Annotated in this window: 100 protein-coding genes, 2 pseudogenes, 1 riboswitch and 1 other annotated feature (1 of these 104 running past the window's edge); of the genes and pseudogenes, 36 read left to right on the top strand and 66 right to left on the bottom strand. The window is 52.1% G+C overall.

Annotated elements, in window-relative coordinates; all coding sequences use genetic code 11:
• Positions 1 to 371: 371 nt before the first annotated feature.
• The 3 genes from OGV83_RS12845 (at position 372) to OGV83_RS12835 (ending at position 1531) form a co-directional block, all read left to right on the top strand.
• Positions 372 to 638, top strand: coding sequence for a C40 family peptidase (locus OGV83_RS12845; RefSeq protein ID WP_248623234.1), 267 nt, complete (start codon positions 372 to 374; stop codon positions 636 to 638).
• Positions 638 to 1141 carry a YqhG/Tai3 family protein gene (locus OGV83_RS12840; RefSeq protein ID WP_286463727.1) on the top strand — a complete coding sequence of 168 codons (504 nt, stop codon included), beginning with the start codon at positions 638 to 640 and terminating at the stop codon, positions 1139 to 1141. The genes OGV83_RS12845 and OGV83_RS12840 overlap by 1 nt, the downstream gene beginning before the upstream one ends.
• 117 nt (positions 1142 to 1258) lie before the next feature.
• On the top strand, positions 1259 to 1531 hold the full coding sequence (locus tag OGV83_RS12835) for a hypothetical protein (RefSeq protein ID WP_248623232.1): 273 nt from the start codon (positions 1259 to 1261) through the stop codon (positions 1529 to 1531).
• An 88-nt stretch (positions 1532 to 1619) separates the two neighbouring features.
• Here the strand turns inward: OGV83_RS12835 and dctP are convergent, their stop codons facing one another.
• Entirely contained in the window at positions 1620 to 2675 is a 1056-nt protein-coding gene (gene dctP / locus OGV83_RS12830; RefSeq protein ID WP_286463724.1) for a TRAP transporter substrate-binding protein DctP, read from the bottom strand.
• 48 nt (positions 2676 to 2723) lie between these two features.
• Positions 2724 to 3314, bottom strand: coding sequence for a nuclear transport factor 2 family protein (locus OGV83_RS12825; protein ID WP_012131798.1), 591 nt, complete (start codon positions 3312 to 3314; stop codon positions 2724 to 2726).
• Positions 3315 to 3424: 110 nt separating this feature from the next.
• Between OGV83_RS12825 and OGV83_RS12820 the strand changes: the two genes are divergently transcribed.
• The gene (locus OGV83_RS12820; RefSeq protein ID WP_071258852.1) at positions 3425 to 4327 is read left to right on the top strand and encodes a LysR substrate-binding domain-containing protein; all 903 of its coding nucleotides are present in this window, start codon (positions 3425 to 3427) and stop codon (positions 4325 to 4327) included.
• Here the strand turns inward: OGV83_RS12820 and ldtA are convergent.
• The 23 genes from ldtA to pduF all read right to left on the bottom strand — a co-directional run bounded on the left by ldtA (position 4302) and on the right by pduF (position 24328).
• Positions 4302 to 5231, bottom strand: coding sequence for a L,D-transpeptidase (gene ldtA / locus OGV83_RS12815; protein WP_286464000.1), 930 nt, complete (start codon positions 5229 to 5231; stop codon positions 4302 to 4304). The genes OGV83_RS12820 and ldtA overlap by 26 nt on opposite strands.
• Positions 5232 to 5343: 112 nt before the next feature.
• Positions 5344 to 6402 (bottom strand): nicotinate-nucleotide--dimethylbenzimidazole phosphoribosyltransferase, encoded by a 1059-nt coding sequence (cobT, locus tag OGV83_RS12810; protein ID WP_286463723.1) that lies wholly within the window; start codon positions 6400 to 6402, stop codon positions 5344 to 5346.
• A 25-nt stretch (positions 6403 to 6427) separates the two neighbouring features.
• Positions 6428 to 7171, bottom strand: a complete 744-nt coding sequence (gene cobS, locus OGV83_RS12805) for an adenosylcobinamide-GDP ribazoletransferase (protein WP_114848172.1) — start codon at positions 7169 to 7171, stop codon at positions 6428 to 6430.
• On the bottom strand, positions 7168 to 7713 hold the full coding sequence (gene cobU / locus OGV83_RS12800) for a bifunctional adenosylcobinamide kinase/adenosylcobinamide-phosphate guanylyltransferase (protein WP_200073662.1): 546 nt from the start codon (positions 7711 to 7713) through the stop codon (positions 7168 to 7170). The genes cobS and cobU overlap by 4 nt, the downstream gene beginning before the upstream one ends.
• The gene (locus OGV83_RS12795) at positions 7710 to 9230 is read right to left on the bottom strand and encodes a cobyric acid synthase (protein WP_104868493.1); all 1521 of its coding nucleotides are present in this window, start codon (positions 9228 to 9230) and stop codon (positions 7710 to 7712) included. The genes cobU and OGV83_RS12795 overlap by 4 nt, the downstream gene beginning before the upstream one ends.
• Positions 9227 to 10042, bottom strand: a complete 816-nt coding sequence (locus OGV83_RS12790) for an energy-coupling factor ABC transporter ATP-binding protein (RefSeq protein ID WP_012131791.1) — start codon at positions 10040 to 10042, stop codon at positions 9227 to 9229. The genes OGV83_RS12795 and OGV83_RS12790 overlap by 4 nt, the downstream gene beginning before the upstream one ends.
• 8 nt (positions 10043 to 10050) lie before the next feature.
• Positions 10051 to 10728: an energy-coupling factor ABC transporter transmembrane protein gene (locus OGV83_RS12785; protein ID WP_286463997.1), complete on the bottom strand. Its 678-nt coding sequence runs from the start codon at positions 10726 to 10728 to the stop codon at positions 10051 to 10053.
• Positions 10715 to 10996: an energy-coupling factor ABC transporter substrate-binding protein gene (locus OGV83_RS12780; RefSeq protein WP_012131789.1), complete on the bottom strand. Its 282-nt coding sequence runs from the start codon at positions 10994 to 10996 to the stop codon at positions 10715 to 10717. The genes OGV83_RS12785 and OGV83_RS12780 overlap by 14 nt, the downstream gene beginning before the upstream one ends.
• A 1-nt stretch (position 10997) precedes the next feature.
• Positions 10998 to 11735 (bottom strand): cobalt ECF transporter S component CbiM, encoded by a 738-nt coding sequence (gene cbiM, locus OGV83_RS12775; protein ID WP_012131788.1) that lies wholly within the window; start codon positions 11733 to 11735, stop codon positions 10998 to 11000.
• Complete coding sequence (locus OGV83_RS12770; protein WP_012131787.1) at positions 11732 to 12445, bottom strand: cobalt-factor II C(20)-methyltransferase; 714 nt, start codon at positions 12443 to 12445, stop codon at positions 11732 to 11734. Before OGV83_RS12770 ends, cbiM begins: the two co-directional genes overlap by 4 nt.
• Positions 12442 to 13236, bottom strand: a complete 795-nt coding sequence (gene cbiK, locus OGV83_RS12765) for a sirohydrochlorin cobaltochelatase (protein WP_012131786.1) — start codon at positions 13234 to 13236, stop codon at positions 12442 to 12444. Before cbiK ends, OGV83_RS12770 begins: the two co-directional genes overlap by 4 nt.
• Positions 13237 to 13246: 10 nt before the next feature.
• Complete coding sequence (locus OGV83_RS12760) at positions 13247 to 14032, bottom strand: cobalt-precorrin-6A reductase (RefSeq protein WP_012131785.1); 786 nt, start codon at positions 14030 to 14032, stop codon at positions 13247 to 13249.
• Positions 14029 to 14754: a precorrin-3B C(17)-methyltransferase gene (locus OGV83_RS12755; RefSeq protein WP_012131784.1), complete on the bottom strand. Its 726-nt coding sequence runs from the start codon at positions 14752 to 14754 to the stop codon at positions 14029 to 14031. The genes OGV83_RS12760 and OGV83_RS12755 overlap by 4 nt, the downstream gene beginning before the upstream one ends.
• Complete coding sequence (gene cbiG, locus OGV83_RS12750; RefSeq protein WP_049011682.1) at positions 14754 to 15809, bottom strand: cobalt-precorrin 5A hydrolase; 1056 nt, start codon at positions 15807 to 15809, stop codon at positions 14754 to 14756. Before cbiG ends, OGV83_RS12755 begins: the two co-directional genes overlap by 1 nt.
• Positions 15790 to 16563, bottom strand: a complete 774-nt coding sequence (locus OGV83_RS12745) for a cobalt-precorrin-4 methyltransferase (RefSeq protein WP_012131782.1) — start codon at positions 16561 to 16563, stop codon at positions 15790 to 15792. The genes cbiG and OGV83_RS12745 overlap by 20 nt, the downstream gene beginning before the upstream one ends.
• Positions 16556 to 17125 carry a decarboxylating cobalt-precorrin-6B (C(15))-methyltransferase gene (locus OGV83_RS12740; protein ID WP_047462740.1) on the bottom strand — a complete coding sequence of 190 codons (570 nt, stop codon included), beginning with the start codon at positions 17123 to 17125 and terminating at the stop codon, positions 16556 to 16558. The genes OGV83_RS12745 and OGV83_RS12740 overlap by 8 nt, the downstream gene beginning before the upstream one ends.
• Positions 17115 to 17720: a cobalt-precorrin-7 (C(5))-methyltransferase gene (locus OGV83_RS12735; RefSeq protein WP_047462737.1), complete on the bottom strand. Its 606-nt coding sequence runs from the start codon at positions 17718 to 17720 to the stop codon at positions 17115 to 17117. Before OGV83_RS12735 ends, OGV83_RS12740 begins: the two co-directional genes overlap by 11 nt.
• On the bottom strand, positions 17714 to 18853 hold the full coding sequence (gene cbiD / locus OGV83_RS12730) for a cobalt-precorrin-5B (C(1))-methyltransferase CbiD (protein ID WP_012131779.1): 1140 nt from the start codon (positions 18851 to 18853) through the stop codon (positions 17714 to 17716). The genes OGV83_RS12735 and cbiD overlap by 7 nt, the downstream gene beginning before the upstream one ends.
• On the bottom strand, positions 18850 to 19482 hold the full coding sequence (locus OGV83_RS12725) for a cobalt-precorrin-8 methylmutase (protein ID WP_012131778.1): 633 nt from the start codon (positions 19480 to 19482) through the stop codon (positions 18850 to 18852). The genes cbiD and OGV83_RS12725 overlap by 4 nt, the downstream gene beginning before the upstream one ends.
• 12 nt (positions 19483 to 19494) lie before the next feature.
• Positions 19495 to 20454 (bottom strand): adenosylcobinamide-phosphate synthase CbiB, encoded by a 960-nt coding sequence (cbiB, locus tag OGV83_RS12720; RefSeq protein ID WP_071258865.1) that lies wholly within the window; start codon positions 20452 to 20454, stop codon positions 19495 to 19497.
• Positions 20451 to 21830: a cobyrinic acid a,c-diamide synthase CobB gene (locus tag OGV83_RS12715; RefSeq protein ID WP_071258867.1), complete on the bottom strand. Its 1380-nt coding sequence runs from the start codon at positions 21828 to 21830 to the stop codon at positions 20451 to 20453. Before OGV83_RS12715 ends, cbiB begins: the two co-directional genes overlap by 4 nt.
• A 99-nt stretch (positions 21831 to 21929) precedes the next feature.
• Positions 21930 to 22103, bottom strand: a riboswitch (cobalamin riboswitch).
• A gap of 298 nt (positions 22104 to 22401) precedes the next feature.
• Complete coding sequence (pocR, locus tag OGV83_RS12710; RefSeq protein WP_012131773.1) at positions 22402 to 23313, bottom strand: transcriptional regulator PocR; 912 nt, start codon at positions 23311 to 23313, stop codon at positions 22402 to 22404.
• Between the two features lie 205 nt (positions 23314 to 23518).
• Positions 23519 to 24328: a propanediol diffusion facilitator PduF gene (gene pduF, locus OGV83_RS12705; protein WP_012131772.1), complete on the bottom strand. Its 810-nt coding sequence runs from the start codon at positions 24326 to 24328 to the stop codon at positions 23519 to 23521.
• A 523-nt stretch (positions 24329 to 24851) separates the two neighbouring features.
• Between pduF and pduA the strand changes: the two genes are divergently transcribed.
• The 21 genes from pduA (at position 24852) to OGV83_RS12600 (ending at position 41626) form a co-directional block, all read left to right on the top strand.
• On the top strand, positions 24852 to 25136 hold the full coding sequence (gene pduA, locus OGV83_RS12700) for a propanediol utilization microcompartment protein PduA (RefSeq protein ID WP_001183618.1): 285 nt from the start codon (positions 24852 to 24854) through the stop codon (positions 25134 to 25136).
• On the top strand, positions 25133 to 25945 hold the full coding sequence (pduB, locus tag OGV83_RS12695) for a propanediol utilization microcompartment protein PduB (protein ID WP_012131771.1): 813 nt from the start codon (positions 25133 to 25135) through the stop codon (positions 25943 to 25945). Before pduA ends, pduB begins: the two co-directional genes overlap by 4 nt.
• An 18-nt stretch (positions 25946 to 25963) precedes the next feature.
• Entirely contained in the window at positions 25964 to 27628 is a 1665-nt protein-coding gene (pduC, locus tag OGV83_RS12690; protein WP_047462720.1) for a propanediol dehydratase large subunit PduC, read from the top strand.
• A 10-nt stretch (positions 27629 to 27638) separates the two neighbouring features.
• Positions 27639 to 28313: a propanediol dehydratase medium subunit PduD gene (pduD, locus tag OGV83_RS12685; protein ID WP_047462718.1), complete on the top strand. Its 675-nt coding sequence runs from the start codon at positions 27639 to 27641 to the stop codon at positions 28311 to 28313.
• 14 nt (positions 28314 to 28327) lie between these two features.
• Positions 28328 to 28846 (top strand): propanediol dehydratase small subunit PduE, encoded by a 519-nt coding sequence (gene pduE / locus OGV83_RS12680; protein ID WP_012131768.1) that lies wholly within the window; start codon positions 28328 to 28330, stop codon positions 28844 to 28846.
• 15 nt (positions 28847 to 28861) lie between these two features.
• Positions 28862 to 30694, top strand: a complete 1833-nt coding sequence (locus tag OGV83_RS12675; protein WP_071258869.1) for a diol dehydratase reactivase subunit alpha — start codon at positions 28862 to 28864, stop codon at positions 30692 to 30694.
• Positions 30684 to 31034, top strand: coding sequence for a glycerol dehydratase reactivase beta/small subunit family protein (locus OGV83_RS12670; protein ID WP_058669354.1), 351 nt, complete (start codon positions 30684 to 30686; stop codon positions 31032 to 31034). The genes OGV83_RS12675 and OGV83_RS12670 overlap by 11 nt, the downstream gene beginning before the upstream one ends.
• A 19-nt stretch (positions 31035 to 31053) precedes the next feature.
• Positions 31054 to 31329, top strand: a complete 276-nt coding sequence (pduJ, locus tag OGV83_RS12665; RefSeq protein ID WP_004853788.1) for a propanediol utilization microcompartment protein PduJ — start codon at positions 31054 to 31056, stop codon at positions 31327 to 31329.
• Positions 31330 to 31353: 24 nt separating this feature from the next.
• The gene (locus tag OGV83_RS12660) at positions 31354 to 31818 is read left to right on the top strand and encodes a BMC domain-containing protein (protein WP_047462701.1); all 465 of its coding nucleotides are present in this window, start codon (positions 31354 to 31356) and stop codon (positions 31816 to 31818) included.
• Between the two features lie 11 nt (positions 31819 to 31829).
• Positions 31830 to 32462 carry a phosphate propanoyltransferase gene (locus OGV83_RS12655; protein WP_012131764.1) on the top strand — a complete coding sequence of 211 codons (633 nt, stop codon included), beginning with the start codon at positions 31830 to 31832 and terminating at the stop codon, positions 32460 to 32462.
• Positions 32459 to 32950 carry a microcompartment protein PduM gene (gene pduM / locus OGV83_RS12650; protein ID WP_012131763.1) on the top strand — a complete coding sequence of 164 codons (492 nt, stop codon included), beginning with the start codon at positions 32459 to 32461 and terminating at the stop codon, positions 32948 to 32950. The genes OGV83_RS12655 and pduM overlap by 4 nt, the downstream gene beginning before the upstream one ends.
• 3 nt (positions 32951 to 32953) lie before the next feature.
• On the top strand, positions 32954 to 33229 hold the full coding sequence (locus OGV83_RS12645; protein WP_071258870.1) for a EutN/CcmL family microcompartment protein: 276 nt from the start codon (positions 32954 to 32956) through the stop codon (positions 33227 to 33229).
• 10 nt (positions 33230 to 33239) lie between these two features.
• Complete coding sequence (pduO, locus tag OGV83_RS12640) at positions 33240 to 34247, top strand: two-domain cob(I)yrinic acid a,c-diamide adenosyltransferase PduO (RefSeq protein ID WP_071258872.1); 1008 nt, start codon at positions 33240 to 33242, stop codon at positions 34245 to 34247.
• The gene (pduP, locus tag OGV83_RS12635) at positions 34244 to 35629 is read left to right on the top strand and encodes a CoA-acylating propionaldehyde dehydrogenase PduP (RefSeq protein WP_286463722.1); all 1386 of its coding nucleotides are present in this window, start codon (positions 34244 to 34246) and stop codon (positions 35627 to 35629) included. Before pduO ends, pduP begins: the two co-directional genes overlap by 4 nt.
• A gap of 10 nt (positions 35630 to 35639) precedes the next feature.
• Positions 35640 to 36752: a 1-propanol dehydrogenase PduQ gene (locus OGV83_RS12630; protein ID WP_012131759.1), complete on the top strand. Its 1113-nt coding sequence runs from the start codon at positions 35640 to 35642 to the stop codon at positions 36750 to 36752.
• On the top strand, positions 36749 to 38104 hold the full coding sequence (locus OGV83_RS12625; RefSeq protein WP_286463720.1) for a 4Fe-4S dicluster domain-containing protein: 1356 nt from the start codon (positions 36749 to 36751) through the stop codon (positions 38102 to 38104). The genes OGV83_RS12630 and OGV83_RS12625 overlap by 4 nt, the downstream gene beginning before the upstream one ends.
• A 2-nt stretch (positions 38105 to 38106) precedes the next feature.
• Positions 38107 to 38661 (top strand): propanediol utilization microcompartment protein PduT, encoded by a 555-nt coding sequence (pduT, locus tag OGV83_RS12620; protein WP_012131757.1) that lies wholly within the window; start codon positions 38107 to 38109, stop codon positions 38659 to 38661.
• Positions 38661 to 39011 (top strand): propanediol utilization microcompartment protein PduU, encoded by a 351-nt coding sequence (gene pduU / locus OGV83_RS12615; protein ID WP_047462685.1) that lies wholly within the window; start codon positions 38661 to 38663, stop codon positions 39009 to 39011. Before pduT ends, pduU begins: the two co-directional genes overlap by 1 nt.
• Positions 39012 to 39015: 4 nt before the next feature.
• The gene (gene pduV / locus OGV83_RS12610; protein WP_115625690.1) at positions 39016 to 39468 is read left to right on the top strand and encodes a propanediol utilization protein PduV; all 453 of its coding nucleotides are present in this window, start codon (positions 39016 to 39018) and stop codon (positions 39466 to 39468) included.
• The gene (locus tag OGV83_RS12605; protein WP_286463718.1) at positions 39453 to 40667 is read left to right on the top strand and encodes an acetate/propionate family kinase; all 1215 of its coding nucleotides are present in this window, start codon (positions 39453 to 39455) and stop codon (positions 40665 to 40667) included. Before pduV ends, OGV83_RS12605 begins: the two co-directional genes overlap by 16 nt.
• Before the next feature lie 92 nt (positions 40668 to 40759).
• On the top strand, positions 40760 to 41626 hold the full coding sequence (locus tag OGV83_RS12600) for an L-threonine kinase (RefSeq protein WP_286463716.1): 867 nt from the start codon (positions 40760 to 40762) through the stop codon (positions 41624 to 41626).
• A gap of 33 nt (positions 41627 to 41659) precedes the next feature.
• Here the strand turns inward: OGV83_RS12600 and OGV83_RS12595 are convergent, their stop codons facing one another.
• The 4 genes from OGV83_RS12595 to dacD all read right to left on the bottom strand — a co-directional run bounded on the left by OGV83_RS12595 (position 41660) and on the right by dacD (position 45258).
• On the bottom strand, positions 41660 to 41995 hold the full coding sequence (locus OGV83_RS12595; RefSeq protein WP_024130204.1) for a DUF496 family protein: 336 nt from the start codon (positions 41993 to 41995) through the stop codon (positions 41660 to 41662).
• 172 nt (positions 41996 to 42167) lie between these two features.
• Positions 42168 to 43226 (bottom strand): FUSC family protein, encoded by a 1059-nt coding sequence (locus tag OGV83_RS12590; protein ID WP_012131751.1) that lies wholly within the window; start codon positions 43224 to 43226, stop codon positions 42168 to 42170.
• Between the two features lie 143 nt (positions 43227 to 43369).
• Positions 43370 to 43837: a DNA gyrase inhibitor SbmC gene (gene sbmC, locus OGV83_RS12585; protein WP_071258880.1), complete on the bottom strand. Its 468-nt coding sequence runs from the start codon at positions 43835 to 43837 to the stop codon at positions 43370 to 43372.
• 248 nt (positions 43838 to 44085) lie between these two features.
• A complete protein-coding gene (gene dacD / locus OGV83_RS12580) occupies positions 44086 to 45258 on the bottom strand; it encodes a serine-type D-Ala-D-Ala carboxypeptidase DacD (protein ID WP_081353208.1) in 1173 nt (390 codons plus the stop codon).
• 224 nt (positions 45259 to 45482) lie between these two features.
• Here dacD and sbcB point away from each other — a divergent pair, with 224 nt between their 5' ends.
• Positions 45483 to 46907 (top strand): exodeoxyribonuclease I, encoded by a 1425-nt coding sequence (sbcB, locus tag OGV83_RS12575; RefSeq protein ID WP_071258884.1) that lies wholly within the window; start codon positions 45483 to 45485, stop codon positions 46905 to 46907.
• Between the two features lie 263 nt (positions 46908 to 47170).
• On the opposite strand, the gene OGV83_RS12570 is transcribed toward sbcB, so the two are convergent.
• The 4 genes and pseudogenes from OGV83_RS12570 to OGV83_RS12555 all read right to left on the bottom strand — a co-directional run bounded on the left by OGV83_RS12570 (position 47171) and on the right by OGV83_RS12555 (position 50596).
• Positions 47171 to 48532 carry an APC family permease gene (locus OGV83_RS12570; protein ID WP_024130202.1) on the bottom strand — a complete coding sequence of 454 codons (1362 nt, stop codon included), beginning with the start codon at positions 48530 to 48532 and terminating at the stop codon, positions 47171 to 47173.
• Positions 48522 to 48584 carry a membrane protein YoeI gene (gene yoeI, locus OGV83_RS12565; RefSeq protein WP_099433339.1) on the bottom strand — a complete coding sequence of 21 codons (63 nt, stop codon included), beginning with the start codon at positions 48582 to 48584 and terminating at the stop codon, positions 48522 to 48524. The genes OGV83_RS12570 and yoeI overlap by 11 nt, the downstream gene beginning before the upstream one ends.
• Positions 48585 to 48745: 161 nt before the next feature.
• Positions 48746 to 49730: pseudogene (locus tag OGV83_RS12560) on the bottom strand (LysR family transcriptional regulator).
• A 41-nt stretch (positions 49731 to 49771) separates the two neighbouring features.
• Complete coding sequence (locus OGV83_RS12555; RefSeq protein ID WP_049009132.1) at positions 49772 to 50596, bottom strand: SDR family oxidoreductase; 825 nt, start codon at positions 50594 to 50596, stop codon at positions 49772 to 49774.
• Between the two features lie 175 nt (positions 50597 to 50771).
• On the opposite strand from OGV83_RS12555, the gene hisL reads away from it, so the two are divergent.
• The 9 genes from hisL to hisIE all read left to right on the top strand — a co-directional run bounded on the left by hisL (position 50772) and on the right by hisIE (position 58007).
• Complete coding sequence (gene hisL / locus OGV83_RS12550) at positions 50772 to 50822, top strand: his operon leader peptide (protein ID WP_001364200.1); 51 nt, start codon at positions 50772 to 50774, stop codon at positions 50820 to 50822.
• Positions 50798 to 50922 (top strand) — a sequence feature (His leader region). It overlaps the preceding gene by 25 nt.
• 45 nt (positions 50923 to 50967) lie before the next feature.
• On the top strand, positions 50968 to 51867 hold the full coding sequence (hisG, locus tag OGV83_RS12545; protein WP_024130200.1) for an ATP phosphoribosyltransferase: 900 nt from the start codon (positions 50968 to 50970) through the stop codon (positions 51865 to 51867).
• A 5-nt stretch (positions 51868 to 51872) separates the two neighbouring features.
• Positions 51873 to 53177, top strand: coding sequence for a histidinol dehydrogenase (hisD, locus tag OGV83_RS12540; protein WP_071258890.1), 1305 nt, complete (start codon positions 51873 to 51875; stop codon positions 53175 to 53177).
• On the top strand, positions 53174 to 54253 hold the full coding sequence (gene hisC, locus OGV83_RS12535) for a histidinol-phosphate transaminase (RefSeq protein WP_071258892.1): 1080 nt from the start codon (positions 53174 to 53176) through the stop codon (positions 54251 to 54253). The genes hisD and hisC overlap by 4 nt, the downstream gene beginning before the upstream one ends.
• Positions 54250 to 55317: a bifunctional histidinol-phosphatase/imidazoleglycerol-phosphate dehydratase HisB gene (gene hisB, locus OGV83_RS12530; protein WP_047462654.1), complete on the top strand. Its 1068-nt coding sequence runs from the start codon at positions 54250 to 54252 to the stop codon at positions 55315 to 55317. The genes hisC and hisB overlap by 4 nt, the downstream gene beginning before the upstream one ends.
• Positions 55317 to 55907 (top strand): imidazole glycerol phosphate synthase subunit HisH, encoded by a 591-nt coding sequence (gene hisH / locus OGV83_RS12525; RefSeq protein ID WP_071258894.1) that lies wholly within the window; start codon positions 55317 to 55319, stop codon positions 55905 to 55907. Before hisB ends, hisH begins: the two co-directional genes overlap by 1 nt.
• Positions 55907 to 56644, top strand: a complete 738-nt coding sequence (gene hisA, locus OGV83_RS12520; protein WP_012131736.1) for a 1-(5-phosphoribosyl)-5-[(5-phosphoribosylamino)methylideneamino]imidazole-4-carboxamide isomerase — start codon at positions 55907 to 55909, stop codon at positions 56642 to 56644. Before hisH ends, hisA begins: the two co-directional genes overlap by 1 nt.
• Positions 56626 to 57402 carry an imidazole glycerol phosphate synthase subunit HisF gene (gene hisF / locus OGV83_RS12515; RefSeq protein WP_012131735.1) on the top strand — a complete coding sequence of 259 codons (777 nt, stop codon included), beginning with the start codon at positions 56626 to 56628 and terminating at the stop codon, positions 57400 to 57402. Before hisA ends, hisF begins: the two co-directional genes overlap by 19 nt.
• Positions 57396 to 58007, top strand: coding sequence for a bifunctional phosphoribosyl-AMP cyclohydrolase/phosphoribosyl-ATP diphosphatase HisIE (gene hisIE / locus OGV83_RS12510; protein WP_047462646.1), 612 nt, complete (start codon positions 57396 to 57398; stop codon positions 58005 to 58007). Before hisF ends, hisIE begins: the two co-directional genes overlap by 7 nt.
• A 79-nt stretch (positions 58008 to 58086) precedes the next feature.
• Here hisIE and wzzB read toward each other — a convergent pair whose 3' ends face one another.
• From wzzB to OGV83_RS12345, 33 genes and pseudogenes are all read right to left on the bottom strand, one after another.
• The gene (gene wzzB, locus OGV83_RS12505) at positions 58087 to 59070 is read right to left on the bottom strand and encodes an LPS O-antigen chain length determinant protein WzzB (RefSeq protein WP_047462644.1); all 984 of its coding nucleotides are present in this window, start codon (positions 59068 to 59070) and stop codon (positions 58087 to 58089) included.
• A 146-nt stretch (positions 59071 to 59216) separates the two neighbouring features.
• Positions 59217 to 60383: a UDP-glucose 6-dehydrogenase gene (gene ugd, locus OGV83_RS12500; RefSeq protein ID WP_049009125.1), complete on the bottom strand. Its 1167-nt coding sequence runs from the start codon at positions 60381 to 60383 to the stop codon at positions 59217 to 59219.
• A gap of 236 nt (positions 60384 to 60619) precedes the next feature.
• The gene (gnd, locus tag OGV83_RS12495; RefSeq protein WP_012131731.1) at positions 60620 to 62026 is read right to left on the bottom strand and encodes an NADP-dependent phosphogluconate dehydrogenase; all 1407 of its coding nucleotides are present in this window, start codon (positions 62024 to 62026) and stop codon (positions 60620 to 60622) included.
• Between the two features lie 149 nt (positions 62027 to 62175).
• Positions 62176 to 63612, bottom strand: a complete 1437-nt coding sequence (locus OGV83_RS12490) for an undecaprenyl-phosphate galactose phosphotransferase (RefSeq protein WP_012131730.1) — start codon at positions 63610 to 63612, stop codon at positions 62176 to 62178.
• 14 nt (positions 63613 to 63626) lie between these two features.
• Positions 63627 to 64772 (bottom strand): UDP-galactopyranose mutase, encoded by a 1146-nt coding sequence (gene glf / locus OGV83_RS12485; protein ID WP_071258896.1) that lies wholly within the window; start codon positions 64770 to 64772, stop codon positions 63627 to 63629.
• Complete coding sequence (locus OGV83_RS12480; RefSeq protein WP_239663464.1) at positions 64769 to 65518, bottom strand: DUF4422 domain-containing protein; 750 nt, start codon at positions 65516 to 65518, stop codon at positions 64769 to 64771. The genes glf and OGV83_RS12480 overlap by 4 nt, the downstream gene beginning before the upstream one ends.
• A 162-nt stretch (positions 65519 to 65680) precedes the next feature.
• Entirely contained in the window at positions 65681 to 66739 is a 1059-nt protein-coding gene (locus OGV83_RS12475) for an NAD-dependent epimerase/dehydratase family protein (protein WP_049009119.1), read from the bottom strand.
• A complete protein-coding gene (locus tag OGV83_RS12470; RefSeq protein WP_065422780.1) occupies positions 66736 to 67461 on the bottom strand; it encodes an IspD/TarI family cytidylyltransferase in 726 nt (241 codons plus the stop codon). The genes OGV83_RS12475 and OGV83_RS12470 overlap by 4 nt, the downstream gene beginning before the upstream one ends.
• Positions 67462 to 67469: 8 nt before the next feature.
• Positions 67470 to 68921: a flippase gene (locus OGV83_RS12465; protein ID WP_071258898.1), complete on the bottom strand. Its 1452-nt coding sequence runs from the start codon at positions 68919 to 68921 to the stop codon at positions 67470 to 67472.
• A 4-nt stretch (positions 68922 to 68925) separates the two neighbouring features.
• A complete protein-coding gene (locus OGV83_RS12460; RefSeq protein WP_139267365.1) occupies positions 68926 to 69756 on the bottom strand; it encodes a hypothetical protein in 831 nt (276 codons plus the stop codon).
• Positions 69757 to 70091: 335 nt separating this feature from the next.
• Positions 70092 to 71147: a glycosyltransferase family 2 protein gene (locus tag OGV83_RS12455; protein ID WP_286463713.1), complete on the bottom strand. Its 1056-nt coding sequence runs from the start codon at positions 71145 to 71147 to the stop codon at positions 70092 to 70094.
• A complete protein-coding gene (locus OGV83_RS12450) occupies positions 71148 to 72206 on the bottom strand; it encodes a CDP-glycerol glycerophosphotransferase family protein (protein WP_225622031.1) in 1059 nt (352 codons plus the stop codon). It lies immediately after the preceding gene.
• Between the two features lie 566 nt (positions 72207 to 72772).
• Positions 72773 to 73666 carry a UTP--glucose-1-phosphate uridylyltransferase GalF gene (gene galF / locus OGV83_RS12445; protein ID WP_012131721.1) on the bottom strand — a complete coding sequence of 298 codons (894 nt, stop codon included), beginning with the start codon at positions 73664 to 73666 and terminating at the stop codon, positions 72773 to 72775.
• Between the two features lie 165 nt (positions 73667 to 73831).
• Entirely contained in the window at positions 73832 to 75235 is a 1404-nt protein-coding gene (gene wcaM, locus OGV83_RS12440) for a colanic acid biosynthesis protein WcaM (RefSeq protein ID WP_286463710.1), read from the bottom strand.
• An 11-nt stretch (positions 75236 to 75246) separates the two neighbouring features.
• Positions 75247 to 76467 (bottom strand): colanic acid biosynthesis glycosyltransferase WcaL, encoded by a 1221-nt coding sequence (gene wcaL / locus OGV83_RS12435; RefSeq protein ID WP_286463709.1) that lies wholly within the window; start codon positions 76465 to 76467, stop codon positions 75247 to 75249.
• Positions 76464 to 77744 carry a colanic acid biosynthesis pyruvyl transferase WcaK gene (wcaK, locus tag OGV83_RS12430; protein ID WP_286463707.1) on the bottom strand — a complete coding sequence of 427 codons (1281 nt, stop codon included), beginning with the start codon at positions 77742 to 77744 and terminating at the stop codon, positions 76464 to 76466. The genes wcaL and wcaK overlap by 4 nt, the downstream gene beginning before the upstream one ends.
• 109 nt (positions 77745 to 77853) lie before the next feature.
• A complete protein-coding gene (gene wzxC, locus OGV83_RS12425; RefSeq protein WP_049009102.1) occupies positions 77854 to 79332 on the bottom strand; it encodes a colanic acid undecaprenyl disphosphate flippase WzxC in 1479 nt (492 codons plus the stop codon).
• Positions 79333 to 79341: 9 nt separating this feature from the next.
• Positions 79342 to 80736, bottom strand: coding sequence for an undecaprenyl-phosphate glucose phosphotransferase (wcaJ, locus tag OGV83_RS12420; RefSeq protein WP_047462612.1), 1395 nt, complete (start codon positions 80734 to 80736; stop codon positions 79342 to 79344).
• Between the two features lie 54 nt (positions 80737 to 80790).
• Positions 80791 to 82161: a colanic acid biosynthesis phosphomannomutase CpsG gene (cpsG, locus tag OGV83_RS12415; RefSeq protein ID WP_012131713.1), complete on the bottom strand. Its 1371-nt coding sequence runs from the start codon at positions 82159 to 82161 to the stop codon at positions 80791 to 80793.
• A gap of 149 nt (positions 82162 to 82310) precedes the next feature.
• Positions 82311 to 83747, bottom strand: a complete 1437-nt coding sequence (cpsB, locus tag OGV83_RS12410; RefSeq protein ID WP_012131712.1) for a mannose-1-phosphate guanyltransferase — start codon at positions 83745 to 83747, stop codon at positions 82311 to 82313.
• Between the two features lie 3 nt (positions 83748 to 83750).
• Positions 83751 to 84974 carry a colanic acid biosynthesis fucosyltransferase WcaI gene (gene wcaI / locus OGV83_RS12405; protein ID WP_047462609.1) on the bottom strand — a complete coding sequence of 408 codons (1224 nt, stop codon included), beginning with the start codon at positions 84972 to 84974 and terminating at the stop codon, positions 83751 to 83753.
• An 86-nt stretch (positions 84975 to 85060) separates the two neighbouring features.
• Positions 85061 to 85534: pseudogene (locus OGV83_RS12400) on the bottom strand (GDP-mannose mannosyl hydrolase); the annotation flags it as partial.
• A gap of 2 nt (positions 85535 to 85536) precedes the next feature.
• Positions 85537 to 86502, bottom strand: coding sequence for a GDP-L-fucose synthase (fcl, locus tag OGV83_RS12395; protein ID WP_047462602.1), 966 nt, complete (start codon positions 86500 to 86502; stop codon positions 85537 to 85539).
• A gap of 2 nt (positions 86503 to 86504) precedes the next feature.
• Positions 86505 to 87626, bottom strand: a complete 1122-nt coding sequence (gene gmd, locus OGV83_RS12390; protein ID WP_012131708.1) for a GDP-mannose 4,6-dehydratase — start codon at positions 87624 to 87626, stop codon at positions 86505 to 86507.
• Between the two features lie 23 nt (positions 87627 to 87649).
• Positions 87650 to 88204 (bottom strand): colanic acid biosynthesis acetyltransferase WcaF, encoded by a 555-nt coding sequence (wcaF, locus tag OGV83_RS12385; protein ID WP_047462599.1) that lies wholly within the window; start codon positions 88202 to 88204, stop codon positions 87650 to 87652.
• 15 nt (positions 88205 to 88219) lie between these two features.
• The gene (gene wcaE, locus OGV83_RS12380; RefSeq protein ID WP_012131706.1) at positions 88220 to 88966 is read right to left on the bottom strand and encodes a colanic acid biosynthesis glycosyltransferase WcaE; all 747 of its coding nucleotides are present in this window, start codon (positions 88964 to 88966) and stop codon (positions 88220 to 88222) included.
• A gap of 12 nt (positions 88967 to 88978) precedes the next feature.
• A complete protein-coding gene (gene wcaD, locus OGV83_RS12375; RefSeq protein WP_012131705.1) occupies positions 88979 to 90199 on the bottom strand; it encodes a colanic acid polymerase WcaD in 1221 nt (406 codons plus the stop codon).
• Positions 90174 to 91391, bottom strand: a complete 1218-nt coding sequence (gene wcaC, locus OGV83_RS12370) for a colanic acid biosynthesis glycosyltransferase WcaC (RefSeq protein WP_047462595.1) — start codon at positions 91389 to 91391, stop codon at positions 90174 to 90176. Before wcaC ends, wcaD begins: the two co-directional genes overlap by 26 nt.
• Positions 91388 to 91876: a colanic acid biosynthesis acetyltransferase WcaB gene (gene wcaB / locus OGV83_RS12365; RefSeq protein WP_214318762.1), complete on the bottom strand. Its 489-nt coding sequence runs from the start codon at positions 91874 to 91876 to the stop codon at positions 91388 to 91390. The genes wcaC and wcaB overlap by 4 nt, the downstream gene beginning before the upstream one ends.
• Positions 91877 to 91878: 2 nt before the next feature.
• Positions 91879 to 92721, bottom strand: a complete 843-nt coding sequence (gene wcaA / locus OGV83_RS12360; protein WP_024130193.1) for a colanic acid biosynthesis glycosyltransferase WcaA — start codon at positions 92719 to 92721, stop codon at positions 91879 to 91881.
• Between the two features lie 114 nt (positions 92722 to 92835).
• The gene (gene wzc / locus OGV83_RS12355; protein WP_153257713.1) at positions 92836 to 94998 is read right to left on the bottom strand and encodes a tyrosine-protein kinase Wzc; all 2163 of its coding nucleotides are present in this window, start codon (positions 94996 to 94998) and stop codon (positions 92836 to 92838) included.
• 2 nt (positions 94999 to 95000) lie between these two features.
• The gene (wzb, locus tag OGV83_RS12350) at positions 95001 to 95444 is read right to left on the bottom strand and encodes a low molecular weight protein-tyrosine-phosphatase Wzb (RefSeq protein ID WP_012131700.1); all 444 of its coding nucleotides are present in this window, start codon (positions 95442 to 95444) and stop codon (positions 95001 to 95003) included.
• Positions 95445 to 95449: 5 nt separating this feature from the next.
• Positions 95450 to 96589 carry a polysaccharide export protein gene (locus OGV83_RS12345; RefSeq protein WP_012131699.1) on the bottom strand — a complete coding sequence of 380 codons (1140 nt, stop codon included), beginning with the start codon at positions 96587 to 96589 and terminating at the stop codon, positions 95450 to 95452.
• A gap of 691 nt (positions 96590 to 97280) precedes the next feature.
• On the opposite strand from OGV83_RS12345, the gene OGV83_RS12340 reads away from it, so the two are divergent.
• Positions 97281 to 98855 carry the 5' portion of a TerC family protein gene (locus OGV83_RS12340; protein WP_283313523.1) on the top strand. It continues 9 nt past the right edge of the window, so only the first 1575 of its 1584 coding nucleotides appear in the window; its start codon is at positions 97281 to 97283; its stop codon lies beyond the right edge, outside the window.

The following is a 98855-nucleotide window of genomic DNA, read 5'->3' as shown; positions in this document are numbered from 1 at the left end:
GCTGCTATCAGCACCAAAGAATTATAAAAAATGATGCACGCCAGGGCCGAAAATGGTTATTCGGCCCTTTTATCAGGCAACTGTAGTAATACGTTCCCGAGCGTTACGTTTTGCCTTCTCGCTTAAGGGGTCGGAGACACCATCTCGTCCAGAATGCTACTGACCTGTTTCCCGCTCATATTCCGATACCCGCATTCTTTTATTTTCGGAATTCGTTTAGGCAATCCCTTCGCTATTGATTCCGCCTGCTCTCAGCGTCAAGCGCACTTGCCTCGCTTATCACGTTACGCTTTCTGTGGCACTAAATGATTAACCCTCCTAACTGATTGGGTATCTATTAGCAATTTCTCTAACTGAAATGGATGATAATCATGGGATGGGACACAAGAAGCGCCGGAAACTGGGCAAAACATCACGCCGAACCGGGGTCTGCGGGGTTTAGAAAAATATCTTCAACGCAATCCCCCAGAGCTGGCGACGTGGTAGTGATTCAGCCTTACGCGGGAGGACACGCCGCCGGTCACATGGCTATTTACGACGGCCAGGATTGGTATTCAGACTTTAAACAGCGGGATTTTTGGGGCGGTCCTGGATACCGTTCGTCAAAGCCAGCGCATCAAATGTACAGGAAGGATTGATGAAAGCCCTTTATGTTGTTCTCATGATATTTGCAATTACCGCGTGCAGCTCAGGACGCGATAACGCAGAACGGCGTGTTTCAGATTTCTACACTTACTATCTAAACGTGTTTGCAAATAGTGAAGGGAAAATAAAGCCTGCGCCTGAAAAGATGGATGAATATATTTCGAAGGATACGCTAGCCCAACTAAATACTATCTCTCATATTTATGAGCAGGAGATTATCGACACCGATTACTATACATATGCGCAAGATTATTCAGCAGATTGGATCCCCTTATTGAAAGTTGGAAAAGCTAAAAACTGTTTTGGTGGTGAATACGTCGATGTTTGGTTGGGTCGACAAAACAATCAGACATATCAAATTGGAGTCTACCTAAAAAGAGAGGGCGGCAAGTGGAAAATATACAGAGTGAAGAATGTTACCGCCGGTTATGAGCATTACATATTTGATGCGCACGCCATTGAGAAAGCGGAGCAACATGATGCAACCACCAATTAAATAGGGAGATTATGACGGCCGCTAAATTAGTCCCAATTCGCGGCCGACCTTAACAGTCATTATGCTTTTCTTTCGTCCTCCGGTGGATTCAACAACGTCAGCGCTACGGAATGTTTTATGATTCAGCCGTCGTTTAAGGATATAAGAGCCCACTCCCGCCAGCGTCAGTCGCTGGCGGGTCAGATATTGCAGACCGTAGAGAACCTGTCATTACGCATCCACGGTGATGAGGATAAGTACGTTCTGCAATATATTGCCCGGTATGTCAAAAAGGGCATCAATGATTCAGACAGAATACGCAGTATGATTAAACGCGCGGTGGACTTAAACACCGTCATGGAACGTATGCGAAAAATGCTGCTATCAGCACCAAAGAATTATAAAAAATGATGCACGCCAGGGCCGAAAATGGTTATTCGGCCCTTTTATCAGGCAATTGTAGTAATACGTTCCCGAGCGTTACGTTTTGCCTTCTCGCTTAAGGGGCCGGAGACATCATCTCGTCCAGAATGCTACTGACCTGTTTCATCACCCTTCCCGCCTCGGTAAGCCCGTTCTTTTCCTGTTCCTTCACCCACTCAGACTGAATCTCCTGGTATCGGGTGGCGGCTTTCCATTGCGCAACGTCTTCAGAGTGCAGGATTCTGACCGTCGCACCGCTTTTTTCCAGATCGGCGACTTGTGTGGTGAAACTTTTATCCATTACGGAACCCAGGGATTGATAAGCGACGTCAGCGGCCCGTTGAATCGCCGCCCGATCGTCGCGGGAAAGGTTATCCCAGGTATTTTTATTCATCACCAGCAGGTAAACATGCCCAAGCCAGAGATCCCGCGAAACCAGCACATCAGGCGCGAATCGCTGAGCATTTAACGCATAGCCGCTATCCACATTCAACATTAATCCGTCGAGACTTCCGCTTTGTAAGGCCTTGTAGGTTTCATCTCCCCAGGGCATGGTCACAGCTTTAGCGCCGACATTTTTCAGAAACCCCTGGTGCCAGAAACTGGCGGAGCGCCACGTTCCCCCCTTAAGTCCTTCAGGATTACTCAGCGCGGTAGTGCTAAAAAAAGCCAGCGGATAGCCGGTCGCAATGAAAACATTCACCACATTTTCTTTCTTGAGTTCTGCCGAAAAATCCGGGATATCCGCATAAACGCGGCGAAAGAAAGCAACCTGCTTTTCCCCGGCAGGGCCGACGGGGAAGCTTTTAAAGATTTGCTGCAATGGTAATGCCTTAGCCGCATATTCAGGTACAACAACGGCCATATCCGCTTTGTCCCCCTTTCCCGCCAGAGCCAGAGCCGTATAACCATCACTTAGCTCACCTCCCCAGTGCGCCTCTACCTTCAGGCGACCACGCGACTCTTTTTCGATTGCGGGGAAAAATACGTCATTGATAAAACGAGTGCGCATTCCACCCAGCGGTTCATGGTCGCTGTAGATTAGGGTTTGCGCAGCCGAAGCTGCACCGGGAAACATTAGCATCGCAAACAGAACGGCGATGCATTTTCGTCCTGGTATAGTGGTGAGCATTTCTCTTATCCTTTTGAGAATCATGATGATCGCAGTCGCTGATGAAGCTTAAACAACGGGTTCAGACAGCCAGCGCTGCCCTTCGGTTTTCATCTGCTGTTCGAGCGCACTACCGCGCGTTGCGAATACACGCGTGACCGGAAATCCGCTTTTTTCCAGCAGGTATGCCAGCGCGGCGTATTCTCGCGGGTATTTTGCTACCGCGCTTTGATCAATATCGACCACGCCCAGCGGGAAGGTAAAACTCCCCATGTCATAAATGCTCTGGCGTCTGAAGAGCTTCCACACGCCATCGCGTTTTTCTGCCATATCGTAAAAGCGATTATGGGTCACCATCCCCAGATTCAGCTTCACATTCTCGCCGATGATCATGGCATTGGTTTCAACAATGGCGCGGTTGACGCTGCTATTAAAGGTCACTACCGGCGTGCCAATCAAATGTTTGGTACGGATGTCAGAGGCACCCATACGCATTGAGCCGTCAACAAAATCGCTCGCCAGCCCTTCAAACCAGGTTATCTCAATGGTGCCATCCGGGTGAAACAGCCCGCGAAGTTGCTCCCACTCGCCCAGATCGCGATGCATCCAGCCAGTGAGAAGATCGGTAATTTGCTGACGATCCGCCAGGTGATTGTGCATAATTTTTACTCCAGCCAGTTAAGTGGATTCAGTTTCCTCGCCATTAACGTTAAAATCCAATAGATAAATCTTACAGATTATTCAGTTTAGATGAATGATGAGGCCATCGTATGGATCTGCGCCACTTACGCTATTTTCTTGCCGTTGCACAAGAAGGACACTTTGGCCGCGCCGCCGAAAAACTCAATATTGTTCCTCCCGCGCTGAGCATGCAGATCAAGGCGCTGGAAGAAGAGTTAGGCGGCCCGCTGTTTATTCGTACCAGCCGGAAAGTTGAGTTAACCGAAGCGGGAAAATTGTTGCAGACCGAAGCGCAACGCACGCTTGAGCAGGCGGAACATGCCCGTCTGACAGTACAACGGTCGATGCGCGGAGAAACGGGTCTTGTGCGCGTTGGCTTTGCTGGCAACGCGGTGTTCAGCGGCAAATTGACAGAAGATCTGCGCGCCTTTCGCCAGGCCTATCCCGATGCGGAACTGGTTGTGTGCGAAATCGCACCGTTGCTACAAGCGGATGCCATTCTGAGCGGCCAGCTCGACATTGGTTACACACCCGATCACCATAACGTACGCCAGCCAGAATTAGCGGCTGAAAAAATAGGCCTCTGGGGCCGGATGGTCGCCATCGCCGACGATCATCCGCTGGCTTGTGAAACCCATTTGACGGTAGATATGCTGGCTGAAGAGCCCCTCATTTTCTACGACACCCACCGTGCGGATGAGCCGCTTTATATGATGCTCACAGAGATTATGGGTCATGTTCCGCACGTCGCCCATTGCACCTCCAGCACGCTCAGCGTACTGGCTCTGGCCGCCGCCGGGCAAGGGCTGGCGCTGGTGCCTGAGCCGCTGATGCACATCGCCATTCCCGGCCTGGTCTATCGCCCTCTCGACGCGCCGGAATTATCGGCCAATCTGATGCTGCTCAGCAGAAAGAACGACAATAACGGCGCGGTAAAGGCTTTTCTGGAGATTGCGCGGAGAAACGTCAGAACCCCGTCAGACCCGCGCTGATATTTGTCGGCATCCCGGAGCGGCGCTCCAGCGCCTCGTTGACGCGATGAATGTCAACGCCGTCGCCCTTCATAAAAGTACGCATCACCGGCGTGATCGGCAGCGGTACTTTTTTGTCAGATTCAAATTCAGTGCGATTACGCGATAACGGCTCATGCACTTCAATCCAGCGACTGCCGTCCGCTTCGACGGTGGTTTTCATCGGTTGATCGATAATCTGCACGCGAGTGCCCACCGGCACATTGTCAAACAGGTATTTGATGTCATCGTTACGCAACCGGATGCACCCCTGGCTCACGCGCAGCCCAATACCGAAGTTCGCATTTGTGCCATGAATGGCATACAGCTTACCGATATAAATTGCATACAGCCCCATCGGGTTATCCGGCCCGGCGGGGACAAACGCGGGCAGACTTTCGCCTCGTTTAGCATATTCACGTCGGGTATTCGCCGTCGGCGTCCAGCTCGGCGCTTCCTGCTTACGCTCTACCGCAGTCACCCAGTTACGTGGAGTTTCTCGCCCCGCCTCGCCAATGCCAATCGGCAGGACATCAACGGTATCGCCCCCTTTCGGATAGTAGTAAAGACGCATTTCCGCCACGTTAACCACAATACCTTCACGCACGGTATCCGGCAGAATAAGCTGCTGCGGCACCACCAGCGTCGAACCGGACTTCGGCAAAAAGACGTCCACATCGGGATTCGCTTCGAGCATATTGCTCAGCCCTTGTCCGTACTGCGCCGCAAACGCTTCCAGCGGTTGAGTATTATTGTCCGGGACGGTTATCGTCAGCGGGTTACCGACCAGACGACTCCCTTCTGGCGGCAATGGATAACTTACCGCCAGCGCGCTCTGGCTTGCGAACAGCAGAATAAAAGAACAAAACAATTTCACACGAGGCATCATTTCCCTTTCCTCAAATCGCAGCAGATGTCGGCTAATTATAGCTTTTTTATCGCCTTTCCGACGTTAACAGCGAATGAGCGCCACCGAAGGGAAACGATACAGCTTATCTTTATTTACCATCCGGCAGGACAATATTACTTGCCGCCAGTTGCCCCATGTTGCGGTACATCGCGCAGGCAGCTTCAACGATGGGCATTGCCAGCGCTGCGCCGCTGCCTTCGCCGAGACGCATTCCCATATGCAGATACGGCTCCAGCTCCAGGTGCTCCAGCGCAATCCGCGCCCCCTTCTCTGCCGAGAAATGCGACGGAATCAGATACGGTTTAATTTCCGGCGCAACCTGACACGCCGCCAGCGCCGCAGAATAGGAGAGAAAACCATCCAGCACAACCGGCAATCCACATGACGCGGCCCCCAGCATCACGCCCGCCATACCGACCAGGTCAAAACCACCCACCTTCGCCAACACCTCAACGCCATCACGCGGATCGGGCCGGTTCACCGCAATAGCGCGGCGCACAACCTCAACTTTATTGCCAATTCTGGAGAGCGGAAGATTCGCGCCAATCCCCACCACATCTTCGGCATCGCTACCGGTCAGTACACTCACAATCGCCGCCGCAGGGGTGGTATTCGCCATTCCCAGTTCGCCAACGCCAAACAGCGTCACGCCGCTTTGCGCCAGTTCGCGGGTGTAGCGTATCACTTCCAGCAGCAGTTCTTCGGCCTGAACGCGGCTCATCGCCGGGCCTGTCGCGATATTCCCGCACCCACGCGCCACGCGCATATTCACCACGCCGGGGATCGGGTCGGCATCAATCCCGACGTCAATCACATGGACTTTTGCTCCGGCCTGAGCAGCCAGTACGCAAACACCGGTTGTTCCCTGCGTCATGTTGGCCGCCTGAATGGCGGTGACAACTTTCGGCGAGACCGCAACCCCTTCATCCCACACGCCATGATCGGCGCACATCACCAGCATCGCCTTCTTACCGACATGCGGAGTGCCGTTGAGACCGGGCATCCCCGCTAACTGTACGGCCAGCGCTTCCAGGCGCCCGAGGCTGCCCGGCGGTTTGAGCAAGCCGTCGATGTGCTGCCGGGCGTGCGCCATTGCGTCGCTGTCCGGTTTGGGAATGTCACGGAGTAAAGAGGTTAACGTCTGCATAAGGGTTCTCATCGTGTTGGCTGGCTCACAGCAGAGCCAGCAGGAAGATCAACTCGCCAAGTTCAATCGCCGCACCCAGCGTATCGCCGGTTTGCCCACCCAATGTGCGTTTTAATAATTGTCCAAGAATAAAAATTGCCGCCAGAGTGATCACCAGCGCAGCGACCCCGCGCATCCCCGGCATGAGTATCGCCGCGAGAATAGCGGTTAATCCCAGCGTAACGCAGGTTTGTCGCCCGGTAACTTTGCCGATAAACACGTTGCCCAGCCCTTCTTCACGGGCATAGCGATGACGATACATCAGCAATACGGCGACACCGCGCCCCGCCGCGCAGGCCATCGCCAGCGCCGCCAGCATCGGCGTGCCTCTCAGCGCCAGTTCGCTAATCACCAGCACTTTCGCCAGCAGGACAAAAATCAACGCCAGCCCGCCGTGGGTGCCCAGGCGGCTGTCACGCATAATTTCCAGCATCCGCTCCCGGCGGCGGGCGGAAAAAATACCGTCACAGGTATCCGCCAGACCGTCGAGGTGAAAACCGCCGGTCAGCAGCGCCAGCGTCAAAACGCAAAACAGGGCCGCCAGTGGAATGCCGCACCAGGACTGAAGCGCCACAAACACCAGGCCGCCAATCGCGCCCAGCAGCATGCCGATTAGCGGGAATGTCACAATACCGCGGGAATACTCCTCAAAATCCAGCCCCTGAGACCAACGGGTCGGAACAGGCAAACGCGAAATAAAAGCGAGCATCGCCCAGAACAACTTACTCATTTAATTTTGACTCCAATACCCGATACCACCAGCCAGACCTCATCCGCCGCCGCAGCCAGACGCTGATTGACCCGCCCGGCGATGTCGCGAAAATGTCGCGCCAGACGATTTTCCGGGACAATGCCCATGCCCACCTCATTGGTCACCAGAACCACCTGAGCCGGACAGCGCTGACAGGCGTCGATCAACGTGCGAATTTCGTCTTCAATCGCCAGCTCCATCGCCGCGTAATCCCAGTTGTCCGGGTCCGTATCGCCGCCCATCGCGAACAATAAATTGGTCACCATGGTCGTGATACACTCCAGCAGAATGGCCTCTTCGGGGGCGTTATCTGGCGTAATCAGCGCATCAAGATGCCGCCAGCATTCCGCTGTCCGCCAGTGCGGCGGTCTGCCATCCCGATGGTGCTGAATCCGCGCCGCCATCTCCTCGTCAAAAATCTGCGACGTGGCGATGTACAGCACCTGCGGCGAATCCGCGATTAACGCCTCCGCATGGCGGCTTTTCCCGCTGCGCGCGCCGCCGGTCACCAGAATCATCATACGGGCTCCCGGTGCTGCTGCATGATGGTATAAATTTTCTCAATATCGATGTGTTGTCGCATCGCATCCGCCAGCAGATCAAACTGCTGCGATTTATATTGCGCGTAATGGAAGGCGTGATCCAGCGGCGTCAGCCCCTTACGCACGCGCAGGCCATTGACCAGCGCCCGCGTAAACGCATCGCTGTCGAACAAGCCATGAAGATAGGTGCCAAAGACCAGTCCGTCGTCCGTTACCGCGCCGTCAGCGATAGCGTTTTCGCCTTTGCGTAACGTCATGGCTGGCTGGCATTGTGCATTCAGTGTCGTCTCGCCCATATGAATTTCATACCCGCGCACCGCCAGGCCAGACGCCGCCGCCAGCCATCCCGGCAGCGCAGAGGCCATCTGCCCTTCAACCTGCGTGGTGGTTTTATCCTGCGCGAAGTGCGTGACGGTATTAAGCAGACCAAGACCGGGAAGCGTGCCCAACCCGGACTCCACCTCATCAATAATGGTGTCGCCCAGCATCTGATAGCCGCCACAGATGCCTGCCACCGGTACGCCCTGACGATGCGCCTGCAACACGCCATGCGCCATTGCGCTTTCACGCAGCCAGACCAGATCGCCAAGCGTATTTTTGCTGCCCGGCAGAATTATCAGGTCCGCGCCCGCCAGTTCTTCAGGATGGCGCACATAGCGCACGCGAACATCCGGCTGCGCCGCCAGCGCGTTGAAATCGGTGAAATTCGAGATGTGCGGCACCTGAACAACGGCAATGTCGATATCACGCCTATCGGTACGCAGGTATTTGCCTTTTTGCAGCGCCACGCCATCCTCATCTTCAAGATCGACCTCCAGCCAGGGCATCACGCCCAGAACCGGCACGCCGGTCAGCGCTTCAATTTGTTCAATGCCGGAGTAGAGCAGCGTCACATCACCGCGAAACTTATTGATGATCACCCCTTTCACTCTGGCGCGTTCACTATCATGCAGCAGCGCCAGCGTACCGTAGATAGAGGCAAAAACGCCGCCGCGATCGATATCCGCCACCAGAATGACCGGGCATTGCGCCATTTCCGCCATCCCCATATTGACGATGTCGCGGTCACGCAGGTTTATTTCCGCCGGGCTACCGGCGCCCTCCAGCACCAGAACGTCATATTCTTGCGCCAGGCTATTGTAAACCGTGAGGATCTGCTCACGCAGACGCGGCTTATATTCATGGTAGCTAACCGCGTCCATATCGGTGGCGACTTTGCCCATCAACACCACCTGCGCTTTCCGATCGCTGGTCGGTTTCAGCAGGACCGGATTCATCCGCACATCCGGCGAAATCCCCGCCGCTTCCGCCTGGAAAATCTGCGCGCGTCCCATCTCTTTGCCGTCCGGCGTGATGCCGGAATTCAGCGCCATATTCTGTGACTTAAATGGCGCCGTGCGCAGGCCATCCTGATAAAAGATGCGGCACAGCCCCGCCACCAGCACACTTTTACCTACATCTGATGCCGTTCCCTGCAACATTACTGCCTGCGTCATGACGCCTCCTTCAGCGCGTTCTCTCGCATACGCCCAAAAAATTCTTCTTCCGTTTTACACAGCGGCAACCCCAGTTGCGCATGCAGTTTGACCAGCCACGGTTGCGTCAGCCCGGCTTGTTCGATCAGTTCAGTGCGTGCAAACACCTCCCCCGGTTCACCGTATGCCAGTACCTCGCCACGGCGCAGCACGTAAACGGCATCGCTGACTTCATAAATGAGATCAATATCATGGCTGGAAATAACCACATGATTCCCCTGCGCCACAATCCGCTTGATGATCGCAATCATCTGCGTGCGCCCGGCAGGATCAAGCCCGGCAGTGGGTTCATCCAGCAGCAGGTAGCGGGCCTGCAACACCATCGCGCCCGCAATCGCCACGCGTTTTTTTTGCCCGTGACTTAAACACTGGATCGGCTGATGACGGAAATGCTGCGCATCAACCAGGGTCAACGCATCGTCCACGCGGCGGGCAATCTCATCCTCAGCCACACCTAGATTTCGCAGACTAAAAGCGATATCGCTGTCGATATCGGTATAAAAAATTTGTTGATCGGGGTCCTGAAAAACGGTTGCCACCTGTTGGCGCAGCGCCAGCAGCCCGCGCTTACTGTAATCCAGCGCTTTTCCCTGCCACAAAACCTCGCCTTTTTGCGGGCGCAGTAAACCGCTCAGGTTCATAAATAGCGTCGATTTTCCGCAGCCGTTCGCGCCCACCAGCCCGGTAACCGCATGGGGGGAGAAATCCAGCGTTAGCCCCTTGAGCACCTGCTCATCCTGATAGCGAAACCAGAGACCGGAGGTGGCAAGCATACGAATCCTTACAGGTGAAAATCACCCTGATACAGTTTGATATCAAGCACGGTGGTCATTTGCTGATAGCGGATAAGCACACGCGTAAACAGCAAACCCACCAGCATTGCCAGAGAACGATAGCCTTTCGGCAAACTACGATAGCCAAAACGCAGCGTTTGCGCGCGATGAATGGCCAGCGCTTCGTCTAACAGGATAAAAATAAAGCGCCATGTCAGCAGGATCTGCTCGGTCAGCAGCCGTGGCACATGCGCGCGCTTAAGCAAAATAATCAGTTGCGGAAACGGCAGATTCAACACCAGCCAGAACGTCGCCGCCAGCGCGCTTAGGCTGCGCCAGAAGGTTTCATTGGCGGTATTCAACCCTGACGAAGTCACCCCCAGCCAGTAATCGCCAACCGGAACGCTTGCCAGTAACGAGTGAGGATCGCGGCTCACGCTGAATAAAATCGTCATCACGCCCACGCTTAAAAAGCCAAACGGTATCGCCATCCAGCGACACCAGCGCCAGAACGAAATCCGCAGCAGCCAGCAGCTCAGCCCGGCGATGAGCGCCAGTTCAATACCCTGCCCCAAAGGAGGCAGGGTAAAGGCCAGAATCATCATCAGCAACCAGAGCAAAAACTTACGCACCGGCGTAACATGAAGCCAGCGGCTCTGGTAGCTGAGTCGATCAAGCCCGGTCATCACGGCGCTGTCTGCCTTTGCTGTAACCGAGAATATAGAAAATCACCGCCGCGCCAAGCGAACCTTGCAGCGTAAACAGCAGGCTTTCAATTTCACCGCTGGCCGGTTCATACAATGGCTGGAACCACGGTTCATAGTGCGGCGCCACCACCTGGATCTGGCTTTCCGCTTCGCCGTCAGAGCCACCGAACTCACCGCCATGATCGATAAAAAACGGCAGGATCACCAGGGCAATCACCATAGCTAACAATATCAGCGTCTTTTTCATCTTAATGTCCTTGTGCGGTAATCAACCGGCGTTTGGTCAACTGGTCGTAAATCATGACGGTCAGCAGCCCCTCCGCGATCGCAATGGGGATCTGCGTCAGGCAGAAAATCCCCATAAATTTAATCACTGAACCCATTGCCCCAGCCTGCGGGTCCGGGAACGCCACCCCAAGCTGCACCGACGTCACGAAGTACGTCACCAGATCCGCCAGCATGGCGCAAAGAAAGACGCCGACATCGCGGCGCAGCCCGGCGCGGCAGGCCATTTGCCATACCAGATACCCGACAACGGGGCCGATAACCGCCATCGACATCCCGTTCGCACCCAGCGTGGTCAGGCCGCCATGCGCCAGCAGCAGCGCCTGAAACAGCAGCACAATCGCCCCGAGGATCGCCACAACGCCTGGGCCAAATAAAATCACCGCAAGCCCTACCCCTGTCGGGTGCGAGCAACTACCTGTAACAGAAGGAATTTTCAGCGCCGACAGCACGAAGATAAACGCCCCGCACAATGCCAGCAGCACCTTCTGGTTGTTATCTTCCTGCACGATACGGCGCAGGCGCACCAGTCCGTACCACAGGCACGGTAAAAACAGCACCCACCAGGCCAACGCCCACATCGGCGGCAGAAATCCCTCCATGATATGCATGGCGAACGCCTGCTCCGGGACAACCATCAGCAATAACGCCGCAGCTAACCCGCTGAAAGACAGCTGTTTTAGCTGTTGTTCAAGTTTCATTCTGCATACTCCCACTGTTTGTTGACCAGAATGGTCGAAAAATAGGGCAGCGGCTGCTCGTCGCTGACCTCATTCAGGTGACGCCAGCACTGCTCACCGGGCAGCGTGGCTTCTGCCATCATCAGGGCGCACTCCAGCAAACCTTCCTGTTGCAGCAATGCTTTAATGCGCGCGAAGCGACCGTAGACCTTCATCAGCACCAGACTGTCATGCTGTCTTAACGCCTGCTGAATTGTCTCTTCCGCCGCGGTGCAGGAGATCACCGCCAGCGATTGTTGTTCCATCGCCAGCGGCGTTTTCGCGCGGGCGGCAATGGCGGCAAACGAGGTGACGCCAGGAACGATTTCCAGCCATGCCGGGTTGCCGATCCGCTGGAGTAAAAAGACCCAGGTGCTGAACAGCATGGCATCGCCGAGGGTGATGAACCCCACCTGTTTACCCGCCTCCACTTCCTGAACCAGCGCTGCGGCTACCTCATTCCAGACGGCTTCTTTTTCCGCGCTGTCGGCGCTCATCGGAAAGTGGCAGCAGCGGACTTCCGTCTGCTCCCCCAGATACTCACGCACAATAGAGAGCGCCAGACTGTCGCCGCCTTTGCGCCCTGCCGGAGCGTAGAGGATATCGAGCGAGCCAAGTATTCGCGCCGCGCGCACGGTGATCAGATCGGCTGCGCCCGGCCCGGTGCTTAACGCATACAGTTTTCCACTCATGCCGCTTCCTCCATGGCCGTATTCAGCGCCTGTTGCAGATGCGCCACGAACATGGCGCGTACCGCCGGATTCTCCCCCAGACCGCTCAGCCACGGCGTCGCCGGGATGCCTGCGGCGTTGAACTGCGTTTTCCAGGAGTCCTCTTCATCGGAAGCCATATCGTTGATGGCATGATCGCCGGCGACAAGCATCAGCGGCATCAGATGCACCGCCGTTACGCCTTCCTGACGTAAGCTCCCGATGAGAATATCCACCTCCGGGTAACTCTCAACCGCTCCCACACGCGCCGGAAAACGCTGCGCCGTCATCATATGGTCCAGACACGCATAGGCCGCAAACGCGTGGTGGCTGGCGCCGTGCCCCATAAACACCACTTTCTCCGTCGCGCCAAGCGTCGGCATCTGCTGCTGTAAAGCCTGCATCAGCTGCGCGTAATCGGCATGGCTGCTCAACAGCGGCACGCCGAGCGTAAGACGGGTAAATAACGGGCGCAGAGTCTGAACTTCACGCACAATTTTTTCGTATTCGTCGCCGTTAATAATGTGCAGGGACTGAATCGCCACATCCTGATACCCCTGTTCAGCAAGCTTCTGCAATGCCTGAAGCGGCGTATCGATTTCAATGCCGTCACGCTGTTTGAGCTTGCGGATAATCATCCCGGAGGTGAACGCGCGAAACAGATCGCGATCCGGGCAGCTGGCTGCCAGATCGCGTTCGCAGGCCACAATGTTCTTCTCACAGGTGTCGTGATAGCTGGTGCCAAAACTCACCACCAGAAGCGCTTTTTTCATCTCTTACTCCTTAAGCAGCGGCCAGCCAGCGCGCCAAACGCTGCGCAAATGCGGCCTGACTTTCCAGTAACTCATCACCCGTTACAAGCGTTGCCGGGCGGGTAATCACGATGCAGGGGATACCGGCATCCAGACAGGGTTGAACTTTTTCCTGATAACCGCCCTCCGCCCCCGATGCTTTTGTCACCACGACATCGGCCTGGCACTGACGATAAAACGCCGCGTTAAATTCAGCGCTGAACGGCCCGCACAGGGCAAAAATCTCACCAACGCCAAATCCCAGGTCGGCACATTGCTGAATGACCTCAGGAACAGGTAAGACGCGGGCCAGCAGTTTTTTGTGCGGCAACCCGGCTCGCCAGGTCGCCAGATCTTTACTTCCGGTCGTTAACAGAACGCGTTCGCCAAAGCGCTGCGCCACATCGCAGGCCTCAGCAATCGTGTGGACATGGTGCAACAGCGGGTGCGTAAGCTCGCTGAGCTGTTCCGGGCGCTGGTAGCGGCTCAGCAACACCCCCGCGCGTTCACAGGCGTGCATAATGTTGCGGCTGACGACCTCGGCATACGGGTGCGACGCATCAATGACCCAACGCGTGCGGTGCGCTTTCAGCCAGGCCACCATCTCCTCTGGCTCCAGGCGCCCGCAGCGGATCTGACCTTTAATGTCGCCAGCCAGCTGCTTTCCTGTCGGCGTGGCAACCGACAGGGTGTATGCCACCTTTGCCGCATCCAGTTGCTGACACAGCATCCGGGCATCGCTGGTGCCGCCCATAACCAGCACGTCGCCGTAACTCACAGTACGTAACCTCGCGGCGTGATCATCAGACCATCCTGTACGTAAGTGGCTTTGTTGCCGACAATCACCAGGCTGGTCATATCGACAGGCTCAAAATCCATATCGCCGAGCGTGGTCAGCCATTTTTCCTGCTTTTTACGCCCGGCCGACTTCACCACGCCAACCGGCGTTTGCGCGTTTTTGCTGGCGGACAGCAGTTCAAAAGCACGCGCCAGATGACCTTCACGGCCACGGCTGCGCGGGTTATAGAAACAGATCACGAAGTCTGCTTCTCCGGCGGCGATAATCCGTTTTTCGATGACCGGCCACGGCGTCAGGAGATCGCTCAGGCTGATATGACAGAAATCGTGCATCAACGGCGCGCCCAGCAGGGAGGCCGCCGCGATACTGGCGGTCATGCCGGGGATCAGCCGCACTTCAACATCCAGCTTCTGTTTGCTGACCAGTTCCAGCACCAGCCCCGCCATGCCATAAATCCCCGCATCGCCGCTGCTGATCAGCGCCACATTGTGTCCGGCCTGCGCCAGTTCAATCGCCGCCTGACAGCGTTCGATCTCTTTGCACATTCCGGTTTTGATCACCTGCTTGTCGCCGGTAAAGGCTTTTACCAGATGGGTGTACGTTTTATAGCCAACGACAATTTCCGCCGCCTGTAAGGCTTCTACGGCTTCCATCGTCATCATTGCCTGCGAGCCAGGGCCAATTCCAATTACGCTTAACATCAGTGTGAAACTCCCAAAGTAATAGTGACGCCCTGTTCGCGCAGGGTTTCGCCAGACAGTTTTCCGTGACTTAACAGCCAGGCCGCCGGGCCGGATACGCTGCCCACACCGACGGTTTGCCGCACAAATCTGGAGGCCGGGAAGCGATGTTCATGCTCACGCAACGCGTCAGCGGTAAAGGTTTCAAAGGGAACGCGACAGCAGGAGGCAAGCTGGATTAATCCTTGCTCATCTTTTTTGAGCGAGACGCTGCCAATCGCTTTCAACGCCAGCGGATCAAATTTCTGCGCCTCCAGCTGTCGCGCCAGCAGCGCTGCCAGCAGCGGGAACGGCGTATCGCGGCGACAGCCGATTCCGGCGACCACCCGCTGCGGCACCAGTTTCCAGTGCCGAACGGGTATTTCTGGCAATTCATTGCGCAAAGTGATGCAAACCAGCGCATCAAGCTCGGGAAGTTGATGCAGGTCGGTCACGGTGATGAACCCGCGTCGATCGCAGTGACTGACATCGTCTGCCAGTTCCTCATCCCACCACAGCCCGACGCGCTGGTGGCTGACCAGCATCTGGTTGACGATTTTTACCGCCGAGCGGAAGTCGGTCATCCGGGCATTGAGCTGAAATGCCAGCGTATCAAGCGCCGCCATATCGTTAACGTCAGTCGCCGTCGTGATAACCGGATCGGCGCCGAGCATGCCCGCCAGATAGCGGGTCAGCGCATTGGCGCCCCCCGCATGACCAGAGAGCAGGCTGATCACATGCTGGCCCCGTTCATCGATCACCACCACCGCCGGGTCGCTGAATTTGTCGTTTACCAGCGGTGCCAGCACGCGTACCGCGATGCCGGTCGCACCGATAAAAATCAGCGCCGAATAGTTAGCAAACGCATCGCGGGCCGATTGTGCAAATCCGCCTTCGAAGGGCATAAACCCGTCTTCCAGCAGTTTCTCACTGGTAAAGCAGGTTAACGGCAGCATCGCCGCCAGCCGCTTCGCAAGCTGTACGCCGCCGGGCGTCAGACAAAACAGGGCTATAGATTCAGGCTTTACGGTATTCATGGCTAAAGTCCGCCGCATAGAGTTTTGAGTAGTGATACTCATCCCCCAGGAAATTCCCGACCAGAATGAGCGCCGTTTTACGGATACCCGCCTCACGTACTTTGTCACCGATATCCGCCAGCGTGCCGCGCACGGTCTGGCTTTCCGGCCAGGTCGCTTTGTAGATAACCGCCACTGGCGTGGTGGTCGGATAGCCACCTTCAATCAGCCGCTCGGCAACCCGGTGAATACGCTGCACGGAGAGATAAATCGCCATTGACGTCTGGTGGCTGGCGAAGGACTCCAGCTGTTCACGTTCCGGCACCGGAGTACGCCCTTCCAGGCGGGTAATGATGAGGCTTTGCGAAACTTCCGGGACGGTATACTCCACCCCCAGCTCCGCAGCAGCGCCGAGAAACGCGCTGACGCCCGGCACCACCTGCCAGTCGATGCCGCGCCGGGTAAGTTCTTCGCCCTGCTCACGCACGGAGCCGTACAGCGACACATCGCCCGTTTGCAGGCGTACGACCGTTTTTCCGGCCTTCACGCCCGCTTCCATCAGATCCAGAATTTGCTCCAGATGCAGTTCGGCGCTGTCGTGGCACTCAGCGCCTGGCGGGCAATAGTCCAGCAGTTCAGTATTAATCAGCGATCCGGCATAAATAACGACCTGCGCCTGTTGCAACAGGCGATAACCTTTGAGCGTGATCAGTTCACGATCGCCCGGACCTGCGCCGACAAACCATACACAGCGGGGATCAAATGTCTCAGACATGGTTCTCTTCCTTCTGACAGGCGATAACAAAAACAGGATTATTCGGTTTGAAATAGTGGCCATTGCCGAGGGGAGTGAGTGACGACACCTGCACTTGCAGGCAATCCACCTCATGGATGCCAATCTGTGTCAGATATTCCAGCGCAGTATTCAGGTTTTCCTGAAGGATAAAGGTCATCACCAGACGGCCGCCGGGATGCAATTGCCGCATAGCCCAGTCAATCAGCGTCGTCAGATGGCCGCCGCTCCCGCCCATAAACACCGCATCCGCTTTTTCAGTCATCGTCATCGGCGCTTCACCCGGCAGAATGTCGATATTGCCGCAGGCAAAATGCTGGCGGTTTTCATCCAGCAACCGCAGGGCTGCCGGGTTACGTTCAATCGCCGTAACGTGCAGCGAAGGGTGCTGTAACGCCGCCTCTATCGACACACTCCCGGTCCCGGCGCCTACGTCAATCAGATGGCTGGCACGGTGCAAATCAAGTTTTGACAGCGCGAGCGCGCGAACCGCTTCTTTGGTCATCGGCACGTTCTCGCCACGTAGAAAAAGCTCATCTTTCATCAAGGATCACCACTGCGTTCATGTCATAGTCGGCATTGACTTCACTGACGCGCAGCCAGTGAATCCGCTCGTTTTCCATTGCCAGGTTTTCGCCTATCACCATCCAGCGATGCCCCTTGTCGCGCGCCATTAACTGCGTCGCAATTTCTCGCGGCCCGCAGCGGGCATCCGTCACCATCGCGACCTTGCGATGACGCGCCAGCTCATCAAAACAGACGCTGCGACCGTGGCTGCTGGTCAGCCACATATCGTTCATATCGATACCCGATTGCGCGCACAGATATTGCACTGCGCTGATACCGGGAATAATGCGCACCCGCTCAATGCCAAAATGGGCCACCATGCGCGTCCCGATGCCGTAAAACAGCGGATCGCCGGACGCCAGCACCACGATGCGTTTGTCCTGCTGCCCGGCAATCCAGTTGAGCAATTCCGCAATATTGGCGCCCAGAACAAACTGTTCGCCGGTGAACGCAGGAAACTGCAATAAATGACGCTTTCCCCCCACCAGCACATCGGCATCCGCCACGGCCTCGCGTGCCGCTGGCGTCATCAAATGCAGCCCTGCCGGCCCCATGCCCACTACCGTTAGCATTGCATTTCCTCCACAATCTCTTCGATCGGACGATTGCTACCGAGGATCTGGTTATCAAAAGAGAACATGATGGCGTCGCAGGTAGGTGGCGTTTTCGTGAAGCGCAGCATCTGCATCACGCGCATACAGATGCGTTGCGCAAGATGGTTGTAAATATGTTGAAAACCGTATGCTTCAATGTGCTCCATTGCCGCTTCGGTGGTGTCGCAGTCGCTGACCCGAGTCAGTAACTCAAGCGGCGCGCCAAGCAGCGCCAGATGCGCCACCAGGGTTTCCATGCGGGCATCTGCGATGTGGCTGTGAGTGTGGAAAATTCCCGCGGCTATTTTAATCAACTTACCGGGATGGCCGATCAACACGATATGGCGGTATCCCAGACGTACCGCTTCTTCAATCATGTAACCGACAAAATTGCTCATGGTGACGACAACCTGCGTGTCGATACCCATCTGTTCGCGCACAAAGCGCTCGCCGTGGTTTCCCGGCACCAGCACAACGCGTTCCAGACCGGCGGCGCGTTTGATTTCCAGCTCCAGCGACAGCGAGCGTTTCCAGCTCTCCTCCGACATCGGAGTGACAATGCCGGTGGTTCCAATGATCGAAATACCGCCCAGAATACCGAGGCGCGCGTTATAGGTTTTCTGCGCCCGTTCTTCCCCCTCCGGGGCAAAAATTTCAATATCCGCTCCCCGCGCCGGGCCTATCGCTTCGCGTACTACAGACTCAATGGTATGGCGCGGAGTACGATTAATCGCCGCGCTGCCCACCGGCAGTCCAATTCCCTTACGCGTCACGGTTCCCACGCCTTCTCCGCCCTGCAACGTAATCTCGCCGCTATCGTTCAGCGTTACGCGGGCAAAAATCAGCATTCCGTGCGTGGCATCGACATCATCGCCGCCGTCCTTACGGATCGCGGCAATCGCCTGCCGCCCTTCAATGTGCGGCGACTCGACGTTCAGGCACAATGTCACCCCGGACGGCGTAACGATGGAGACCTGATGAATCAGATGCTGGCGTAACACCATCAACGCAGCGACTTTTGCCGCAGCGGTCGCGCACGATCCGGTGGTATACCCTTTTCGCAACGCTTTGCCGTTGTGCCAGACAGGCGCGTCGAAGGATTGATCGCTCATCGCGCCCCCTGCAAGTAATAGAGCATGGCGTTTACGATCGCGGCGGCGACGTTGCTTCCTCCTTTGCGCCCCAGCGCTGCGATAGCTGGCAACGCGCTTTTCGTCAGCGCATCTTTAGACTCCGCCGCCCCGACAAACCCGACCGGTACGCCTACCACGCCGCTCACGGCAACGTCATGCTCAAGCAACCGGAACAGCGCCGTCGGCGCATTGCCGAACACAAACACCTTTTCACTCTCTTCCGTCACGGCGATATCCACCGCCGCCATTGATCGGGTAATTCCCTGCGCTTTTGCTTCCGCCACGACTCGCGGATCGCTGATATAGCAACGGCATTCACCGCCAAACGTCGCCAGCAATGTTTTATTGATGCCGGAAAGCGCCATTGTGGTATCGGTATAGATAATGGATGGGCGACTCAGCGCCGCGCAGAGTCGCTCCAGCGCGTCATCGGAAAACCAGAGAATATCCAGCCAGTCAAAGTCGGCGGTGGTGTGAATCACCCGCTTGATGATCGCTTCGTGAAGCGGGCTGGCAAACTGATACTCCGGGCGTGTCTCGCGAATGATCTCGCCAATGATGTCGAAACTTTTGGCCTCAATCGCCTGGGGCTGCTGAATATATTGCATCGTCTGTTATCCTCAGGCTGCGCCAACCAGCAGGCACCGTACGGCGATAAACAGCGCCAGTGCCAGGGTCGAGGCTACCCACATCAATCGAATCGTTCGGGAAATGTCATCTACTGAAATGCCGCGCTGCGCGTCGCCTATCCAGGGTTTTTCAACACGCTCGCCAAAGTAGTCATTCGGGCCGCCAAGACGAATACCCAGCGCACCGGCAACAGAGGCTTCTGACCACGCGCAGTTAGGACTGCTGTGGTTGTAGCGATCCCGCCAGCCGATATGCAGGGCGCGATAGCCGTCGTAACGACACAACGCCGCGGCAATGCTCAGCAGCAGCCAGCTCAGACGCGCCGGGATAACGTTCGCAATATCATCCAGACGGGCGCTGACCATACCAATGGCGCGATATTTTTCGTGTTTATAGCCAACCATTGAATCGAGGGTATTTACGGCTTTGTACGCCATTGCCAGCGGCGCGCCGCCCAAAAAGAGGAAAAAAAGCGGGGCGATGATGCCGTCTACGGTGTTCTCGGCGACCGTTTCCACCACGGCACGATTAACCTGTTCAGGCTGTAACTGTGAGGTATCCCGTCCGACAATCCATGACAGCTTCTCGCGGCTTTCAGCTAAATCGCCCGCCCGCAGCGGGCGTTCAACATCGCGGGCAGCATTCGCAAGACAGCGGCCAGCCAGCACGGTAAAAATCATCCAGATCTCTACCAGCCAGCCAAACCAGGGATGGATCGCGCTCGCCAGCGCCAGCACGCCCCAGGAAACCGCCCACGTCACGCCGACCACCACCAGCCACATCACCGCTCCGCCAATGCGCAGCGATCTGTCGCTATGGCAGTAACGCCGTACAACACGTTGAGTTGCTGAAATTAAATTGCCAATCCAGCGTACCGGATGCGGCCAGTTCTGCGGATCGCCAATAACGAAATCCAGAAGCCAGGCGATACACCACGCAAGCACGGTCATAGCGCCTCCCTTCCTGCCGCCAGCCAGTGGTTCAGCATTGCAGGGCGTTGTGCGAAATGAACGTGAAGGTAGCTTGCAAAGGTATTTCCCACCTGCCAGCCGCCAGACCATTCCTGCAATGTCTTACCATCGCGGACTTTACGGCACGCCATCACCGCCGGGTTTTCCGGGAGAAAATCAGAATAGTGGAACTCATGTCCACGCAGCACTTCGCCTGCCGCCGCCAGCAGCGTTTGCTCTCTGGCCTGCGCTTCGCAGTAGCCAAAGCGGGTCAACCGTTTCCCCATTTTGCTGTGCCCCGGAATCACATCCACCATCCGATGAATCTCTCCACTGGCGTCCTCCAGGGTACTGCCGAGGTACATCAGCCCGCCGCACTCTGCGTAAATCGCCACGCCGCGCTGATGGGCGGCGCGCATTTGCGCCAGCATTGGGGTGTTCGCCGCCAGCGCGGTAGCGTGTAGCTCGGGGTATCCGCCTCCCAGCCAGATCATCTGGCATTCCGGCAGCGTGCTGTCATGCAGTGGACTGAAACGCGTCATCGTTACGCCAGTACGTTCCAGCAGTTTGATGTTATCGGGATAGTAAAAGTTAAACGCTTCGTCATCCGCGATGGCAACGGTAAGTCCTTTTCCCGCCTGCGGGTCGGGTAACGCCGGCCACTCGCCAGCAGGCAGCGCGGTTAGCTGACTCAGGGAAAGAAGCGCATCAATGTCCAGCGTTCGTTCAAGCGTATCGGCAAAATCCTGCCACGGCTGTTGATTAACGACGGACTCACGCGCGGTAATCAGCCCCAGATGACGCTCCGGCAACGCCACGCCTTCCACTCCGGGAACATAGCCAAGCACCGGTAGCGAACAATAGCGTTCAATCGCCGTTTTCAGGAGTTGGTAGTGAGTTTCGCTATTAACGCGATTAACAATCACGCCAGCGATATTGAGGTCAGGATCAAAGTGCTGAAATCCCATTACCGTCGCGGCAATGGAGGTAGAAACGGCTTTACCGTCCACCAGCAAAATCACGGGGCAGCCCAGCTGTTTCGCCATCGCCGCCGTACTACAGTAGTTCGGGTCGGTGCCATAGCCGTCATAGAGTCCCATCACGCCTTCGATCACCGCGACGTCCGCCTGCTGCATGTGTTCACAAAACAGCGCGTTAAGCACGGGCTCCGGGAGCATAAAGCTGTCGAGGTTACGGGACGCACTGCCGCATACTGCCGTATGCCAGCCGGTATCGAGATAATCAGGGCCGACTTTGCATGGCTGAACACGCATTCCACGTCTTTTCAGCAGACTCAGCAGACCAAGCGTGACGGTGGTTTTACCACAGCCGCTTCCGGTTCCTGCGAGAATAAATGCGTGAAGCTTTGCCGCCATACCCTGATCCTGTTCAGGGTGGTAGAGGTATTGTTTAGCTACGTATTACCCCAGTCTTTCGACTGTACGCTACTGAGCAACCCACTTCCCACCGAAGTTGTTGGTAAATACCGACAGGCAGGTCTTCTGGCTTAGCGTCCTCCTCGCCCGTCCTTCCCAATCTTGCGATCAGTGGTCTTACGGGGTCGTCAGCATCACAGCAGCGGGGGCTGCGGGGGATTCTCACCCCCTTCCCTGACACAAATGTGCCAAACCTGTCGGTTGATGTTATGAGCATCACTTTCTCGCTCATAACGACAATTAAATTTTAATTACCTGTTACGCGCCATTATGCCAACGCAATGGTGTAATGACGCCTGTTTTGAATGAAACACTGCGCAAAAGAATAATGAAACCTATTCATAATGACACTGTATCTCATCACAAAAATAAAAACTGGCTCAGTTTATCCTTCAGATAACATTATTTTGTTGCGCTATGACAATTTATTGCTCTGCTATAGTTTTTTTCATTTTATAATGACTGACATACAATACGATATCAAAAATCGGCAATAGCAAAATATTGCTATTTATGCGGACTCGGCGGACGAATTATCATTTATTTGCTGACGGAAAGCCTGTGGCGTGATCTGATAGGTCTGACGGAACACTTTGCAAAAATAACTGGTTTGAGAAAAGCCTAAATTACGTGCAATGCTGGCGATACTCCAGTCACTGTGACAAAGCAGCTCTCTGGCGCTGGCCATGCGCTGTTGGTTTACCCAGGCATTAAAACCGATTCCCTGATATTTCTTGAATAACTTACTAAAGTAGTACGGGCTGAGGTAGACGTGAGAAGCGACATCCTCAAGGCGAAGATCGTCCGATAAATGCGCGTCAATGTAGCGTAACGCTTTCTTCATTTTGCTGTCGTGGGGATTGGGCCCACGTTGCGAACGAGCAGGTTCCGCTTGCGGCGGATTGTCTTTGATAACAACAAAATTAAGTTGTTTTTTAAGGCAATTTTCCACAATCAGCTTCAGCAGATCCGCAGAGGCTATCACCCGCGCGTAGTCCATTTCGGGGACGTTTCGGAACTCATTCAACAGTTCAGGATCGGCCTGCCAGCGATCATCGACATTAAGAATATCAACCAGTCCGACATCATCGCTTAAACGTACCTGACCACATAACACAAACCCCACCAGATGACCGGCAATCACCAAAGGAATGGAGAAATCGGTTAGCCCGGCATGGCAACGATAAATACAGGGCTGATCTGATTTTGACGCTTCCAGCCCCCCGCAGCGATCGCTCATACGGCAACGAATACTGTGTTGAGGATGTTGACGCATTAGCTGACAAAAAGGCGTGAAATTGAATAACTCAGAAATTTCATCACCGTGAATATTGACAACCACGACCGCCAGACTGGTGGCTTGTGCAAAATCCTGTGCGATTTTATTAATGAGTTCTGAGTTCAGGGCACTCGCAGAAATCATGATAAAACCCCTCAGTTAATTTATTGTTGCAAATAGAACATTTATTTCACATTTACCTTTCATCATCACCATACTGTATTAGTGATAAAAAAGTATAAGGGACAATAACAAAAGTCTCCCATCCGTGGGAGACGTTTTGACCAGTTCGTGAAACCAGATCACGAAATGATTTTACGTGTTTCAAAAATACATACGTCCCGTCGTGTTAACGTCCATTTTCCTCCAGCTTACAGGTATTGCACGGTAAATTTTTACCAATCAGGTAACGATAAACCGCAGCTCCGGCGCAAGCTCCGACAATCGGCGCAATAATCGGCACAATAAAATAAGGAATATCGCGCCCCCCGGTCATGGCAATGTCTCCCCAACCGGCAAACCACGCGAATAATTTTGGACCAAAATCACGCGCCGGATTCATCGCAAACCCCGTAAGCGGCCCGGTAGACGCCCCGATAACGGCAACCAAAATACCGATAAGCAAAGGCGCCAGCGGCCCTTTAGGAACCCCATTGCCATCATCGGTCAGCGCCATGATCATCCCCATCAGAATCGAGGTAATGACCACTTCGACCAGCGCCGCCTGCCATACGCTCAGCGCGGCTGCCGGGTAGGTACTGAAAATACTGGCAAGTTGCAGACTCTCCACGCTGCCGCGCACCATATGGTTCGCCGCTTCAAACTCGGTAAATAAGCTACCGTAGAGCAGATAGGCCAACAGCGCGCCGCCGAACGCTCCGGCAACCTGAGCGATAGAATAAGGCAAGACCTTTCGCCCTGGGAAACAGGCAAACAACCACAGCGCAATGGTAATCGCCGGGTTCAGGTGCGCGCCCGATATCCCGGCCGTGAGATAAACGGCAAGCGAGATCCCAAGCCCCCAAATGATGCAGATCTCCCATAGCCCCAGACTCGCACCCGCAACTTTTAATGCACTCAGGCAACCGATACCAAAGAACAAAAACAGCCCGGTGCCCAAAAACTCGGCAATACATTGTGCTTTTAGTGAATCGTTCATTGTGACACCTTCTAAGCAGAGTTCGTGTCTTTACCAGCACAACGCCGTACTGGCAGTAGAGTACAACGAGCATCACTATAAAAAGCGGCACCTGTAAATTGTTGGCAATCTGCCGTTAACCTGCCCCGAAAAATCGTGTTGCTATAGCAAAATATTGCTCTCTGTTTATTCTCCAGGGCAATAATGGAGCGTACTCTAACGAATAAAATGCCAGATTAGGAATAATAAAAAATTGCGATCACCAGATATTCGTTTTCAAACAAATATCACAATTCCATTTTTCGCGTAGCAAAACTTATTTATTTTGTCATCCTGCAAAATGTAAAAATGGAATAGCGAAAACGAAATAATCATATCAAAAACAGCACATTAAACCTTTAAATTCAGTGAGTTATAAAAAATCACAGCAATTTAGTGCTATTGAGAACCCATTATTTTTTCATTCTCTTTTTAAAGTCAGCCATTCTTTTTCCTCGCTTCTTTTTATAGTCATCAACATCGGGACAACCCAGGCGAGGTCTTTATGCAACAAGAAGCATTAGGAATGGTAGAAACCAAAGGCTTAACCGCAGCCATAGAGGCCGCAGACGCAATGGTGAAGTCAGCCAATGTGATGTTAGTCGGCTACGAAAAAATTGGCTCCGGGCTGGTAACGGTCATCGTTCGCGGTGACGTTGGCGCAGTAAAAGCGGCAACCGATGCGGGCGCCGCTGCCGCACGCAACGTGGGAGAAGTGAAAGCCGTACACGTTATTCCACGCCCTCATACCGATGTAGAAAAAATCTTACCGAAGGGAATTAGCCAATGAGCAGCAATGAACTGGTGGAACAGATCATGGCGCAGGTGATTGCCCGTGTGGCAACGCCAGAACAAACGGCCATTCCTGAAGAAACCCACCCAATACGAGAGACGGCTATGGCAGAGAAAAGTTGCAGTTTAACGGAATTTGTCGGCACCGCGATTGGCGACACCGTCGGTCTGGTGATCGCAAATGTGGACAGTGCCTTACTGGAAGCGATGAAGCTGGAAAAGCGCTACCGCTCCATCGGAATCCTTGGCGCGCGAACTGGCGCAGGCCCGCACATTATGGCCGCCGATGAAGCAGTAAAAGCGACCAATACCGAAGTGGTCAGCATTGAGCTTCCCCGCGATACCAAAGGCGGCGCAGGCCACGGCTCGCTGATTATTTTAGGCGGCAACGATGTTTCGGACGTGAAGCGCGGCATTGAAGTTGCGCTGAAAGAACTCGACCGGACGTTCGGCGACGTATACGCCAATGAAGCCGGGCATATCGAGCTGCAATACACCGCCCGCGCCAGCTATGCGCTTGAAAAAGCCTTTGGCGCGCCAATTGGCCGCGCCTGCGGCGTGATTGTCGGCGCCCCCGCCTCCGTTGGCGTGCTGATGGCGGATACCGCGCTGAAATCCGCCAATGTTGAGGTCGTGGCTTACAGCTCTCCGGCACACGGCACCAGCTTCAGTAACGAAGCCATTCTGGTGATTTCCGGGGATTCCGGCGCGGTGCGTCAGGCGGTTATTTCAGCCCGTGAAATCGGCAAAACCGTTCTGTCCACTCTCGGCGCGACGCCGAAAAACGATCGTCCGTCCTATATCTGATATCCGTGAGGCTGATTCATGAGATCGAAAAGATTTGAAGCACTGGCGAAACGCCCTGTGAATCAGGACGGCTTCGTTAAGGAATGGATCGAAGAAGGCTTCATTGCGATGGAAAGCCCGAACGACCCCAAACCGTCGATTAAAATCGTTAACGGCGCGGTCACCGAGCTGGACGGCAAAGCCGCCAGCGAATTTGACCTGATCGACCACTTTATCGCCCGTTACGGTATTAACCTGGCGCGCGCGGAAGAAGTGATGGCGATGGACTCGGTCAAACTCGCCAATATGCTGTGCGATCCAAACGTCAAACGCAGCGACATCGTTCCGCTCACCACGGCGATGACGCCAGCAAAAATCGTTGAAGTCGTCTCACACATGAACGTGGTAGAGATGATGATGGCGATGCAAAAAATGCGCGCCCGCCGTACGCCTTCTCAGCAGGCGCATGTCACCAACGTGAAAGACAACCCGGTTCAGATTGCTGCCGATGCCGCAGAAGGCGCGTGGCGTGGGTTTGATGAGCAAGAGACAACGGTTGCGGTCGCGCGCTACGCCCCGTTCAATGCTATCGCTCTGCTGGTGGGCTCCCAGGTCGGTCGTCCGGGCGTATTAACGCAGTGTTCACTGGAAGAAGCCACCGAACTGAAGCTCGGTATGCTGGGCCACACCTGCTACGCCGAAACCATTTCCGTCTATGGTACTGAACCGGTCTTTACCGATGGCGACGATACCCCCTGGTCAAAAGGCTTCCTCGCCTCTTCCTATGCCTCTCGCGGCCTGAAAATGCGCTTTACCTCGGGGTCGGGTTCCGAAGTACAGATGGGCTATGCTGAAGGCAAATCAATGCTCTATCTGGAAGCCCGCTGTATCTATATCACCAAAGCCGCAGGCGTTCAGGGTCTACAGAACGGTTCTGTCAGCTGCATCGGCGTTCCTTCCGCCGTACCGTCAGGCATTCGCGCCGTACTGGCGGAAAACCTGATCTGCTCCGCGCTGGATCTGGAATGCGCCTCCAGTAACGACCAGACCTTCACCCACTCCGATATGCGTCGTACCGCGCGTCTGCTGATGCAGTTCCTGCCGGGTACTGACTTCATCTCTTCGGGTTATTCCGCCGTACCGAACTACGACAACATGTTTGCCGGTTCAAACGAAGATGCGGAGGACTTCGACGACTACAACGTTATCCAGCGTGACCTGAAAGTGGACGGTGGTCTGCGTCCGGTTCGCGAAGAAGACGTTATCGCCATCCGTAATAAAGCCGCGCGCGCGCTGCAAGCCGTGTTTGCCGGAATGGGGCTGCCGCCGATTACCGATGAAGAGGTTGAAGCCGCAACCTACGCTCACGGCTCGAAAGATATGCCTGAACGTAACATCGTCGAAGACATCAAGTTCGCGCAAGAGATCATCAACAAAAACCGTAACGGTCTGGAAGTGGTGAAAGCCCTTGCAAAAGGTGGTTTCACCGACGTCGCGCAAGACATGCTCAACATCCAGAAAGCCAAGTTAACCGGAGACTATCTGCATACCTCCGCCATTATCGTCGGCGACGGGCAGGTGCTCTCTGCGGTGAATGACGTCAACGATTATGCCGGTCCGGCAACAGGTTATCGCCTGCAAGGCGAACGCTGGGAAGAGATTAAAAACATCCCTGGCGCACTCGATCCCAACGAACTTGGCTAAGGGGTGAAAAATGGAAATTAATGAAAAGCTGCTGCGCCAGATAATCGAAGACGTGCTGTCCGAAATGCAAACCAGCGATAAGCCCGTCTCCTTTCGCGCACCGACAGCATCAACTTCGCCGCAAACCACAGCGCCGCAAGGCGACGGTTTTCTGACGGAAATTGGCGAGGCCAGACAAGGTACGCAGCAGGATGAAGTGATCATTGCCGTGGGCCCGGCATTTGGCCTGTCGCAGACCGTGAATATCGTCGGCTTGCCGCACAAAAATATCCTGCGTGAAGTGATCGCCGGTATTGAAGAAGAAGGCATTAAAGCCCGCGTGATCCGCTGCTTTAAATCCTCTGACGTGGCGTTCGTCGCCGTTGAAGGCAACCGCCTCAGCGGCTCCGGCATTTCAATCGGCATTCAGTCAAAAGGCACTACCGTTATCCATCAGCAAGGGCTACCGCCGCTCTCCAATCTGGAGTTATTCCCTCAGGCGCCGCTGCTGACGCTGGAAACGTATCGTCAGATTGGCAAGAACGCCGCGCGCTATGCGAAGCGTGAGTCACCACAACCGGTTCCGACCTTAAATGACCAAATGGCGCGCCCGAAGTACCAGGCGAAATCCGCCATTCTGCACATTAAAGAGACGAAGTATGTCGTGACGGGCAAAAACCCGCAGGAACTGCGCGTGGCGCTTTAACAAAGGATACCTCCATGAATACCGACGCAATTGAATCGATGGTTCGGGACGTGTTGAGCCGCATGAACAGCTTGCAGGGCAACGCACCTGCTCCGGCCGCAGCAAGCGCATCAACGCATACCGCAAAAGTGACGGATTATCCGCTGGCGAATAAACATCCAGAATGGGTAAAAACCGCCACCAATAAAACGCTGGATGAATTCACGCTGGAAAACGTCCTCAGCGACAAAGTGACCGCACAGGATATGCGTATCACGCCGGATACGCTGCGCATTCAGGCGGCTATCGCCAGAGATGCCGGACGTGACCGCCTGGCGATGAACTTTGAGCGCGCAGCGGAACTGACCGCCGTACCGGACGATCGAATCCTTGAAATTTACAACGCCCTGCGTCCATACCGTTCGACGAAAGAAGAGCTGATGGCTATCGCAGACGATCTGGAAAATCGCTATCAGGCGAAGATTTGCGCAGCTTTCGTGCGTGAAGCGGCAACGTTATACGTCGAGCGTAAAAAACTCAAAGGTGACGATTAATTTTAGGGAAATACGATGCGATACATAGCTGGCATTGATATTGGCAACTCATCAACAGAAGTCGCGCTGGCGCAGCTGGATGAGGCTGGCGCGCTGACCATTACCGGCAGCGCGCTGGCGGAAACCACCGGAATTAAAGGCACATTACGAAATGTGTTTGGTATTCAGGAGGCGCTTACGCTTGCGGCAAAAAACGCAGGCATCAATGTCAGCGATATTTCGCTTATCCGCATCAACGAAGCCACACCGGTCATTGGCGATGTCGCGATGGAAACCATCACGGAAACCATCATTACCGAGTCCACAATGATCGGCCATAACCCTAAAACCCCAGGCGGGGTCGGTCTGGGTGTGGGAGTGACCATTACGCCGCAAGAGTTATTAACCCGCCCGGCGGATACGCCTTATATCCTGGTCGTGTCATCGGTGTTCGATTTCGCCGATGTCGCCACCATGATTAACGCCTCCGTACGCGCCGGATATCAACTCACCGGCGTCATTTTGCAGCAAGATGACGGCGTCCTGGTCAGCAACCGCCTGGAACAGCCTTTACCGATCGTCGATGAAGTGCTCTATATCGACCGGATTCCGCTGGGCATGCTGGCCGCAATTGAGGTTGCCGTACCAGGGAAAGTGATTGAAACGCTCTCTAACCCTTACGGTATTGCCACGGTTTTCGGCCTTAATGCCGAAGAAACCAAAAATATCGTCCCTATGGCGCGCGCGCTGATTGGCAATCGCTCCGCCGTCGTCGTGAAAACGCCATCAGGGGATGTCAAAGCACGCGCCATTCCCGCCGGGAATCTGGAACTGCTTTCTCAGGGACGCACGCTCCGTGTAGATGTTGCCGCCGGTGCTGAAGCCATCATGAAAGCGGTGGGCGAATGCCGCAAGCTGGACAACGTGACCGGCGAAGCAGGCACCAATATTGGCGGCATGCTGGAACATGTACGCCAGACCATGGCGGAACTGACCAATAAGCCCAGCAACGAGATCTTCATTCAGGATTTGCTGGCTGTCGATACTTCCGTTCCGGTGAGCGTTACCGGCGGGCTGGCAGGCGAATTTTCTCTGGAGCAGGCCGTAGGCATCGCCTCAATGGTGAAATCCGACCGTCTGCAAATGGCGATGATCGCCCGTGAAATCAAACAAAAGCTGAGTGTTGACGTTCAGGTTGGCGGTGCTGAGGCTGAAGCGGCGATTTTAGGCGCGTTGACGACTCCCGGCACCACGCGTCCGCTGGCGATTCTCGATTTGGGCGCAGGTTCGACAGATGCCTCCATCATCAATCCCAAAGGGGAGATCATTGCCACCCACCTCGCAGGGGCTGGCGATATGGTCACGATGATTATTGCCCGTGAACTGGGTCTGGATGACCGCTATCTGGCAGAAGAGATTAAAAAATATCCGCTCGCGAAGGTGGAAAGCCTTTTTCATCTGCGTCACGAAGATGGCAGCGTCCAGTTTTTCCCCACCCCGCTGCCGCCAGCCGTATTTGCCCGCGTATGTGTGGTGAAGCCTGATGAACTGGTTCCATTACCCGGCGATTTAGCGCTGGAAAAAGTACGCGCCATTCGCCGCAGCGCCAAAGAGCGGGTTTTCGTCACTAACGCGCTGCGCGCGCTGCGCCAGGTCAGCCCGACCGGCAACATTCGTGACATTCCTTTTGTCGTGCTGGTTGGCGGATCGTCTCTGGATTTCGAGATCCCGCAACTCGTCACCGATGCGCTGGCGCACTATCGCCTGGTGGCCGGTCGCGGCAACATTCGCGGCACAGAAGGCCCGAGAAATGCGGTCGCGACCGGGCTGATTCTCTCCTGGCATAAGGAGTTCGCGCATGGACAGTAACGCCAGTACCCCGGCTATCGTTATTTCGACCATCGATGACGGTATCACGGTCTGGAAAGAGGTGCTTCTCGGTATTGAAGAAGAAGGTATCCCCTTTGTTATCCAGACGCAGACTGACGGTGACGTGACCCATTGCGCCTGGCAGGCGGCTCGTCGGTCTCCGCTACTCGTCGGCATAGCCTGCGACAAAGAAAAGCTGGTTGTGCATTACAAGAATTTACCCGCATCAGCGCCGCTTTTTACGCTGATGTATCACCAGGACAGCCATGCCCGGCGAAGTGCTGGTAACAACGCGGCAAGGTTAGTCAAAGGGATCCCCTTTCGGGATCTGAATACCTAAGCAACAGGAGAATCGCAGTATGAACAACGCACTGGGACTGGTTGAAACAAAAGGGTTAGTCGGCGCTATCGAAGCCGCTGACGCCATGGTGAAGTCCGCCAACGTGCAACTGGTGGGCTATGAAAAAATCGGCTCCGGCCTGGTCACCGTTATGGTTCGCGGTGATGTTGGCGCGGTTAAAGCGGCAGTCGATGCGGGAAGCGCCGCAGCAAGCGCCGTGGGCGAGGTGAAATCTTGCCACGTTATTCCACGTCCGCACAGCGACGTTGAGGCCATTTTACCCAAGTCAGCCTAAACGGCCGCAACCAAGGAGCACAGCGTGAAGCAATCACTGGGATTACTTGAAGTTAGTGGTCTGGCATTAGCCATCAGTTGCGCGGATGTCATGGCGAAAGCCGCTTCCATCACGCTGGTGGGGCTTGAGAGAACCAACGGTTCTGGCTGGACGGTGATCAAAATCACCGGTGATGTGGCCTCCGTGCAGTCCGCCATCATCACCGGTGCCAGTTTTGCCGATCAGCAGCAGGGGCTGATCGCCCACAAAGTTATCGCCAGGCCTGGGGAGGGGATTCTTTCCCGCGCGACGGTTATTCCGCCCGCGCCCATGCCAGCCCCGGAACCTGAAACAGAACCTGAATCTGAACCTGACGTCGTGGTTGTAGAAGAGTCAGTACCGGAAGCAGAACCCGAAGCCGGAATGGTCAGTTGCAATCTCTGTCTTGACCCTGCCTGTAAGCGGCAAAAAGGCGAGCCCCGGTCACTCTGCCTGCATTCAGGTAAGTGAGGTAAAGCGTAATGGATAAACAGCTTCTGGAAACAACCGTCAGCAAAGTGCTGGATGAAATGCGTGAGCGCCCTATTCCTCTGGGTGTTTCCAACCGTCATATCCATCTTAGCGCTGAAGACTATGCCCGGCTTTTCCCTGGTCAGCCAATCAGCGAGAAAAAAGCGCTGCTCCAGCCTGGGCAATATGCGGCCGACCAGACCGTCACGCTTATTGGCCCTAAAGGTCAGCTAAAGAATGTGCGCCTGCTCGGCCCCCTTCGCCGTACCAGCCAGGTTGAGATTTCCCGCACCGATGCCAGAACATTGGGCATCGCTGCGCCGCTGCGCATGTCGGGAGACCTTAAAGGAACGCCAGGCATTCGTCTTGTCAGCCCCTTCGCCGAGCTGGATCTCGCCTCCGGCGTGATTGTCGCCCAACGCCACATTCATATGTCGCCGCTTGATGCGTTGATATTTCGCGTTGCGCATGGCGACAAAGTTTCTGTCGCTATTGAAGGCAATGCGCGCAGGCTGATTTTCGACAACGTCGCGATTCGCGTCTCTGCGGATATGCGTCTTGAAATGCACATCGACACAGATGAAGCCAATGCCGCAGGCGCCGACAGCCCGGACGCGTTTGCCACTCTGGTTACACCGCGATGAACGGCGAGATGTTGCAGCGCATTATTGAGGAGGTCATCTCCCGCTTGCAGCGTCGGGCGGAAAGCACGGCCACGCTCAGTATTTCGCAACTGCGGGAGGCCGATTCCCGCGCGCTGTTTTGTCAGTATGCGGCGCTGCATATTGTGCAGGCGGATCTGCCTTCGCTGACGTATATCGCAGAGCAGGATGCTGACGACCCTGTAGCGAAGAAAATCCATGACGCACTGGCATCAGGTATTCGTCTACAGATATCCCTGCACCATCGCCTGTTGCCGTCGCTGCCGGTGAAAAAGCTGGCGCGTCTGCCCATCAGGCTGGTCGATGAACGAGGGCAAACAATCTGCCTGCATCCGACCACTCTTTTGAGTTACGCCGACGTCGCTCTACTCGCGGGGCAATTACTGGTGCTGCGTCGTCGCTGTGTCGTCACCGCTCTGGCCCGTGAAGCCGCCAGCGCGCGGAATATTCAACTTATTAAGCAGGAGTGAACCATGCATCTGGCACGAGTCACAGGCGCGGTGGTATCCACGCAAAAATCGCCCTCTCTGGTTGGGAAAAAACTTTTGCTGGTACGTCGGGTAAGTGTCGATGGAGAGCTTCCCGACCCGCCCATTACCGGAGATGAGGTTGCCGTCGATTCCGTCGGCGCTGGCGTGGGTGAACTGGTTTTACTCAGCAGCGGCTCCAGCGCCAGACATGTTTTTTCCAGCCCGAACGAGGCCATCGATCTGGCCATTGTCGGCATCGTAGACACGCTTTCTCATTAAGGAGCGGATGATGGCGATTTATACCCGAACAGGAGATTCCGGCACTACGGCCTTATTTACCGGCCAACGGGTCAGTAAAACGCATCCACGCGTCGAAACCTACGGCACGCTGGATGAACTCAATGCAGCGCTGAGTTTATGCGTTTGCGCCACAACCTGCGCGCAACACCGCACGTTGCTCGAATCTATTCAGATGCAGATATTCTGGTTTAGCGCCGAACTCGCCAGCGAAAGCGAGCAGCCGTCGCCGGAGCAGCGCTATATCAGCGCGGAAGATATTGCCGCGCTTGAAGCGGCTATTGATACCGCGATGGGACGCGTTACGCCTTTACACAGTTTCATTTTACCTGGCCGTTGCGAAGCCGCGAGTCGCCTGCACTTTGCCCGCACGCTTGCCCGCCGGGCTGAAAGACGTCTGGTCGAGCTGTCGGCAACCGCCAGCGTCAGGCACGTCCTGATGCGCTACATCAACCGCTTATCTGATTGCTTGTATGCGCTGGCGCGCGCCGAAGATCATGACGCTCATCAGAACAACATCATTCGGGAGGTCACTGAGCGCTACCTGGCCTCAAACCCGGCCTCTGTCGTCAAGGAACGCTCTATGACCCTCTCTTTTCACGAGCTTCATCAGTTAACTCGTTCAGCGGTGGCGCGGGCGGAGGCGCTTCAGGTTCCTGTGGTCGTCAGCATTGTGGATGCCAACGGCACCGAAACCGTGACCTGGCGTATGCCGGACGCTCTGCTGGTGAGCAGTGAACTGGCACCGAAAAAAGCCTGGACCGCCGTCGCCATGAAAACAGCCACCCACGAACTGGCTTGCGCCGTTCAGCCGGGCGCTTCGCTCTACGGTCTGGAAAGCCATATGCAGGGGAAAGTCGTCACTTTTGGCGGCGGATTCGCGTTATGGCGTGATGGTCTGCTCATTGGGGGTCTTGGCATCAGCGGCGGGAGCGTTGAACAGGACATGGATATTGCACAAGCCGCCATTGCGGCAATTAACGTGAGAACACATCAATGAATACTTCTGAACTGGAAACCCTCATCCGTAATATTTTAAGCGAACAGTTGGCGCCTGCGCAGGCCGAAACGCAAGGACACGGTATTTTTCAGTCCGTCGGCGAAGCGATAGACGCGGCGCATCAGGCTTTCTTACGTTATCAGCAGTGTCCGCTCAAAACGCGCAGCGCCATTATCAGCGCCCTGCGCCAGGAGCTTACGCCGCATCTTGCCACGCTGGCGGCGGAGAGCGCAGCGGAAACGGGGATGGGAAACAAAGAAGATAAATTTCTTAAAAACAAAGCCGCGCTGGATAACACGCCAGGCATTGAGGATTTGACAACCACGGCCCTCACCGGCGATGGCGGCATGGTGCTGTTTGAATATTCACCGTTCGGCGTCATTGGTTCCGTCGCGCCCAGCACCAACCCTACCGAAACCATTATTAACAACAGCATCAGTATGCTGGCTGCGGGCAACAGCGTTTATTTCAGCCCGCATCCTGGCGCGAAGAACGTCTCACTCAAATTGATCGGCATGATCGAAGATATCGCCTTCCGCTGCTGCGGCATCCGTAATCTGGTCGTCACTGTCGCAGAACCGACCTTTGAGGCAACTCAGCAAATGATGGCGCATCCCAATATTGCGGTGCTGGCTATTACTGGCGGCCCCGGCATTGTTGCGATAGGAATGAAAAGCGGTAAAAAGGTCATTGGCGCCGGGGCGGGCAATCCGCCCTGCATCGTTGATGAGACCGCCGATATCGTCAAAGCGGCCGAAGATATCATCAACGGCGCAGCGTTCGATTACAACCTGCCCTGCATCGCAGAAAAAAGTCTGATTGTCGTAGAGAGCGTCGCTGAGTGCCTGGTTCAGCAAATGCAGGCTTTCGGCGCATTGCTGTTAAACGCTGCGGATATCGATAAATTACGCGCCGTCTGCCTCCCGGAAGGTCACGCGAATAAAAAACTGGTCGGGAAAAGCCCGACCGCCATGCTGGAAGCCGCCGGTATTGCCGTTCCCGCAAAACCGCCGCGTTTGCTTATCGGTATCGTCAGTGCCGACGATCCGTGGGTAACCAGCGAACAGTTGATGCCAATGCTACCCGTCGTGAAGGTCGATAATTTCGACAGCGCGCTGGCACTGGCGCTAAACGTTGAAGAAGGTCTGCACCATACCGCCATTATGCACTCGCAGAATGTCTCTCGCCTGAATCTGGCGGCGCGCACCTTACAGACCTCTATTTTTGTGAAAAACGGCCCTTCCTATGCCGGTATCGGCGTTGGCGGCGAAGGGTTTACCACCTTTACCATCGCCACCCCGACCGGCGAAGGGACAACCTCAGCACGCACATTTGCCCGTTCCCGTCGCTGCGTACTGACCAACGGCTTTTCAATTCGCTAATGAGGTCGTTATGAATACGTTTTCACTACCAACCCGATTGTACAGTGGCAGAGGAAGTCTGGATGTGCTGACGCGTTTTACAAACCGTCATATCTGGATTATCTGTGATGGATTTCTGGCGCAATCACCGCTGATCAATACGCTGCGCGACGCCCTTCCAACGGATAATCGCATCAGCATATTCAGCGACATCACCCCGGACCCTACCATCGGTACGGTAGTGCAAGGTATTGCGCAGATGCATGCCCTGCGACCGGATGTAGTCATCGGCTTTGGCGGGGGATCGGCGCTCGACGCGGCAAAAGCCATCGTCTGGTTCAGCCGTCAGTTCGGCATCGAAATTGAAACCTGTGTTGCAATTCCCACCACCAGTGGCACCGGTTCCGAAGTCACCAGCGCATGCGTCATTAGCGATCCAGAAAAGGGCATTAAATATCCGTTATTTAATAAAGCGTTGTATCCAGATATGGCTATTCTCGACCCGACGCTGGTTGTCACCGTTCCGGCAAATATTACCGCCAACACGGGGATGGACGTCCTGACGCATGCGCTTGAAGCGTATGTGTCTCCGCATGCCAGCGACTTCACTGACGCGCTGGCGGAAAAAGCCGCGCAAATCGTCTTTCAGTATCTGCCCGTTGCGGTCAGGAAAGGGGATTGTCTGGCTACCCGTGGGAAGATGCACAACGCCTCAACGCTGGCGGGAATGGCGTTTAGCCAAGCTGGACTGGGGCTGAACCATGCTATTGCCCATCAGTTAGGCGGCCAGTTTCATCTGCCGCACGGGCTTGCCAATGCGCTGCTGCTGACATCGGTCATCCGCTTTAACGCCCACGATCCCCGGGCGGCAAAACGATACGCAAGACTCGCTAAAGCCTGTCAACTCTGCCCCGCCAGCGCAAACGAGACGTCATGCCTCAATGCGCTGATTCATCAGATTGAGCAGCTCAAAACGCAGTGTGCAATTCCTTCATTCGCCCAGGCGCTTAAAGAGGGACGACAGGCGTATTCACAACGAATCCCGGTCATGGTTCAGGCGGCGCTGGCTGATGTGACGTTAAGAACCAACCCGCGTACCGCCGATGCCAGCGCGATCCGGGAACTTCTTGAGGCGTTGTCATGAATACCGTCAGCGCCATTGAACAGGATAGCTATGATGCGCAAACCATACGCGATCGAGTACGTGCTGCGGGCGTGGTTGGCGCCGGGGGGGCGGGTTTTCCCGCCCACGTCAAACTACAGGCGCAGGTTGAGATCTTTTTGGTTAATGCTGCTGAATGTGAACCGATGCTCAAGGTTGATCAGCAATTAATGGCGCAGCAGCCCGCGCGCCTGATTCGCGGCGTGCAGTACGCCATGAAGGCAACCGGCGCACGCGAGGGGATTATTGCGTTAAAAGAAAAATACCGCGATGCGATTGAGGCATTAACCCCCCTGCTACCTTCCAGTATCAGGCTGCATATTTTACCCGATGTCTACCCGGCCGGGGACGAAGTGCTGACCATCTGGATGGCGACAGGCCGACGCGTTCCGCCTGCGGCATTACCGGTGAGCGTCGGCGTGGTGGTCAATAATGTTCAGACCGTACTGAATATCGCCCGTGCGGTAGAACAACAGTATCCCGTAACGCGCCGCACTCTTACCGTTAACGGCGCGGTTGCGAGGCCGCTGACCGTCACCGTCCCTGTCGGTATGTCTTTACGCGACGTTTTAGCGCTTGCAGGCGGCGCCACCGTTGATGACCCCGGATTGATTAACGGCGGCCCCATGATGGGAAGCCTGGTGGCATCGCTGGATTCACCGGTGACAAAGACCACCGGCGGCCTGTTGGTGTTACCAAAAAACCATCCCTTGATTCAGCGGCGAATGCAGGATGAACGCACCGTTTTGTCTGTTGCAAAAACCGTTTGCGAGCAATGCCGGTTATGTACTGATTTATGCCCCAGGCATTTGATCGGCCATGAGTTATCTCCCCATTTACTGGTACGCGCGGTGAACTATCAACAGGCCGCGACACCGCAACTCCTGCTTAGCGCGCTGACGTGTTCAGAATGCAACGTTTGCGAAAGCGTGGCATGCCCGGTGGGGATCTCCCCCATGCGCATTAACCGCATGCTGAAACGTGAGCTACGGGCGCAAAACCTTCGTTACGAAGGCCCGCTGAATCCCGCCGATGAAATGGCGAAATATCGGCTGGTGCCGGTTAAGCGATTGATTACCAAACTGGGGCTCAGCGACTGGTATCACGACGCGCCGTTAACGGACGTCGCCCCTTCAACAGACAAAACGACGCTACTCTTGCGTCAGCATATTGGCGCCAGCGCCGTTCCCTGCGTGCAAAAAGGTGAACGCGTTGTCCGTGGACAGTGTGTCGCCGATATGCCATCTGGCGCGTTAGGCGCTCCCGTTCACGCCAGTATTGACGGCATTGTCAGCGACATTACTGAACACGCCATCACGGTTGTAAGAGGTTAACCATGTCTCAGGCTATAGGTATTTTAGAACTCACCAGCATCGCTAAAGGAATGGAAGCAGGCGATGCCATGCTGAAAAGCGCCAGCGTCAATTTACTGGTCAGTAAAACAATCTGTCCGGGTAAATTTTTACTGATGCTGGGCGGCGATGTCGGTGCGGTACAGCAGGCCATCGAAACGGGCACATCGCTGGCCGCAGACATGCTCGTGGATAGTCTGGTGCTACCTAATATTCATGCCAGCGTGCTGCCTGCGGTCAGCGGGTTGAACAGCGTTGATCAACGTCAGGCCGTAGGGATCGTGGAAACCTGGAGCGTAGCGGCCTGTATCAGTGCCGCCGATCGCGCCGTTAAAGCCTCCAACGTGACGCTGGTGCGTGTCCATATGGCGTTCGGTATTGGCGGAAAATGTTACATGGTGGTGGCTGGCGATGTCTCCGATGTCAACAACGCCGTTACGGTAGCCAGTGAAAGCGCAGGCGAAAAAGGACTGCTGGTTTACCGCGCCGTGATCCCCCGTCCGCATGAAGCCATGTGGCGACAGATCGTGGAGGGATAATGGAAAAGCAACCGACAACGGAACGCATGATCCAGGAGTATGTTCCCGGGAAACAGGTAACGCTGGCGCATCTGATTGCTAACCCAGGCAAAGATCTCTTTAAAAAACTGGGTCTGCCGGATGCGGTGTCCGCTATTGGGATCCTGACCATTACGCCCAGCGAAGCCTCGATTATTGCCTGCGATATCGCCACCAAATCCGGCGCGGTCGAGATTGGTTTTCTTGACCGTTTCACCGGGGCCGTCGTGCTGACCGGCGATGTCTCAGCCGTCGAGTATGCGTTAAATCAGGTGACCAGAACATTGGGAGAAATGATGCGTTTTACCGCCTGCCCAATTACCCGGACATAACGCCATGAAACGCATTATGTTAATCGGCCCCAGCCAGTGCGGGAAAACCTCTCTTACACAGAGTCTGAACGGCGAAGCGCTTCATTACCAGAAAACACAGGCTATTGTCTGGTCGCCCGGCACGATCGATACGCCAGGCGAATATCTGGAGAACCGCTGTCTGTATAGCGCGCTGCTGGCAAGCGCCTGTGAAGCCGACATTATCGCGCTGGTTCTTAATGCCGATGCGCCGTGGTCGCCCTTCTCCCCCGGTTTTACCGGCCCAATGAACAGACCCGTTATTGGGATCGTCACCAAATCTGATTTGGCGGATTCGTCACGTATCTCATGCGTGGAGAACTGGCTGATTCAAGCCGGTGCGCAGAAAATTTTTGTCACCAGCGCGCTGATAAAATCCGGGATTGATGAAATGTTTGTTTTTCTGAGTGCTAAGGAACCCTTATGTCTCACAAAATAATGGCGATTAACGCCGGTAGCTCGTCGCTAAAATTCCAGTTGCTGGCAATGCCGCAGGGCGAAATGATCTGCCAGGGATTAATCGAACGTATCGGAATGGCGAACGCCAGAGTCACAATGAAAACATCCGCGCAAAAATGGCAGGAAACGGCCCCCATCGCCGATCACCGCGAAGCCGTTACCCTGCTGCTGGAGAAGCTCCTCAGTCATCACATCATTAATACCTTACAGGATATTGACGGCGTGGGTCATCGCGTGGCGCACGGCGGAGAGTTCTTTAAGGATTCGGCGCGCGTGACCGATGAAACGCTCGCTCAAATTGAGCGTCTTGCCGAACTGGCCCCGTTGCATAACCCGGTTAACGTGCTCGGTATTCATATTTTTCGCCAGTTGTTACCCTCAACGCCTTCTGTGGCCGTATTCGATACCGCCTTTCATCAGACGCTGGACGAGTCGGCCTATATTTACCCTCTGCCCTGGCGTTATTACGCCGAGCTGGGTATTCGCCGCTATGGTTTTCACGGTACCAGCCATAAATATGTCAGCACGGCATTAGCTGAAAGACTGGGCATCCCGCTCAGCGCCTTACGCGTTATTTGCTGCCATCTGGGTAATGGCAGCAGCATTTGCGCTATCAAAGGGGGGCAATCCGTCAATACATCAATGGGATTTACGCCGCAATCGGGCGTGATGATGGGAACCCGTAGCGGAGACATCGATCCCTCCATTCTGCCCTGGATTGCAGAACGTGAAGGGAAAACGCCCCAGCAGCTTAATTATTTATTAAACAATGAGTCGGGGCTGCTGGGCATTTCCGGCGTTTCGCATGATTACCGCGACGTTGAGCAGGCCGCCGATGGCGGAAATCGCCGGGCGGCGCTTGCGCTTACGCTATTTGCTGAGCGCATTCGCGCAACAATCGGCAGTTATATCATGCAAATGGGCGGTCTGGATGCGCTCATTTTTACCGGTGGAATCGGCGAAAACTCCGCCCGTGCCAGAGCAGCGGTCTGCCATAATCTGCATTTCCTGGGGCTGAGTATTGATGAGGAAAAAAACCTGCGCAACGCTACGTTTATTCAGGCAGAAAACGCAGTGGTGAAAGTGGCGGTCATTAATACCAATGAAGAGCTTATGATCGCGCAAGATGTGATGCGGATTGCGTTAAGTGACAAGGTCACATTTGACGTTTCCGCCTGATTTTGCCCGACTGCAACTTGCGGAAAATCATGGTAATAGCGCAATCGCCGTGACACTATGCGCCGAGGATTGCTGACCAGAAAGGTGAAAACGTGGCTGTTGCGCAATGCCCCGCGTCATGCGGAGAACTTATCCAGGGCTGGATTCTGGGCAGTGAGAAACTGGTCTCCTGCCCTGTCGAATGGTACAGCACAGTGGAAGTAAGCTCGGGCGCTCCCCTTGCGGATGAGCGCCCCCTTTCACGCGCAATGGTCAATCGGCTACTGGAATACTGGCGCTACCCTGCGCAGTGGAGCCAGGAGATTCGGATCGCAGTGCATTCCACCATTCCCGTCGCCAAAGGAATGGCCAGCAGTACCGCAGATATCGCGGCAACGGCGGTCGCAACCGCACACCATCTGGGGCATACGCTGGATGAACCCACGCTTGCACATCTGTGTGTTTCGCTTGAACCCACCGACAGCACCATTTTCCGTCAACTGACGCTTTTCGATCACAATGATGCTTCTACGCAAATGGCTTGTGAAGCGCAGCCACAGCTTGATCTTTTAGTCCTCGAAAGCCCAATAACGTTGCGCACGGCGGATTATCACCGCATCCCCCGACTGGAACGTCTGCATGCGGGGGCGGCGATGTTGCAGCAGGCATGGGAGAGAGTGCAGGAAGCCTGCATAACGCAAAACCCTCGTCGGATGGGGGAAGCCGCCACGCTCAGCGCTATCGCCAGCCAACAACTGTTACCAAAACCAGGCTTTGATGCCCTGCTGGCGCTGGTGGAAGCATGTGATTTATACGGTCTGAATGTGGCGCACAGCGGGAGCGTTGTCGGGCTGATGCTGGACAGGCAGCGCCATGACGTTGACCATATTAAGTGGGAACTCGCACAACGAAAACTGACGGAACACTGGCCCGATCAGCATTTGCTGAAGATGGTCGCTGGCGGGGTTGAATTGCAGTGAGGAACACGCGGCGTTCCCCACTGCCACAGGCTGTTACTCTGCTTTTGCGTCGCCGTTTTTCATTTCGCCCATCGCTTTCAGCTTTTTAGAAATGTCGCGGCGTTCTTTAGAGATTTCTGCGTTTTTGATGATGTAATCATCAACGCGGTCCTCATAGTCGCTCTTCATGCTGGCGATGATGCCCTGGATCGCTTCAACGCTCATACCTGGCTTGATGTAATCGCTCAGGTTGTCCAGCAGCAGAACACGCTTCTGGTTGTCACGGATCTTTTTCTCGACGTCCTGGATTTCACGTTGCAGTTTGTTCTTACGGCGGAACAGACGAACAAATTCCAGTACGTCCTGGAAAGAAGGCTTGTTGGTTTCCATTTTTACACCCCTGATAATGTGAGATTCGGATTCGTTTAAGCAACCGCTATACGTTAGGGTAAACATTACTTTTAGCCGTTGCAGATGACAATGGTTTTATCCTTTTTCAGTATCATACCCTTAATCGGTGCTGAATCGAAGCAGCAGCCGAATCACGAGCGTCATCTGCTTTTTATTTGCGCAATGCCCGGCAGATCAAATGGGAGAGCAGCTCCAGTTGCCGCGCCGTCTCCATACTTAGCCAAACATAGCCATGAATAGGCGTTTCAGCCACGGTATTGCCATGATGCTCGTTTATCAACTGGCGCAGCTCCGCGACAATCTCATTGAGTTTTTCCGTGTTTGCCAGTACCGGTTGCGGGTTGCCTTCGAACAGCGCATGGGCGATGGTGAGTAACGTTTGCTGCGTCATTTGCTGCGTTTCGCGCAGCGTGTGCGCATTCAGCATCACAAAATGGCTGGCACGAGATGCCCAGTGCGCATTAATTTGCAGCTCAAGCATACAGACCAGATTGCGGTTCACGGTTTGAATCGCTTCGAATATCGACTTTTGAATGCGGGTTTCTTTACTGGCTGGCGTAATCAGCCCACGCATTTTGACGACGTCGCTCAGCAGTTTCTGTAAATGCTTCTCCAGCCGGGGACGCTCTAACAAATTTGGCGACAACGCGGCCTGATAGACCCGATTGTACGCCGTCACACAATGCGCCATCTGAATACGCCAGTGTAAAAACGCGCGTTGTGGCCAGATGCCGGTAAACAGCATCGCCAGCAGCGAACCTAAAATAACATCCCCGCCGCGCCACAATGCCGTGTTCATGTCGCCTGCCGGCGCGCCTACCACCACGGCGAGCGTGATGCCGATCAACAGAGCCTGATACGGCTTTTTCCCTAACGCCAGCCAACCGCACAAGAACATTGCCGCAGCGCACCAGATCAACATCAGCGGGAGGGAAAAAAGCTCCAGACGTAACGCTACAAGACCTAATACCGATCCCAGAATCGTGCCGCCGATGCGCTCAAACGCACGGGGAACCACGTTCCCCCAAAAGGAGATCGGCCCCATAATGACGACCAGTGTGATCAGCGGCCAGGTGCCTTCCGGGATGTTGAACAGTCGAACCAGCAGGAAAGTGAGAATAAACGCCAGCGCAATGCGAATGCCGTGTACAACACGATAATGGCGATATAAACGAATTTCAAAGGGACTCAGCGATTTATCAGCCCGCACTCACGCACTCCGTCTGGAAATGACCAAAAAACGAATTGTACCCGCTTTTGCAGCGAAAATATCACTATAGCGGACAGGACTCGCACGTAAACTGCCCCGTCACGACGCCTATCCGCCGGGTACTGCGTACAATTTACACAGGGCTATTTCGACTGTACGGGTACATACATTTCAATGTCCCAGTACCCGTCTTCCGTTCCATTGTTAAGATAGACCTCAAAACACGGTTTAGCCGCTATCTGGTAGTGATTGTCCTGTAACAGGCTATTGAAAAACTGATACCAGGGCGTCGCGAAATCATGATTCTCAACGCGCGCCACCGCTGTCGCATACTGCCCGCCGGCGATCTCCGTCAGGATGACGCCTTCGCTATTTTTCGGAATAGTGAAATTATCCGGGACAGACACCACCGTATCGCAGCGGAGTTTTTCCGCCGGAACCTCATCTGGATTATCGTAGTAAACCGCGATCCATTCGAGCGGAACAACCTGATTCCCATCAACCCACATCATGAGTTGTTCAAAACCTTGCTTCACCGTTTTTTCCCACGGGCCGACCATGTGAAAACCGGCGATATTACGCTTCTCTGTCTGCCTGATTTCGTAGTCCATACTGCCTCCGATAGTTTCACTGAGACTGATAGCACACCGTCGACCTGATGGCGCTGCGCGTATCAGGTCGACGGTATTCCATAATGCATTGAAGTCAGCGCCGGATAAGGAAGCGATGTCCCCTCCGGCAAATCTTATACTGTATATAAACACAGCATAAGATTTTGCATATAAAGGTCACAAGGAAATCATGATGAGTATGTGAGCAGACTCGCACTCTTACCAGTCTGCCGTGTCAGAAAAGGGGGTTACGCCTTATGGTGGAAGTAATCGCTCAGTCGGGAAAAAACGCCGCCTTTGCCAACAGACTCCAGCGTCACCAGAGGCCAGTGCGCCACCAGTTTATCCCGATCGTATAGCTCAATTTCACCGACCCGCTGATGTGCGGCAATAGGTGCTTCAAGTTCTTTTTTATCAAGGGTATACCGGGCCTTAATATGCGGAATTTCGGTTTTCGGCAGCGCCATCCAGAAATCCTGCTCGGTGCCCAGAGCAATATTTTCTTTATCGCCGTACCAGATACGTTCCGTGCCAACCTGTTTGCCACTGCGTAAAATTTGTACCGTATCGAAATTTTGCTGCCCCCATTGCAACAACTTACGAGCCTGATCTTCGCGCCCTTTCGCACTTTCCGCACCCATCACAACGGCGATAAGACGACGCTGCCCGTCCACGGCGGAGGCAATCAGGTTAAAACCCGCGCCGGAGGTATGGCCGGTTTTCAACCCGTCGATATTCATGGTTTTATCCCACAGCAGTCCGTTACGATTCTGCTGGGTAATACCGTTCCATGTCAGGCTCTTTTCACTGTACATATGATAAAACTCAGGCTCACCGTGAATAATGGCGCGGGACAATACCGCCAGATCATAGGCTGAGCTGTGCTGGCCTGGCGCATCCAGTCCGTGTACCGTTTCAAAATGGGTATCCTGCAACTTCAGGGTTTCAACGTAGTGATTCATCATGGCGACGAACTGCGGTTGCCCTCCGGCGATGTAATCCGCCAGCGCAACGCAGGCATCGTTTCCAGAGTCAACAATCAGCCCCCGACTGAGATCCCGAACCGAAACGCGCTCCCCTTGTTTCAGAAACATTAATGAAGATCCCACAAACACCGGATTGTCTTTGGCCCAGGCATCACGTCCAACGGTTACGATATCGTCCGGGCTAATACGATGGCTGTCGATAGCGCGATCGACAACATAGCCGGTCATCAGCTTGGTCAGGCTAGCCGGGTTACGCCGCTGATGTTCATTACCTGCGGTCAGAATTTGACCCGTGGTGTAATCCATAAGTACCCATGACCCTGCCTGAATGGCCGGAGGCTGGGGAGAAAAATCTGGCACATCGGCAGCCAGAGCGGAAGAAAGATTCATCGCGAGAAGTGAAGCGGCAATAAACAAACGGCGTTTCAACACTATTTCCTCAGGAAAGTCATAATTTGCCGTTCTTTTTACGGAAGTTCTGATAAACAAACAGGGATAAATTGCAAGAAAATGTGACATAACGCACGTTTTTCTATGCAGTGCCGGGCAGCGTAACCTTAACGCTCCCAATAACGACTCAGAAGCTGATAACACCGCCAGGATTTGATACCCTGCTGCGCAGAACCGCGCAAACGCACAGTAACGGATAGAACTGAACAATGAATGACGGCAAGCAGCACCCTACCTTCCTGTTCCATGACTACGAAACCTTCGGGACTCACCCGGCGCTGGACAGACCCGCACAGTTTGCCGCCATCCGCACGGATAGCGACTTTAATATTATTGGCGAACCTGAAGTCTTTTACTGCAAGCCCGCCGATGATTACCTGCCTCAGCCAGGCGCTGTGCTCATCACCGGGATTACGCCGCAGGAAGCGCGCGACAAAGGAGAGAACGAAGCTGACTTTGCCAGACGTATTCATTCACTGTTCACCGTGCCAAAGACCTGTGTCGTCGGCTACAACAATGTCCGTTTTGATGATGAAGTCACGCGTAACATTTTGTATCGCAACTTCTACGATCCCTATGCCTGGAGCTGGCAGCACGACAACTCGCGCTGGGATTTGCTGGATGTGATGCGCGCCTGCTATGCCCTGCGCCCGGAAGGCATAAACTGGCCGGAAAATGACGACGGATTGCCCAGCTTCCGCCTTGAGCACTTGACCAAAGCCAACGGGATCGAACATGCCAACGCGCACGATGCAATGGCAGACGTGTACGCCACCATCGCTATGGCGCAACTGGTGAAGTCGCGCCAGCCGCGTCTGTTTGACTACCTTTACACGCATCGCAACAAACATAAACTGGCGGCGTTGATCGATGTGCCGCAAATGAAACCGCTAGTGCATATCTCCGGTATGTTTGGCGCCTGGCGCGGCAACACCAGTTGGGTTGCGCCGCTGGCCTGGCATCCAGAAAACCGCAACGCGGTCATTATGGTGGATCTGGCGGGCGATATGTCGCCATTACTGGAGCTGGACAGCGATACCCTGCGCGAGCGGTTATATACCGCTAAAGCCGATCTCGGCGATAACACCTCAGTTCCGGTAAAACTGGTACACATCAATAAATGCCCGGTGCTGGCTCAGGCTAATACACTCCGCCCGGAGGATGCCGATCGCCTGGGGATTAACCGTCAGCACTGTCTCGATAACCTGAAAGTGCTGCGCGATAATCCGCAGGTACGCGATAAGGTTGTGGCAATCTTCGCTGAGGCCGAGCCGTTTACGCCGTCTGAAAACGTCGATGCGCAGCTATACAATGGCTTTTTCAGCGACGCCGATCGTGCCGCCATGAAAATCGTGCTGGAAACCGAACCGCGCAATTTGCCCGCGCTGGATATTACGTTTGTCGATGAGCGGATTGAAAAACTGCTGTTCAACTATCGCGCCCGTAACTTCCCTGGGACGCTGGATGAAACCGAACAACAACGCTGGCTGGAGCATCGTCGTCAGGTGTTTACGCCAGAGTTTTTGCAACGGTATGCGGAAGAGTTACAGATGCTGTATCAGCAATATGCTGACGACAAAGAGAAACTGGCATTGCTGAAATCACTCTGGCAGTACGCAGAAGAGATTGTCTGAGGAGCCACGCGTCGCTTTTGCCGGATGGCGGCGTAAACGCCTTATCCGGCCTACAAACAGTGAGGAGTGTAGGCCTGATAAGCGAAGCGTAAACGCCTTATCCGGCCTGCATACAGTGAGGAGTGTAGGCCTGATAAGCGAAGCGCCATCAGGCGTTGGCGTTGTGCCGAAGAACGGCCGATGACCTTATCCGGCCTACAGATTTTTGCATAAAAAAACCGGAGAACATGTCTCCGGTTTTTTACCTGTGAAAGGTCATTTCATTACTGTGCGATATCTTCGTACTGCGGTACCGGATTGCGGAAGCTTTTGGTCACGCAAGCCAGATACACCAGGCCAATACCCGCCCAGATCAGACCCAGAGTCATTGAGCTTTCTTCCAGGTTGATCCACAGTGCGCCAACAGTCAGCGCGCCGCACACCGGCAGAACCAGATAGTTGAAGTGGTCTTTCAGCGTCTTGTTGCGCTTCTCACGGATCCAGAACTGGGAAATCACGGAGAGGTTCACGAAGGTAAACGCCACCAGCGCACCGAAGTTGATCAGCGCCGTCGCCGTAACCAGATCGAAATTAATCGCCAGCAGTGCGATCGCGCCAACCAGCAGCACGTTCCACGCCGGAGTACGCCATTTCGGATGAACGTAGCCGAAGAAACGCGTCGGGAACACGCCGTCACGACCCATGACGTACATCAGACGGGAAACGCCCGCGTGTGCCGCCATACCGGATGCCAGTACGGTCACGCTGGAGAAAATCAGCACGCCCCACTGGAAGGTTTTACCCGCAACGTACAGCATGATTTCAGGCTGTGATGCATCCGGGTCTTTAAAGCGCGAAATATCCGGGAAGTACAGTTGCAGGAAGTAAGACGCCGCGATAAAGATCAGGCCGCCAATCAGCGCCGTCAGGAAAATCGCGCGCGGAATAACGCGCTCCGCATCTTTGGTCTCTTCAGACAGAGAAGAGATTCCGTCAAAGCCGAGGAACGAGAAGCACAGGATTGTCGCACCGGTAATCATCGGCACAACGTGCGCGCCTTCAGACCAGAATGGACGGGAACTTACCAGCGTACCCGCACCTTCGCCGTGAGACACGCCGTAGATAATCAGGCCGACGATCACCGCTACAATCCCCATTTGCAGAATAACAATCAGGGTGTTGAAGTTAGCGACGGTCTTGATGCTGCGCAGGTTAGAGATGGTCATAAAGGCCACCAGCGCCACCACAAAGATCCACGACGGCACTGTCGGCACCAGCGCTTCAAAATAAATTTTCGCCAGCAGAATGTTGATCATCGGCATGAACAGGTAGTCCAGCAGCGATGACCAGCCCACCATAAAGCCTACGGTCGGGCTGATGGATTTCTGGGCGTAAGTGTACGCGGAGCCAGCGGACGGGAAACGACGCACCAGTTTACCGTAGCTCAACGCAGTAAAAAGAATCGCGATCAGCGCAAAGGCATATGCCGTCGCAACGTGACCGTCAGTGAGGCCTGAGACGATACCAAATGTATCGAACAGCGTCATCGGCTGCATATAGGCAAGACCCATCATTACAACCGGAATCAACGTAAGCGTCTTACGTAATTCCACGCGAGAGGTGTTTGGAGTAACGTTATGCGACATGGTCATTCCCCTTTACGGCGAATGCCGTCGCGTAAGCAAAAAATTGCCCCATTTTCTGGATTCCTCAGCGACAACAACTGTCGGTTTTTAGTAAGTATCTATCCGGTACGAAGCCCGGCCTCTTTTATTGAATGATTGGTTTGATGCAAAAAAATAACCGACGCGTATTAAAACGTCGGTTAATGTCATTTTTTGCAAGCGGCGCATTGTGCACTAAATTAAGGCGAAATGACAAGAGAATGAGAGCCCCGTCAAAAAATATTTTTTATTAACTGTTTGATTTCCCAGCATCCCCCATTGTATAGACGCCAGCAATAGCACTATTTGCTAAAATTTTATCTCGCCACCACGCGCTGGCCAGTCCGGCCGTCTGTTCGTTCCAGCCCATCCACACCGGCTCCGACGCGATCTGCGCCGCCACGTTCTTCTCAATAAGCGCACCGCTGTCCAGAAAGCGTTGCGCCAGATAGCGCGGTAAATACCCACATCCCAGGCCGCTGATTTGCAGTTCCAGTTTGGTTTTAAAATCAAAAACCGTTATGGCTTCCTGATCATCAAGCAATTGCGCGCTTGCCGAACATGCCGGATGCGTCTCATCGCCGACCACAATCGCGCGGAACCGTTTTATTGTGCGCCGACTCAACGGCTCTTCTTCCTGCACCAGTGGATGATGCGGGGCAATCGCAAAAACCTGCTCAAGCTCTCCCAGACGCGCAAAACCGAAACCACTGGCGTAGGGTGGATCGTGCATTGCGCCAACGATGATATCCGCCCGCCCCTGCGTCAGCGCCTCCCAGGAACCGCCCAGCACGCCGTTTATGAATTTCAGGCGCGTTACGCTGTGATGTTGGTAGAAGGATTCAATGAGGGGAGTAAGGAGAGAAAAAGGAAACGTATCGTCCACGCCGATGACCAGTTCGTTCTCCCAGCCTTCGTGAAGTTTGATGGCCTGCTTTTCCAGTTCGCGCACGGTATGCAGAACTTCCCGGCCTTTTTCCAGCAGCATCTGACCGGTGCGGGTAAACTTAGCCCGATGCCCGCTGCGATCCAACAGTTGGATATTCAGATCGCTTTCCAGTTTATGGACGGTATAGCTGAGCGCTGACGGCGTCTTAAACAATTTTGCCGACGCCGCCGCAAAGCTCCCCTCTTTCTCTAACGCATCGAGAATCATCAGAACGTCCAGCAGTGGTTTCATACTCGCCCCCTTGCGGTGTATGGCGGTAGTCTGCTGGCGCGTCACTCCATCGGCATCACCAGCGGGTCGGGATACTGGTATTCAAACCCGAGTTCATTACAAATCCGGCTGCCATCAATAATCTTGCCTTTATCGTTACTCTGGCTTTCCAGAAAATGCGGCGGTTCCATACCCAGCAAACGCGCCATCTGCGGATAAAACACATTACGCGCCGGATGCGAAGGCGCACATATATTATAGATGTGTCCCCCTTTAGGTGCCTGTAACAGCAGAGTAATAGCGGCAATCACATCTTCCAGGTGGACCAGATTCACACCTTGCTGACCGTCAGGCGCGGTTTTACCGGCAAAGAAACGCCCCGGATGTCGTCCTGGCCCTACCAGCCCGGACAGACGCAGAATATCGACGGAGGTGCCGGGCAGATTGTGCAGCCAGTCTTCGAGTTCCTTCAGGATGCGCCCACTCGCCGTGACGGGATTACGCGGCGTAGTCTCTTTCACAATGCCGTGCACATCGCCGTACACTGACGTGGAACTGGTAAAAATGATACGCGGAACGTGATACGCCAGCGCGCTATCGACCACCTCCTGTATTGCCTGGCGGTAAAAATCTTCCCCTGGCCCGCTACGGCGAGCGGGCAGCGTAATGACCAGAGCATCCACATCCATCAGCGCATCAAGATCGTCCGTTTCGCAAACCAGCTCAGGTTCCAGGCGCAGCGGATAGCTCTCAATGCCGCTCATGCGGGCCGCTTCCACGCCATCCTGCGTGGTTTTCGTGCCAGTAACCTGCCAGCCTCTTGCCGTCAGCGACATCGCCAGCGGCATTCCTAACCATCCTAAACCGACAATTGCGACCTTTTTCATGCGTTCTCTCCTGACTTTAACGCCATCTTATCTAAGGCTACGCCAGCCCGCCGGGACTGACAATTCATACCTTCAATATGAAATGAATTAATGATGAAAAAAAGCCCTTGCTTTCCGGCGCTAAAGTGGTTTAGGTTAAAAGGCATCAAATGAATAAGCATTCATCGAGAATTTTATGACACGCGTTCAATTTAAACACCACCATCATCACCATCATCCTGACTAGTCTTTCAGGCGATGTGTGCTGGAAGACATTCAGATCTTCCAGTGGTGCATGAACGCATGAGAAAGCCCCCGGAAGATCATTCTTCCGGGGGCTTTTTTTTGTGCGCGATTCAGACCGGTTCAGACAGGATAAAGAGGAAAAAAGAATGTTAGATAACACCCGTTTACGCATAGCTATTCAGAAATCAGGCCGTTTAAGCGATGATTCACGCGAATTACTGGCCCGCTGCGGTATTAAAATCAACCTGCACACCCAGCGTCTGATTGCGATGGCGGAGAATATGCCGATTGATATTCTGCGCGTGCGTGATGACGATATTCCCGGCCTGGTCATGGATGGCGTTGTCGATCTGGGGATCATCGGGGAAAACGTTCTGGAAGAAGAACTGTTGAGCCGCCGCGCGCAAGGCGAAGACCCGCGCTACTACACCCTGCGCCGTCTCGACTTCGGCGGCTGCCGCCTCTCGCTGGCCACCGCCGTCGATGAAGCCTGGGACGGCCCGGCTTCCCTTGACGGCAAGCGTATCGCTACCTCTTACCCGCACCTGCTTAAGCGTTATCTGGATCAGAAAGGCGTGTCGTTTAAATCCTGTCTGTTAAACGGTTCTGTTGAAGTCGCTCCGCGTGCGGGTCTGGCCGATGCCATCTGCGATCTGGTGTCTACCGGAGCGACGCTGGAAGCCAACGGTCTGCGTGAAGTCGAGGTGATTTACCGTTCTAAAGCCTGCCTGATCCAGCGTGACGGCGAAATGGCCGAAGCCAAACAACAGCTTATTGACAAACTGCTGACCCGTATTCAGGGCGTTATTCAGGCGCGTGAATCCAAATACATCATGATGCATGCGCCAAGCGAGCGTCTGGAAGAAGTCATCGCGTTACTGCCGGGCGCAGAGCGTCCAACCATTCTGCCGCTGGCAGGCGATCAGCAGCGCGTCGCCATGCACATGGTCAGCAGCGAAACCCTGTTCTGGGAAACGATGGAAAAACTGAAAGCGCTCGGCGCCAGCTCTATTCTGGTGCTGCCAATTGAAAAGATGATGGAGTGACGGCCATGAGCTTTAATACAATCATCGACTGGAATAGCTGCAATACTGAACAGCAGCGTGAATTGCTGATGCGTCCGGCTATTTCCGCCTCCGACAGCATTACCCGTACCGTCGCAGAGATCCTGGATAATGTGAAATCACGCGGTGATGATGCCCTGCGTGAATACAGCGCGAAGTTTGATAAAACGAACGTCGCAGCGCTGAAAGTGTCCGCCGAAGAGATTGCCGCGGCCAGCGCGCGTCTGAGCGACGATCTCAAACAGGCGATGGCGGTAGCGGTAAAAAACATCGAAACCTTCCACAATGCGCAAAAACTACCGGCAGTAGATGTTGAAACCCAGCCCGGCGTTCGCTGTCAGCAGGTGACGCGCCCTGTCGCATCTGTCGGCCTGTATATCCCGGGCGGCTCTGCCCCGCTCTTCTCCACCGTATTAATGCTCGCCACGCCCGCGCGTATTGCCGGATGCAAAAAAGTGGTGCTGTGCTCACCACCGCCTATCACGGATGAAATCCTTTACGCTGCGCAGCTGTGCGGCGTGCAGGAAATCTTCAACGTCGGCGGTGCCCAGGCCATTGCCGCTCTGGCGTTCGGCAGCGAATCCGTGCCAAAAGTGGACAAAATTTTTGGCCCCGGCAACGCGTTTGTCACCGAGGCGAAACGCCAGGTCAGCCAGCGTCTCGACGGCGCGGCAATTGATATGCCTGCCGGCCCTTCTGAAGTGCTGGTGATCGCCGACAGCGGCGCCACGCCAGATTTCGTGGCGTCTGACCTGCTCTCTCAGGCGGAACACGGCCCGGATTCTCAGGTCATCCTGCTGACCCCGGATGCCGGTATTGCGCAGAACGTCGCGGAGGCCGTCGAACGCCAGTTAGCGGAGTTACCGCGTGCGGAAACGGCGCGTCAGGCATTAAGCGCCAGCCGTCTGATCGTGACGAAAGATTTAGCCCAGTGCGTCGCCATCTCGAACCAGTATGGGCCGGAACACCTGATCATTCAGACTCGCAAGGCGCGCGATCTGGTGGAGGATATTACCAGCGCGGGTTCCGTTTTTCTCGGTGACTGGTCACCGGAATCCGCAGGCGACTACGCTTCCGGCACCAATCATGTGCTACCGACCTATGGTTATACCGCCACCTGCTCCAGCCTCGGTCTGGCGGATTTCCAGAAACGCATGACCGTTCAGGAATTGTCGCAGGCAGGTTTCTCCGCACTGGCATCCACCATTGAAACGCTGGCTGCGGCAGAACGGCTGACCGCCCACAAAAATGCTGTCACCCTGCGCGTTAACGCCCTTAAGGAGCAAGCATGAGCACTGAAAATACCCGCAGCGTCACCGACTTAGCCCGGGAAAACGTTCGCAACCTGACGCCGTACCAGTCCGCTCGCCGTCTGGGCGGTAATGGCGATGTCTGGCTGAATGCCAATGAGTTCCCGACGGCGGTGGAGTTTCAGCTGACTCAGCAAACGCTCAACCGCTACCCGGAATGCCAGCCAAAAGCGGTTATTGAAAATTATGCGCAGTACGCCGGAGTGAACCCCGGGCAGGTGCTGGTCAGCCGTGGCGCAGACGAAGGTATTGAACTGCTGATTCGCGCATTCTGCGAACCGGGGAAAGATGCGATTCTCTATTGTCCGCCAACGTACGGCATGTACAGCGTCAGCGCGGAAACTATTGGCGTTGAATGCCGGACGGTTCCGACGCTGGAAAACTGGCAGCTGGATCTGCGGGGCATCGCCGATAAACTCGACGGCGTTAAAGTGGTGTTTGTATGCAGCCCCAACAACCCGACCGGGCAGCTTATCAATCCACAGGATTTACGTACTCTGCTGGAAATGACGCGCGGCAACGCCATTGTGGTGGCGGATGAAGCCTATATTGAATTCTGCCCACAGGCGACGCTGGCTGGCTGGCTCTCTGAATACCCGCATCTGGTGGTGCTGCGCACGCTCTCCAAAGCCTTTGCGCTCGCCGGTCTGCGCTGCGGATTTACGCTGGCGAATGAAGAGGTCATCAGCCTGCTGCTGAAAGTCATCGCCCCCTACCCGCTCTCTACGCCGGTCGCCAATATTGCCGCTCAGGCGTTGACGCCGCAAGGCGTCAACGCGATGCGCGAACGTGTGGCGCAGATTCTGCTGGAACGTCAGTATCTGGTTAATGCGCTGAAAGAGATTGCCTGCGTAGAACAGGTGTTCGATTCAGAAACCAACTACATTCTGGCACGTTTTACCGCGTCAAGTAGCGTGTTTAAATCTCTGTGGGATCAGGGCATTATCTTACGTGATCAGAATAAACAACCTTCTTTAAGCGGCTGTCTGCGTATCACTGTTGGAACCCGCGAAGAAAGCCAGCGCGTCATTGACGCCTTACGTGCGGAGCAAGTATGAGCCAGAAGTATCTTTTTATTGACCGTGATGGAACCCTGATTGCCGAACCACCGAGTGATTTTCAGGTGGATCGTTTTGACAAACTCGCCTTTGAACCGGACGTGGTGCCGGTTCTGCTGAAGCTGCAAAAAGCCGGCTTTAAGCTGGTGATGATCACCAACCAGGACGGGCTGGGAACGCAGAGCTTCCCGCAGGCAGACTTCGACGGCCCGCACGACCTGATGATGCAGGTTTTCACCTCCCAGGGCGTACTGTTTGATGAAGTGCTGATCTGCCCGCACCTGCCAGCAGATGAGTGCGACTGCCGTAAGCCGAAGGTAAAGCTGGTTGAACGTTATCTGGCTGAACAGGCGATGGATAGCGCCAACAGCTACGTGATTGGCGATCGCGCTACCGACATCCAGTTGGCCGAAAACATGGGTATTAACGGGTTACGTTATAACCGTGAAACCCTGAACTGGACGATGATTGGTGAGCAGCTGACAAAACGCGACCGCTATGCCCACGTTGAGCGCAATACCAAAGAAACGCAAATTGACGTCAAGGTGTGGCTGGATCGCGAAGGCGGCAGCAAGATCAATACCGGCGTGGGCTTTTTTGACCATATGCTCGATCAGATCGCCACGCATGGCGGTTTCCGTATGGAGATCGCGGTCAAGGGCGACCTCTATATTGACGATCACCATACGGTAGAAGATACCGGTCTGGCGCTGGGTGAGGCGCTAAAACTGGCGTTGGGCGATAAGCGCGGCATCAACCGCTTTGGTTTTGTGCTGCCGATGGACGAATGCCTGGCGCGTTGCGCACTGGATATCTCCGGGCGCCCGCACCTGGAATATAAAGCCGAGTTTACCTATCAGCGCGTGGGCGATCTGAGCACCGAGATGGTTGAACACTTCTTCCGCTCGCTCTCCTACACCATGGGCGTGACGCTGCACCTGAAGACCAAAGGTAAAAACGATCACCACCGTGTAGAAAGCCTGTTTAAAGCGTTTGGCCGCACGTTGCGCCAGGCCATTCGGGTAGAAGGCGACACGCTGCCTTCTTCTAAAGGAGTGCTGTGATGAACGTCGTCATCCTTGATACCGGCTGCGCCAACCTGAACTCGGTGAAATCCGCCGTGGCGCGCCACGGTTATGATCCGCAGGTCAGCCGCGACCCGGAGGTCGTCTTAAAAGCTGACAAACTCTTCCTGCCCGGCGTGGGAACCGCCCAGGCGGCGATGGATCAGTTGCGCGAGCGTGAGCTTGTCGAATTGATTAAGGCTTGTACTCAGCCCGTTCTGGGAATTTGTTTAGGCATGCAGATCCTCGGGCGCCACAGTGAAGAGACTAACGGCGTCGACCTTCTGGGCATTATTGACCAGGACGTCCCGAAGATGACCGATTTTGGCCTGCCGCTTCCGCATATGGGCTGGAACCGCGTTTACCCGCAGGCGGGTAATCGTCTTTTCCAGGGCATTGAAGATGGCGCCTGGTTCTACTTTGTTCACAGCTACGCTATGCCCGTCAATCCGTGGACCATTGCTCAATGCAACTACGGCGAACCCTTCACTGCGGCAGTGCAAAAAGACAATTTCTTCGGCGTGCAGTTCCACCCGGAACGCTCCGGCGCCGCTGGCGCGCAGTTGCTGAAAAACTTCCTGGAGATGTGATGATTATTCCGGCATTAGATTTGATCGATGGCACCGTAGTGCGTCTCCATCAGGGCGACTACGCCCGGCAGCGTGATTACGGTAACGATCCCCTTCCCCGCCTGCGGGATTATGCCGCCCAGGGCGCCGAAGTGCTGCATCTGGTCGATTTGACCGGGGCGAAAGATCCGGCCAGACGGCAGATCCCGCTGATTAAAACGCTGGTCGCGGGTGTGAACGTGCCCGTGCAGGTTGGCGGCGGCGTGCGTACTGAGGACGATGTTGCGGCGCTGCTGGACGCAGGCGTTGCCCGCGTGGTGGTCGGCTCCACGGCGGTCAAATCTCCCGAGGTGGTCAAAGGCTGGTTTGAGCGCTTTGGCGCTGACGCGCTGGTGCTGGCGCTGGATGTGCGTATTGATGATCGGGGCAACAAACAGGTTGCCGTCAGCGGCTGGCAGGAAAACTCCGGCGTTTCGCTGGAAGAGCTGGTCGAGACTTATCTGCCGGTTGGCCTGAAGCATGTACTGTGCACCGATATCTCCCGTGACGGCACGCTGGCGGGTTCCAACGTCTCGCTGTATGACGAAGTGTGCGCGAAATATCCGCAGGTCGCCTTTCAGTCTTCCGGCGGAATTGGCGGGATTGAGGACGTGGCCGCTCTGCGCGGCACGGGCGTTCGCGGCGTGATTGTCGGCCGCGCCCTACTGGAAGGTAAATTCACCGTTAAGGAGGCCATCCAATGCTGGCAAAACGTATAATCCCTTGCCTGGACGTACGCGATGGTCAGGTGGTAAAAGGCGTACAGTTCCGCAATCATGAAATCATCGGCGATATCGTCCCGCTGGCAAAACGCTATGCCGATGAAGGCGCAGACGAGCTGGTGTTCTATGATATTACCGCTTCCAGTGACGGGCGCGTGGTTGATAAGAGTTGGGTGTCGCGCGTCGCGGAAGTGATCGACATTCCATTCTGTGTCGCGGGTGGCATCAGGTCTATTGATGACGCCGCTAAAATCCTCTCTTTCGGCGCTGATAAAATTTCCATCAACTCCCCTGCGCTGGCCGACCCAACGCTGATCACCCGTCTTGCTGACCGCTTTGGTGTACAGTGCATCGTCGTGGGCATTGATACCTGGTTTGATGCCGAAACCGGCAAGTATCACGTCAACCAGTATACCGGCGATGAAAGCCGTACCCGCGTGACGCAGTGGGAAACTCTCGACTGGGTGCAGGAAGTGCAAAAACGCGGGGCCGGTGAAATCGTGCTTAACATGATGAATCAGGACGGCGTGCGTAACGGTTACGATCTGGAGCAACTGAAAAAAGTCCGTGACGTCTGTCATGTACCGCTGATTGCCTCCGGCGGCGCGGGCACGATGGAGCACTTCCTTGAAGCCTTCCGCGATACCGATGTCGACGGGGCGCTTGCTGCCTCCGTCTTCCACAAACAGATTATTAATATTGGTGAATTAAAAGCGTACCTGGAAGCACAGGGCGTGGAGATCAGGATATGTTAACAGAGCAACAGCGCCGCGAGCTCGACTGGGAAAAAACCGACGGATTAATGCCGGTTGTCGTGCAACATGCGGTATCCGGTGAAGTGTTAATGCTGGGTTACATGACCCCTGAAGCGCTGGATAAAACAATCGAAAGCGGCAACGTCACTTTCTTCTCACGAACCAAGCAGCGTTTGTGGACCAAAGGCGAAACATCCGGCCACTTCCTGAAGGTAGTCCGCATTGCGCCGGATTGTGATAACGACACACTGCTGGTGCTGGCCAATCCAATTGGACCAACCTGCCACAAAGGCACCAGCAGCTGCTTTGGGGATGCCAGCCATCAGTGGTTATTCCTGTATCAACTTGAGCAACTGTTAGCCGAGCGTAAAACTGCCGATCCGGCAAGCTCTTACACGGCGAAACTTTACGCCAGCGGCACCAAGCGTATCGCGCAGAAAGTGGGTGAAGAAGGTGTCGAGACCGCGCTGGCCGCAACGGTACATGACCGTTTTGAGCTGACCAATGAAGCCTCCGACCTGATGTACCACCTGCTGGTGCTGCTACAGGACCAGGACCTTGATTTAACGACCGTCATTGAGAATTTACGTAAGCGTCATCAATAGCTTCTGATGCGAAAAAACCGGGCAATGCCCGGTTTTTTGTAGGTCGGATAAGCGTAGAGCCATCCAGGATAACAATAAATTACTGCGCTTTCTCTCTGTAGTCGCGCAGAGCATTACGCCCCAGCACCACACCTGCACCAATCATCCCGCCCAGTAGCACCGCCAGGACCAGCACAATTGCCTTTTTCGGACTGTCACGACGAACCGGCAGCGTCGGCTTCATGACGTAACGGTAGGCGTGAATGGATGCGGTTTCGATTTTCAGATTTCCGATATCCAGCAAATTTTGCTTGGTCTGATAGTAGGCCCCAGAGAAAACCAGCGGACGCGTGGATTCATGTTCAATCATTGATTTCAGCGCATCACTACCAAGAAGGAACATACTGTCCTGGGTGACATCCTGAGTTTGCTGAATTTGTGGCTTTATCACATTCGCCTGCTCCGCATAACGCAATGCTTCCTGAATTTGCTTGATACGCAAATCTTTTTGCTCCTGCGCGACCACTTCCTGCGTTTTTAACGAGTCCTCAAGCGTAGTTGTCTGCAACTTGATGTTATCTTTCAGATCCGCGTCCAGTTCTTTCGCAACGCTCTCATCTACCTGCTGGATATACTCTGCCAGCTGGCGCTGCGCCCCTTCCGCAGACTCTCCAACGTAAGAAACAGCCAACGGCAATGATTGACCCTTAACAGAAGGAGTAATAGTTAATTCTTCAGGTTCTTCCTGATTATCCAGAGCTGCTGACAATGCGGAAAAGGCGGAGCTAAAGCGACCGATAAAGCCAGTCTGAATATCCGCAACTTTCGGAGCGTTATCGCCATACAAAACGCTCATCGCATTATTATAAGTGGCAATCTGCCCCACATCCGGCTGGGTGATAATGGCGGTAGAGGTCCATTTCTCTTTCGCTACCAGGATGTAACCAACAGCCAATAGAATTGCGACAATGACACACACAAAGATTGTCATTTTTCCGCGCCACAATTGCATCACTAAATCAATCAAATCAATCTGTTCCGGGTCATTACTGCGCCCGGTAGCATTGTTATTGTTCACTGTCATCAGTACCCTAACTAAGAAAATGCTTAAGCTGGAGACAGTGTAGTCATAAACATCGTTAATGCTATAGGATTATTGATAAAATTTACGGATTATTTCAAATACTTTGATAGCCAATCAGGGGCTATTGTAGCCCCAATAACAGAAGGTTAATCACTGCCAAAGAGATCGCGTGTATAAACTTTGTCCTGAACATCCAGCAGTTCAGACGCCATGCGATTGGAGATAATCACGTCGGACTGCTGTTTAAACGTATTCAAATCACGTTCAAGGCGGGAATTAAAGAACGACGTTTCCTTCATAACCGGTTCGTAAATAATAACTTCCACACCTTTAGCTTTGATACGCTTCATAATCCCCTGAATTGAAGACGCGCGGAAATTATCAGAACCACTCTTCATAATCAGACGATAGATGCCCACCACTTTGGGTTTTCTGGACAAGATGGCATCTGCAATAAAATCTTTACGCGTCCGGTTCGCATCCACGATCGCGGAGATAATATTGTTTGGCACTGACTGATAATTCGCCAGAAGTTGCTTCGTATCTTTCGGCAGACAATAACCGCCATAACCAAATGAAGGATTGTTGTAATGATTGCCAATACGAGGATCCAGACACACACCTTCAATAATTTGTCGGGTATTCAGTCCTAAACTTTCCGCATAGCTATCAAGCTCATTAAAGTAAGCAACACGCATCGCAAGGTAAGTATTAGCAAAAAGCTTAATCGCCTCTGCTTCCGTCGAATCGGTAAACAGGGTTGGTATGTCCTGTTTTATGGCGCCTTCCTGTAGCAAAGCAGCGAATCGCTCCGCACGCTCAGAGCGTTCACCAATCACAATCCGCGAAGGATGCAAATTATCATAAAGCGCTTTACCTTCGCGCAGGAACTCGGGGGAGAAAATGATATTCTGCGTATTAAATTTTTTACTCATCGTTGCGGTGAAGCCAACCGGCACCGTTGACTTAATCACCATCACTGCCGATGGGTTAATCTCTGTCACATCCTGAATAACCGATTCTACACTTGATGTGTTGAAATAATTTGTTTTTGGATCATAGTCGGTTGGTGTTGCAATAATGACATAATCAGCATTTTGGTAGGCGGATACCTTGTCTAAGGTTGCTTCAAAATTAATATTCCCGGACGCTAAAAATTGCTGTATTTCTTTATCAACAATCGGAGATATCCGATCATTTAGCATTTCTACACGTTTGGGAATAATGTCTAACGCGGTAACCTGGTGATGCTGTGCGATAAGCAAACCGTTTGACAGACCAACGTACCCGGTTCCAGAAATGGTGATTTTCATTTCACGCTCTCAGAATTAACTTAATTATGCATCATGATGTTTATACATCCTGATAAGATATAAAAGTTTTAACGCCTGAATGAATATTGTGTCAATGAAGGCTAAAACAATTCAGATTTTCTTTATCAGGTTAAACATTAATTATTAAGTTAATATTAAGAAGTAAAAATAAATCAATCAGATTAGGGACAAAAAAAAGCCCGGTGAATCACCGGGCTTTTGATGCGAATCAGGAATTATTCCAGCCATTCAGTATGGAAAACGCCGTCTTTATCAGTACGCTTATACGTATGCGCCCCAAAGTAGTCACGCTGCGCCTGGATCAGGTTCGCAGGAAGAACGGCTGCGCGATAGCTGTCGTAGTAGGCAACAGCGGCAGAGAACGTCGGAACCGGGATACCATTCTGCACGGCATACGCAACCACATCACGCAGCGCTTGCTGATAATCGTCCGCGATTTTCTTGAAGTACGGTGCCAGCAGCAGGTTAGCGATACCCGCATTTTCTGCATATGCGTCGGTGATTTTCTGCAAGAACTGTGCACGAATAATGCAGCCGGCACGGAAGATCTTCGCAATTTCGCCGTAGTTCAGATCCCAGTTATATTCGTCAGAAGCGGCACGCAGCTGGGAGAACCCTTGTGCGTAAGAGACGATCTTACCGAGGTAGAGCGCGCGACGGACTTTCTCGATAAATTCCGCTTTGTCACCCGCAAGCTGCGCTTTAGGTCCCGACAACACTTTAGACGCTGCGACACGCTGCTCTTTCAGAGAAGAGATATAACGTGCAAAAACGGATTCCGTGATCAGCGACAGCGGCTCGCCCAGATCCAGAGAACTCTGGCTGGTCCATTTGCCGGTGCCTTTGTTTGCCGCTTCATCCAGAATCACATCAACCAGATATTTACCCTCTTCATCCTTTTTGGTGAAGATGTCTTTGGTGATATCGATCAGGTAGCTGTTCAGCTCGCCTTTGTTCCACTCAGTGAAAGTCTCTGCCAGCTCTTCGTTAGACAGATTCAGGCCACCTTTCAGCAAAGAATAGGCTTCTGCGATTAGCTGCATGTCACCGTATTCGATACCGTTGTGAACCATTTTCACATAGTGACCGGCACCATCGGCACCAATATAGGTCACGCAGGGTTCGCCATCTTCTGCAACTGCGGCAATTTTAGTCAGAATCGGCGCAACCAGTTCGTAGGCTTCTTTCTGACCGCCAGGCATGATAGATGGGCCTTTCAGCGCCCCTTCTTCACCACCGGAAACGCCAGTACCAATGAAGTTAAAGCCTTCAGCAGAAAGTTCGCGATTACGACGGATAGTGTCCTGGAAGAACGTGTTACCACCATCAATGATGATGTCGCCTTTATCCAGATACGGCTTCAGGGAATCGATAGCAGCATCAGTGCCCGCCCCTGCCTTCACCATTAACAGGATACGACGAGGCGTTTCAAGGGATTCAACAAACTCTTTTACCGTGTAGTAAGGCACTAGTTTTTTGCCTGGGTTCTCGGCAATCACTTCTTCGGTCTTTTCACGGGAGCGGTTGAAAACGGAGACGGTATAACCACGGCTCTCGATGTTGAGCGCCAGGTTGCGCCCCATCACTGCCATACCGACGACGCCGATCTGTTGCTTGGACATTACATACTCCTGTCAGGTGTGGATACCCCGCCGTAAAATGGCGGCGAGTAAAGTGAAGAACATGTTAACTCAGGTTAGAGGCCAGAAGGTAGCAATAGATGTCCTCTTCAGAATGAACTTAATGCACATAAAATGCAGTTTCTGCTACATCAATATGCACCATCTCTATGGAGGACTACCTTCACAGTTTTGAAAAGAATAGCGATGTCATTCCACAGCGACCAGTTCTTGACATACCAGGAGTCAAAGTAGACTCGGGTATCGTAATCCACATCGTTACGTCCACTTACCTGCCACAACCCTGTCATTCCCGGTTTCGCCATTAGATAGTAATCAACATTCTCATCATAGCGTGGTAACTCTTCAGAGATAATCGGACGCGGGCCAACCAGACTCATTTGACCTTTCAGCACATTAAATAACTGAGGCAATTCATCAAGACTGGTTTTACGAATAAATCGACCGACAGGAGTGATTCGCGGATCGTTTTTCAACTTAAAGTCACGCTCCCATTCTTCCCGTGCGGCAGGATCGGAATCAAGGAGCTTTTGTAAAACCTCCTGCGAATTCATCACCATTGAGCGAAACTTATAGCAAGGGAAAAGCTTACCGTGACGCCCTACTCGCATATGACCGTAGATTGCCGGACCACCATCACGGGTAACTTTGTACCAAAGATAAATGAGCAGTGGCGAAGAAATTAAGATAATCAGTGATGAACAGACAATATCGAAAGTCCGTTTAAGGAAACGAGATGTCCGTTTTGCCAGATTATTATGAATACGCAGCAACATGACTTCATGACTAAAGATGAAAGACATATCGGTATTATAAAGTGGTAACCCGCGCAGGGACGGAATAACCGTGACAGAACGGCAGTCCTTCTTCGATAGTTCGCGCAACCAGTTAATGGTCTTATCGCTGTTTTCCATTTCAAAAGCTACAATGAAATGAATATCGCCTGTTTTCTTCATTTCCCAAAGAATATTGGGGTCCTGAAGAACCGGCAGTCCCTGTAGCGTTGCCTCTGTACACTCTTCGTCATAAAATGCGACAACATCAAAGCCAAGCATTTCCTCACTTTGCAGTGCATAATAAGCTTCCACTGCATTACTTCCGCTACCCATAATGACAGTCTTTTTCTTCCAAATCCCAAGACGATTAAGAAGTTGTTTGGTCATTGCTCGGAAAAGCGGCAGCAGAATTAATGCAAACGTCCAACAAAAGACCCATACATACCGAGAAAATTGCCATTTAGAAAAAGCGACCAGCGCCAGATCAAAAACAGCAAAGATCACAATAGTGCGGATAATCTCCTTCAATTCAAACCAAAAGGGTTTGCGATAGGAATAATGTCGCAACCGAACCCAGAACCATCCCACACATATCAAGCTCAGGATGACATGAGAAATTATACGCATCTCCAGTTGAGCATCGGGGATAAAACGATAAAGATCGTTAAAAATCCAGTATACACAACCAATAGAGAGGGCCAGTGATAAGTTAAAAAATATAAAATCCGATGCTGCGAGAAAAACCTTGCATAGCAATGGATTATATTTATTCAAAAAATTATCCGTATCCATGACAACACCTGACGTTAGCGAGGATTTATATTAAATACAGGCATTGGCTCCTGACTCTTTTGACATTCAAGGAATTTATTTGCAACATCAATAGCTTCACGAATAGTGACATCCATATCCAGATAGCGGTAGGTACCAAGACGCCCGACAAAAGTGGTATTGCTTAATTCCATCGCTTTATCCAGGTAGCGATTGAGCAGTTCTTTTTCCTTAACCATACGGATCGGATAATACGGAATATCATCTTCGGTGCAGAAGCGACTAAATTCACGATAACATGTTGTTTTTTCGTGTGACTCCCAGGGTGAGAAATGCTTATGCTCAGTGATTCGGGTATAAGGTACATTTTCTTCGCAGTAGTTGATAACAGCCGTTCCCTGGTAGTCACCTTCTGCTGAGAATTTTTCGAAATCCAGCGTGCGATAACCCAGACGCCCCTCACTAAAGTTAAAGTAACCATCCAGCGCGCCTGACCAAAATACATGCTGGTAGGCCCCACTCTCGGCAGCTGAAAACTCAGTATCTGTTCTTATTTCAATCAGTTCGTGATCAAGAATTTTTCCAACCATATCGGTATAGCCATCTCTGGGCATCCCCTGATACTGGTGGTTAAAATAATTGTCATTATAGTTAAAACGAAGCGGCAAGCGTTTCAAAATACTGGCTGGTAACTCCGTCGGCTCACAACCCCATTGTTTACGCGTATAGCCTTTAAAGAATGCTTCATACAGTTCCCGACCAATCATGCTGATGGCCTGTTCTTCAAAGTTTTTCGGTTCGACAATAGATTTGTCAGCTTTAGATTCGATGAAAGCACGGGCTTCATCCGGACGCATTGTTTTATTGAAAAACTGATTAATCGTATGCAGGTTTACTGGTAGTAAGTAAACATTGCCTTTGTAAATGGCCTTCACACGGTTGATGTAAGGCATAAACTCTGAATACTGATTAACGAAATCCCAAACTTCTTTATCATCTGTATGAAAAATATGGGGACCATAAACGTGCAACATGACGTTGGTCTGCGGATCACGTTCTGAATGACAGTTACCAGCAATATGAGAACGTTTGTCAAAAACAACAGACTCAATCCCTTCCTCTGCTAATAATCTCGCAATAACCGCACCAGAAATACCTGCGCCCACTATAGCAACTTTCATTTTTTACCCCAGAAATGTCGTTTTAATAATCCAATGCCTTTCAGTAAAATATTTTCGCCATCAATATTCACTACTGGCATATATTTAATGCGCAAGCTTTCGCGGTGATGATGAAGCCAGACATTGAAAAGACGTTCTGCCATAAAACCAAAAACACGCTTTTGGTAAGCATCGTAATTTTGGTAATCAATTTTTTTCTCAAGCGCAAAAAGTACCGGGAAAAGCCATTCAAAGTATTCATCGATCAATGACTTTTTACAAACAAACATATTATACAAACTAATTTTTGTCCCACCCATAATAGAGTTAAAATCAGATAAATATTCCGGGTGCTGTAACGCAATCTCATCACGAAGCTGAGTGTAGTCAGACTCATGGTGTGCATGAATGTAATGGCTTTTAATCGATGTGATGTAATAATTTCTCGGTCTGGCAATCAAGATATCAGCTTCTTTCAGCAACGCCATCATCTCTTCTGGTGATGCGATGCGCTTTCCCTTAACCATCAAATCACTTTTAGAAGATGCGAAATAGCGGCGGTAGTGCGCCAAGCCCACAACGTCTTCCTGAGAATTCTTCCAGATCCAGTAGGCAGCAGTGAGTTCACAGAACGATGGATTCAGATGCGTAATATTTTCCTTTGTACAGTCATCCACAAAATGATTGCATATTTTTTCAATACCATTACCCACTTTTATAGGCAAAAATCCATCATTGTCAGGGAAAGCATACGTCTTGTGACTCACAATATAAACCTTCATACAATCAATAGCCTTAAAACTTAGAATTAGCACAAATTGAAATAATATCGGAATCCCGCTAAGGGAATAAAGGATTTCAAATCAAATAAAGTATGACATCAATAAAACTAGTTAAGGAAAACCAGAACAAATATCTCTATTAACATACTACTTATCTATAGATATTTCCCAACTGCTGATCATTCTTTTGAACATGTGTTCAAGATCCGTTGAAGGTTCCCAGCCTAATGCTCGTAGTTTATCTGAGTTAAGTCTCAATTTTACAGTTGGCGCATATCCATAATTGTTCAAATCTTGAGGTATCTGGATATCAACTTTAATTCTATTATCTGCTATTTTTTCGGCAACAAGTTTAGCCATGTTAATAATGCTGCTATGGTCACAAGCAACATTATAACTTTGCCCTTTCTTACCGTTAGTCAAAAGCAATAAAATCGCATATATAGCATCGGCTGTATAACAATAGTTCCCTTCTGACTCACCTGTTGTATGCAAAATGATATCTGAGTTATTCATCGCACTCTTGGCAAATTGTGCAAATACTCGATTATCTGAGAAAGGAACCCCAGCACCAAATGTTTGGGCAAGGCGTGCACTGCAAACATTAATATTGTACTGAGTTGCATAAGCGTTACATAAAGTTTCACAAGCACGTTTACTTTCAGGGTAGCAACTTCTCGGCTTGCTTAAATCAATATAGCCTAGCTTATCCTCCGTCGCATTTTCATAACCTTCTGTCACCTGGCCATAATATTCCATCGAAGAAATGTAGACCATCTTACAATTAGGATTTACCTTGACATAATTTAAAATATTTTTAGTACTATCGAATGCAGTTAGTAGAACCCCAGTTGGATTTTCTACCATTTCTTTAGAGGCAGTAATACTAGCGGCATGTACAATAAAATCAATCTTCTTTAATATATTAATTGGTTCAAGCAAGTCTATTGTAATAAACTCCAAGCAGGAATCAGATATAAAATCTAAAAAAGTTTCTCTCGCCTTATTAAGATTTCTTACACTTGCAAGAACTTTTATATTTGTTCCTAACGTTTTATTTGCATATAGTATACTTTTGACAAGCAAGGACCCTACCAGACCAGTAGCACCTGTAATAAACACAGTAGAATTAGAAAAACTGCCACCCTTAAATATTTTATTTGCGATAAAATCCAAATCTTTTTGTAATATTGTATCTTTAATCATTTCTCATCCCCTCGTTTAAAACCATACAACTGCTCATCTTCTTCTAAAGAGAACATGGCTTTAGCCAAATAAAAATCTTCTTGTGTTGTAATTTTAATATTTTCTGAACCACATTCAACAATATGAAAGTCTGACTCAGGATAATAGTGTTTCACGATGGCACAAGAATCAACAAAAGAGTAATCATTATCCGCTATTGCTTTATGATGTGCAGATTTCAACAAATTAACATCAAAAGCTTGCGGCGCTCTGGCCATATATGATACTTCGCGCTTCAAGACTCCATTAATTTTATGATCTTCAACGGAAACCAAAGTTTCTTTAGCTTTTACGCAAGTAATAGCTATTTTATGTTGTAAAGCTACTGCTATATTTTCCTCTATGAGTTTATTTGTAATGAATGGACGAACGCCATCATGGATTAATACAATACCTTCACTCAACTCTTTTAAACCATTAAATATTGATTGCTGACCAGTCTCACCGCCCGGTACAACTTTGCGTACTTTTGTAATACGATATTGTTCGAGAAGATTATTTAAATAATCCTCCCATCCTTTAACAATTACAACAATTATATTATCTATAGCAGCACAGTTTTCAAAAACCTCTAAAGTATGAATTATAACAGGCTTGCCATAAATCTTTAAAAACTGTTTTGGCAAGTTTCTGGAATTCATTCGGGATCCAGTTCCGCCAGCAAAAATCACCACATGATTCATATTTCCCTCTAACTCTTAACTAACTTGTTTTTAATTTGATTTAATATTGAAAATATGAAAGATTCTTTCATAATTATCAACATTAAAAAATATAAGAAAAAAAACGTACTCGCACTTATAAGGAAAATAACTACTTCATTGAAGTTTATATTATTATTAAGATATATAGAAGCAACACTAGCCAAACTTAAGCTTACTAATAATTTTATATAGCTAATCTTACTAAAAAGTATTCGTGAAAACTTTCTTAGCACATAAATCTGAATTAGAAGGATGCAGAGTTCTGCTATTGCCACAGAGATAGCTGTTCCAACAGCACCTAAATGAGGCATGAGCATAATATTCAGTATCATATTAATAATTGCGGCAAATATAACAGAATAGCAAAGATATTTTTCTTGTTTTAATGGAATTAGCATTTGAATTCCTGTTAAATTAGATACTCCAACAATAAAAATTATAACAGAAAGAATTTTCAGTGGCAGTATAGAACCTTCATAAGCAGGACCGGCAAGGATTAATACGGCAGGTTTTGCAAAGATAATACAGAAAAATACAAGAGGGAGCGACATTATAAAAATAAATTTCATCGATTTTTCTATTACATCATTAAATTTATCTTGCATATTATTTTCAACATAATAGCTTAAACGTGGTAGTAATACAGCACCAAGTGCTGTAATAATACTTACCATAACGTCTTTTATACGGTAAGCAGCATTATAGTAACCAACCTCAGTATTCCCCTGCACAAAACCTAGCATAGCAACACTAACATACACATAAAAAGCAACTGCAATTGTAATTATGAAGAATGTTGCCATAGGTTGAATATGTTTTCTTATATTATAACCTGAATATCTCTTTATATATATTACTTTCTTTAAATTATATAAATTTACTATCCCAGAACCTACAGTCGCAAAAATAATTATAAAGGCATAAGTACTATAGTCTTCTTGTGATTTAATACATAAGAAAATCAGGAAAAATGCTATTAATTTAAAAACTAACGAACGGATTGTGATGTAATAATATTGTTCAACTCCCTTATATAGCCATTCAAATCCAATGATAGTGAATAGAATATTTAATCCAGAAATGAAGAATAATTTCTTTTCTACCCTTAACTCAGGTACTACATAAACAATTAAAAAATAGAGAGCATAAACAATTACCATTAAAAATATGTTTATAGTAATAATTTCATGCACTGTTTTTGAAAGCTTATCTTTATTATCTCTGACTTGAGCACACGCACGTATGCCATAATTAGCAACACCAAATGCAGCTAAAATAGAAAAATAGGATACTATTGAATATGCAAACGCTACTTTACCTGTTCCTTCTGGATTCAAAACTCGTGAAACATAGGGAAAAGTAATCAGCGGAAACAAAAAATTTGAAACCGTAAGAAGCATATTCATTGCAAAATTAAATTTAACCGTTCTTATTTTCATAATTCTACTTAAACACATTTTCCTTATACTTTGCCAAACCATAATAGCCCAAGCATAGTAAAAAAGGATTAAACTCTGGAGACATTAATTGAGGATCAGTGATCGAATGAGCGAATAGAAATATTAGTACAATACCAAAATATTTCTCTCCTCTACTTACAATATCTTTTCCAATTTTAGTATATGCGATCATTACCAGAAAATATATAATCAGTCCATACACTAAAAGTAATTGAACATATGCTGAATCAATATAGAAAAACTTGTTAGTTTTGCTAGCATCTAATATTGAAACAAACTCAACTAAATTGCCAAATAAACTCACATCATATAGTTCAAAACCCCAATGGCCTAAAGCGAGTCGTCCACTAAAAATATCATTTAATTTAGCTAACCAGCTGATAGAAGGATCATAAGTATATTGAAAGTAAATTGCGATAAAACCAAATACAATGAATGAATACTTTGTGAAAAAGCCAAAAATGCGCCCTAGAATAAATGTATTATAACTTACACTCAAGTATTTCAAAAAAATAATAACGATGCAAAATAACGTTACAAGGGCAAATACAGCCCTCGTATCAGTGAGTTCATAAAGAAAATAATTAATAATCAATATAATTATTATCTCACCTAAAAGTACTTTTCCTTTTCTTAAAAAAAACCAACACAATACTAAATGAAAATAAAAATTTGGTAAAAATGTGGGGAAACGATAACCTAATGAATACCTGTAATTACCATCTTCTCTAAAAAGATCAAGATGTGTTTCAGGATAAAGATTTAAAGCATAAGTAAAAAGAACAAATAGCATCCCCAAAAGTGTTGCAAACATAAATGTTTTAATTATCATACTAAATGGTATATGTCTACATAATAGAATAAAAAATAATATCAAAACCCCTTTTCTGAAGTAGATATATCCAACAAAAAATACGATCACTAAAGCGATGTCAATTAATGCACTTTTATTCACTCTATAACTAAACAAAAAGTAAGTAAAAAGCGAAAGAATTATTGCGCCATTAAAATATTTTATAAGTGTATCTACATCGAATAATGTAAAATATTGACTACCGCAGATATGAATAAAAAATACCCATAATAAGTATATAAAGCAAAAAAAATATGAATTTTGCGCAGCCCGATTAAACTTCATCTTATATCCTATTAATGCTTCATTTTTACAAATATAACAGGTAATTTATTTTTTGTTAATTTTAATATATACCCCACACTAACAAGAATCCATGCTTTATTATAACTAAAAATAGGTTTTAATACTTTCAGTTTTCCAGAAAGGAAATCAATATTTTCAAAAAACCACTTATACTTACTTTCTAACTCGATTTTTTTCACCCATTCAATTTGTTCTGAAAGGGTCAAGCCAGATTTTGGGCTACTATTTCTTTCAACTGCTGATAATAAATATCTAAAAAAACGATTAACTAATAAAGTTTTACTTTTTCCAGTTAACTGTGTTCTACTTTCAATTAATGCCTTCAACATAAAAACTGAATTTTGATGAATATCAAAATAATCAGGAACATATTTCGATGTTAAAGTATTTCCATCTCTTCTTTTTTTATAAAAATAATACGGAGAATTCAGAATATAAAAACTATTTATTTTTTCAAAAACTCGAATATTTAGTTCAAAATCCTCTTTCAAAGCCATTGTTTTACATAGGATTTTATTCCTCAAAAGAAAGTCAGTATTATAAAATTTATTATTCATATAGCCGAATAACATTGTTTCTTCTAAATCAAGAAGGGCGTCAATATAATTATCGGTTACAAATCCTGAGTATTTGCTAAGAATATTTTTTGAATACTCTGATACTCCCTCATTCTCATAATCCTCTCTCATCCCAGAGATAATCACCGGTGGACTGTCTGAATCGATCGCTTCAGAAATATCAACCAGCCAATTTAAATCAAACATATCATCAGGATCTGGAAATCCTACATATTTACCAGTCGCATGGCTCAACCCTACATTACGACTTTCAGACAACCCTAAATTTACTGGATTCTGAATAATTCGCATACGTTGATCATTTATAAGCAGGGATAATTTATTTTTTGTGTCGTCAGTCGAACAGTCCTCAACAAATATTACCTCTATATTCTCGAATGGTTGAGTGACAAGCCAATTGTATATACCATCTAAATATTGAGATACATTATAACAACAGAATACAAGAGTTAACTTTGTAGCAGACATCTAATTAATCCCTAATTTACTTAAAAGCTGAGAAGTTGAATCTATATTTTCATAAGAATTGAACTGTTTATGCATTTTATATATTTTTTCACAATAAACTATGGGAACAAAACGTTTAATAGCATCATCTAATTCTTCAGATGTTTGGCACACATCAAAACCCCATGTTCGAATAGGAGTATAAAAACCTCTCATATCTTCATAGTATTTCAGGTCTGGTGTATATAAAAAGCATGGTTTTTCCAATAGCGAGAAATCCCAAATGGACGAGCTATAATCAGAAATCAGCATATCGGAAATTAAAAGTAATTCTTGCATATCAGGATAGTTTCTCACATCGATATAATTGCAATCCAAGCTACTTTTTAATTCTTGATAATGATGACTCCGTAATAGCAAAGTTGTTTTTTTATTAAACACTCGCTCAATGGTATTCATTATTTTATTAAAGTCAGGAAACTCATATATGCTACCATCATCACGCCATGTAGGTGCATAAAGGATAAGAAAATTGCCTTCTCCAACCCCCTCTATATTTTTTCTTTTAAGATTAATAAAATTTCCGTTATTTTTATTTCTAATCAAAAACTCGTTTCTTGGCATTCCTGTTTTTAATATTCTATTCTTATATACAGAGTCCATAATGAAATACTTTGTAAAATATTCAGAACTAGAAATAAAATCAGTTATCATATCATCATGTTGTATATCCAGTAACTTTTGAAAGCAGTTTTTATCCTGATTCAATGATCTTCTTTTATATGCACCGCCACCATGCCATGTTTGAACAAATCGTTGTGATTTTCTAATGAAGAAAAAACGATTAAAGCCAGTATTGCTAATACAAAACTGGCTTGTTACTACGGCATAAAAATAACGAAGTGAAAGATATTTAACTTTTTTAAATTTCGGATCTAATAAATGCTTTTCAGGTTCCTGAAAAACCCATATCAGCTCATAATCTTTATAATTATCCTTAATATAATCTGATATGTATTTGGGATTACATGAGTATTGTAACCCAGAATAGCTCATGAATATTATCTTTTTGCTATTCATGGGAAACAAATAAAAAGGAATCAATAATATTTTAAGTATATAAGTAACAACTAATTTAATTATATCTTTTATCATTTTTAATTTTTCTCAAGTATCTTTCAACAACCAATCGTGGCAGTGGTAAAATTAGACATGTTAGCCAACAGACAGACATGTATTAAAGTAATTAGTAAAAGCATTACTATTCACACTATATAATAGTATGGTTTATCTCCGAGTTTCGTATAAAGAGTTCGAATCAATTGTTAAAGGATAGATCGAATAAGACACGCTACCGCCCCTGGCTTAACAGCTACCAGCACTCTGAACAATTACCAAATTGTACAGCCACCTCGCTAACTCCATGCAACGCTTTAAAGCTGGATACTAATTGTCTTACCAAATGATGACAGAAACAAGGAAAAAAACACAAAAAATGGCTGAAGTTGACGGGGGTAACTTACTGTTATTTCTATACTTTAAAATAAAAAAGGCAGTAAAATAGCTGACTTAAGCACTCTTGCTTATTCAGAATATTTACTGCCATTGGTATTATATCGCCTAATACCTTAAGCGATCGGCTTAGCTTACTCGTTAAGCAACGCCTCAATCCCCTTCCGAAACTTCGCTCCTTCCTTCAGGTTGCGCAGCCCGTACTTCACAAACGCTTGCATATAGCCCATTTTCTTACCGCAGTCGTAGCTATCGCCTGTCATCAGCATGGCGTCAACAGACTGTTTTTTCGCCAGTTCTGCAATTGCATCCGTCAGTTGGATGCGGCCCCAGGCGCCGGGTTCTGTTCTTTCCAGTTCTGCCCAGATATCTGCCGATAACACATAGCGACCTACCGCCATCAGATCTGAGTCCAGCGTCTGCGGTTGATCCGGCTTTTCAATAAACTCAACAATACGGCTGACTTTCCCCTCATTATCCAGAGGTTCTTTGGTCTGGATAACGGAATACTCTGAAAGGTCGCCTTTCATGCGTTTTGCCAGCACCTGGCTGCGCCCCGTTTCGTTGAAACGCGCTACCATTGCCGCAAGATTATAGCGAAGCGGATCGGCCGTCGCGTCATCAATGATGATATCAGGCAGCACCACCACAAAGGGGTTGTCGCCAATCACAGGACGTGCGCATAAAATGGAATGCCCCAGACCCAACGGTTGAGCCTGACGAACGTTCATAATCGTCACGCCTGGTGGGCAAATGGACTGCACTTCCGCCAGCAACTGACGTTTCACGCGTTGCTCCAGAAGTGACTCTAATTCGTAGGAGGTGTCGAAGTGGTTCTCTACCGCATTTTTGGAAGCGTGAGTGACCAGAACGATTTCTTTGATCCCAGCAGCAACAATTTCGTCAACAATGTACTGTACCATCGGTTTGTCAACAATCGGCAGCATCTCTTTGGGGATTGCCTTGGTGGCAGGCAACATGTGCATACCCAGACCAGCTACCGGAATAACTGCTTTCAAATTAATCATTATTTCATCCACCTATAAAATGGTTGCTGAATTATAGCTCTTTAGCATGTTTTAGCCAGCATGAATTACATTATGGCGTTGGATGTGATGGTACGCCGCTTATCCGCAGATTGCAGTAGCCATAATCTTAAGTATGAGTAACTTTCGCCAGGAATGGTCGCAAAACTACCTCCCCCGCTCCGGCAACCTGAAATTGACCGCTTCCACATTCACCACCTTGTGGTTAATCCTGTCGATATCGACCGAGCTCTGCCCCTTCTCATTGACTGCATGAACATTCGCCAGCGACAGCAAGGTGTCCTGTTTCGCCATAAACTTGCCGCGTATATCTTTACGTAGATCAAAGTGCATCTTCAGCGCGGGCCCTGTCGCAGACTCCTGCATTACCTTGATATTACGCAGGAAAAGATGCTGCGGCTGGTTGTGTAGTTCAAGCGTAGCGCGCTTCATATCCAGATTGGTGATCGCCACAAAGGAGGTCGCATTCCCTGAAGAGATCTGAATGCCGCGCAGTTTATAGGCCAGGCGAGTGTTATCAAGATGAATATCATTTAATTTGAAGTTTTGCGGAATGGATAAATATTTGCCTTTGACGACGCCATAGCCAATAAGCATCCCCGCACAATTCACCATATCGATATTATCAATCACGAAATTATCACACCCATAAATTGCTACCGTCGCATTATCAATGCCCGCTTTCTTACTGAAATCAGGCGTGATATTCCGCGCTTTTACATTACGAATGATAAAGTGTTTTCCGTTCTCCACATGAACCAGTTGTCGGCAATCCGATCCGGTAATATTGGCCACGACAAAGTTCTTTACGGTTTGTTCTTCCGGGTAGGCATTATCGTAGGTGCTGCCCGCCAGCCCGATGCCAATCCCCCAATTGATTTTCCCGTTGGTGCAGTCGATGCGTTCTATAACATGGTCAGAGATCAGAATGTTACGATCGTTAATCGCCACGTTCCATTCGATAGCATCCCCTTGCAGATCGCTGAATCGGCCGTTGGTGATGCGCGCGCCGTCCACCTGGTTGTGGAATCCCTGGCGCAGAATGGCGTAATTTGCATGACTGACCGTAATATCATCAATGGTGAGATTACGCATCACTCGCGGCTTTTTGCCGCCAATGTAGATCTGGGTAACGGGGCCGAACCCGCTCATGGCAATCCCCCTGATGGTGCAATCTGAACCGCGCACATCCAGGGTGATGTTGTGCAGGCTGCCGCCCTGCTCTCCTGTTACCTGGCAGCCATCCTGCAACACAAACCGACCGCGACCATTGCCGCTTAAGCGCCCACGCACATGCAGCGTTTTTCCTGCCGGGATAAAGATGCCGGTATTGACGTTCTCGCAGACCAGCCCCGCAGGAACAACAACCGTCTGCGCTTCGCTAAACGCCTGTTTAAACGAGGCTATCCAGTCTCGGGGGTTATAATCCTGAATATTGACGGTTTGCCGGGGTTCAAGCGCGCGGGCAAAGGGGGAATGGAGGACAGGAAGCGCGGCAAGCGCAGAGCCTGCCGTCAGGAAGGTGCGACGGGAGAGTTTATTCTCTGGCATACAACCTCGGTTTACATCGTTTGCAGCAGGCTGGCTAACTGTTGATTAATTACCTGCTGATTAAAATCAGCCTCAACTTTTTCACGGGCGCGTTGTACCACAGGCCGCAACGACTCGGTGTCGATACGACTGAATGCCGCCAGTTGCTCCGCCAACGCCTCAGCATCATTTTCAGGCACCAGCCAGCCCGACTTACCGGCATCCACCAGTTCAGGAATACCGCTGTGAACGGTTGAAACCACCGGCAGCCCGACTGCCATCGCTTCCATCAGCGCCACCGGAATACCTTCCATATCGCCATCCGTACCGGTGATAGACGGCAGCAGAAATACATCCGCGTCATCCAGCATCTTTTTCACTTCATGGCTGGGCTTAAAGCCGGGCATCTCAATCACATCATCAAGCTGGTACTGCTCAATCAATGTGCGCAGGCGTCTCTCCCACGGCCCCATACCCAGGATGTGATAACGGAACGCCACCCCCTGCGCTTTGAGCTGTCGGCAGGCCTCAATCGCTACGTGCAGTCCTTTCTTCTCGGTTAATCGCGCCACGGAAATAATCTCCAGCGGCGTACCCGGCGCTTTTACCGGACGGTGAGTAAAGCGCGTCATATCGACGCCCATCCGCGAGACCGCAATTTTCTCGGGCGGGCACCCCATCGTTTTAAGGCGTCCCGCCCATAATTCACTGATAGGCAGCATGAGATCGCCACGCTGGAACAGGCGTTGATATTCAGGCGTGTAGTGATTGAGTACATCGCGGTGCGATACATCAATACCGTGAAAAACGGTGGAGATTTTGCCTTTGATCACGCCAAGTTCCCGCAACTTCGCCGCCGTTACGCCCGCCGGGCCAAAATGGGCGATAAAAACATCCGCCTGGAACATTTTTGGCGTCAGCCCGCAGATTGCGGACAGAATCAGGTTGCGCGCTTCATCACCGTAACGTGAAACGTTCAGCGCCTTCCAGGTCGATGCGCGCGTACCGCCACGCAAAGACGCAATGGCGCGATAGCGTAGCTTCGCCAGCTTGCCTTCCGGTTCATCCAGCAGCCAGTGCGTTTTTTCACCCAGGCGGTAGGTGTCATACGCCGCATGCGTGTTCTCAAGGTCGCCTTTATGCAACGCGACAATTTCCACCTCAAACCCCATATCGATAAACGCGGTGATCTGGTTCAGCACGAAGGTCTCTGACGACAGTGGGAACTTCAGTAAAAAGAAGCTGACCTTCATTTCCCCTCCCCGATACGGGTTAACACTGACTGCACCATGCGAAGGCCCTGTTCACGCTCGCGGTTTACGGCGTCCGCCAGTCGCGCGTTCAACGCGGGCAACTGCCCCAGCGTATCGGCCACCATCGCTTCCAGGCTGCCGTCCAGCAAATGACGAATGTCGATCGCCATTTCAGGCAATCCCAGCTGTTGCATAATTCCGGCAGATTTATGCTCATAATTAATGGCAATCGCAGGGGTCGCGAAATTCATGGAAATAATGGCGGAATGCAGGCGCGTGCCCACGGTCAGCTCACAGGCACCGAGGATTTTCCCCATTTCAAGATCGTTGAGTTCGTCCATTACCACATGGTAACGATCCGGGTCGCTGACGTGCTGGCGCAGGTTTAACGCCACCATGCGATCGTCTTTGTTATAGCTGTCGATACCGGTACAGGTTGACAGCGCAATCACCTGATAGCCTTCCTCAAGGATACGGTTCACCACGCCAGCAAACGCCTTCTCGTAAGCCTGTTGGGTGGTTCCCAGACGCTTATCGAATGGCGCCAGTTCACGCAGCGTAATCGCAACCGTCTTTTGCTTTCCGGCAAGGGCTAACCAGTGCTGAACGGCATAACCCGGTTCAAAATCGTCATTGTGATGCTCAACCAGCCAGGCGGTATCGACCCCCGATTCAACTTTCGTCGTGGTGATATCGCTACGCTTCATCAGCTCCAGACTGACTGATTCACGCAGAATCAACGCATCACAATGACCAAAGACGTAATTCGCCAGCGTGTTGAACTGCTCGTCCTGGAAGGGGCCAACGCTATGACCAATCATATACAGCGGCTTCTTCGCCATAAAAGTACACAACGCATGTTCAAACTGCGGCACACCGTACAGATCGACGAAAAACGAGCCCCCGACCTGGATAATAGCGTCATAACCGGATAACAGACGCACGAAGTCGGTAAACCCTTGCGCAATGGCAATATTGCGCAGCTTGCCGGTATCGGTGACGCGGGAGAGCAGTACCTGATGCTGATAGCGGCGACGCAGCACTTTTTTCACACGCCCCATCACGCCCGCCGCGTTATTGTGCTGTTTCATCTGCGAATAGAGCGGATCGCCCATCACCGGGCGATTCAATAACCAGGATGAGCTCACCGGATAGCGACTCATCACATCCACTTCTGCGTCAGGCTCAAGACGGTTAATGGCATCCAGCAGGCCGCGCAAAATTGCGCTGTCGCCACGATTGCCGCAGGTGTGGTTGCCCAGGATCAGTAATTTCATATTTGCCCCTTAAAATCGTTGCCGGATGGCGGCTGTCGCCTTATCCGGCCTACAGCAAAATCAATTCATAGGCCGGATACGACGCGTAAACGTCGCCATCCGGCAAAAGTTATCCTGCGCGAAGCAGTGTTTTCATTTTTTCGCTACGGCAAAACTGGCGCTTCATCTCCACCACCAGCGGATGGCGCGAAAGCACAATCATCACGGCGAAGGCCAGCGCGCCCGCCACGATTTGCGTTGCCAGCAGTACGCTCAGCGGCAGATGTCCATTCAGCGCAATCCCCAACCCATAGCTCACCGCCAGGGTAGGTAAAGAGAGATAAAACGGTAGCCACAGGCTAAGGATGTACTGGCGGTAACTCGACCCCAGCACCGGTTTAATCATGACGAAATAGCTCAGAACGGTATTGATGATCTGCACCAGCAGGAAGCCCAGCGTCACGCCTGTCGCCCCCGCCAGATGGCCGCCAACGATAATTGCCGGAATGAACAGAAAGGTTTTGAACACATTGAATTTGAAGCTGATATCGACGCGCGCTTTCGCCATCAGCAACGAACCAATCGGGTTGCCGACAGAGCGCAACAGCCCCACCACGCACAGCAGTTGCAGCACCGGAATGATGCTGTTCCACTTCTCGCCAAAAACCAGCGGCACAAAATTATTCGATACCACCATCAGACCGAGCAACGCGGGAAAATTAATAATCCCCACGACCGACAGCAGCTTGTAGAAGTTGACGCGCAGCTTCTCCGTATCATCCTGAATTTTGGCGAACGCCGGGAACAATACGCGGGTAATGATCGGGTTAAGCTTCATTGGCGGAACTACCGCCACGTTATAAGCAAGGTTGTATCCCCCGGCGACGCTCGCGCCGAGAATACGCGCCAGCACCAGCGTCGACAGGTTAGTATTGACGTAATTGATGATGCTGTCCGCCGTCAGCCATGCGCCAAAGCGCAGGTTCGACGAAACAGACGCCAGCGAAAAATGCAGGCCGGGGCGGTAGATCCTCCGGCCAAAATAGCCGAACAGCAGCGTACGGACGGCGCTGTTGACCAGATAGCCGAGGATCGCCGTCATTGCCAGCGGCCAGAAATGGGCGCTGACCACGGTAAAGGTGAACCCTGCCAGCACCGAGCTGGTCTCGATCATGCCTATTTTGTTAAATTCCAGCTCCTTTTGCATCAACGCGCGAAACTGTTGCCCGTGAGGGATCACCACAAACGCCAGCGACAGGGTTTTAATCAGCGGCGCCAGATCGGGGTTATGCAGCACGTTGCCGATCGCGTCGCTAAGCAAAAACACCACGACGCACACCGCCAGCCCTAAGCCAACGTTCAGCCAGTACAGGGTGGTGAGTTCGAGGTGGCTTATCGTTTTACGCTGGATAATGGAGTTGGCAATACCGAAGTCCGACAGCGTATCGGCGAGGGCGATAATCACCAGCGACACGGTCAGCAGACCAAACTGGTGATTATCAATAATCCGCGCCAGCACGGTCATCTGAATCAGTCCCAGCCCGATAATGATAACCGTAGCGATCGCCGACCACTTCGCCCCACTGATGGTTTTTTCTCGTAAGCTCATGATCGTTCCTCAGTACGCCGCTTTATTCACAAAGCCTTTGAACACCGTCAGAAAAACAATCTTGATGTCAAACCACACGCTCCACTCACGGATGTACTCCAGATCAAACTCCACGCGCTTTTCCATTTTCTCCAGCGTGTCGGTCTCGCCGCGCCAGCCGTTGATCTGCGCCCACCCCGTAATGCCGGGTTTGACTTTATGGCGCAGCATGTAGCCTTCGATAAGCTGGCGATACTGCTCGTTATGCGCCACCGCGTGCGGGCGCGGCCCAACGATAGACATACCGCCGGTCAGAACGTTGATAAACTGCGGCAGTTCATCAAGCGAGGTACGGCGCAGAAAATTCCCCACGCGGGTTACACGCGGGTCGTTTTGCGTCGCCTGCGTCACCACTTTGTCGTTTTCCATCACCTTCATGGAGCGGAATTTCCACACTTTGATCGGCTTACCGTCCATGCCATAACGGGTCTGGCGGAAAATAATCGGCCCTGGCGAACTGAATTTGACCGCCAGCGCAATGCAACACAGCACCGGAGAGATCAGCAGCAGAATCAGCGACGCCAGCACGATATCTTCCGCGCGTTTCAGCAGACGATTGATCCCTGACAGCGGCGTGTCATACAGCGGCACGACCGGCACGCCGCTTACCTCTTCAATGCGCGAGTGCAGAATATTGAAGGTAAAAACATCCGGGATGAGGATGACCGAGCAGGTGGTGTCCGCCAGAGCGCGCACCAGTTTTTTTACCTGCGCCCCGTCACTCATCGACATAGCGATATAGACGTTATGAATGCGTGAGGCTTTAGCATCCTCGACCAGTTGTTGCAGATTTCCGGCCCAGTCAGAAGAGACGCCGCCCGGTTTCGGATCGTAGTAAACGCCGACCACTTCAAAACCCAACCACGGCTCCTTGCGGAAGCTGTCCAGCAGCGACTGACCGGCAGGAAGATCCCCCGCCACCGCCACCCGGCGCGTGTTGTACCCACGGTTACGCAGCCATCCGGCTCCGTAGCGAATGAACGAGCGGCAGACCACCAGACCCACGCTGGAGAGCGCATACCACGCCAGCCAGACGGTAAGACGGTTATCGAAGTCGTTATTGAAGGCAATCAGGCCCGCGCTGAAGACCAGACTCAGCGTCCAGTTTTGCAGCAGCAGCGCCAGTTCCGTCGAAATCTTCACGCCGCGCCAGGAACGGTAAAAATCAGTTATGCCGCCCAGCATCTGAAAAACCACCAGCGTGATCAGCGCCACCAACAGATGCATATACAGGAAAGGCAATCCGCTCAGCTTGCAGACAACCCATAACCCGCCAAACATGATGGTGATATCCGAAAAGCGTTGCACCATAGAGATTAACGATGCATTGGTTTTGGCTCGCTCGCGCTTTTTTAGATTTGTCATCGTTGTTCCTGTTATTAGCCCCTTACCCGTCGCCGGGTAAGGGAAGAACCGACATTACTGATTCAGCAACGTCAGCAGGGTTCGCGTTCGCGCTTCCATCAGCGGAATGTCGCCGCGTGATTCCACGTTCAGCCGCACCACCGGTTCGGTATTGGAAGAACGCAGGTTGAAGCGCCAGTCGGCAAACGACATGCTGATGCCGTCAGTTCTGTCCACCGTCAGCGCTTCACGCGCAAAGTGTGCTTCCACCCGGCTGATGGCGGCCGCAGGCTCTGCCAGTTTGCTGTTGATTTCACCGCTGGCCGGGAACGCCGCCATCCGGTCACGCACCAGTTCCCCCAGCGACTGCCCTTTCAGACATACCAGCTCCGCCACCAGCAGCCACGGGATCATCCCGCTGTCGCAGTACGCAAAATCACGGAAGTAGTGATGGGCGCTCATTTCGCCGCCGTAGATAGCATCTTCATGGCGCATACGTTCTTTAATAAAGGCATGGCCGGTTTTCGACATCACCGGCGTGCCGCCCGCCGCCGTCACCACATCAACGGTGTTCCAGGACAGACGCGGGTCGTGGATGATCTTCGCTCCCGGGTGTTTCTCCAGAAATGCCTCCGCCAGCAGGCCGACAATGTAGTAGCCCTCAATGAACTGCCCTTTCTCATCGAACAGGAAGCAGCGGTCGAAATCCCCGTCAAAGGCAATGCCCATATCTGCGCCGTGTTCAATAACGGCGTTGCGGGTGTCATCGCGACACTCCGGCAGCAGCGGATTAGGGATGCCATTCGGGAAGTTGCCGTCCGGCGTGTTGTGGATTTTGATGAAGTCAACCGGCACGCCCTGCGCCTTAAAGCGGGCTTCAATGGCATCCACCACCGGGCCTGCCGCGCCGTTGCCGGAGTTGATGACCAGCTTCAATGGCGTGAGATTGTTGACGTTGATGTAGCCGAACAGGTGGTCGATGTAGGCGTCACGCAGATTGATCTGCTTATAGCTGCCGCGTCTGGCTTCGTTGACCGGTGGAAAATCATTGGCTTCCGCCAGACGCTGCACGTCGCGCAGGCCGGTGTCGCCGCTGATGGGGCGCGCGCCCTCACGCACCAGTTTCATACCGTTGTAGTCCATCGGGTTATGGCTGGCGGTCACTTCAATACCGCCATCGACGCCCAGATGGAAGGTCGCAAAATAGATCTCTTCCGTGCCGGAAAGGCCGATATCCAGTACGTCAACGCCCGCATCCTGCAACCCTTTCGCCAGCGCCAGTTTCAGCGACTCGCTTGTCAGGCGCACATCGCCGCCCAGCACAATGGTTTTCGGTTGCAGGAACTCGCCGTAAGCGCGGCCAATACGCCACGCGATATCCTCATTCAACTCTTCGCCCAGCCTGCCGCGAATATCGTAGGCTTTAAAACAGGTTAATTTCGTCATGTTTTTTACCCTTCTTCAGGCAACAGTTGGCCCTGACTCTCGTAAGAGCCTTTTTCAATTTTTGTTTTATTGCCCGGTGGCGCTGCGCTTACCGGGACTACGGACCTGTAGGCCGGATAAGCAACGCGCCATCCGGCAACTTACCAGGCTTACACCCGCCCGTAGCGATCGGCGAAGCGCACCACGTCGTCCTCTTCAAGGTACGAACCGGAGCGGACTTCAATCAGGTCGAGCGGAATTTTTCCCGGATTCTCCAGGCAGTGGGTCGCCCCCAGAGGTATGTAGACAGACTCGTTTTCACCGAGCAGTTTGATTTCGCCGTTGATGGTGACTTTTGCCGTCCCTGCAACCACCACCCAGTGCTCCGCCCGATGGTGATGCATCTGCACGGAGAGCCCCTCGCCGGGTTTAACGGTAATACGTTTCACCTGATAACGGTCGCCAGCGTCGATGGAGTCGTATTTGCCCCACGGCCGGTAGACTTCACGGTGGATATGGTGCTCATGACGCCCGTCAGCTTTAATCTGCTCCACCACTTTTTTCACATCCTGCACCGCATTGCGATCGGCAATCAGCACCGCATCTTTGGTCTGTACAACCACCAGGTCTTTCACCCCGACGGTCGTCACCAGGCCCGACTCCGCATAAACGTAGCTGTTTTCCGTTTTATGGCTAATGACGTCGCCGTGATGCACGTTTCCCTCGGCGGTATGCGCGCTGATTTCCCACAGTGAAGACCAGGAACCCACGTCGCTCCAGCCGGCATCCATCGGCATAACCACCGCATCCGCCGTGCGCTCCATCACCGCGTAGTCCACCGACTCTTCCGGGCAGGCGAGGAACGCCTCTTCATCCACGCGGATAAAGTCGAGGTCGGGGTCAACGATGCTCATCGCGTTTTCGCAGGCGTCCAGAATATCGGGACGGTATTTTTTCAGTTCTTCCAGATAACGCCCGGCGCGGAACAGGAACATCCCGCTGTTCCAGTAGTAGTCGCCGCTCGCCACGTAGGCCTGCGCGGTTTCAAGATTGGGTTTTTCGACAAACTGCGCGACGTCAAAAGCGACCGCGTCTTGCTCGCCGGGAGAGACATCGCCGCGACGAATATAGCCATAGCCGGTTTCCGGCAGATCCGGCACGATGCCGAACGTGACCAGCTTACCCGCTTCGGCATACGGAATGGCGTTACGCACCGCGTCGCGAAATGCCCCTTCATCAGCAATGACGTGATCGGCCGCCAGTACCAGCATCAGCGGATCGCCTTCCGGGCTGTGGCGTTTCGCCGCCAACGCCGCCAGCGCAATCGCTGGCGCGGTATTGCGCCCGGCAGGTTCGAGAATAATGTTCTCCGTCAGTTTGTTTAGCTGGCGCAACTGTTCGGCGACAATAAAGCGGTGCTGCTCATTGCAGATCACCACCGGGCTTTCGCACTCCACGCCGTTCAGACGACAAATGGTCGTTTGCAGCATGGTGAGATCGCCCTTCAGGCAGAGAAACTGTTTTGGATAAAGTACACGAGAAAGCGGCCATAAACGGCTACCCGAGCCACCCGCCATCACGACCGGATAAAGTTTACGTTGACCCATGATTTATCCCCGAATATCTGTAATAAATTGACGTAACACGTTCTCTTTATCGAGCGTGCGTTCGGCATATTCGCATGCCACCGTGTTGTTCTCAGGCATGGCAAGCGCCTGGGTAATCCCCGTCACCAGCGCGTCGACCGATTCCGGTTCCACGCAAACGGCAATGCCGGGATAGTCGCGACAAAGCTGGCCGAGTTCAGTTTCCGGTTCAGCGGTAATCACCGCGTTGCCGCCCACCGCCAGAATATTGGTCAGTTTCGACGGCAAAACGGCATCCGCCGCGCCGCGCTTTTGCACCACCAGATGGCAATCGCCCATCTTCAGCAGCGCAGGTAAGGCTTCATAAGGCTGAAGCGGATAAAATTTGACGTTATCCAGGCCGCGCTCACGGGCCATTTTTTCCAGCCGCGCTTTGCCGCCGCCCTGCCCGACAATGACAAACAACCAGGGGCGATCGGTAAGACGCTCAGCAGCGTCAATCACGTTCTCAAGCCCTTGTTTTTCACCAATATTGCCAGAGTACAGAATGATTTTTTTATCATCCGGCAACCCCAACGTCTGGCGTAAGCGGGCCGCATCGCTAGCGGTCACGTCGCGAAAACGCGCCACTTCCGACCAGTTAGGGAAGAAAATCACCTTGTCTGCCGCGACCCCTTTCTCCTGCGCTTTATTCATCATTGAGCGGGAGATGGTGGAGACGTTATCGACGTTGTGCAGACCGCTGCGCTCGAACGCGGCGGCCAGTCGGGCAACCTTACCGCTCTTGCCTTGCCCGGCCAGCCCCAGACCGAGCATCGCATCCACCTCGTAGTCCTGAATATGCAGCAGCGTGCGCGCGCCGGAGAGTTTCGCCAGCAAACGCATACCCGGCGTGCAAAACAGCGTCGGCACCACGCCGATAATCCGATCCGGCTTCCAGCGTCGCTGCGCCATCAGCGGGAAGAAACTGCTCAGGGCGAAACTGCCCAGGTGCAGCAAGCGTTTCAGCGTCGATGGCTGCGTCGGAACATATAACGGGCAGCGCCAGACGGTAGCCGCCCCCTCTTCCCGGCGATAACGCCAGGAGGAATACTGCTCGCCCACTTTCCACTGCGGGTAATAAGGCGGCGCGGTGATCACCCGAACTTCATGCCCTTCACGCGCCATCCACTCCACCATCTCGCCGGTGTATTTACCGATGCCGGTTAGCTCCGGCGAGTAGTTGATGCCGTACACAAGGATTCTCATACGCTTCATCCTTCAACCTGACTCTGCGTTGGCTGCATCTGCTCACCCCTGCCGCCTTGATTCAGGCTGAATGATTTCGTGTAACATCCAGGCGCCCCGGACTGACGATCCGCGAGGAAGTACGCCCGACTGTTGTCGTGAACGCTGGCGCTTGCCAGAAGCCGATCAGGCGTCTGCCAGCGATAATCTTCATGTTGTTCATCAGGCAGATGCAAATCCGCCTGATTCACCTTCAGGCGAAAACCAAGCACAACGTAATGAGTGGTAAAGTCTTCGCCGGAGAAGTTATCGTCATAGAAGTGCTGCCAGACGCCATAAAACGCGCCTGCGGACAGCGGTAAACGCAGCCCCAGTTCCGCCTGAGTGAGACGCTCAAACGCTTTTTCCAGCGTCTCATCCTTCTGCACGCGCCCGCCCGGTACGAACCAGTAACCCTGCGCAGGGCGATTGGTGCGCTTGCCCAGCAGGAACTCGCCGCGCTCATTCTCCACGATCAAATCAATGGAGATCAGCGGCGTAGAGCGCACGACGGTAGCGAAATCTTCCTGACGTAAAAACATGTTTACCCCCGGAACCGGTGCTGGTTCTCAAGGAACCACTGGTAAGTGCTGGCAAGCCCGGCCTCCAGCGACACCTCGTGATACCAGCCAAGCTGATGCAGGCGCGTTACGTCGAGCAGTTTGCGCGGCGCGCCGTCCGGTTTCGTGGCGTCAAACACCACCCGCCCTTTGTAGCCCACGACCTGAGCGATCGTTTGCGCCAGCTCCCGAATGGTGCAATCCACACCAGTACCGACGTTGATGTGCGAGAGCATCGGCTGCGTGTTCTCCTGCCACACTTCGCGATCCAGCTCCATCACATGGATGCTGGCAGCAGCCATATCATCCACATGCAGGAACTCGCGCATCGGTGTCCCGCTGCCCCATACCACTACATCCGGCGCGTTCTGCTCGGTCGCTTCATGGAAGCGGCGCAGCAGCGCGGGAATGACGTGCGAATTACTCGGGTGGAAGTTGTCATGTGGCCCGTACAGGTTGGTCGGCATGACCGAGCGGTAATCGCGGTCAAACTGGCGATTCCAGGACTCGCACAGTTTGATCCCGGCAATTTTGGCGATGGCATACGGCTCGTTGGTTGGTTCAAGCGACCCTTGCAGCAGTTCGCTTTCCGCCATCGGCTGTTTTGCCAGTTTGGGGTAGATACAGGAGGAACCGAGGAACAACAGCTTGTTCACGTTGTGCAGATGCGCGGCGTGAATGATGTTGCTCTCAATCATCATGTTCTCGTAGATGAAATCGGCCGGGTACGTATTGTTGGCGACAATACCGCCCACCTTCGCCGCCGCCAGATAAACCTGGTCAATGCGTTCTTCAGCGAAGAATGCCTGTACCGCCCGGCTGTCCAGCAAATTCAGCTCGTCGCGGGTGCGGAGCACCAGCTCCACATCCTCGCGCTGCGCCAGCTGTCTTACGATGGCGGAACCCACCATCCCGCGATGGCCCGCCACAAAAATACGTTGTTTCATCATCCTCAGGACTCCAGCGCGATGGCAACCTCGTAGCCATGAGATTTCAGCAAGGAATGTTTCTTCGCCGCTTCCAGGTCTTTCGCAACCATTTCAGACACCATCTCCTGGAGTGTGATCTCCGGTTTCCAGCCCAGCTTCTCGTGCGCTTTTGACGGGTCACCCAGCAGGGTTTCCACTTCCGCAGGACGGAAGTAGCGCGGGTCAACGGCGATAATCACATCACCCGGCTTCACGCCCGGCGCGTCATGACCGGTGACAGAAACGACAATCCCTTTCTCTTCCACGCCTTCCCCTTCAAAGCGCAGTTTGATTCCCAACTGTGCCGCCGCCATTTCGACGAACTGACGCACGGAGTACTGCACGCCGGTCGCGATCACGAAATCTTCCGGCGTCTCTTGTTGCAGCATCATCCACTGCATCTTGACGTAGTCTTTGGCATGGCCCCAGTCACGCAGGGAATCCATGTTGCCGAGGAACAGGCAGGACTCCAGCCCCTGAGCGATATTGGCAATCGCGCGGGTGATTTTGCGGGTCACAAAGGTTTCGCCACGACGTGGAGATTCATGGTTGAACAGAATGCCGTTACAGGCGTAGATGCCGTAGGATTCGCGGTAGTTAACGGTGATCCAATAGGCGTACAGTTTGGCGACGGCATACGGAGAGCGCGGATAGAACGGCGTGGTCTCTTTTTGCGGAATTTCCTGCACCAGACCGTACAGCTCAGAGGTGGAGGCCTGATAGAAACGGGTTTTCTTTTCCAGGCCCAGGAAGCGGATTGCCTCCAGCAGACGCAGCGTACCCAGCGCATCTACGTCGGCGGTGTATTCCGGGGACTCAAACGAAACCGCAACGTGGCTCATTGCCCCCAGGTTGTAGACTTCATCCGGCTGCACTTCCTGCAAAATGCGGGTCAGGTTGGATGAATCGGTCAGATCACCGTAGTGCAGGTGGAATTTCGGGTTGCTGGCATGCGGGTCCTGATAGATATGATCCACGCGTTCGGTATTGAACGAAGACGCACGACGCTTGATACCATGAACCTCGTAACCTTTCTCCAGCAGAAGTTCCGCCAGGTAAGAACCATCCTGCCCGGTTACGCCAGTAATGAGAGCGACTTTTGACATTTCATTTTCCTCAAATAGTCCCGTTAGGGAGTAACTTTCTCAACGCGCTCGCGCGTTACCACTGCGGGATTGCCACGGCAGATTGTGTTTGCCGGTAGCGATTTAAAAACACTGCTTCGCGCACCAACGACGGTGCCGTCGCCTATCGTTACGCCGGGAGCGACAAAGACATCCGTCGCCAGCCAGCATTTCTCGCCAATCACAATTGGCGTGGCGTTAATATCAAAATGGGCGCTGGCATAATCATGACTGCCGGTACATAAATAGCTTTTCTGCGAAATAACAGAGTGTGCGCCAATCGTAATGTCACCCAGCGTATATAAAACGGCGTCATCGCCGACCCAGGCGTAATCACCTAACGTCAATTTCCACGGATACGTAATTTTTACAGAAGGTCGGATGACTGCGTTTTTTCCTATTTTTGCGCCAAACATCCGTAATAAAAATGCGCGCCAGCGATACATCACCTGCGGCGACCAGCTAAATAACGTCGCCTGCACCGCCCACCATAATTGCACTTTTATTGCATTGCCGCCCCGGAACCCTTTCGGCACCGAGAAGCCGCTTAAATCCTGCATCATTTTTCCTTATATTCAGGCTTTGTTATATAAGGCTTTTGCTTTGCCTGTCGTTTTCAGACGTAGTAAATAAGATAATTCCGCCCAGAATCCGGGGACGCGTAATATTTTACGCTGCACATTTTTTGCATCCCGGCATAATTCCAGATTATTTGAGGTTGACACGCCGCCCATAGAAAATTCAGACACCAACCCTTTGATTCGACGGAAAGGATAGCCTGATTTATAAAGGCTGGCCGCCAGCGCGTAATCAGATGACACCTTATATTGCAGGTCGTATGGATGTTTTTTCAGCCCTGCGGTCGGGAAAAAAATAGCCTGATGGCTGGCGGGTAAGCTGTGGTAGATATACCAGCCATGTTTGGCGCTTCGTCGGGTTTTATTTCCTTCACCAAAATCCAGCAACGCGTCGCCAATGTACATCGCGTCATCATTTTTTCGCCCCAGTTGACGGACAAAATCGGTGACATCTTCATGAAACACATCGCCGGAATTGAGGAAAAGAGTATAGCGCCCTTGCGCCATCGCAATGCCTTTGTTCATCGCGTCGTAAATACCGCGATCCTTTTCACTTACGAAACGTAAGTTAAACTCACCGTTGAGTTTTTCCAGAAACTGGGCGGTGCCGTCATCCGAACCGCCGTCCACGACAATCCATTCAAAGGTCAGGCTGGGATCGCGCGCCAGGTTGCGCAGCGAGCGCCAGGTGTTTACCACGCCGTCGTAATTACGAAAGGCGACAGTAACGACGCTAAGTAACATAAAACCACCTCGTCATGAATTCGTAATATTTAGCGCTTTGCGCAAAATAAAAGGACAAACGATTAAAAATGCATATTCCGGGCTAAATATCGAACCGGTAAAAAACAACGATACCGGCGTAAAGAGATAAAGCTGCACCCGAAAATTCTGATTATCGCCAAACGCATTCAGCGTCATTTTTAAGATTTTCCACATGTACCATGCGGTCAATAACACCGCGAACCATGAGAAATAAATAATCAGCAGATACAGGCCATTGTCTATTGTTTTCCCGACATCCGCACCGTTAAAAATTCCGAATGATGCGACATATTCATAAAGTGAGCCAAATCTGACTACGCCATCAATATGGGTCAACGAATAACCGACCATCACTAATGGCCCAACGATACGATAATACGATGATGAGCCTTCCGTTCCTAAATCTCCAAGACGTTCAGCGATATAAGGAAACGCAAAAACCACACCGACTAAAAATACGCCCAACGAAATAATCGCCAGTGGCAATTTTTTCCTTATCGCATCCTTATTCAGATACTGAAATGCCCACTCCAGTAAGTAAAACAGGATAAAGGTCATTACCCCTGAAAATGATCCTGATAATATTATCCCTGCCAGAATCATAGCATCGGTCTTAGGGGTTTTGATACCAAACTGTTTGATGCTGAGCCAAATTGAGATTAACGCCAGAGCAAAAAACGCCGGTTCAAAATAGAGCGCAGTGGTTCGCTTACCGCCAAATTTAATAAAATTCAGCACATAGCTATTACTGTAAATAAGATATTTCGAAATTCCTTCCATTAAGCTGCTGCCGCCGGTAAGAATGATCTGCGCCATCTCAACTGCCGCCAGCGCCACCACAAATGCCACCACCATATAGAAAAAACGTAATATCTTGCGGTAGTTATGCGGGGAAACGGTTTTAAAGCGAATACTCCACACCATGCCGATAATGATGACGATGTAAACAAACAGCATCGTCGAGGTGACATATTTGCTGGCATCCAGCGACTGACCGAACAGGTAGTTAAACGCCGTCAGCCCTGCCCCCACGCCCAGCGCAATCATCAATTTTTTAATGCTGATGCGCTCAATGAACAACAACAGCAAAACGGGTAAAAAGGTGACGATGGTGATGGGGAAGCTTTCGCCCAGTTGGGCAATTTTGACGTTGACCAGCAGGTAGATCAGCGGCAGCAGCAGGTAACTACAGATTCTGATAGAACGAGACATACTCCTCCAGCATCTGTTGTCCGCTGTATGCGGTGCGGCTACGCTCGCAAAAGGCCTCCAGCGAGGCGCCAAATACGGCCTGGGCAATGTCTGATTTGCTCATCTGCACCAGGTTCAGCACCTCGTCTTCACTGAACGTTCGCCCGCCCGATTTTGCCAACACCTCCTGCGCCGCGTCGCTGTGCGTGGCGATCACCGGCACGCCGATAGATAACGCTTCACACAAAATCAGCGGGTAATTATCAACCCGGGAGCTGAACACCAGCGCATCCATCTGGTTAAGGGCGCTCATCAGCTTGCGTTTATCGGTTTCAAAGCCGTGATTCACCACGTTCTCACCGTCGAAGGGGGAAAACTTACCGAAGGTGTGCAGCTCAATGTTGTTGCCTGCCGCCATCATGTCGCGCACCAGTTGCTGGTTTGTTTTGCCGTCATAGCGCAGATCGTGCGCCACCACGGCAATTTTCGGTTTGCCCTGGCGCTCGCTCACCGGCGACAGTTCGGACAGAATCGCTTCGGTCGCCACATCAATGCCATTATTGATAATGCGACAACGCCCTGCCCCGTACAGGCTGTTAAACGCCTCCGCCACATGCTGGCTGGGCGAGATAAACTGACAGCCCAGCGAGAGCATCTGCTGAAACAGCTGCCGCTTGCCCACCACCAGCTGGTGCGCTCTGTCCACTTTTACCGGCGGATAATTGGTCAGCGTCGGGCATTTCTGACAGCCGCTTTTCCAGCCTTCACAGCCGTCAGTAAAGGCACAGCGTCCGGTCACGCTCCAGTGATCGTGCAGCGTCCAGACCAGCCTCACGTCCGGCTTGTGGTTTTTCACCTTCTCGCAGAAAGCGACAACCTCCGCCAGATTCAGCCAGTAGCTGTGCAGCACATGAAAATGCAGCACCAGCGGGCCGGGTGTCCGGGTCACTTTGCGGTACAGATTATCGAGATTGCCAAAAAGGTCGCGGTTAAACAGACGAAACAGCGCGATATTGGCGACCGATGTCAGACGCGGCGTCTGTTTAATCACATGCGGATAGTTGCTGTGGCTGACGCTTTTCTTCCCGCCTTTGCCATAGCCATAGACAAAGTGCGAGGTCAGGCCTTTTTGTAGCGCGCGCAGGTGCAGGTCTAATGCCACGCCCGCCGCGCCGCCTTCCGCCAGTCGAACATTAAATTGCAGAATATTCATTTAATTACCTTCACTCGCGCCTTCTCTCCCACTACCAGCGCGTTATCGGGAACCGTGTCGAGCACCACGCTGCCCGCCCCGATAGTTACGTTATTGCCGATGGTGATATTCCCCAGCAAAATGACGTTAGCGCCCAGCTCAACGCCGTTACCAATGACCGGGCACGCCAGGCTGTCGCCGCCCCGGTTGCCGATAGTGACGCCATGACGCACGGTGAAGTCGTCGCCCGCGACGACATGCTTATTGATCACGACGGCATAACCGTGATGGATGGTGAAGCGTCGGCCGATGGTTGCGGCGGCCTGAATTTCGTAACCAAACAGGCATTCGGTCATCAGGCGGTACAGCACCAGCACCGGCACGGCCCACAGGTTATTCAGCACATTTTTTTTGCGCCAGACGGAACAAAAATGGGCGACGCGGTAGGCCAGCACCATGCAGCACGGGCGCAGACTCCAGCTGTTTGCGCGTAGATCCTCCAGCATCCTTAACGCCCCCGCAGTCCGTCAGCCAGGCGTTTGCCGTTACGCACAGAAAACAGCGTCAGCAACGTGCGCCAGGTCATTCGCTTATTGCGGATCTGGTACAGCGTAAACAGCTGATACTTTTTGCTGGCGCGGTCAAATTTGTCTTTATGCTTGCGGTAGAAATGAAAGTAGCCGGAGAACTTTTTCGGCGAGGAGGTGATCTGCATTTCACCGTGATTGATGTGCAGAATCTGCGTCGCCTCTTCCACTTTCCACGGTTCGCCGTACTCAACCACCATGCGCAGGAAAATATCGTAGTCCTGCGCGGCTTTCAGTTCGGTATCAAACAGGCACTCTTTAAAACGCCAGGCCCAGGTAAAGACCTGATTGCCAATGATATTGCGTTTATAAAAAAGACGGCGTGAGTACGGCGACTTCGGGTACAGCGGCAGACTGGCCGGCTGCGAGTAAACCTCGCCTTCGCAGACATAGTCATTGGCGTATAAAAACGCGTGCGTTACCAGCTGATGCTTATGTTCAAGGAACACGCTCAGACGGTTCGGCGTCCATTCATCATCATCATCGATCCCGGTGATGTACTGCCCTTTCGCCTGCATAATGGCCTGATTACGCACCGCGCAGGCGCCGGAATTGATCGCATTGTGGGTGTAGCGCACGCGCGGGTCGTTTAACCCTTCAACAAACTGCTGCAACTGCTCATACGATGAGGAGCAGTCATCCACAATGATCATTTCCCAGTGGGTATAGTCCTGGCGCAGCACCGATTTAATCGCGCGAATCGCCAGTTGCTGCCGATTCCAGGTTGGCATGTAGATCGAAATCAGTGGGTTGTCTATTGTCATTCTCATTCCCCGGATAGTGTCGGATGGCGGCGTAAACACCTTATCCGGCCTACAGTTACCAGCAATCTTGTCGGCCCTGTAGGCCTGATAAGCGCAGCGTCATCAGGCGACTTATTATTTTGAATCCGACTTGTATTCGTACTCGTAGTAACCGTAATCCTGATAACCGGTCGCCCGTCGGAAGATGGAGTTGAGGATTACGCCTTTTACCGGAATGCCGTTCTGCTCAAAGCGGCTCAGGCTGGTTTCCACCTCTTTTAATGTGTTAACAGCGTAACGCGCCACCATCAGCGTGGTGCCGACATGCCGTCCGACGATCGCCGCATCGGTCACCGCCAGAATCGGCGGCGTATCGATTAAGACCAGGTCATAGTGCGCGCTGGCCCAGGCAATCAGTTCGCCAAAGCGCTCGCTCATCAGCAGTTCCGACGGGTTAGGCGGCACCTGTCCGCGCGGCACCAGATCGAAATGCGGGATGGAAGTGGGTTTAGCGCAGGAGGCGATATCCCCTTTGCCCACCAGAATGTCGGACAGACCATTCACGTTGTTGGTGCCCAGCAGCTCGTGGGTATAGCCTTTACGCATATCGCAGTCGATCAGCAGCACGCGTTTGTTGGTCTGGCTGATGACCGCCGCCAGGTTGGCGCAGACAAAGGTTTTGCCGATAGACGGGCTGACCCCGGTCAACATCAGCACATTGTTTTGCGCCTGCATCATGGCGAAATGCAGGCTGGTACGCAGGCTACGCACCGCCTCAATCGCCAGATCGGTTGGATTCCCCACCGCCAGCAACTGGCTCTGTTTGTAGCGCTTAACACCCTTAATCGTTTTGACGTTATCGCGCGCTTTCTGCCACTCCGACAGCGGAATGCTGGCATAGACGCTGATGCCGTGTTCTTCGAGCACCTGCGGACTTTCAATCCCACGGTTAAACAGCGAACGCAGCAACACGCCGACGATAGAGAGCATCAGGCCAAGAATAATGCTGCCAAGAATAATCAGCGCTTTTTTCGGCTTCAGCACACCCGGCTGGGCAATCGCTGGGTCAACAATACGCACATCCCCGACGGTGCTGGCCTCGGTGATCTTCAGCTCCTGCTGCTTGTTCAGCAGTTGCATATAAACCTGCTGACCGGATTCGACGTCGCGCGTCAGACGCACAATTTCCTGCTGCGTTTTCGGCATTGCCGTCACACGCCCGTTCAGTTTGGCTTTTTCGTCTTCCAGCGCTTTACGTTTTTCCAGCAGCGTGCGGTAAGCCGGATGCGCTTTAGTAAACAGCTTGGAGATTTCCGCCTCTTTGAAGGTCAGTTCGTTAAGCTGGGCGTCGATATTCACCATCGAGTCCAGCACCGCCTTGGCCTCCAGCGGTAAGTCCACGGAGTCTTTATCCTGACGGAAGGCGTTGAGTTTGTTTTCCGCGACGTCCAGGCGACTGCGCACTTCCGGCAACTGTTTCGCCAGGAACGCCAGGCTTTTCGCCGCTTCCGCAGATTTCCGCTCAACGTTCTGTTCGAGATAGTTGCGGGTGATGCTGTTGAGAATATCGCGGATCTGATCCTTGTCTTCACCGGTGAAGGCCAGACTCAATACGCCGGTATCTTTGCCGTTTTCCGTCACGGTCAGGTTGTTTTGCAGATTGTTGATCATCCCAAGCGTGGAGAATTTAGTGACGGTAAATTCACTGTCCGGGCGGGCATGGATAGCGCTCACCATCATCGTCACGCCATCTTTACTCAGCAGTTGCCCGGCCTGACCGCGCGCGCTAAAGCCGCCATCGCTGGTCAGTTCGTAGGTTTTGTCACTCAGCACGTTAAGCGTGAAAACCTGCTCGCCCATCTCTTTTGGACGGGTGAACGTTGTCACTTTCACCGTCTCATTCTGCCGCCCCATCAGACGCTCCCAGCCCTCACCAAACAGCGGGAAGGTGTTTTTGGTGACGGAGATATCCAGGTCGAGATCGTCAACGGTTTTCCCCAGAACCAGACGCGACTGAATCAGCTGAATTTCCGCTTCTGATGCCGGCGGTTTATTGGCCAGCGCAGAGCCAATATCCTGCACCAGCGAGTTACCGGTATTTTGCTCGATTTGCACCAGCGCGTCGGCGCTGTAAATCGGCGTGGCGAATAGCGTGTAAATCACCGCGCACAGCGCAAATACCGCCGTAATGCCAAGCACCCACCAGCGCGCTTCAATGACGGTTCCCACCAGGCGACCGATATCGATTTCATCACTGCCCGTTACCGGAGCGGCAAGCTGTTTTACTTTTTCTGTCATTGTTATACCTGCTCTGCGTTCAATGCCTGCGCCCATTGGCGAGCAGACCTTTCAAGTAATGTGTACACCGCTTCAAACGCCTCGCGACTTTTGCGATACGGATCGGGTATTTCACGCTCGCTGTCCCAGTGGCCGAACAACATCACTTTCCCGCGCATCTCTGGCGCCATCTCGCACAGTCTGGCGATATGGCGTTTTTCCATCGCCAGAATCAGGTCATAATCCCGGCACATACGCCCGGAGATCTGGCGGGCGCAATGACCTTCAAGAGAGAGGTTATGCGCCGCCGCCACGCTGACCGCCGACCGGTCGGCGCCCCTTCCCACCAGCGCGCCCAGCCCGGCGGACTCCACCGTTAACGACGGGTGATAACTTTTCAGCAAGCGCTCTGCCGTCGGGGAACGGCAAATGTTCCCCACGCAAACAACTAAGATTTTGTTAAACATGACGTTTACCAGTTATGAATGTCGCTGGCCGTATCCGTCATATAACGGACACCGCTGATGGTCGGCAGCAACTGATTGATCAGACGGTTCCAGCGCGCAACCGGTGCGGTCGTGACGTACACCACATCGTAAGGTTGCAGTCGGAACTCCGTCGCCATCACCAGAGAGGTGGCATCAGACATATCAAGCTGATAAATATTGGCGATCTTGCCATTGCGTCCGCCCTCGCCTTTCAGCGGTCGAATCACGAAGATGCCGCTGGCATTGGAGGTGGTCAGGTCGATACCTTCCGCCGTACCCAATGCTTCGGTGAGCGTCATACCGCTGAAGTCCATTTTGAGGGTGCTCTGTTTCTTCACTTCACCCATCACGAAGACTTTCAGATCGTCATTACGCGGTACAAACAGGATGTCGCCGGGGTAGAGCAACCGGTTCTGGCTGAGATCGCCGTTTTGCATCAGCGCCTGCAAAGAAATTCGCTGCTCCTGGCCATTGTGCGTCAGCACGACGTTGCGCCAGTCGGCGTTTTCGGTCAGACCACCTGCGGCGTTGATGGCATCAAGAACGGTGAGCGGCACGTTGGTGATCGCCTGCTGGCCGGATTTATTCACCTGCCCGGAGACATACGCCTTCTGCGAGCGGAAAGCGGCGATATTAACGTCCACCTGCGGGTCAGCAATGTACTTCGCTAAGCGCCCGGTAATATCACTGCGAATTTCACCTAGCGTTTTGCCCACCACAGTCACTTTGCCGATGTAGGGATAAAACATGGTGCCATCGGGTTGAACCCAGTTGCCGGTATCACTGGAGCTGCGGTACTGCCCGGCGGGTGTGGTCAGTTCCGGGTGATCCCAGACCGTCACATTCAAAACATCGCCTGGGCCGACGCGGTACTGGTAGCTTGAGATCTCCTGGTCCAGTGACATATTGGGCTGCGCCACATTTGGACGTGGTCGTAATTGCTCCACCAGGCGCGGCGTCAACGGATAGACATTCACCATACGGTCGAGATCAAAATCAGCGTCTTGCTGTTTGATCACGTCTTTACCCATCGTAGACATATTGCTGCCCGGAAGTACTGTGCAACCACTTATCAAGGTTACCGACACCAATAATGGCATCAATTTCATTTTGGATTTCATCATTGATTATTTATCACTTTGGCAGAGTAATTATCCCGTGCAATTTAAATAGCGACTTCGCCTGTACACATTTACATTGCAGTTAATTGAAAAGAAATTTAACTGGCATCAGTCCTAAAAAATTTGGATTCATCCGTAGGCTATTGACAGAATAATTCAGACTTGTCACCAGGTTATCAGACACGCTACCGCCCTTGGCTTTTTAGCTACCAATACACTGATTAATTTAGGTTTTTATAATCCTCTTTATTTCCTCTTCTTCGCGACAGAGAAACATCACAGGAAATAAGAAAGTTACTCAGTAATGGCCTGCTTGACGGCGACAGGATATTTTTGTTGCCCACCATTAATGCTGCAAGAATTGTTGCAGTTAACGTAATAGCAGGCAAGGTAACAAGCCTGTACTTCACCCTTTTTAAGATTAATATTAAGCGTGGCGAAATTATAATTTTAGGATTTTATTGATGTTGACAAATTCTATATTTAACGCCCAACCTGCGATATTTCCGAAATATGTCCACATTCAAAAAACCGTACCATATGGAAACTTTATGGTTATTTTTCCGCCACGTTTTCAGCATAAAAGCCTGATATAAAAGAAAGAGAAATGACGTTATGTCATTGCATTTTGCGCCAGCTTTATCCATGATCGAATTGTGACAACTGTCATATAACGAAAGGTATTATTCTCACTATGGAATGGATTGCCGATCCATCAATCTGGGCCGGACTCGTCACGCTTATCGTCATCGAGTTAGTCCTCGGCATTGATAACCTGGTCTTTATTGCCATCCTCGCTGAAAAACTGCCGCCTGCGCAGCGCGATCGTGCGCGCATTACCGGGCTGCTGTTAGCGATGATCATGCGGCTGCTGTTGCTGGCGTCTATCTCGTGGCTGGTCACGCTGACGAAGCCTCTCTTCAGCATACGCGACCTGAGCTTCAGCGCCCGGGATCTGATTATGCTGTTTGGCGGTTTCTTCCTGCTCTTTAAAGCCACGATGGAGCTCAACGAGCGGCTGGAGGGGAAAGACAGCGATAACCCCACCCAACGCAAAGGGGCGAAATTCTGGGGCGTGGTGGCGCAAATTGTGGTGCTGGACGCCATCTTCTCCCTCGACTCGGTCATTACCGCCGTGGGGATGGTCGAACACCTTGCGGTGATGATGGCGGCGGTGATTATCGCCATCAGCCTGATGCTGCTGGCCAGTAAATCCCTGACCCGGTTTGTGAACAGCCACCCGACCATCGTGATCCTCTGCCTCAGCTTCCTGCTAATGATCGGCTTCAGCCTGGTGGCGGAAGGGTTTGGCTTCCATATTCCGAAAGGTTATCTGTACGCCGCGATCGGCTTCTCGGTGATGATTGAAGCGCTGAACCAACTGGCGATCTTCAACCGTCGTCGCTTCTTATCCGCCAACCATACGTTGCGCCAGCGCACCACCGAAGCGGTGATGCGTTTGCTCAGCGGGAAAAAGGAGGATGCCGAGCTGGATGCTGATACCTCCGCTATGCTGGCGGATCATGACGACAGCCAGATTTTCAACCCGCAAGAGCGGCAGATGATTGAGCGGGTGCTGAACCTCAACCAGCGCACCGTCAGCAGTATCATGACCTCGCGCCATGATATTGAGCACATCGATCTCGGCGCGCCTGAAGAGGAAATTCGCGCCCTGCTGGAAAAAAACCAGCATACGCGTCTGGTAGTGACCGGAGAGGACGAACAGGAAGAGTTGCTTGGCGTGGTGCATGTCATCGACCTGCTACAGCAATCGCTGCGCGGCGATCCCCTCGATCTGCGGGCGTTGATCCGTCAACCGCTGGTGTTTCCTGAAACGCTGCCGCTGCTTCCGGCGCTGGAGCAGTTCCGTAACGCCCGTACGCATTTTGCTTTTGTCGTGGATGAGTTTGGTTCCGTTGAAGGGATCGTAACCCTGAGCGACGTCATGGAAACCATCGCCGGTAATCTGCCAAACGAAGTGGAAGAGATCGACGCCCGTCACGATATTCAGAAAAACCCGGACGGCTCCTGGACCGCCAACGGCCATATGCCGCTGGAAGATCTGGTGCAGTACGTTCCGCTGCCGCTGGATGAGAAACGCGAGTACCACACCATCGCGGGGTTGTTGATGGAATACCTGCAACGCGTGCCGAAAACCGGAGAAGAGGTTCAGGTGGGAGATTACCTGTTGAAAACCTTGCAGGTTGAGAGTCACCGCGTACAGAAAGTGCAGATTATACCGTTACGTAGCGATGACGAGTTAGATTAC

It is taken from the genome of Citrobacter sp. CK189 (assembly GCF_030333505.1).
GTDB lineage: Bacteria > Pseudomonadota > Gammaproteobacteria > Enterobacterales > Enterobacteriaceae > Citrobacter_B > Citrobacter_B koseri.
The sequence above is the reverse complement of the archived record's forward strand: the minus strand, read 5'-3'. Positions and strand labels throughout refer to the sequence as shown.

Excerpts from the sequence above, each read along its gene's own strand:
- OGV83_RS12845 (WP_248623234.1), top strand. The coding sequence starts at position 372 with ATGGGATGGGACACAAGAAGCGCCGGAAACTGGGCAAAACATCACGCC.
- OGV83_RS12840 (WP_286463727.1), top strand. The coding sequence starts at position 638 with ATGAAAGCCCTTTATGTTGTTCTCATGATATTTGCAATTACCGCGTGC.
- OGV83_RS12835 (WP_248623232.1), top strand. The coding sequence starts at position 1,259 with ATGATTCAGCCGTCGTTTAAGGATATAAGAGCCCACTCCCGCCAGCGT.
- dctP (WP_286463724.1), bottom strand. The coding sequence starts at position 2,675 with ATGCTCACCACTATACCAGGACGAAAATGCATCGCCGTTCTGTTTGCG.
- OGV83_RS12825 (WP_012131798.1), bottom strand. The coding sequence starts at position 3,314 with ATGCACAATCACCTGGCGGATCGTCAGCAAATTACCGATCTTCTCACT.
- OGV83_RS12820 (WP_071258852.1), top strand. The coding sequence starts at position 3,425 with ATGGATCTGCGCCACTTACGCTATTTTCTTGCCGTTGCACAAGAAGGA.
- ldtA (WP_286464000.1), bottom strand. The coding sequence starts at position 5,231 with ATGCCTCGTGTGAAATTGTTTTGTTCTTTTATTCTGCTGTTCGCAAGC.
- cobT (WP_286463723.1), bottom strand. The coding sequence starts at position 6,402 with ATGCAGACGTTAACCTCTTTACTCCGTGACATTCCCAAACCGGACAGC.
- cobS (WP_114848172.1), bottom strand. The coding sequence starts at position 7,171 with ATGAGTAAGTTGTTCTGGGCGATGCTCGCTTTTATTTCGCGTTTGCCT.
- cobU (WP_200073662.1), bottom strand. The coding sequence starts at position 7,713 with ATGATGATTCTGGTGACCGGCGGCGCGCGCAGCGGGAAAAGCCGCCAT.
- OGV83_RS12795 (WP_104868493.1), bottom strand. The coding sequence starts at position 9,230 with ATGACGCAGGCAGTAATGTTGCAGGGAACGGCATCAGATGTAGGTAAA.
- OGV83_RS12790 (WP_012131791.1), bottom strand. The coding sequence starts at position 10,042 with ATGCTTGCCACCTCCGGTCTCTGGTTTCGCTATCAGGATGAGCAGGTG.
- OGV83_RS12785 (WP_286463997.1), bottom strand. The coding sequence starts at position 10,728 with ATGACCGGGCTTGATCGACTCAGCTACCAGAGCCGCTGGCTTCATGTT.
- OGV83_RS12780 (WP_012131789.1), bottom strand. The coding sequence starts at position 10,996 with ATGAAAAAGACGCTGATATTGTTAGCTATGGTGATTGCCCTGGTGATC.
- cbiM (WP_012131788.1), bottom strand. The coding sequence starts at position 11,735 with ATGAAACTTGAACAACAGCTAAAACAGCTGTCTTTCAGCGGGTTAGCT.
- OGV83_RS12770 (WP_012131787.1), bottom strand. The coding sequence starts at position 12,445 with ATGAGTGGAAAACTGTATGCGTTAAGCACCGGGCCGGGCGCAGCCGAT.
- cbiK (WP_012131786.1), bottom strand. The coding sequence starts at position 13,236 with ATGAAAAAAGCGCTTCTGGTGGTGAGTTTTGGCACCAGCTATCACGAC.
- OGV83_RS12755 (WP_012131784.1), bottom strand. The coding sequence starts at position 14,754 with ATGTTAAGCGTAATTGGAATTGGCCCTGGCTCGCAGGCAATGATGACG.
- cbiG (WP_049011682.1), bottom strand. The coding sequence starts at position 15,809 with ATGAATACCGTAAAGCCTGAATCTATAGCCCTGTTTTGTCTGACGCCC.
- OGV83_RS12745 (WP_012131782.1), bottom strand. The coding sequence starts at position 16,563 with ATGTCTGAGACATTTGATCCCCGCTGTGTATGGTTTGTCGGCGCAGGT.
- OGV83_RS12740 (WP_047462740.1), bottom strand. The coding sequence starts at position 17,125 with ATGAAAGATGAGCTTTTTCTACGTGGCGAGAACGTGCCGATGACCAAA.
- OGV83_RS12735 (WP_047462737.1), bottom strand. The coding sequence starts at position 17,720 with ATGCTAACGGTAGTGGGCATGGGGCCGGCAGGGCTGCATTTGATGACG.
- cbiD (WP_012131779.1), bottom strand. The coding sequence starts at position 18,853 with ATGAGCGATCAATCCTTCGACGCGCCTGTCTGGCACAACGGCAAAGCG.
- OGV83_RS12725 (WP_012131778.1), bottom strand. The coding sequence starts at position 19,482 with ATGCAATATATTCAGCAGCCCCAGGCGATTGAGGCCAAAAGTTTCGAC.
- cbiB (WP_071258865.1), bottom strand. The coding sequence starts at position 20,454 with ATGACCGTGCTTGCGTGGTGTATCGCCTGGCTTCTGGATTTCGTTATT.
- OGV83_RS12715 (WP_071258867.1), bottom strand. The coding sequence starts at position 21,830 with ATGGCGGCAAAGCTTCACGCATTTATTCTCGCAGGAACCGGAAGCGGC.
- pocR (WP_012131773.1), bottom strand. The coding sequence starts at position 23,313 with ATGATTTCTGCGAGTGCCCTGAACTCAGAACTCATTAATAAAATCGCA.
- pduF (WP_012131772.1), bottom strand. The coding sequence starts at position 24,328 with ATGAACGATTCACTAAAAGCACAATGTATTGCCGAGTTTTTGGGCACC.
- pduA (WP_001183618.1), top strand. The coding sequence starts at position 24,852 with ATGCAACAAGAAGCATTAGGAATGGTAGAAACCAAAGGCTTAACCGCA.
- pduB (WP_012131771.1), top strand. The coding sequence starts at position 25,133 with ATGAGCAGCAATGAACTGGTGGAACAGATCATGGCGCAGGTGATTGCC.
- pduC (WP_047462720.1), top strand. The coding sequence starts at position 25,964 with ATGAGATCGAAAAGATTTGAAGCACTGGCGAAACGCCCTGTGAATCAG.
- pduD (WP_047462718.1), top strand. The coding sequence starts at position 27,639 with ATGGAAATTAATGAAAAGCTGCTGCGCCAGATAATCGAAGACGTGCTG.
- pduE (WP_012131768.1), top strand. The coding sequence starts at position 28,328 with ATGAATACCGACGCAATTGAATCGATGGTTCGGGACGTGTTGAGCCGC.
- OGV83_RS12675 (WP_071258869.1), top strand. The coding sequence starts at position 28,862 with ATGCGATACATAGCTGGCATTGATATTGGCAACTCATCAACAGAAGTC.
- OGV83_RS12670 (WP_058669354.1), top strand. The coding sequence starts at position 30,684 with ATGGACAGTAACGCCAGTACCCCGGCTATCGTTATTTCGACCATCGAT.
- pduJ (WP_004853788.1), top strand. The coding sequence starts at position 31,054 with ATGAACAACGCACTGGGACTGGTTGAAACAAAAGGGTTAGTCGGCGCT.
- OGV83_RS12655 (WP_012131764.1), top strand. The coding sequence starts at position 31,830 with ATGGATAAACAGCTTCTGGAAACAACCGTCAGCAAAGTGCTGGATGAA.
- pduM (WP_012131763.1), top strand. The coding sequence starts at position 32,459 with ATGAACGGCGAGATGTTGCAGCGCATTATTGAGGAGGTCATCTCCCGC.
- OGV83_RS12645 (WP_071258870.1), top strand. The coding sequence starts at position 32,954 with ATGCATCTGGCACGAGTCACAGGCGCGGTGGTATCCACGCAAAAATCG.
- pduO (WP_071258872.1), top strand. The coding sequence starts at position 33,240 with ATGGCGATTTATACCCGAACAGGAGATTCCGGCACTACGGCCTTATTT.
- pduP (WP_286463722.1), top strand. The coding sequence starts at position 34,244 with ATGAATACTTCTGAACTGGAAACCCTCATCCGTAATATTTTAAGCGAA.
- OGV83_RS12630 (WP_012131759.1), top strand. The coding sequence starts at position 35,640 with ATGAATACGTTTTCACTACCAACCCGATTGTACAGTGGCAGAGGAAGT.
- OGV83_RS12625 (WP_286463720.1), top strand. The coding sequence starts at position 36,749 with ATGAATACCGTCAGCGCCATTGAACAGGATAGCTATGATGCGCAAACC.
- pduT (WP_012131757.1), top strand. The coding sequence starts at position 38,107 with ATGTCTCAGGCTATAGGTATTTTAGAACTCACCAGCATCGCTAAAGGA.
- pduU (WP_047462685.1), top strand. The coding sequence starts at position 38,661 with ATGGAAAAGCAACCGACAACGGAACGCATGATCCAGGAGTATGTTCCC.
- pduV (WP_115625690.1), top strand. The coding sequence starts at position 39,016 with ATGAAACGCATTATGTTAATCGGCCCCAGCCAGTGCGGGAAAACCTCT.
- OGV83_RS12605 (WP_286463718.1), top strand. The coding sequence starts at position 39,453 with ATGTCTCACAAAATAATGGCGATTAACGCCGGTAGCTCGTCGCTAAAA.
- OGV83_RS12595 (WP_024130204.1), bottom strand. The coding sequence starts at position 41,995 with ATGGAAACCAACAAGCCTTCTTTCCAGGACGTACTGGAATTTGTTCGT.
- sbmC (WP_071258880.1), bottom strand. The coding sequence starts at position 43,837 with ATGGACTACGAAATCAGGCAGACAGAGAAGCGTAATATCGCCGGTTTT.
- sbcB (WP_071258884.1), top strand. The coding sequence starts at position 45,483 with ATGAATGACGGCAAGCAGCACCCTACCTTCCTGTTCCATGACTACGAA.
- OGV83_RS12570 (WP_024130202.1), bottom strand. The coding sequence starts at position 48,532 with ATGTCGCATAACGTTACTCCAAACACCTCTCGCGTGGAATTACGTAAG.
- OGV83_RS12555 (WP_049009132.1), bottom strand. The coding sequence starts at position 50,596 with ATGAAAAAGGTCGCAATTGTCGGTTTAGGATGGTTAGGAATGCCGCTG.
- hisG (WP_024130200.1), top strand. The coding sequence starts at position 50,968 with ATGTTAGATAACACCCGTTTACGCATAGCTATTCAGAAATCAGGCCGT.
- hisD (WP_071258890.1), top strand. The coding sequence starts at position 51,873 with ATGAGCTTTAATACAATCATCGACTGGAATAGCTGCAATACTGAACAG.
- hisC (WP_071258892.1), top strand. The coding sequence starts at position 53,174 with ATGAGCACTGAAAATACCCGCAGCGTCACCGACTTAGCCCGGGAAAAC.
- hisB (WP_047462654.1), top strand. The coding sequence starts at position 54,250 with ATGAGCCAGAAGTATCTTTTTATTGACCGTGATGGAACCCTGATTGCC.
- hisH (WP_071258894.1), top strand. The coding sequence starts at position 55,317 with ATGAACGTCGTCATCCTTGATACCGGCTGCGCCAACCTGAACTCGGTG.
- hisA (WP_012131736.1), top strand. The coding sequence starts at position 55,907 with ATGATTATTCCGGCATTAGATTTGATCGATGGCACCGTAGTGCGTCTC.
- hisF (WP_012131735.1), top strand. The coding sequence starts at position 56,626 with ATGCTGGCAAAACGTATAATCCCTTGCCTGGACGTACGCGATGGTCAG.
- hisIE (WP_047462646.1), top strand. The coding sequence starts at position 57,396 with ATGTTAACAGAGCAACAGCGCCGCGAGCTCGACTGGGAAAAAACCGAC.
- wzzB (WP_047462644.1), bottom strand. The coding sequence starts at position 59,070 with ATGACAGTGAACAATAACAATGCTACCGGGCGCAGTAATGACCCGGAA.
- ugd (WP_049009125.1), bottom strand. The coding sequence starts at position 60,383 with ATGAAAATCACCATTTCTGGAACCGGGTACGTTGGTCTGTCAAACGGT.
- gnd (WP_012131731.1), bottom strand. The coding sequence starts at position 62,026 with ATGTCCAAGCAACAGATCGGCGTCGTCGGTATGGCAGTGATGGGGCGC.
- OGV83_RS12490 (WP_012131730.1), bottom strand. The coding sequence starts at position 63,612 with ATGGATACGGATAATTTTTTGAATAAATATAATCCATTGCTATGCAAG.
- glf (WP_071258896.1), bottom strand. The coding sequence starts at position 64,772 with ATGAAAGTTGCTATAGTGGGCGCAGGTATTTCTGGTGCGGTTATTGCG.
- OGV83_RS12475 (WP_049009119.1), bottom strand. The coding sequence starts at position 66,739 with ATGATTAAAGATACAATATTACAAAAAGATTTGGATTTTATCGCAAAT.
- OGV83_RS12470 (WP_065422780.1), bottom strand. The coding sequence starts at position 67,461 with ATGAATCATGTGGTGATTTTTGCTGGCGGAACTGGATCCCGAATGAAT.
- OGV83_RS12465 (WP_071258898.1), bottom strand. The coding sequence starts at position 68,921 with ATGAAAATAAGAACGGTTAAATTTAATTTTGCAATGAATATGCTTCTT.
- OGV83_RS12460 (WP_139267365.1), bottom strand. The coding sequence starts at position 69,756 with ATGTTTGCAACACTTTTGGGGATGCTATTTGTTCTTTTTACTTATGCT.
- OGV83_RS12455 (WP_286463713.1), bottom strand. The coding sequence starts at position 71,147 with ATGTCTGCTACAAAGTTAACTCTTGTATTCTGTTGTTATAATGTATCT.
- OGV83_RS12450 (WP_225622031.1), bottom strand. The coding sequence starts at position 72,206 with ATGAATAGCAAAAAGATAATATTCATGAGCTATTCTGGGTTACAATAC.
- galF (WP_012131721.1), bottom strand. The coding sequence starts at position 73,666 with ATGATTAATTTGAAAGCAGTTATTCCGGTAGCTGGTCTGGGTATGCAC.
- wcaM (WP_286463710.1), bottom strand. The coding sequence starts at position 75,235 with ATGCCAGAGAATAAACTCTCCCGTCGCACCTTCCTGACGGCAGGCTCT.
- wcaL (WP_286463709.1), bottom strand. The coding sequence starts at position 76,467 with ATGAAGGTCAGCTTCTTTTTACTGAAGTTCCCACTGTCGTCAGAGACC.
- wcaK (WP_286463707.1), bottom strand. The coding sequence starts at position 77,744 with ATGAAATTACTGATCCTGGGCAACCACACCTGCGGCAATCGTGGCGAC.
- wzxC (WP_049009102.1), bottom strand. The coding sequence starts at position 79,332 with ATGAGCTTACGAGAAAAAACCATCAGTGGGGCGAAGTGGTCGGCGATC.
- wcaJ (WP_047462612.1), bottom strand. The coding sequence starts at position 80,736 with ATGACAAATCTAAAAAAGCGCGAGCGAGCCAAAACCAATGCATCGTTA.
- cpsG (WP_012131713.1), bottom strand. The coding sequence starts at position 82,161 with ATGACGAAATTAACCTGTTTTAAAGCCTACGATATTCGCGGCAGGCTG.
- cpsB (WP_012131712.1), bottom strand. The coding sequence starts at position 83,747 with ATGGGTCAACGTAAACTTTATCCGGTCGTGATGGCGGGTGGCTCGGGT.
- wcaI (WP_047462609.1), bottom strand. The coding sequence starts at position 84,974 with ATGAGAATCCTTGTGTACGGCATCAACTACTCGCCGGAGCTAACCGGC.
- fcl (WP_047462602.1), bottom strand. The coding sequence starts at position 86,502 with ATGATGAAACAACGTATTTTTGTGGCGGGCCATCGCGGGATGGTGGGT.
- gmd (WP_012131708.1), bottom strand. The coding sequence starts at position 87,626 with ATGTCAAAAGTCGCTCTCATTACTGGCGTAACCGGGCAGGATGGTTCT.
- wcaF (WP_047462599.1), bottom strand. The coding sequence starts at position 88,204 with ATGCAGGATTTAAGCGGCTTCTCGGTGCCGAAAGGGTTCCGGGGCGGC.
- wcaE (WP_012131706.1), bottom strand. The coding sequence starts at position 88,966 with ATGTTACTTAGCGTCGTTACTGTCGCCTTTCGTAATTACGACGGCGTG.
- wcaD (WP_012131705.1), bottom strand. The coding sequence starts at position 90,199 with ATGTCTCGTTCTATCAGAATCTGTAGTTACCTGCTGCTGCCGCTGATC.
- wcaC (WP_047462595.1), bottom strand. The coding sequence starts at position 91,391 with ATGAATATTCTGCAATTTAATGTTCGACTGGCGGAAGGCGGCGCGGCG.
- wcaB (WP_214318762.1), bottom strand. The coding sequence starts at position 91,876 with ATGCTGGAGGATCTACGCGCAAACAGCTGGAGTCTGCGCCCGTGCTGC.
- wcaA (WP_024130193.1), bottom strand. The coding sequence starts at position 92,721 with ATGACAATAGACAACCCACTGATTTCGATCTACATGCCAACCTGGAAT.
- wzc (WP_153257713.1), bottom strand. The coding sequence starts at position 94,998 with ATGACAGAAAAAGTAAAACAGCTTGCCGCTCCGGTAACGGGCAGTGAT.
- wzb (WP_012131700.1), bottom strand. The coding sequence starts at position 95,444 with ATGTTTAACAAAATCTTAGTTGTTTGCGTGGGGAACATTTGCCGTTCC.
- OGV83_RS12345 (WP_012131699.1), bottom strand. The coding sequence starts at position 96,589 with ATGATGAAATCCAAAATGAAATTGATGCCATTATTGGTGTCGGTAACC.